This is a genomic window from Sphingobacterium sp. HSC-15S19, assembly GCF_050433745.1.
Taxonomy (GTDB): Bacteria; Bacteroidota; Bacteroidia; order Sphingobacteriales; family Sphingobacteriaceae; genus Sphingobacterium; species Sphingobacterium siyangense.
Genome location: NZ_JBNPWQ010000026.1, coordinates 1 through 99,584, shown reverse-complemented (window position 1 = coordinate 99,584; position 99,584 = coordinate 1). Strand labels below are relative to the sequence as shown.

Sequence of the window (99,584 nt, the reverse complement as noted above, 5' to 3'; positions counted from 1 at the left end):
AATACAATCCAGTTGTAAAATAGCTCGGGTTATTGGTCACTAAATCTGGTGTACTTTCGTCCGGAACCCGTGGTGTACTTTTGTCGGAATATTCAATACTAGTCCATCCGGCAGCGATCAGCGTAAATACTACGCAAGATCTATGTATTTAGATTGTAATTTCTACGCGATCAATTCAGTTGACACAGGCTCTTGATAGTAGGCTTCATTCCATTTTGCCAATTGGCACATAATAGGTATTAATGCCTTGCCTTTTTCTGTCAAAGAATACTCTACACGTGGCGGAAGCTCCCTGTACTCTTCTCTCAAAATTACACCATCCTCTTCCAATTCTTTTAATGAACTGGTAAGGACTTTCCGAGAAATGTTTTCGATAAGCGCATCCAATTGGCCAAATCGGGCTTTTCGATCGCGCAAAGTATAGATAATCACGGGCTTCCATCGGGTACCTAAAATTGCCATAGAACGCTGCATCGCGCAAGAACAACTTTTAAATTCAGTCCTTTTCATTTGAATATATTCAAAATAGTTACGCAAAGGTAACTAGTTTATACCAATAATAGTTACAAATATACACTATTTAAAATATCTTTGTGAAGATTCACGATTTAAAACAAGAAAAATGAGCATACAAACACTTTTTAATCCATTTGAGTATAAAAATTTAACACTCAAAAACCGCTTTGTAATGGCGCCCATGACGCGAGCATTTTCTAAGGATGGGATTCCCGACAGCGCTGTAGCGGGTTATTACGAGCGTCGTGCCGCGGGAGATGTTGGTTTAATTTTGACGGAAGGTACAGTTATTGAAAGACCTTCATCAAAGAATTTAAAGGATATTCCAAACTTTTACGGTGACCAAGCATTGGGCGGCTGGAAAAATATCGTCGATGCTGTGCACGAAAAAGGCGGAAAAATAGCCCCTCAACTATGGCATGTTGGTTATACCCCTATGCAATGGACTCCGCCTGCTGCGTTTGAAAGCCCAGATACAATGACATTAGCGGATATAGAGGCCACAATACAGGCTTACGCTGACGCTGCTAAATCTGCAAAAGACCTCGGTTTTGATGCTTTTGAAATCCATGGGGCCCATGGTTATCTGATCGACCAATTTTTCTGGGAAGGGATGAACCACAGAACAGACGAATTTGGTGGAAAAACAATTAAGGAGCGTTCTAAATTCGCCGTTGAGGTCGTAAAAGCAATGCGAAAAGCGGTCGGACCTGATTTTGTGATTATTCTACGTTTATCACAATGGAAACAACAGGACTATACAGCCAAGCTTGCCCCTACCCCTACAGCGATGGAAGATTGGATCCTACCATTGACGGATGCCGGTGTGGACATTTTTCATGGAAGCCAACGTCGTTATTGGGAGCCGGAATTTGAAGGCAGTGACTTAAATTTTGCTGGATGGCTCAAAAAGATTTCAGGACAGCCCACAATCACAGTTGGATCTGTGGGTCTTGACAAAGACTTTGGTGAAGTATTTACCAATTCTGAATTCAAGTCCTCTCCCGCTTCACTGGACGAACTGGTTCGTCGTTATGAACGTGGCGATTTTGACCTTGTAGCTGTAGGCAGGGCCATCTTACAAGACCCCAATTGGGTGAAGAAAGTAAAGGCCGAAAAATACAACGAATTATCGACTTTTGAAGCTAAGAGCTTGGCGAGCTTATCTTAGTAAGCCGGCGCAATTAGGTGGATTAAAATTACGTTATTCAATATTATAAACAGGGGCAAAAAATTGATTTTCGAATCAATTTTTTGCCCCTGTTTTATAGCGATAATTCATTAACTTGTCTCCACAAATGGATACAAACACTTGATTAAATGAAAATCACCGCAAGCAAAATATATGTCATCAGCGGATTGGGTGTAGATCAACGTGTATTCAGCAAGATAGACTTTGGCTCGCTTGATATAACCTATCTGGATTGGATTACACCAAGCCTTAATGAACCATTATCTATTTATGCAAAAAGAATATCTGCTAAAATTACCGCAGCGCAACCCATCCTCATTGGGCTTTCTTTCGGAGGAATGCTTGCAATGGAAATTGCCAAAATTATAACTGTTCAACGAGTTATTCTGCTAGCTTCGGCCAAAGGACGGTATGAATTACCCGTACTGTATCGATTAGCGGGTAGACTCAAGCTGAACGTATTTGTCCCTAATGCATTGCTCAAGACCCATAGCTTTCTGTCGGATTATTTTTTTGGTATAGGCTGCAAAGAAGATTCTTTACTGCTAAAACAAATCCTAAAGGATACAGATCCAATCTTTATGGCCTGGGCAATACATCAAATTCTACAATGGAAAAACAATTCGGTTCCGGACAATTTAATTCATATACACGGTAGTAGCGATCGTATTATCCCCATCAAAAATGTAAAGCCCAACTTTATCATTAAGGGTTCGGGACATTTTATGACGGTCACTCATGCCCAGGAAGTTGAAAAACTCTTGCAAGAAATTTGTTCGTAAATCACCAACTTTTAATCACCGAGACCAATCCCAACTTTTCTAGTCGCTCAGAAAATTAAATCCACGTGGATTCGTATCGGCATTAGTCGCACGACATGCTGATCAGTGTAAAAAAGTATTATTTGGAGAAAAGGACAAACAATAATTGAGAATAGAAGGTTCTTCTATGAGAGAGCGGTCTCTTTATGAAGCTAAAAATCCCCCTTTATTACTTAGTGGGACCAGTCAAAAGCAATATAGTTAGGTTAAATTATAACAAGAATATGCGAACACGGTTCATATTAAGTTTTTTATTCTGTCACATCTTTTTTCTCACTATGCTGGCACAAGTCAATAACACTACAGCCCCGAAACTGGAGGTCGCAGCAGCCTTAGGTCCGTACCGTCCGATCGGTGTGAGCGTTACCTCCAGCAATCGATTATTTGTTTCCTTCCCAAAACAAGCGAAAAATTTTCAGTATGCACTTACTGAAATCATCAATGGAAAACCTGTTCCTTATCCAAATGAAGAATGGAATTTAAAAGGAAAAGAGAATTCCCTCTTTGTAAATGTCCAGGATATATTTGTCGATACCGAGGACAATCTCTGGGTGTTGGATTCTAAACCATCTGCTGCTGGATCAATTTTCGGAAAAGATGAAAAATCAACTCAAGGCCATTTTAAATTATTAAAAATCAATACAAATACAAATCAAATTGAACATATTTATCGTTTCGGTGACCTTGATAAAACCAAATCAGGTCTAAATGATATGCGCATTGACCAGAAGCGAAATTTAGCCTATCTCTCCGATCCCGGCCAAGCGGCCATCATTATTTTAGACCTCAAAACTGGACAGACTAGAAAGGCTTTAACTGGAAGCCGTTTTACGCTGGCTGATCCTGAAGTAATATTAAGCTATAACGGTAATGATATGCGTAATGATAATGGAAAACCATTTTCTTCCAACGTGAATGGCATAGCAATAAGTCACGACTTTAAATATCTATATTTCAAACCGATCAATCAAACCCATCTGTATTGTATTGCAACAGAATTTTTAGCGGACGCAAGGCTGACGGATCAAGAATTGGAAGAAAAAGTAGAAGACAAAGGGGAAGTCGGAATTACACATGGCTTACTCGCAGATAGCGTTGGAAATATTTACCTAACATCGTCAATAGATTATAGTATTAAGTATTTAAATCCTGATGGAAATGTGAATACCCTGGTACAGGACTCCCGAATACTTTGGCCCGATTCTATGGGCATCAGCGGAGATGGATACCTTTATTTCTCCTGTGCTCAGCTCTTTAAAGACCCGCAATGGAATAAAGGAGTTGATAAGGTAGAGTTGCCATATTATGTCTTTAAAGTCAAATTACCGAAATTTTGAAAAGAAAGTTACAATAAGTGACGTGCTGAAGCATAAAACTCGCGCTAACACATCTACTTTTTACCTAGGTATTATCCCATGCGCAGCCTTAACAAAATTCCCTTCAAATAGTTCCCCTTTATATTTGTCCACTTTCCCCAGTCACAAGATAAGGTACTGAAATTCAACTTAATAAAAACAATAAAATCGAAGTAAGAGAACAAATCACCGAGACATGCCTCCAATTATAAAAAACAACGGCCTCTTAGATAAAGTATAAAATTTTTAGCAAAAACTTTTTAATACTAATATTTTTAGTATATTTGAATATCAGTTTTAGACAACGCTTTTATGGAACACAGCGCAGCATATGACAATAAGGAATTACACGTAGGTGACATCGTTCGCTTTCATACTCCTTATCCCGATGAAGATCCGAATACGATTTTCATTGTACTGTGGTCATACTATGATCCTACAGGAAAATCATCACGGGCTGAAGTCGTAAAATTTGACCAAAGTTCCAAACAAACGCCTGTTATTCAGAAGTGGTTTATACGAGATTTAGAAAGAGTCCCCGAAGTAAGTCCAGAATTGCTGAAACAAATTGAGCTATTTATGAAAAGTAAACTTGGCAATGCTATTATCAGTAAGCTAGTCATCTAACAAATTTTAGATCTTCAAATTCGACGTAAAATATGGAAAACAAATTCAAAGAGAAACGAGGTATAGTGTCAGGTCCGATCTGGTCTGACTGGCGAGAACAACTTCGGGAAAGTGAATTAATCGGCTTACAACAGAGACTCGAGAAACTAGAAAGAGAAATACTCCTTGATTGGCTGCAATGGCATGATCCAAAAGGAAACTATACAGATCGCAAATGTGTTGAAAATGGCGTGCAGCAGCTTTCCAAATTAAAGGCTGTCGCGTATATACATAAAGAAATCCTGCGTATCCACATGAAAAGAAGATATAATGACTTTTCGAATACCCACGCACAACTCATCTTTAACAACTAAAATTTCAAATTATGGAATCTCTTATTAAACAGATCATAGCGCATCAGCTTCCAAAAATTCTAGCTATGGAATCGCATCGCAAGGATTGGCGTTATCAGCTTATGGCTTAAAAGATAAGACGCTACTCGATAGATTAACGCTTATGAAGAGACAAGAATTACTTACGTGGCTACAATGGTACGATAATGCAGGGACTTACGCTGATCACGACTGCATCCGGAGAGGTATCCCCTTATTTACGAAGGTTCAGGCATTGACCGCAGCTTATCAGCGGATTATGCGTGAACATGAAGGCTGGGACGGCTACATGGGAACGGAATATATCCGTGGCAGTGCACTTTAAAAAAGACACTTTTTAAGTAGGAAATATTTTGCGCGCTGTGATATACTTGGCTAATGTATTCAGATTAGAAAGTGCCGCTCCGATTGTATTATTAAAATAAGTATAGACTTCTTTTCCCTCTGCAATCCAGTCGTTAATATAGGTGCTGTATTCAAACAATATGTTGTCCGTATAGCTTCCTTTATAGTCACCATTTGGGCCATGGAATCGCACATAGATTATGTTTGCATTTGCATCTGCGTATTGAAGACGCATACCTTGCATATTCTTATCATGAATAACCAGATTCATATTATAAGATTTTAACAGTTCAGAAGTTTCTTCCCTATACCAAACTGGATCCCTAAATTCTACACAGATCGGCCACCCTTCACTTCTCTTGTCCTGAGCAATACAATCCAGCAATTCAGCAAGCAATCCAATAGAAGCAAATTTAAAAGATGGTGGTAATTGTATGAGCAAACACCCTTTCTTTTGGCCGACAGCGTCAATAACGGATAGAAATCTAGCGACATCCTGTGGATCAAATTTGAGTTCTTTTTGATGTGTAATTCCTTTCCATAGTTTAAACGTAAAACGAAAGTCATCGGTCGTTTCTTCGGACCATCTTCTGACGGTTTCTTCTCTGGGGATTTTATAAAAAGAACTGTTTACTTCCAATGAATTAAATAATAAGCTATATACAGCCAATCGACTTTTATCCTGAAACTCCTCAGGATAGTAGCTTTTATTCTTGTAAGGCAAAAGGATACCGCTCGTTCCAGTAAAATATAATCTTTCCATACCTTTATAACAATCGGCTAGCATGTAATTGTTCATTTTTTTCTTTCACAGACAAATTATCTTTTGTATTGATCAGCAATTAAATTGCATATAAAAAACAATTTATCTAAGTTTGAGAAACGAGTATTACAGCAACAGCTATGTATACTCAACTCGTTTTCTAGTTTATTAGCGGATAATTAATCAAGCACCCTCTATCAATGCACAAAAAATCTTACCTCATTTTTTTCGTTATTGGCACCATTTTGGGCAGTTGTACCGGAAATAAAAGTAACAATACAAATACAACTTCAAGCTCTCAGCCCGAATATGCCGATGAAAATCCGACATTTACCTTTAACAAAATCAAACAGAGCTATACGCAGGGCGAGGATCTGATCTTAAAGGTGGACAGCGAAAAAACGCCGAAAATGGACTCTGTTATTTACACTATAAACGATAAAAAGATTGGTCAAGTAATCGGAAATGAACCTTTCCGTTATTCATTAAAACAGGAGAAATTTGGCAAGCAGATTATTAAAGCTGTCGTATTTAGTGCTGGAAAACGAGAAGAAAATTCGGTCAACATCGATCTATTCGCGTCCACTCCTCCGCTTTTGCTAAGCTATAGCATTGTGAATATTTACCCCCATGATATCAAAGCTTTCACACAGGGATTGGAGTTCTACAGGGATAATTTGATCGAAAGTACCGGGAATGGGATTGGTCCAAGCGGAAATAAAGGTAAATCGAGTGTTCGTATTGTTAATCCAAAAACGGGTCAACCCACCAAAAAAATTGAATTGGATGATTCAATTTTTGGCGAAGGTGCCACCGTCCTAAATGGAAAATTATATCAGTTGACTTATAAAAACAATCTAGCCTACCTATACGATATAAACAGCCTTTCTGTTATTAAAACACTTCCTTACTTTCAGCCAATGGAAGGCTGGGGTTTAACTTCTGACGGTAAAAACTTATACATGTCCAATGGTTCTGATTATATCTATACGCTGAATCCAAATGACTTCTCAAAAATGGATTATATCCGTGCAGCAACGAACACAGCCATGGTGGATCAAATCAATGAACTGGAATGGGTAAAAGGAAAAATCTATGCAAATTTCTTTATGGAGGATGTCATTGGACGGATCGACCCTAAAACAGGTGCAGTGGAGGCTTTAGTCGATCTATCTAAATTACGTGAACATGTAACACAACATGTGGATTTAGACGTATTAAATGGTATCGCCTACAATAAAAGATCAAACACTTTCTTTGTTACCGGTAAAAACTGGGATAAAATGTTCGAGATAAAGCTAACAGAATAGCTTTATCTCCATTTAAAAACAGCGTATTGTTATGGAAACATTCAAATTTCGGTATCGCTAACTTTATGGTAATTCTTTCATTTTGTTAAAACCTTCGGTTACCATAGGTACAATTTGGGGTGTAAATAACTGTGGCATAAACGTCTTTGCCTCCATATCTTTATTGACAACCCATTCCGTATACTTATCTGCTAAAAATTCCAATCGCTGTGCTGAAGATAATCCTGGTAAAGTATAATAGATACTTTTTTCGCCTTCTTTCCCTTCCATCTGCACATACCTCCCTTTGGTCACGTTCAGGTGACTGCGGTGTTCAAACTCACGTATAAAGAGCTCATCTTTATCGACGTTATCCCACTTGGGGTCACGCGGGCAACAAACCGATCCGTAACTTTCTCTTCGATAAACGGTAAGCATGCCTTTAGGTGAAATTGGTTTAACAAAATCAAACCTCGCGTTATCTTCACCAGAAAGCCGGATACTGTCGACTTTAACCGCACCATCCTCTCTTTTTATGGAATAATAAAAATTGGTCGTCGCAGGTTCTATACACATTCCGTTTTTCGAGGCTTCTTTGGCGACCTCATCATAATACTTCCAATCGGGGACAATCAGTACAAAATGTTGAAGATCGGGATAGAATTCAGTTGACCTTTTTAGTAACTCCAATGGAATTCTAGTACTCAAAAAGAAAACGTAAGTGGAATCTGGCACGATCTGCAAAGGAAGATCTATTAAATAACTGCCGTTTTTCTGAGTCACAAAATCATTGTCGATCATCACAACCTGACCATAGGATTCGCGATACCAATCGGGTTTCACAGTATCAGCCAATGAATACGGGGGTATTGGCTGATGCGCAGCTATTTTGCTCTTACAGGACAATGCCATCATAGGTAAAATGATAAGCAAATACCACTTATTTTTTAGTTTTAACATTGTTATAAAATTAAAATATATTTCAACTACTTTCCTTTTTGACTATCTACTTTTATTCCAGCTCGATTCAAGAAGGCTATTTGATGTCCTAAACACGACTCAGCTAAGGCTGCAATTTTCTCTTTTTCATCAGTAATCTCCCGCAACAGACTTTTCCGAGTCCCTTTTTTCTGTTCATCAATATATTTAATTAATAAAACACCATATCCATCAACGATCTCCGTCATATAACCAATTGTAGCGATGTGAAAACTTTCGGCAGTTTTACTGTATTTCAATTGAGAAGCTTCGCATTTTATTCCTTTTATGTAACTACTCAAAGCACGTGCCTCATTCAATTTCATGTGATAGGAATAGTCTGATTTATCGACATCATATTCCCCTTCCAGCAATTTTCCATAGCTCTCATCCATTTTTTCTCGACAGCTATGAAAGAGCTTAGCCATTTTCACGTTGTACCCCGATTCCAAATTACCCCTACAGGAACACATGGTAAATAGCATAAAGATTAAAGCTAGCATTCTCATTTCTTGATTTTTTTCACAAATAACAGCTTTTTAAAACAGTATTTCCGTCTCGTTTAATATTCGTGGTCTTTGTTTTAAGATTCGTTATTCTCCGCACAATCCACTTGCTCAAAACAATACGCTTATACCTACTTTACACAAATTGTTCGTTACCCAGAAAGTTGAGAAAGTTGCTCTTTTAAAAAATGGAATCCATAATAATCACCTTATGCTCTGTTATTAAGAAAAAAGCTCCTTCAAAACCTACTATTTTAGCCATTTAATTAATCTTTTTTTAAGAAAAACAAGAAAAACGTTATATTTAACAAGATTCACACATCATTTAACGCAGAAAACTTTGTTTCTTAAAAAGAATTACGGAACTTAGAGACTATAAACCACCGAAATATGAATAATAGACCTTTAAACGGAATGACTGACGAAGAGCTTCAAACCAACAAAAAAACTGCCCTGGTAATTACTTGGATGCTCACAACCATGCTTTTTATCCTATTAGGCATGGGAATTTATACCTCAATTAGCAAAGGATTCAGTGCACTGATGGCCATTCCTTTCGCCTTATCTCCCATTGTTATTCTGAATTTTAAAAGAATAAAAGAAATCAATGAAGAACTCAAAATAAGAGGAGCTCAATAAATTCGTCATGAAACACCTCTCATTATTCGTATTCTTTATTTTCATCGCGGATATCGCATTTGGTCAAGAGATAAGTAAATCAACGACACAGACGATCACACAATCGGGTATTGGACTCGGTTCTGTAATTGCCGTTGTCACCTCATGGGATCGCAACAAATCTATACTTTGGGCTTTAATTCATGGAATACTTGGCTGGTTATATGTCATCTATTTTGCATTCACCCGCAACGAGTAACGATTCTTAAATATGATTCTCACCAGAAGAGCCAAGCCGATCATGACCAGAATGTTTTTTCTTACATAACATCGCGATCAATACCTTTTCTATATCTCGTCTCCAATCAAACACATGAGTTCCACACCTATTTCCCATACAGATTTTGTCATTGAAGAAGTCAAAGAATCTAGCATTAACTTAATTTCCGAACTAGTAGACCTGACTTTTAATATTGTCCAAGGAGGTGCCTCCGTAGGTTTCATGGAAGATCTAACAGTTGAACAGGCAAAAAAATTTTGGACTGATGTACTGAACAAGGTCAAGGAACAGAAAATAATATTGATTATTGCAAGAGATGCCTTTACCCATCGAATCGCAGGAACTGTTCAACTGCAAATCGACCTCCCATCAAATCAGACACATCGTGCAGATGTAGCCAAAATGTTAGTCCATACTGACTTTCGAAGAATGGGCATTGCACAAAATTTACTTCAACACATTGAAAATAAAGCCATTGATCTAAATAAGACACTATTGGTACTAGATACTGTAACCGATAGCCCGGCTTATATTATGTATCAAAAATGTGGCTGGACGATAGTCGGAGATATCCCAAATTATGCGCTCTTCCCGAATGGAACATGGTGTAGCACGACATACTTTTACAAAAACCTGATTGTTCCAGCAGACAAAATAAAAAGCCTCCGAAACGATTAAACATTCATTGGGAGGCTTCTCTTAATTATTTGAAGGCTTCACTTAAGAAGACCTATAGACCTATTGATCCTATTTATTTTTGTACCATACTGGCCCTGGTTTTTCACCCATTTCTAACACCAATGTCGCTCCGGACATAATTTGTTCATGTGTGATATAACTTGTTTCAAGAGGCTTACCATCGATCGTAATGGCTTGTATATAAATATTGGATTTACTGACATGGTTAGCTTTCACGGTAAATTTCTTTCCATTGGACAACTTCAATTCAGCTTTTTCAAATAAAGGGGTACCGATTTCGTATTTTCCACTTATGGGATCTACAGGATAAAATCCCAATGAGCTGAATACATACCAAGCCGACATCTGCCCGCAGTCATCATTTCCACTTAATCCCGAAGGTGTATTCAAGTAAAGTTTGTTCATTACCTCTGCCGCATATTGCTGCGTTTTCCAAGGCTGTCCAACGGCATTGAATAAATAGAGTGCATGATGGCTCGGCTCGTTACCATGCGCATACTGCCCAATCATTCCTGTACTAAAAATTGGAAGCTTGCTGGTGTCAGAAGGATGAAATGTAAACATGCTATCTAACTTCTGTCCAAAGCGCTCTTGTCCACCAACGAGTTTAATCAATCCAGGGATATCATGTTGCACAGACCAAAAATATTGCCATGCATTACTTTCACAAATATGCGCACTATATTCCTCCGCATCAAATGGGGTAATAAACTTACCATGGCTATCTCGAGGTTGCATAAATGAAGTAGCCGGATTATACACATTTTTATAATTTTGAGCTCTTGCAAAAAATGTTCCTGCAATCTCTTTCTTTCCCATCTTATCGGCCATCATTGCGATGCAATGATCGTCATAGGCATATTCAAGCGTTCTTGATAGGGACCAGTTTTCGGCATTGTATTCATCTTTGACATCATAAGGCACATAGCCTAGTTTCTTATACAGACCTATGCCCCGATAATTGTCAATATTAGCTGTGGCAACACAAGCTTCTAACGCTTTTGATGCATCAAAATCACCGATTCCTTTTAAATATGCATCTACAATGACAGGAATGGCGTGATTCCCAATCATCATATCCGTTTCACTCCCGTAAATATTCCATACCGGTAATCGGCCGTGCTGTTCATAAAAGGCGATGAAGGACTTAATCATATCATTTACTCGACTAGGGTCGATATACGTAAATAATGGATGCGAGGCTCTATAAGTGTCCCAAAGTGAGAACGTGCTATAATTGGTCCAACCTTCGGCCTGATGTACCTTCCGGTCAGCCCCCATATATGCACCATCAACATCACCGAAAATCGTCGGTGCTAACATGGAATGATATAACGCTGTATAGAACTTAACCTGCTCCTCTTTGTCTTTGGTCTCGATCGCTACCCTACCCAATTCGTGATTCCAATTTTGCTCGGCCTCCTTTACATAATAATCAAAGTCATCTTTTGGAACTTCTGCTTTTAAGTTTTTGGAAGCGCCTTCCATACTTACACCCGAAAGGGCCGTACTTAAAGTCACTTGTTCTCCAGCTGCTGTCTTGAAATCAAAACGTGCTTTGAATGCTGTACCAATGCGTTTTGCACTTTTTGCCGTTGTATCAGCGCTGGATAATATTGCTGAACTATCGATATGAACGGCCATAAAAGGCTTAGAAAACCGAGTTTCAAAATAAACGCGTTGGCCCCTTGCCCAGCCCTCCGAAAAACGATAACCACGAATAGTGACAGAATCAACCACTTCGATGTGCGAATCCGTGGTAGCATCCCAATTCATTGCTTTCTTTAAGTCTAAAAATACAGCAGACTCGGCTTTTGGAAAGGTATAACGTTGAATGCCGCAGCGTGCCGTTGCTGTCAGCTCCACATTTATATCGTAATCAGTAAGTTTTACCTGATAGTATCCGGCGTGAGCCTTTTCGTCTTTATGCGAAAATTTGGAATGTATACCTAAGGGAGCCGCGGCTTCATGATATGGTAAGGTAACCGGCATAAAAGATATGTCGTACAAGTCACCGGCACCAGTTCCACTTAAATGTGTATGGCTAAAACCAGAAATCGTACTGTCGGGATAAAAGTATCCGGAAATACGGTCCCAGCCGGGTAGTCCATTATCTGGGCTAAGCTGTACCATTCCAAAAGGTGACTGTGCTCCAGGATATGTATTGCCTGTAAAATCCGTTCCAATAAAAGGATTTACATATCCGACATAAGAAGTCTTATCGGAGTTTTTTAGTGAAGCACAACCAATTAAGGACAAAAGGCCTGCACAGACCGCATAATTAATATATTTCATCGTGTAGATCAGTTTTTCAGTTTAGTTTGCCTAATTATCTATTTCCAGTAACGATTAGAATATCCTTACTGTTGACCAAAGTTTGATGGTTGATTTTAAATCCATTGAATGGTTTTCCATCGATAACGATCTTTTTGATATAATCACCAGCACCCTCTTTTTGACGTCTTATCGTCACTTTGTCGCCGTTTGGATAATATTTCTTATCGAGCTGGATGGTCACTTTGTCGAATACAGGTGTTACAACGGTATAATCTGGTCTACCTGGACAAAAAGGATAGATTCCAATCATGTTCATTAAAGCCCATGTAGACATTGTTCCCGTATCGTCATTTCCCGGTATCCCCCCAGGACTGTTTGTAAAATGTTTCTCCAAAATTTCTTTAACCAATTTTTGGGTACGCCATTCTTCTCCTTTGATTTCTGAAAACACATGTGGATACAGCATATCTGGTTCGTTGGTAACATCAAAATACCCTTTATCAAACGTTGCCTGCAGTCTATCCACAAATTTTTGCTTTCCGCCCATCAATTTCACCAAACCAGGGATATCAAATGGTATGGCAAAACTATAGTTCCAGGCGTTACCTTCATGGAAACCATGATTAGGTTCAAAATTGGCGCCCATTAATGGGCTAAATGGACTTAAAAACTCGCCGTTAGGAAGAATAGGTCTGAAAGTCCCATACTCCGAAGAATAATAATGTTTATATCCTTGTGCTCGCTTAGCAAAAAGCTGGGCATCTTTGGTTTTCCCCAATGAACCAGCCAACTGCGCTAGATTCCAATCTGCAACATAATATTCAATGGCATGAGATACCGAATTATCGAATGAATCGCGCAGTGGAACATACCCATACTTCACATAGTCCGCATTGTCTGGTCTAATTTTATTCGTGGAGTCCGTAGTCGTTGCCGATTTCACAAACGCTTCATAAGCTGTATTGATATCAAAATCCCGAATGCCTTTCATCCATGCATCGACGATCACTGGTACTGCAGGGTCGCCATCCATAGTATAGCTTTCTCGGCTATACAACTCCCATTTGGGCATCCAACCACTTTCCTTATAAATATCGATCATGGAACGTATCATGCCCACTTGCTTATCGGGATAAACCAGTGACATTAAAGGCTGAACATTTCGGTACGTATCCCATAGCGAAAACACGGTGTAACGATTGTGATCTGCAACAAGTGTTTTCCGACTTTCCATTGCCGGATATTCTCCGTTTACATCCTGCAAGATATTTGGATGAATCATGGCATGATATAATGCTGTATAGAACACTGTTTTTTGGTCCTCTGTACCACCTTCTACCTGTATCTTTGACAATGCATTGTTCCAAAGCGAAGCTGCATTCTTTTGTATTTTTTCAAAGCTAAAGTCTGCTTGCTCAGCATCTAGATTTTTACGCGCATTCTCAACGCTCACAAATGATACGGCCAGCTGTACTTCTAAGCTTTCATTTTCTTTGAAATCAAAACTAAAATATGCGCCAAGATCATCGCCGGAAAGCTGATCGGTATAGTCCGTAAAAATTTTATATTTTCCGGCATCTTTATTCCAATCGTTTTCCCATTTTTCTCCGGCACGCTGGAATTTCCAATATCCTCTTTTTGACGGTTTTTTATTGACACGCATAACAAAGAAGATTGGATAAACAGCCTGATTGTTCGTGTAACAGAAGGAGCCCAACAATTTAGATCCCTCTATTTCGGTATCACTTACGTAACGAACTGTTGCTCCCGTTTCATTTGTTAAACCTTCGCCCAAATTAAGCAGGATATTTGCCTGTCCTTTTGGAAAAGTAAATTTAGAAACACCTACACGGGTTGTCGCTGAAACTTCGGTTTTGATACCGTATTTCTTTAACACATTGCTATAATACCCCGGATGGGCAACCTCCTGCGTATAGGTACTTCCATATTGATGATAATCAACCTCTAATTTACCTGAAGTTGGCATCAACAACAAACTTCCCATGTCTGGACATCCTACCCCACTTAAATTAACATGAGAAAAACCTGTAAAATAACTGTTGCTATGTTCATAGGGAGTAGACCACCATCTTGCATCTTTATCAAATGCATTAAGTGATGATCCCATTACATTAAACGGAGAAACATTCATCAAGCCGTTGGGAACCTGAGCACCCGGATTAGTTGTTCCATAATTGCTGGTACCGATAAACGGGTTGACATAGTCTGTAGGAAGCTTTTGGGCAGAAACGTTCTCCCAAAGAAATAATCCTAAAAGTAAAAAACGAATAGATTTGATCATATAATCTTGATAGACGCCATTGTTAATTGCTTTCATTCAAGCAAACACCATAGGCCGCGCATTTTAGCGTGTACCTACAATACTACAGATAATCGCAAAGATTTACAAATCTTATAAATGGTTATATCGATGATTTTACGTTTGTTAATAGGATTTAGCAAAACTATACATGTTAAGCAAAGAGATTTATGATTGTCAATAACAACAAAAGCCTGAAGTGGGGAACTTCAGGCTTTTACTAACTAACCAATTATTAACCTAAATTATGAAACTACTGATATAACGTCATCAAAAATGAGTTTCTTATATCAGGTCTCTTAGTTTAACCAAATTTTAACAAATCATTGTTATAGGTCAACTCGGTCTATTGAGATCTAGCAGTAAATATATTTTTTATTGATACAGTCCCCATTGTTTATTCGGGGTAGCGCCCATTTCTAAGACGAGCTCTCCTCCTTTTAGCAATTCGGAAGCATCAAAATAAAAGGTATTGAGCGGTTTTCCATTTAACGTTGCGCGTTGCACATATATATTTTTCTTATTTGCATTTTTCGCTTTGATAATAAACTGTTCACCTCTTCCATATTTACCATCCAATCTAATCTTAACCTCCTCAAAGAGTGGGCTTCCTATTTCATAAATTGGTTTGACCCTTGTTCCGCCATCGATCTGAAATAAACCAATAGCATTCATGATATACCAAGCACTCATTTGCCCCTGGTCTTCATCGCCGAGATAAGCATTCGAAACCCCTTGGCCATAATAGCGCTCACCTATAGAGCGGCTCCATTTTTGTGTCAACCAGGGCTTATTCAACCAATTAAAAATATAGGCAAAATGCATTGATTGCTGATTTCCCTGAACAACAGGATAATCCCAATATTGATCATTAGGGCCATTATAGCGCCATTTTTCACTTTCTGGAAATCCCCATTCCAATCGTTTTAAAAACACATCCTGTCCGATCATTTTAGCTAACCCAGGAATATCCTGTGGCACAAAAAAAGTCAGTTGCCATGCATTTCCTTCTACATAATGATGGTTAGCTCCCGATTTAAAAGGATCAAAATCTTTATACCATTCTCCTTTTGAATCCTTCATCCGAGCATAGCCACTACTGACATCTATCGCGTTTCTCCACCAGTTTCCGCGATCATTAAAATAATTGTACTCCTGCTCCTTTCCTAACGATTTTGCGAACTGCCCAACTGTCCAGTCGTCAAAACTATATTCCATTGAATTGGAAAACCGGCCCAAATCATAGGGAACGTACTTATATTTTAAATAGACATCCAAGTCCCTGTTACCTGCAAAACCACCTTCAAATTTCAATGGACTTGTTGTCTGCATTTTTTTAACAGCTTCAAATGCCTTTTCAGTATCGTAGTCTCTAATCCCCATCTGGTATGCCCCAACAATTAACGGTATTTCATGTTCTGCAACCATGACGGGAATATACTCCATTCCAGCCGGCCCTTTCGCCAGCCAGCCATTTGCGTCATACATCGCAAGTTGCGATCTAACCCATTTATTGGACCATTCCGGCGTAACCAAGTTCCAAAACTGATTTAAATTCCAAAAGGTATTCCAGAAAGCATCACAGCCTAAAGCGAGATCCCCTTTATGGGCTAAAGTTCGTATCACTTCATCCGAAGATCTCCATTGACCATTCACATCACTGAATGTGTTTCGGCTTGCCAAAGTGCGATACATGTTGGTATAGAATTTCTCTTTTTCAAAATAGTCTGAAGACTTTATCGCCAATCTACTTAAAAGTTCATCCCAAACTTTATGTTGATTTTCCACGACCCGATCAATGGACCATCCGAATGGCTCCGACAGTTCCGTTTTTAGATTCTCCTCTGCATTGGCTAAGCTCACATAAGAAATCCCTGTGCGCAGTTGTACAGCCTTATCTTTATGCACATCAAATTCCACGTACATTCCCGCAAATTGAGCGCTATCAGCAACCAAATCAGCCCGTTCAGTCAACCGATCATTATGCCATGTGCCATAGTTTATGATAGGTTTATCAAACTCCATCACAAAGTATACGACATAATCCTGTTTTGCATCCGTGGACCAAACGTTTTCAGATAATTGATTACTGTATCCCACAACCTTATAGTCAGAAACCTTTTTCAGCGAGAAATCTTTAATTTTATAATCATATTCTCCGTTAACCTTGAGATCAATCATGATACGTCCTGTGTCCGACTTATGATAGGTATATTGTTGAAAACTGGAACGTGTACCAGCCGTCAATTTTACGTCGATATCGTGATCAAGGAGATGAACAGCATAATATCCCAATGGAGCTTTTTCGCTGGTTTTATCTATTGCTGATCGATATCCTGAATTTGTACTGTACTGATCTCCGACCCGAGTCTTCAATTGACCTGCTGTCGGAAATGTTCCCAATCCAGCCATTGTCCATTCGTGAATATGGCTAAATGTACCAATAGATTCGATAGAAGGTTCATAACCTGCCTGCCAGCCAATATTTTGGTTATCTGGACTTATCTTTACCATGCCAAAAGGCATCCATGGTCCCGGGGCTATCATCCATCTGGAATGTGCTGCACCCATCATCGTGTTCACATAATCTGAAACTCCACCTAGTCTTTTTGGGCCCCGCTTGATTGTTGAAGACTGTATTAATTGCCCATTACAATAAATTTCATACTTACTCCATATATCCTTAGCGACATAAGGCATTGGTATTTCCAATTTCGCTGCACCTTTTTCACGTGTTTTCTCATAAATTTTCTTTCCATCTAAGACTACTTTCAACTGTTCATCATCTTTCAATTTCAAGAGATCAACCAACATATTTTGGACGGGTTTCCCTGCATTTAAGATCTCAAATTCAGCTTGCTGTACATTTTTAACAATTACAGAATGATTGGCTATTAGCTTTACTTGCTGTGGCCCCAGCAGTTTAAAGGAATCAAATTCAACCCAACCTCCCTTTATGACAGTCATGGTAATCTGATTTCCGCCTTTCTTAATGAGATCAGCTGGCAATGGTATATTTATCGTAGAATTTCCAGATTTTAAAGGATTCTCTAGCGGCTCACCATTTCCTGCTCCCCGCTCCACCTCAAAATTATAGGGCTTACCATTGATTACGATCTGTAGTGTAGGTTCATTTTTTGGATCACTATTGGCCAATTTAACCTGAAGTGTACACTGACCATTTTTTATACTATTGTTTAACACATAGTATAAATTCAAAAAATGTGTTCTCAGACCAGAAGTTCCTCCAGTCCCGCCCCATTCATTGGCCGGACCGGGCAATACATAGGGTAAATCCCTTGTTAAAGAAGATTGACCTATGATAAACGCATTGTCTTCATAACCAAAATCATGTTCCAAAAATTTCTTATATCCATTCGGGGACAAGGCAAATTCGCTGCTTGAACCGTCTGAATTTCCCAATTGCCATATTGTGTGCTCCTGGCCAACAACAGACTGAGCACACATGAACAACAGACCGGCGGCAAAAGAAAGTGAGAAACGTAATTTCATAAGTATCAGATTTTATAATTTTTAATTACATCAGTTGCTTTCCTCATAAAATGCACGAAACAATTCACAAAATACATCACATTGTACATACATTAATAATCTACAAAAACGTTTAAAAGCAAAACTTTAAGCACAATATTACTACAAAAAAAACAAATATCAAATGAATAAAATTAAAATGTATATACATACTGAAAGAAAAAAAATGAACTGAATCTAATTGACACAAGCTGGGAAAATGAAAGGTTTTGATTCTTGGATAGGAAAGTTAGGTCAATTTGTAGTTTGCGCCATATCGATCCTGTTTCCTAGTTTTCGGGGAAAAATTGTCTTTACTTAGAAAAGTGTTTCTACAGATTATTTATGATAAAAAAGCTTAATAGAAGGGTGCACATGGCAATAATTTACCTAGAGTTCATTATTCTAGGATTAAAACTTTGTCAAAACTCAAGCAAAGCAATAATTACTATTGGCTATTTGGATCTAATAAGTTATATTTATACAATTATTTGCTTTGAGACCTTAAAGATAAGAGTATTATCTTTTGTATTATCATCATAAACAATATTCTACACATTTGTGTAGAAACTTATTTCATTGCTGGATAGAGATTTAATATTTTAAACAAGTTCAACTATTAACGTTGACGATGATTACAAAGTAAGGATAGGAACGTAAAAAAGCCTATTACTAGCGTATAAATTGAGATTATGCCCTTATTTTTGTAACTTGCACGCCAGGACAACATCGATTTTACGTGGTATTCAAAAGCGATTGCGGATCATCTTTGTAATTTACACTATGAAAATTAAGATTGAAGATTTTTTCAAGCCGGTACAAGTTAAAGACGACTTTAGCAAAGATGATTATGAGATTGTCGAAGCCTTTATAAATTTTGCCAAATCCTTAAGCAGGTTAACCTACCAGAGTATATATTTAATTGACTATTCAAAGAAAAGCTTTTTATTTGTTTCTGATAACCCAATCTTTTTGTGTGGAAGCACTCCTGCGGAAGTCATGCGGGAAGGCTATTACCACTATGTGAATAATGTCCCTGAGAGCGATTTACATTTACTAAAAAAGATCAACGACGTTGGTTTTGACTTTTTTGGAGATTTGGATGCCGAAGATCGCTTAAAATTCTCGATATCTTACGATTTTCATTTAAAACAACCTGGAAATAAACCACTATTAGTAAACCATAAACTAAAACCTCTGCTCCTGGATAAATTTTCTAACCCCTGGATCGCGCTCTGCTTGGTTTCTATATCTTCACATGCAAACTCGGGAAACATTAGATTTAAATCTGATGAGGATGGGAAACAGTTTGAATATGATTTGGATAAAGATATTTGGGTAGAAACTCCTCGCATTAAATTGAAACCCCGTGAAAAGGATATTCTTCTTTTTTCCGCACAGGGTCTTACTATGGATCAAATAGCAGATCGACTTTATGTATCAATTGATACAGTAAAATTTCATAAAAAACAAATATTTTCAAAACTGAAAGTTAAAAGCATTACAGAAGCTACAGCATTAGCAATTGAACTATCTCTTTTCTAATGTTATTCACTATTTTTTGCACATAACAGCATTAGTTTAGACATCTCAACAAATTTTTGAATATCGACCTGGTTTCCCATACTAAATTGGGAATATTTATTTTTCTCAATAAAAGTGTCCAGCCATTCTGATTTAATATAGATCGGTAATGTCTCAGAATAGAGGTAGATAATTGGATCACCAAGTTCAAAAGATTCTATTTCTAATTTTCGAAGCGTATTTACCACCTTTCGATCACATTCCGCAATGACTAGTCCGCTACCAAGGCTATAAGGGCCATAAAATGCGTCAAAAAGCATCTTTTTCAGAATATTGATCCGATTACCTATTATCTTTCCAGAAATTACGAAACGCCCAATGTGCCAAAAATTCTTTACATGCGGAATTAACAAACTTTCTGTCTCGATATCAAATAATTTCTGAATCGGCAAACTCGTTTCCTTATCCCAAAATGTAATTCTAATGGATGCCTGAATACAGTCATCAAGCTTACTTCGAAGCACATAATAAATGGAACGATCAAAAAAAATCTGATCCTCTCCTATCAATGACTCAAAGTCAAACGCATATTCCTCTTCGGAATAACTATCCAGTTTGTAATGCTGCTGAGTCGTTACTAAATAAAAATGAATAAGTTCAGGAAGTTCGTTTTTATTAAGCTTGGTAAAATAATAATTTTCAGGCGTCCAGTTCATGCAAATGTTATTCGATATGCAATTATAAAAATAAAGACTTTTCGTTTAAATTCCCACATAGACAAATTTACTACACAAAAGTGTAATGGAACGAATGTTTTTTTCAATTATATTAAGTTCAACTAATCATTGATAAATAATAGGAATCTGGAAAGAATTTTACAGGTTTAGATGTCGCTAAATTAAATACGATATGACTAACCATTCCCGATAATAAATACAGACCTAATGATAACTGCGGAGGAGAAGACTTCAGCGCTATTTTACCATATTCTACCAAAAATTCCTCAAACCATTTCGTTTCTATTCCCTTTGTTTTTAAACTTTCTACAATAAATTTACCGACATTTAATTCAAATGTCTTGTGAGCCTTTTCCAGTGAATGTAAATTAAGACCTTCAGGTGGAAGAACTGTTAAAAATCCTGCCCAGCCCAAATTATAAGGATGTACTACCGGTATATTTCTTTTCGCCATATACTGGTCAAAAACAAAAGGAATATCAGAAGAAAAATCCAACGCATTAATGGCAACCTTATGGTTAATATCGATATTATATAGATTATCTTTGTTAATAAATTCAGAAAACACGGTTATTTTGGCTTGCGGGTTAATTGAATTTAAACGTTCCTGCAAAGCAAATACTTTCTTAATACCAATATCCTTGCTTGTGTAATTTTGTCTGTTTAGATTTGTCAATTCGACAACATCTCCATCGGCAATTGTCAAATTTTCGAAACCCATACGCAATAAGCACTCTGCAATGTAACTACCTATTCCACACCCTCCTATCAGCACAGGAAAGTCTTTGATACGTTGTTGATCCTCTTCTTTAATATGTATGTTATTTCGAATATACCTCAAATCCATATATAATCTTTCAATAATTTTGTATCACATAAAGATAGAATTATAATTTATATTATTATTAAAGAAATTGCTAAGTAAATTTTATAGTTACGTAGCAGCAATTAGCAATGATCATGCTTAATTTAGCCAACTATCCTTTGTTTCTATTTTCATTCAAAATGAATACCTTTAATAAAATCAACGTGTAAAAATGTATAATACAAGAATATATCGCATGTCATTTGCTGGTGTATACCCGCTTTATATACAAAAGGCCGAAAGAAAAGGACGCACAAAAGAAGAGGTCGACGAAATCATTTTCTGGCTTACCGGCTATAACCCCATATCGTTACAGCAAACGATTGACGATAAAATTGACTTTGAACATTTCTTTAAAGAAGCACCTTGCTTAAACCCGAATGTTTCAAAGATCTCTGGTGTAATCTGTGGCTATCGCATTGAGGATATTGAAGATCAGCTGGTTCAGAAGGTTCGTTATCTCGATAAATTAATTGATGAACTGGCCAAAGGTAGATCCATGGAAAAAATTTTGAGAAAGTAAGCCCTGCTACGATTTGTAAATAGCGCGTACTTACTATTCCAATGCATAGATGGCACCATCAGCCGAACTAAAATAAAGCCGATTTTCATCAATCCAAATTGTTGAAAAGATACTTCCCATCTGCAGGTAGTCTGCAAATAGTCTTGTAATATCATCCTCATATTTTTGTTGCAGATCAGCGCGGAGCACATTTTCATCATTTATAAACAACGGCCTGTTCTTTTTACTCGACTCCGTTTGAAAAACAGGCACAACTTCTCCGTTTTTTATATCCAATCTATAAATTACACCATCCAGCGTTCCAAAAAAAGCCTCATTACCTATGATAGTGGCACTGCTAAATGTGTTTAAGGGCACTTTAGGTTCAACTATTTTCACACCGTCCATTCTATTTAAAACAAGTATACTATAGGAATCCGACATGGTTACGACAAGCTTATCGTCAAAAATACTAGGAACACTCGTCCAGCTCCCTGGTTGATGATATACCCAAAAACCACTTCCATTCTCGATATTAAGCGCATATACATTAAAGTCACGAGCACCAAAATAGACTGTACTGTCGGCGACTGCTGCATGGAACTGAATCTCGCCTTTTGGAAAATAACGTTCGCCAAGCGTTTTAAACTTCCAATGAAGGGTACCATCTTTTTTCAAACAATAAAAATAACCATCAAAACTACCAATGAAAAAACGCTGTTGTGTCAACGTTGGGGCTGCATGCACAATACCTCCAGTCAGGAATTTCCAAACAAGTTTTCCCGATTTAGCATCTACGGCATAAACATGATGATCTCCAGACCCAAAATAAACTACATCATCTGCAACCGCAGGAGATGAGAGGAAATAGTCCCATACATCATAACTCTTTTCACCATCGGTTGAAAACTGCCATAATTTTCGACCTGTTTGGACATCCAGGGCATACAAGTAGCCATCAGTGCTTAAAAAATACACTGTTCCGCCATCAATGGCAACAGTCGACCGAATTTCACCGGTAGTTTTATACTTCCAAAGTATATTACCGCTCGTTTTATTCAATGCGTAAAGATTACTGTCGCAAGACCCGACAAAAACGATATCCTTCCAAACGACGGGCGAAGAAAACAACCTTCCCTTTGTTTTGAATTTCCATTTCAACGCGGGATTTAACCTAATGTTGGATTGTGCTGTATAATTTTGGCGATCTAGGCCTTTAGCCAGCTGCTGCGCCCGTAATTGACAAAAACATCCCACTGCAATAAATAGGATAATAATTTGGCGCCAATCATATTTTAGTCCAAACATCGATTTACTTTTATTCAGGTTATATTATTGATAGATAAGGTATTTTTCCCTAGTCTTTCTATAATTACTTAGGCCCGGCTCCCAGCTTTTTCGGATTTCTTCTTCCGAAACACCGGCTTCAATTTGCTTGCGAAATAAACCCACGCCCACCAGCTTTTCGATACTGCCAATCTGTTTCGAAAATGATTGATCAAAAAACTTGTCTTTTTCCGGAGAATTCCGATACAGCGCTATCATCCAGGATAGGTTTATTTTTTTGCTATCTACTAGCTGCTGCAGATCATATTTACGCAGGTCTATTCCATAACATTCTTCATTCATAAAAAGTGGCGATTCACTCATCCCTTTTTTACTGACGGGAACAAATGAAAAGTCATATATACCCTTATAGATTGGACTACCGATCACAACAAAGGGATAATCGGTGCCTCTACCATGATTCACTTTCACACCTTCAAAGAGGCAGATACTTGGATATAAGAGTATGCTTTGTTCCGTATTTAAATTGGGCGAAGGATTGACTGGTAACTTATAAAGCATACTATGATCATAATCTGCTACAGGAATAATCTTCAATTTACACTTCTTTTTAGTACTCATCCAACCTTCTCCATTGATCATCTGGGCAAATTCAGCTGTAGTCATCCCATGTGCAATAGGAACAGGGAATTGCCCAATACCCGACTTATATTCTTCCTCCAAAATAGGACCGTCAATTAGATAGGCATTGGGATTGGGCCGGTCTAAGATCAAGAGCTCCTTATCATTTTCTGCGCAAGCTTCCATAATATCCCGAAGGGTATTAATGTTGGTATAAAATCTCACCCCCATATCCTGCACATCATAAATAAACAGATCGATATCTTTTAGATCCTTCGCTGTTGGCTTTTTCTTATTCCCGTATAAAGAGACAATAGGAATTTTGGTTGTCGGATCGATTTCGTCCCCCACTTCAGTTCCATTACTTGCATTGCCTCGAAATCCGTGCTCAGGTCCAAAAATTCTCACAATCTGAACCCCGCGCGCGAGTAGACTATCAACAAGGTGTCTCCCTTTAATAACCGTAGATGGATTTCCCAATATTGCAATACGTTTATTCATTAAATAAGGAAGATAACGCTCGGTTTGTTCTGCTCCAGTTTGTATACGATCATTACAATAATTCAACGAGATCTGTGCAGTTACATTTCTGAACAGGAATAGAGTCAAGATAGAAATGAGCACTAGTTTCATATTCATTTGGTTTATAATATTAAAATATAGCCCCTGAGCATCAGGCTATTTATCTGATTGCAAAAACTAAACTAAGGATAAAGCTTTATTTTAGCAAATCATTTGTTAAAATTGATAAACAAGTTTTATCCAGCTACCTTTGGAATATTATTGGGAGCATGATTTGCACATGAAACAATAGATGACATTCATAAGCTGTGGCATACTAAATTTTATAATAATAATTGATAATGGAAAAGCAGGTAAATGCGGGTGAATTTGTAGATCGTTTTATGACAGGTAGTTTGGAGCATCTTCGCTACCAGCAATCGCCGATCAAGATATTCCAGCTCAGTGAAATCGCTCCTTATATTAAATTCCCTACCCCACCTATTTTCTTGGGCTATAACCTGCTTGTTCATATCACTGAGGGTTATTTTAAACATCAAATTGGAGCTAAGGAATATGTCGTAACAGCTCCAGCAATTCTTATCAGCAATTACGGCAATATCTCAACAATAAAGTCGGTCGATAAATCTGCGAAAGGCCATTGCGTTTTAATAAACGACAATGCAATGACTTCCATATTCCGGGAACAGGAGATTTTGAATATCTTTAATATCTCACCCTTACTGAACTTAACGGCGCGAGACAGCAGCGATCTTCAAGAGCTTTTCAGATTACTTTATGATGAATTGCTTTCGGAATTACCTTATAAAGAACTATTTGAAAATTTATTAAAATCTGCAATTCTAAAAATTATCAAGCTATCTTCATCCAACCTAGCGCTCAATCGGAGACAGGAAATTGCTATGATGTTCAAACAGCTGGTGCACAAAAACTTCAAAAAGCAAAAAAATATTTCATTCTACGCGGATAAACTCGCGGTATCTACAAACTACCTTAATCGGTGCGTATTTTCTGTATTCAAAAAATCGTCGAAGGAACTCATTCTTGAAGTGCTGATTATGCACAGTCAATTTCTATTGTTTGAATCCACTAAAAGCATTGCAGATATCTGTTATGAATTGGATTTTTCTGATCCCTCTTATTTCTCGCGGCTTTTCAAAAAAATAGTTGGCGTTTCTCCTACTTCTTATCGAAACAGAGCAACTTAGGTTTTCAATATGCACGATTTGTCCTATCTTTTATACTGAAGTACACAAGAGAATCAAATTGATTGGAGTTATTTTTGTGTAAGTGATTGAAGCAAAAGAGAATTTTTGGTCAACCGGCAGTTCTTCTTCATGTTTCAATTTACATTGTTCCATCATTTAATTACATATTTAAAGATGCTTAAGGTTTCAGAACACAACAATATAACCCAAGATTTCGATTTGTTTATTGCGGATTTTAAAACTAGGCTATCAAGCTTATTTAATAAAGAGTATGATTATAACTCGCTCAGTTTAACGCGTGGGCTACCGCCTGAGTTTTTAGCTGAGATCATGAAAATGCAACCCTTGTCGGTTGCTATCCCAGAACACCACGGTGGCCGGGGACTTCATGTAAAAGAATGTTTGGGTGTACTGGCAGCTGCTTCTTATGAATCACTATCTTTATCGCTAATCTTCGGGATTAATATTGCGCTATTTTTGGAACCTTTTGCCAAATACGGCAACACCTTACTTCAAGAGCGGGTATTCCATCAATTTTTGGAAAACCAGGCAATGGGAGGATTAATGATTACCGAACAGGCTTACGGCAGTGACGCACTCAATATGCGAACATCTTACGAACAAAAGGACGATAAGTACTATATAAAAGGTGAAAAACACTGGCAAGGTCTTACTGGAGCTGCAGACTTTTGGCTCGTGACAGCACGCAAGAAAAATGAAAATGGAGAACTGGTGCGGGATATAGATTTCTTTGTCACAGAAAATGCCGTCGAAGAACAAAAGATTGTTGTTACAAAGAAATACAATAGCCTTGGGCTCTATGCGATTCCTTATGGTGTGAACAACATCGACATTAATGTACCCGCGGATCACAAACTAAACCCGGAAAGTACAGGAATTAAATTGATGTTAGATACCCTCCACCGCAGCAGATTACAGTTCCCAGGAATGGGGATGGGTTTTATAAAGCGGATGTTGGATGAGGCCATGACACATTGTTCCGAACGCCGTGTAGCAGGTATTAGTTTAAATGAATTAGACTCTGTTAAATTTCAGTTGTCGCGCATACAGGCTGCATTTACCTTGTGTTCTGCAATGTGTTCATACAGTGTCTCGATCAGCTCTATCCATAATGACCTTTCAGCCTATGGTGTAGATGCCAATAGTGTGAAAGCATTTGTGACAGACTTAATGCATGAAGCCGCGCAAATATGTGTGCAATTATCCGGTGCTAATGGCTACAGGTTAGACCATGTTGCCGGTCGTGGCCTCATAGACAGTAGACCTTTTCAAATCTTTGAGGGGTCAAATGAAATGCTTTATTCTCAAGTTGCTGAAGCGATCGGTAAACTTATGCGCAAAACCAAAGAAAGCAACTTATTGTCTTTCCTAAAAAAATATAGCTCAACTGAATTTGCAGCACCGTTTTTCTCATCAATCTTAAATTTTGACTTTCCGCTACAGCCGAAACAACGTGAACTGGTTACCCTTGGAAAGATAATCGCCCGCGTCATTTGTTTTCAGTATGTTTTACAAATTAACAATGCCGGGTTCAATGATAAGATGACAGAAATAACACGTCAACACGTGAGCATGGATATTTATATGTTGGTAGGCCAATTATCAAATAACAATAATGCCGAACCACTTATGAACTATGACGATAACACGGATTGGATGAAGTTCACTTCTTAATAAGGAGTGACTACAGAATCAATCTAGTCAGTAAGTTTCAATAAAAGCAAGATGCCACTTCATAGGAAGTGGCATCTTGCTTTATATTGCTGAAATATCCCATTCCCACACACTATGATAGTGCCCTATCGACTCGGTATAGGCAATAAATTCTCGGTAAAACGGATGTGAACCTATTGTAGCACTATCTCCAATAACAACCAATTTCTTCTTAGCCCTAGTCATTGCCACATTCATCCGGCGAACATCAGACAAAAAACCAATCTGCTGTTCAGCGTTACTTCTGGTCAAACTGATATAAATAACATCCTTCTCCTGTCCTTGAAAACTGTCTATTGTCTGTATTTTAATCAAGTCGTTAAAAGGTCGTAGCGCTTCTTCCCCATCCAATATCTCCTTCAATAAAGTGGCCTGCTTTCGATAAGGTGCAATCACCCCGATGCTCAGGCTTTCATTTAGGCTCAAGGAAGCTTTCCAAGCCCCAATATGGTCGTTCAGATGGGCTTTAATAAAATGAGCTTCTCCAATATTGAAGATTGCGCCGTCACTTTCCGTTTCTTCAAACCCCGCTCCCGCTGTATCGATAAATAAGACCGGTTCGGTATCCACTGCTAAGCTCCACTGTGCCACTGTACTATCTGCTCTCAACAAACCATTATACAAGGCTGCGGACGGGTATTCCATAATTTGTTCATTCATGCGATACTGCACATCTAACAAAGAAACTAATTGCGGATTATGGTCCACCAATTTTTCGAATAATGTATGGCTCAGGCCATGGTGAGATACCCTACTAGATTTTACTGTTGGAGGTAATTGATTGTGATCACCGGCCAAAACAAGCCGATGTGCCTTTAATATCGGTATCCAGCAAGCAGGCTCCAATGCTTGTGCGGCCTCATCAATAATGACTGTTTCATAGCTACGATTGCGAATAACCTCATGATTCGATCCAACCAAAGTTGCAGTGATTACCTGCGATTTATCCAAAACATCTGCACTGATAAAATCTTGAATCTTATCGACATCTTTTCTGATTCGATGGGCCTCATCAAACAATGCTTTTCTTTGCTCCCGCTCAGCCTTCCCAAAATTACGTTTATATTTTTGAGCCATCTCTGTATACGTCCGCACTTGTTTTTGAAGTGTTTTAATATCCTTATTTGCGGGATGTCGATCAATCTTTGCATCGAGTGTCAACTCTTGAAGATGTTCCGAAACCTTAACAGGGTTTCCTATTCTTGTTACTGCAATTCCAGCAGCGTCTAAACGTTCGGTTAACAGATCAACGGCCGTATTGCTCGGCGCAACAACCAATACTTGCTTGTTGTATTGTTTTAGCAATGCGCTCACGGCCTGAACCAATGTTGTTGTTTTCCCTGTCCCCGGCGGCCCATGCAAAAGAGCCACAGTACTTGCTTCCAATAGCTGTTGGATGGCTTTATTTTGCCCTGTATTTAAGTTGGGATGCTCAAAGAATTTTCCAATAGATTCAGTTGGAATCACCTCTTCACCGATTAATCTTCTCACAAAACCACCTTGCTTTGCATCACGGCTCAATTCCTTTCCTTTCTCCAATGCATTGAACATCTGCCGATAGGAATACTCATCAAATAACAAATCAACACCAAGCTTTCCTCTTCTGCTCCATTCTGGAAGTTCATCGACACGAAATGAAATTCGCATCCCATCCCTATTGATCGAAGATATGATGCCCTCTATTCGATCTCGGTCGGGATCGTGATTTGAGAACAGACAAACTGGCATACCAAAGCGAAACTTATGTTCGACCTCATAATGATTTGTTCGATTTAAATTAACGGACAAATAGTCTCCTCTTCCGAGCTCCGTATCTGTTATCTGAATCGGAAACCAGGTGACACCTTGCATTCTTCGTTCATTCAAACTACTTTTCAACAACAAGTTTTCATGTTGTAATCGATCAAATTGCTGCTCTTCTTGTAATAAAGTAATAAGCTCGTCGAAATAATTCATCGTGTAATATACATATTGCTCAAGCACAAAATAACTGTTTTTTTACGTATTTGGACCATTTGGTTTTTAATTCATCCCATCTTTTGTCAAATTTTATAAAGCAAATTGATATGCTTCAAAAGAAGCAATGGATCTGGCCGTAAATTCGTATTTTTTTACTATAATTGGGAAAGAGAGCGTTTTCCAATCAAAACATCCATAAATCAACAATTAGATGAGCGAAATATTCTTACACGACAGCGAGCAGCAATGGACAGACCTGGGCGAAGGCGTTATGCGAAAAATACTCGTTTTTAATGATGAACTCATGCTCATGAAAGTTCGTTTTAAAAAAGGGGCCATCGGTACACTTCATCAACACCCCCACACACAGATTTCTTATGTGAGTGCGGGAAAATTCCGATACCATATTGATGGTGTCGAAAGGATCCTAACTGCAGGCGACTCTTGTATCATTTATTCACAATTGATTCATGGATGTGAATGTCTTGAAGAAGGAGAACTGATCGATTCGTTCACGCCTTATCGCGAAGACTTTGTTCAGTCTACCTAAAAAATGTATTAATAAGGTCTTGAAAAAATAATAATCATTTTGCTCTAACGTTAATGCAATAACATTCAAAAATATGATCTCACTTCTTTCTCCTCATATTCGCGCAACATTTGCTGGTGTATGCCTGAGCATTGGTTTACTCGGTCTTTCCCCATCTCTACAAGCGCAAGAAAAGCCTCTTTTAATAGAGAAGATAAATCCGCAACTGTATCTTTACACGACCTTTAATACATTTGAAGGGACCAAATATGCTGCTAATGCGGTATACCTAATTACAAAAAAAGGCGTTATCCTTTTTGATACACCATGGGATTCCACACAATATCAACCCTTATTGGACAGTATCAAACAGAAACATAATTTACCCGTCATTGCTGTTTACGCGACACACTGGCACGAAGACCGGGCAGGTGGCTTTGCTTATTACAACCGCATTGGAATTCCAACCTATGCAACAAAAATGACGAACGAACTGCTAAAAACAAATCACAAAGCCCAGGCCACTCATCTTGTTTCCACCAATAAAACCTACAGCGTCGGCGGACAATCTTTTGTTTTGAACTTTTTTGGTGCCGGACACTCCATGGACAATGTTGTTGTCTGGTTTCCCAAATATAAGATCCTAGACGGTGGTTGTTTTATAAAAAGCTCCGAAGCCCAAGATCTAGGATTTACGGCAGATGGGGATATAAAATCCTGGAAGCCATCCCTAGCGAGGTTATTGGCAAAATATCCCGAAATTAATATGGTTATTCCTGGGCACGATGCCTGGAAAGATAAAGGTCAGATAAAGCGAACCGAAGCGCTGCTTACAGGAGGACACTAATACATTGTTCATATCCTCCAGTACGCCTGTAAACTCTCTTGTTTTTCAATAGGATAAAAATATCTTTAAGGAACCAAATAGATAAAACCATTGATTATAATGCATTTAGATCGTCAAAAAAAAGCAACTAGATAACAGATCTACAAAAAACAGTAGAAAAATAAAAAAGAGGCTTAGTTTATCCAAAAAAGTACTATCTTAGCGACACCAAATAAAGCAGGGGCATTAGCTCATTTGGCTAGAGCGCTTCGCTGGCAGTGAAGAGGTGATCAGTTCGAATCTGATATGCTCCACAAAAAAAGGGTACTTAAGTACCCTTTTTTTATTTTTAATCGACCAATTTTGACAGCAAATTCTTATTTATAAGAGTTTACAGATTTAGAAATTTTCCAGGTTCCGTTTTCTTTAACAAGTGTGATCAGATCTGTTTTAGCAAAACCATCAAATTGCATCGTAACTTTCGCTATTGCATAATCAGGTAATTCTTCAACGATCTGTGTTGTTGTTCTGCAGTTCATCTTGATTCCTTTTTGTTTTTTCAAAAATTCAATCATCTCATGACGGCTATGTTTCAAATCTTGTTTACCGCAAATTTTCTGGTCAAAATCAGCTGTAAAAAGCTTGTCCAAATTAGCTACCTGACCTTCGGTCATTGCTCCAACGTATTCATCGATGGCTAAATCAGCAGTAATTAAATTGCGTTCTTCTGGTTTAACTGAAGCCATTGAGCAAGTAGAGATTGCAATCATTGCCGCTGCTACAAATGTTTTTACTAAAGTTTTCATATCTTTTTCAATTTTATAATGTATTAGTATATTTTCTTATTTTATTGTCGCTTACTATATAAATTTGTTGCGTACTTTTTTTATTTATTTTCTGATTCAAAGTTAAGACAACTCATATATTGATTTCATTACATTTAGATTAACATTACATTAAAATCGGTAAATGATATTTTTTTCTAGGCGAATGAAATTTCCAATCAATTCTCTTTATAGCCAAAACGTGACAGAATGAATAAATTATTGGTTTGAATATTGTTATTCTATCTATTTCCTGCTAGATTGCATTCTTTCATGACACACTACGATAGCGCATATATTTTTTATATTAAATGTTCTATTTTGATGGTTCTACTTGTACTTGCCGATACTGCATATGCACAACGTCCCGTCAATGAAATAGAAACTACCAAACATCTCGCTGATACAAGTAAACAACGGGACCTGATTGATATTGGAAAAGAAATATTACATATCAAGCCACCCCAAACAGTCGATAGTACAGGAAAGAAAATCTATTTTTCCTTTTTACCCTTTTCAACAAATGTTCCTGGAGGCGGACATGCTTTAATTACAAGTACAACCGCAGGCTTTTATTTAGGAGATCGTTCCGATACCTATATGTCCAAAATGACATTTACGCCCTACACAAATTTTGGAAAACGATTTGGCCTGCCAATCCGTTCTTACATCTGGTTAAAAGAGAATACATGGGTGATTGATGGGGATATCCGTCTACTAAAATATCCGCACGAAACTTGGGGAATTGGCAAAGAGCATCATGGTGATCAGCAGATTAATTTAGATTACACCTACTTTCGTTTATACCAACATGCATTAAAAAGAATTCATGGAGGCCTTTTTATGGGCATTGGTTATGACCTGGATTATAGAATGAATATTAAGTCTACGAGCAATACCAAGCTCGAAGACTACACTTCCTACCCTTATGGAACAGATTTAAAAGACAATACCATGTCTTCAGGAGTCAGCTTCAATTTAATTTACGATACGCGCGCCAATTCGATCAATACCTGGTCGGGTAACTATGCCAATTTACAGTTCCGTGTAAATCCGACATTTTTAGGAAGCGATCAGAACTGGAAATCGCTATTTCTCGAAGTTAGACGATACCATAGGCTTACCCAAGACAGAAATCGCCAAAATATGATTGCCATAAGGAGTTTCTTCTGGACGGTATTTAATAGTAAAGCGCCCTATCTTGATCTTCCGAATTTAGGATGGGATCCATACAATAGTTCGGGAAGAGGCTTTCCAGTCAGCCGCTTTCGTGGCAAATCACTTTACTATTTAGAAACGGAATATCGTCGTGATATCACCCAAAATGGCTTATTTGGATTTGTTGCATTTATGAACTTTACCACATTAAACGGACCAAAGAATTCCATGTTCGAAGACTGGAACGTCGGCACTGGTGCTGGTGCACGAATTAAATTTAACAAAAACTCGGGCACCAACATTGGAATCGACTATGGTATCAGTAAGAATCACCGCGGCGTTAGGCTCACCTTGGGTGAGGTCTTCTAATTTCTAACTTAAATGATAGCTCTGGTTTTTAAACTCCATTGACGCATAGTACTGATATTTCCTATTGTCCAAGGGATAATCCCAACAGCCCATACGATGGTAGATTTCACCACCAAATCCTGTTTTGAAACGATAAAGGCCATATAAAGGGTGTGAAGGATCTGCCTGTGGCGATACTCCAAAGAAATCATATTCCGTACAGCCTTTTTCTTTCGCAAGCTGCATCGCACGCCATTGCAAAGCGTATGTCGCCATATAATTACGATTTTCGGAAGCAGAAGCTCCATATAGATAAGTCCCCCGATTTGCCGCAATTACCAAAAACATAGCGGCCAAAGGCTGGTTATCCACTTCGGCTACTAAAAGATATACATCTGCGGGAGATAATGTATCACTTGCCCTTGCAGAAAGAACGATCTTAAAATAGCTTATATCATGTAAAAAAAAGTTGTTTCGAAGAGCTGTCTGCCGATAAAGCTCATACCAAACCGCCAAACTTTCAAGCCCCAGCGAACGCACACGTACTCCTTTTCGCTCTGCTAAATTGATATTATATCTCGTCTTAGATTTCATATTTCCAAGCAACATATCCTCACCCTTTCTAAGATCCATAAAAATAGTATTGGAAGGCAGTATATCTGTATTGGCTTTATGAAAGTTCCAGTTTTCTGTATTAAAATTAAAGCGCATTTCCTGAATACGTTTCTCCGGTACCCCTAGCCAGTTACCATGAAGATCATAACAATCATCCTCTTTAGCCCAATGTGATTCCCAAGATAGATCATAGCGTATCATTATACAATTTGGTGGCAGATGGGAACGTAAGCTCTCCGATAACTGTTCTAAAAAATAGCCCTGGTTTTCATCTGAAGGTTCAATCTCAGGCCCATAAGGTACATAGGCAATGCTATGTTCCTGATCTATGGCTTGTATGATAATTAATAGATCGCCGATAAAATAGGTATCGTCTTCGACCCCAACATACAGATCGGATTGTTTGGATTTAAAATTAAATGCCTTGGATTGTATACCTTGCATTTTTTTTACTGCAGACCAATAAGCAGTTTGTTGAATAATACCTGTTTTATAAAGCCCACTGATTTCTTTGTCACTAATGTCTGCTATCATGATATTTTACTATTTAATAGGGTTGTTTTTATAAGATATGCTCAAAATAACCACAATTTTAACACCCAAAAACGGCAAACATAGCCAAAATGTTTGGTTAAGCACACATGCATTTGTCACTTTGTTGTTAATTTCAAGAAATAGAGAAAAACAGGCATTTAAAGTAGCTTTTTTACATTATTTAACGCTATAATATCCGTATTTGAATTGTTATTTTGACCTAAAATTTAAGATATTTGTAGCTTAACAATTCAAATACGATGGACAATAAAGCGATCTCAAAAATTTTCAAATTATGTAGCCAATTGATGGAGCTTCACAACGAAAATCCTTTTCGAACAAAATCCATTGCAAGTGCCTCTTTTAAGTTGGACAAGCTACCTTTCCGTATTGAAGAGGCCAGTCTTGAAGATTTGAGTGCACAGCCAGGAATAGGAAAAAGTACGGCTGAAAAAGCCAAAGAAGTTGCCGCTACAGGAACTTTCAAAGAGCTTGAGGATCTTATTGAAAACACACCATCCGGTATTATTGAAATGTTAAATATTAAGGGCCTTGGCCCTAAAAAGATTCAAATTATCTGGAAAGAACTCGAGATTGAAAGTGTGGGCGAATTACTTTACGCCTGTAATGAAAACCGTCTCGTAGAAGCAAAAGGGTTTGGTCTTAAAACGCAGGAAGACATCAAAAAATCCATTGAGTTTTCTATTTCCAACAAGGGATGGTTTTTATATGCAAAAGTACTTCCACTGGCAGAAAAATTTTTCAACGAATTGAAATTGCATTTCCCTTCTTCGCTGCTGTCATATACAGGAGATTTCAGAAGAAAATGCGAGGTTTTGAGTACCGTAGATCTTTTAATATCGGAAAGTATAGACAACGTCGAAAAATTCCTCGATGGATTTACTTTAGTGGAAAAAACAGAAAACTCCATAGAACTGACCGATGAATTGGGGTTTACTTTCAAAGTATTCAGTAGTAATATCAATGATTTTTATCGCGACCTGGTTCTTAGTACTGGATCCACTGCACATCTCGATCTTCTATTTAATATTCTACCGGATCTTCCTTCACTTTCCAGTGAAGAGGCCATTTACCGTAACTTGGGTTTAGATTATATTGAACCCGAATTACGAGAGGGGTTGAATGAAATAGTGCAGGCTCAAACGCATTCACTGCCAAAGCTGATTCAATACAAAGATCTCAGGGGAACACTCCACAATCACTCCACCTATAGTGACGGCGTACATAGCCTCGAGCAAATGGCATTACATTGTAAAGATGTCCTGGGGCTAGAATATTTGGGTATATGCGATCACTCGCGAACGGCAGTTTATGCCAACGGCCTCTCCATTGAGCGATTGGAGCAGCAGTGGAATGAGATTGCGACATTAAACGAAAAATTGGCTCCATTCAAGATTTTCAGGGGAATTGAATCTGATATTCTAGCTGACGGTTCATTAGACTATCCCGATGAGGTGTTGGCTAAGTTTGACTTCGTTGTCGCCTCCGTACACTCCAATCTGAAAATGGACGAAGACAAAGCCACAACAAGACTAATCAAAGCGATCGAAAATCCGTATACAACAATCTTAGGCCATCCAACAGGAAGACTATTATTAAGTAGAGCCGGATATCCCTTAGATTTTAAACGGGTAATCGATGCTTGTGCGGCAAATGGCGTTGTCATTGAGATAAATGCAAATCCTTTACGATTAGATCTGGATTGGAGATGGCACCGTTATGCAGTAGAGAAAGGAGTTTTACTTTCCATCAATCCCGATGCCCATCGTACAGAGGGATTGCACGATATGCAATATGGTGTATTGGTGGCGCAAAAGGGTGGTTTGCAGGCAAGCAACTGTTTGAATGCATACGCGCTAGATGCCATAACGACCTATTTTAATAAGAAAAAACAAGGCTAGGGTATGTCGAGTAAAACAAATGCTGTTCGGCTGTTGGACACAGCAAAAATTAAGTATGAACTCAGAGCATATGAGGTAGACGAACAGGACGTCAGTGCTGAGCATGTCGCCGAAACCCTAGGTTTGTCACCCGAAACGCTTTATAAAACCCTGGTCTTAAAAGGCAACAAAGATCCTTATATTGTTGCCGTAATTCCCGGAAACGCACAGCTCGACCTTAAAAAAATAGCGAAGGCCTCTGGGAATAAAAACTGCGAAATGCTCCCAATGAAAGACCTTTTAACGGTGACCGGCTATATTCGTGGTGGCTGTTCACCTATTGGCATGAAAAAACAGTTCCCAACCTTTATTGAAGAGGCCGCACAATTGGAGACAGCGATTTCGGTAAGCGCAGGAAAAAGGGGGCTTCAGATTATTTTAGCCCCAACAGACCTGGCTACGATCACAGCTGCCCATTGGTCCGATTTGATCGATATGTGAATTACCCTTTACGCCCATATAATAAAATGCGCTTGAAAGAATAGATCGCTGGAAATTTAGTGAAATGTTTTTCGATACGTGTTTTAAATTCAGTTACAAACACAGACTTCTTATCTTCCTCCAATTGTTCCATGTAAGGAATCAAAGCAGACCCAGCGATAAAATTGTAAAGCATGTCTGCATCAGCAGCAATGAGCGGATATACACGAAGAGAAAGGTTTAATTGATCCAGGCCATTATCAAATAACAATTGCGCATAAGTATCCATATCCAATACCGAAGAAGGCCTATTCCAGCCCCTTAAATAGGATCGATAGGGTTCTTCCGTCGCCAATTCAAATAGAATTTTATTGAGTATATTTTCGGGCTGATAAGGCATTTGTATCGCCAATTGCCCGCCAACATTAAGCTTAGAAATAATTTGAGGGAAAAGAGCCTGATGATCTTCCAGCCATTGTAAAGCAGCATTACTGAATATAAGATCCCAGTTTTTTGGCTCTGCAATGAAGTTCTCAACGGAACTTTGCCTAAATTTCAGACGTTCCGTTTCCAACTTATGGCTTTTAGAAAGCATTTCCGCAGAAGAATCTATCCCAAGAAAGGTCGCTTGAGAGAATTGTTCGCTTAAGATAGCTGTCTGTTCACCTGTACCGCAACCTAAATCGACGGCATGTTCCATTTTATCGGTAGTAATTAGTTCAGATAAATCATAAAACGGTTTAAAACGGACATCTTTAAATTGATTGTATATAGCTGGATTCCAAGGCATATATTTATTAATTAACACCCGTATAGGGCAGTACTACATTTTCTATTTAAACAAAGTAAGAATTTCTGCGGGTTGAACTTTTCCAAAATACGTCGTCAAATCAATTGATTTCAGTAAGGTATCAATCTCTCCTACTTCATGCTTTTCACCAATCAATAAATTTTCAAGTTCATGAATTGATCGGGATGCAAAAAAATCACCGAAAATTTTAGCCCGTTCAATGTATCCTTTATGTACATCCAAATGCAACTCGATGAATCCTGCAGGGATCTTAATTGCTTTTTTAAAGTTATAATTTGGTGAAAAACCGAAGTTCCAATCCCATGTTTCATACTTCTCTTCAACCAATTTTTCTATATTTTTAATATCCGAAGCGGTAAGCTCAATCATTTTGGCTGCCGGATTCTCACGTTTTATTTCTTCAATCAACAATTCCTTAAAATCTCCAGTCGTAAAACCCGCAGGTAGATATTCAATTAAATTTGTGACACGTGCACGATTCGATTTTACCGCTTTATCCACAAACTTCAATGGATTGACCTTTAAAGCATCGCTTAATACCTGCATCTGCGAATCAATCAATATCGTACCATGTTGAATCATCTTCCCATTTTTTGCAAGCTTGGCATTTCCGCTAAACTTCTTCCCATCTACCAGGAGGTCATTTCTTCCTTCTAATTTTGCAGGGATATCCAATTTGTTCAAAATATGTACAATCGGCTGGGTAAAGGTCGAAAAATCCATAAAATCATGATTTCCCAATAAGGTATGAAAAGAAAAATTTAAGTTTCCAGCATCATGATAAACAGCACCACCGCCAGACATTCGTCGCACAACCTTAATCTGATGCTCGTTGACATAATCAAGATTGATTTCTGCCAAGGTATTCTGAAATTTACCCACGATAATTGAAGGGTCGTTTACATAGAGTAAAAAAATATCCTCTTCCGGAAATTTACCCAATAAATACTCCTCTGAAGCGATGTTAAAATAGGCGTTGCGGGATGGAGAATCGATAATCAGCATATTTTTCTTTTTTCAAAAATAACAAGAATTTAATTCCTGTAATTCATTTCAAATTCATAATTACCGCAAATCATTAGCTTAGCACTCCCGTAGCGATTTCAACAACATCAATTTTCATCGATACAACTGTCATCAACCTCGTTTTCTGAAAGCAACTTTCTCCGCTAATTTTTCAATAATAAGCGCCGAAAAATCCTCTTTTACAATTTCTTCCGTCTGGCATAATGCACCCGGACTAAATACGTTGATTTCCATAATACGATCTCCCACCACATCCAAACCGACAAAATACATTCCGTCTTGAACTAATTTATTCCGGATCTTATCGACCATAAGCAATAACTCCGGTGAAATAATAGCTGCTTGGGTCTTTGCGCCTTGATGCACATTGCTCCGAATCTCATCACCTTGTTGCACGCGATGAACAGCAGCATATTTTCCATTGATCGAAATAGGCTCTCCATTTAGTAAAAAGAATCTAATATCACCGCGGGCAGCTTCCGGAAGATATTCCTGGCCAATTACATAACCATCTCGGGCAATAGCCTCTACAGTTTGTTTGAGGTTTTGCTGATTATCCTTATTGATTAAAAACACGTTTTTACCGCCGGACCCCTTTAAGGGTTTCAAAATAATAAGCTTATTCTGTTGTTCAAAAAATTCAATGACATCGGCATAGTTTCGGGTTACAATTGTTTTAGGTCGAATAGATTCATCAAATCCCTCGAGATACAACTTATTACTGGCCCGACTAAGGCTATCGGGATCATTGATAACCAATACACCTTTTTCTTTTAGTAGAGCGGCAAATTGTAGGGCTGAAGCAGCAGCCCAAGGTCGGCTAACCATATCCAGGACTGGATCAAATCGTAGCCAGACCACATCCATTTCTTCCAACATCATCTTCGTTTTTTCTGTCGCGCGCAATACTTCCATGAGGCTATTGGTAGAAGTAAGCATCTGATCAGGGAGCACTTTTCGCACATGGGCGGCAATATGGGCCGACTCATAGTAGAAATCGGCCAAGCCAATATAATAAATTTCATGTCCCATTTGATGGGCTTTCAATGCCAAAACAGTCGTCGTGAAACGAGCAGTTTCTTTATGGGTTTGGTTGATCACGAATGCTATCTTCATATAAAATATCTGATTACTGAATCATTTGAAATATTCCATTACTTTTTTTTAGATGTAACAAGGCATCCTTGTATGGATCCATTAGATACCTTGGTGTCAGGACCGGAGCCTTCAAGACGCCCTTTAACATGAGTTCTTCAACGATTGGTATATAATCTTCGCGGATTTTACCCATCGTCAACAGGGATAGATCTCGCCCACTCTTGATATAATTAGTCAATTCGATTAAACCACTCAAGTATAATGCATCTTTGGTAAGCCCACCACTTCGATAGACCCGCATTGTCATTTGAAAAGCTGTTTCGGTCAAAAATTGGTACTTGTCTACCAATACTGAAAATGTATCAATAAATGAACTGCCCTGCTGCATGTGATGGACAGCGATAACTCTGCCTGCCAGAATACGTAGTCTATTATTTGTCAGGCCCCCCACCAAATACTCAGCAAGTACAGCGAGGCCTTCCTGAAGTTTTTCATAACCGGGAACCCCTAATCTAAAGAGACTGAACGGCTGTTGCTTCCCATTATAGTAAGTAACAATATGTGTACCGACCTCATGTTGAATCAATGCCTTTACCCTATTCCTTGGCAAACTATACTGCTTACTTATATTGAGTACGCCTTGATTTACCATCACGCCATAAATATCATCCCGTAGCCGCACTGTGGTGCCAAAGCTTGGATCTTGGTTTTTCAGATAATCCAATTCTTCCTGGGCGAGCTTAGCGAACTCTTCGGCATAGACAATTTCCTCTTCTTTCGTTCTCACTTCTCGATCCGTTGTCGTAATGGTCAAAATTGCCTGAGCCTTTTCCAACAATTTTTCATTGACAGTACCAAAAACCTGCATACTGCCCAACAAAAATCCTTCTTTTCCCCGCTCACTCAACATGGTCATCATCTGATCAAGCTCCTTGCGTTTATCACGAAACAAATAAGCAATGGAAGGATCAAATAAATCTTCGATATGCAAGTTATAGAGGTTTCTCTTGATAATATCTGGATCAATAGGCATGGGCCTATATCGAAACACAGGAGTTTTTCGGTAATTCCCCTTCTTAAATTGCTGCCAGGCATCGTAAGAATTTGTTGGTGTAACCAATAATAAAAAATCAAATCGTTGACTTTCCCGCGCTAACTTCTGATCAATCTCCCAAGCTAAAGGAAGCATCTTTTTAGGCTGGCTTATTTTAAATGCCGTAGGTTTAGATAAGGTATGTATACGTATGAATTCAAAGAATGTTTTCGACAGACTCCTGGATATGGCTTCACGGAAATGACGCAGATCGATCGGTAAAATTTGCTGATCTACCCCTAAAAGGTATTTCGGTTTTATCTCCAGCCCCATGTAAAATATATTGGTGTTCAGATTATCCAACTGTACACTCGAAGGGGATAAACTTTGCGTTGCATTTGTTTTGGAATCTGTCAGTATCTCCACTTTGGAAATCGATTCCTCTGTTGTCAGTTGCTTACCTAGATACTGAGCGATAGCCTGTACATTTTTCCGCGCAATATGAATTTGAATATCTTCCTCCTGTGCGGAATCTGCTGCCCAAGCCTCAATAATCAAACAGGCACCAAACTCTTCGACAAGTTGATTGAGGATTGGAGCGATCCATTCAGAAACATTCATCTGTGGATCTCTTACCCTAAAGTAAGCTGGTTCTGATTTAACCAACTCTGCCAGCATAGGATCTTGACTAAAAAACTGTCTGTATAAAAACAGATAAGGAACAACTTGATTAAATACCAGTTTGTTTTTTGGCGGAATCTGTACGTGGAAAACCTCCTTATTTTTGATCATTTTTAAAATGCCAGCAAGTTGTTTCGCATTATCTTTCATAGGCAAAATAATTTTCCAGTGTTCCAATGCTGTGTAAGAGAAGTTGTTTATACTCCTGAAGCTTTTGTGGATATACTTCCCCAGTCCATTCGTCCATAAAGTCTTTCCGAAATTCGACAGAAAAAATACAGCCTTTATCACCAAACTTATCATTCAAATACGCAGAAAGGAATCCGCCCTTAAACTTGACATTCTCACGGACGTCGTAAACTTGTCCATCTTTTCCAGTCCGTAGTGCTTCCAAAACCTGATCAGTCAGCGTTCGCCATTTTTTGTGATTATGTTGCGTCCCAATATTAATCTGAGGGTCGGTTTCATTATTTAAACTAGTTTCAGCCCCCCCGCGACGCATATTATAACTATGAATATCATACACGATAAAATAGCCATAATGATCAATCGTGTGCTGAATTGCTTGGCTTATTTCCTCATATATGCTATCATAGGCTGCATACAGCTGATCTTTTAGTTCATTGGGTAGATCTGTTCGCCATACCCGCATCCCCCAAGCTTGCTCAGGTGTAAGATAAATAGCATCTTCTCGTTTTCGATTAAGATCCAGTTGAAACCTGGAAGTTCCAGATACAAATCGATTACAGGGTAATTCAGCCAAAATAGCCGTATAAGGATCCTCTTCGCGTAATCGTTCCTCGTCTGAAATATTTATGTAGGGCATCAAATGCGCATCGACCTGATGGCCATCATGAATGGCAAAAGCCCAAAATGGGCTATCGTAATTTTCAAATTGATAGCGATATGTTAAAGACATGTACCTTTTTTTAAACAGTTTACGTCAAATAGACAGCATTGATTGCTGACCTTTTTGTTTAGATAAACGCTTATGAGCAACAAAAGGTTTGAAAATTAACTGGATTGTCTTGAGAATTAGGGGCTCCCCTTCTTATCCGAAACGAGGCTGTTAAAAATCGTTAAACAGCTAACGGATTTAGTACATTGGCATCTTTGTTGAATATTGTTAAGTAGTTTCATTAATTTAGGTTAATAATTTAGTTAGTTTATAAAAAACCTGTTAGTCCCCGCTAACAGGTTTTTTATTTCCCCTAAAAAGAAAACAAAATAAATAGTAGTATATTTTATTGGAAATCAATAGCAAATAGTCAAAAAATGTTAAAAAGTAAAAAAAACTCCAATCAGTTGAAACATTTCTTGAACTTACTACGTTATATAGGTACTTTTCATAAATTTAGGTTAATAATTGGTTAGGAAAACTCCTGTTGCTCCCCGCTTCGGGAGTTTTTGTTTATCAGCACTTTAAGGAAAATAAAAAACAAAAAAAAATCATCAAGCGGACCAGTATTTGAAAACTATACAATGAAATTTGTTTTTAGTCTACCCCGTTTTGATCTTTCAACAAAACTTCAAAAAATCAAATTTCAGGCAGAAATTTTAATAACAAAAAAATGACAATATGTTCATGCTAGGAAAATAAGTTTTGGCATAGGTATTGCATTGTTTTAAGCATTCATAAATTTAGGTTAATAATTGGTTAGTTAAAAACACTTGAAGTTCCCCGCTTCAAGTGTTTTTTTTATAGCATTATAGCAGAAATAAATTAGAGTTTAGCCTCTTGTTGTTCGTTACCGGTTTCCACCAACTGTTTTAATGCAATTTCATATGCTCTCGATGATATATGTGTCTTTTTAGAAGAAACGGTCCTAATTTTCTTTAATGCTTCAAAAATCACACTGGAAACATCCGAAAAAATTGCTTCATCACTAATTTCGATATTACGTTGCATTAAATAAGCAAATACTCTCGCCATACCACAATTCGCAATAAAGTCAGGTATGACCGCAACATGCTGATCTGCGAACTCCATAACAGACCCATAAAATATTTCTTGATCTGCAAATGGCACATTGGCACCTGAAGCGATCACCTCAAGCCCATGATTTATCATGTGCTGGATCTGATCTTTTGACACTAAGCGGGAGGCCGCAGCAGGCACAAAAATATCCGTTTCCAGGCTCCATATTTCTTTCTGTATCTGATCAAAAGGAATCAGATCCGGAGAACAAAGCTCATTGCCTTTGCGCTCTAAAAACAAACGGGTAATATCTTCCTCTTCAAATCCTTCCGGATTGATCAGTCCGCCGACTCGATCAATTATACCAACTATTTTTACACCAAGTTTAGACAGATAAAATGCCGCTGCGGCAGCAACATTACCCCAACCTTGAATTACCGCTCGCTTCCCAAAGCAATTTTCGCCAAAAAGTTCATAATAATGACGAATTGACTCTGACACGCCATATCCCGTGATCATATCTGCCACTTTGTACTTGCGCTTCAGATCCGGGCTGTAGGAGCTATCTTCCAATACTTTGGAAACCCCATAACGCAATTGTCCAATTTGATGAATACGATTGCTTTCATTCACCTTAAAGTGACCATTCAAAATGCCTTCTTGTGGATGCCATAGTCCATATTCTTCCGTCAACGGGATTACATCATGAATTTCATCGATATTCAAATCTCCACCTGTCCCATAATAGTTTTTCAATAGCGGTGTGACAACTTTAAACCAACGTACTAAAACTTCATTTTTCCTTGGGTCATGTGGGTCGAAATCAATTCCAGATTTTGCCCCCCCTATTGCAGGGCCAGATACCGTAAATTTGACCTCCATTGTTTTTGCCAAAGATTCTACCTCATGCCTATCCAATCCAGCCCGCATTCGGGTACCCCCGCCAGCTGCACCTCCACGTAAGGAATTGATAACAATCCATCCCCTGGCATCAGTTTCACTATCTTTCCATTCGAAAACAATTTCCGGACTTTTGTGCTCAAAAGCCCGCAATAATTCCTTCATCCCTTCCATACTCCTATAAGTTTCCTCGGCGTTCTTGTTCACGTTCTATTGCTTCAAAAAGAGCCTTAAAATTTCCTGCGCCAAAACTTTGTGCCCCCTTACGTTGGATGATTTCATAAAATAGAGTCGGTCTATCCTCTACCGGTTTTGTAAAAATTTGCAGCAAATAACCTTCTTCATCACGATCAACTAGAATACCCAGTTCTTGGATGATCCGTATCTCTTCATCAATTTTTCCAACTCGTTCAGGCAACATATCGTAATATGCTTCGGGAGGAGCACCCAAAAATTCTACTCCCCTTGCTTTAAGTTCCCGCACGGTGGCCACAATATCTTTGGTTGCTAGAGCCGCATGCTGAACACCTTCACCCTCATAAAATTCAAGGTATTCTTCTATCTGCGATTTTTTCTTTCCTTCGGCAGGCTCATTAATTGGAAACTTAACAAAACCATTTCCATTGCTCATCACTTTACTCATCAAAGCCGAATATTCTGTATTAATTTGCTTGTCATCAAAAGATAAAATATTGACAAACCCCATCACATCCTGATACCATTTTACGGTTTCATTCATCTTATTCCATCCAACATTACCCACACAATGATCAACATAAAGCAGTCCAGTTTCCGTTGGATTGTAATCGCTTTTCCATTTTTCATATCCTGGCATAAATGGACCAGCATAATTGCGGCGTTCAACAAACATGTGGACCGTTTCGCCATAGGTATAAATTCCTGCGGTCCAAACTTCCCCATTTTCATCCTTCAGAAATTGTGGTTCCTGATAGACTTTCGCCCCTCTATTTGTTGTTTCTTCAAATGATTTTCGTGCATCATCTACCCAAAGAGCCAATATTTTGACACCATCACCATGTTTTTTAACATGTTCTGTTATAGGGTGGTCAGATTTCAACGCTGTGGTAAGCACTAAACGTATTTTATTTTGTTTTAACACGTAAGATACCCGGTCTCGAACGCCTGTTTCCGGTCCGGCATACGCATCCGACTGGAAACCAAAAGCTGTTTTGTAATAATGTGCGGCCTGTTTGGCATTGCCAACATAAAATTCAATATAATCTGTGCCATTAATAGGTAGAAAATCTTGCGCTTGGGCAATCTTTTCTGCAAATGTATTTGCCATAATTTATATAAAGGTTATTCTTTTATTTTTCCTAACTCATCCAAGATTTATAATAATCTGGATCTTCTATATCGAGTGCTTCTTGGGTTAACATCAGTGGTCGAAAAGGATCGATCATCACGGCCAACTCCTCGGTTTTCACTTGCCCAATGCTTTTTTCCACCGTCCCTGGATGAGGTCCATGCGGTATACCACCTGGATGTAACGTTATCTGTCCCCTTTCCACGGATTTTCGACTCATAAAATCGCCATCCACATAATATAGGACTTCATCTGAATCTACATTACTATGGTTATATGGTGCTGGAATCGAATGAGGATGGTAATCATACATACGAGGGCAAAAACTGCATAAGACAAAATTGTCTGTTTCAAAGGTCTGGTGAACGGGTGGCGGTTGATGCAATTTACCTGTTATCGGCATGAAATCATGAATCGAAAATGCCCATGGAAAATGATAGCCATCCCAACCAACAAAATCAAATGGATGGCTCCCATAAACATACGGATAAATCATCCCTTGCTTCTTGATCATCACTTCAAAGTCACCCAGTTCATCAAAAGTTTCCAAATTTTGAGGTACCCGAATGTCCCGCTCAAAAAAGGGCGCATGTTCCATCAATTGACCAAATTCATTGCGATAACGTTTGGGCGTACGTACGGGAGAGAATGATTCAACAATAAACAGTCGATTATCTTCCTGTTCAAATTCCATTTGATAAATCGTTCCTCGGGGGATTACCAAATAATCTCCATACTTGAAGGGGATACTCCCATATCCAGTCTTGAGTTTCCCCATCCCCTGATGGATGAAGACAATCTCATCTGCCTGGCTATTTTTATAAAAATAGTCATCCATCGACCGACGGGGAGCTGCTAAGGATATATGTAAGTCCTGATTAACCAACACAGGTGTCCTGCTTTCGAGGTAGTCATCTTTTGCCTGTACCTGAAATCCCTTTAGACTGGTATGTTTAAGATGTTTGTCGCGGGCAATCCGGGGAGACACATCATAAGGCTCTCTTATTTGTTTAACGAGTGTGGGTGGATGACAATGGTACACTAAGGAATAAAGACTGGAAAAACCATGTGTGGATACTAATTCCTCGGCATAAAGCGTGTTATCGGGCTTTCTAAAAACAGTATGTCGCTGCATTGGAATTTGCCCTTGTTTAACATAAAATGGCATAATTCTACGATTTAAACGGTTATAAAATTAAATGAATATCCAAATTGCCAATAGAACTATCGGCAAGTAGTAAAAGAGAAGATTAGTATTGTGCAAAAACGATATCAGCTATGATTGCTTTATTAAAAGCAACATAGGGCATGGAGGACGCAAAGCGATGTACACCACGATTGATCATTTTTTATAGTTTATAATGCTTTAATAAAGGTAAGAATATTTTTCTATTTTCAAGAGAAGAAATATTTTTTTCAAATCTTATACAATATATTTGTGTCGAATGCTAACAACATTGAATAACCAAATAGAACACTTCATATATGAGAATTGTCACTAGCACTAAAAATGGTCAACAAGAATTGGGCATTGTTATAGACGACCGCTTTTATAGTTGCTCAGTCATCGATCAAAACCTTCCCACAACGATGTCGGACTTCCTCAAAGGTGGCGAAGAGACCATGAATCAGCTACAAATCTTTGAAACAGCTTTGCGTCAAGGAGCTATGAACAGGCCCTATCGTCTACTAGACGATATCCAACTCATCGCCCCCGTGCCACAGCCAACATCTTTTCGTGATGCTTACGCTTTTCGACAGCATGTCGCAACCTCGAGAAGAAACCGCGGATTAGCTATGATCCCTGAATTTGATGAATTTCCCGTTTTTTATTTCTCCAACCATCAGTCCATACAGGGACCTGGTCCCGTTCAATGCATGCCCCTACATTTAAATCAACTGGATTTCGAACTAGAAATTGCAATAGTCATCAACAAACCAGGAATCAATATCCCCGCCGCTCAGGCAGATGAGTATATTGCTGGCTATATGATTATGAATGATTTTAGTGCCAGAAAACTCCAAATGGAGGAAATGAAATTGAGTTTGGGCCCTGCCAAGGGCAAAGATTTTGCAACAGCAATTGGACCTTACTTGGTGACAAAGGATGAATTGGAACCTTATAAGGTTCAACCTGCAGCAGGACATATTGGCGACTGTTATGAGCTCAATATGACTTGTAAAGTAAACGGCACGCAAGTCTCAGCGGGTAATTTTGCGAGTATGCACTGGACTTTTGCAGAAATTATTGAACGTGTTTCCTATGGTGTACAAATTTCCCCTGGTGATATAATCGGTTCTGGGACAGTCGGAACAGGCTGCTTTCTTGAGCTCAATGGTACAGCACGCATAGCGGATCCTAATCATAAAGACCAATGGCTCGACCTTGGCGATGAGATTGAATTAGAAATCACGGCGCTCGGAAAACTTTCCAATTCTATTGTATTATACCATTCATAAATCTACGGATATGACCTCTTCCTTTGAAACCATCACCTTTGAATCTGTTAAAGACAAAGCTATTATAGATAATTTAATTAAGTATGCTGTTGCACCGCGGCCAATTTGCTTTGCAAGCACGATCGATAGCAATGGAAACATAAATTTAAGCCCCTTCAGCTATTTTAACCTGATGTCCCATCAGCCGCCAATCTGTGTTTTCTCTCCCTTGCGACGCATGCGTGATGGTAGTACCAAACATACATTGGATAATATACAGGAGGTTAATGAAGTTGTCATCAATATTGTTAACTACGATATGGTCCAGCAACAATCACTTGCCAGTACCGAATATGGCAAGGAAATAAATGAATTTGATAAGTCGGGTTTTACGCCCATTCCCTCTATCCGAGTTGCACCACCTCGTGTAGCCGAATCCCCAGTCCAGCTGGAATGTCGGGTCAGAGAGGTTGTCGCATTAAGCGATGAGCCAGGAGCTGGAAATCTCGTTATTGCCGAGATCCTCTATATGCATGTCCATAAACACTTGTTGGGCAAGAACAATACCATTCAACAAAAAGATTTGGATCTGGTAGCCCGGCTCGGTGGTGATTGGTATTGTCGTGTAACCGACGAAAACTTATTTATTGTACCGAAGCCCCTCCGTAACCTGGGAATTGGCATAGACCAACTTCCAGAAAAAATTAGATTTTCGAATGTATTAACCGGAAATCACCTGGGGTTGCTGGCCAACGTAGAAACACGACCAACATTAAAAGACCCACAGCAAGAAGATAAGTACTTCAACTATCTGAAGCTAAACTTTGAAGACAGCCCATCAAAGTTCACACAAAAAATTCACGAATATGCTGCCCAACTATTAGACGCGGGCAAACTTAATGAAGCCTGGCAAATACTTTTGCAGGCATAGCTTAAATAGACAGTAAAAAAGGAGAGCTCTACATAGATTTAATAGCTCTCTTTTTTTATATCGCCTTTTTTACAGCCAATTTCACATATAATACTTTTTAGTGGTTATTTAAATCTTCCTCCTTAGCAACACGCAATCCATCATCAATCAGTTTTTTCAAATTTGGATATCGGATAATAAATTCCAAGAGCCTCTGTTCGGCCTGAGTAGTTAATTCCCCTCCATCATTAGCCTGGGCAATTTCAAATAATTCAACCAAACCTAACCAATGATCTGCATTTTCCGGTCCCAATTGACTGAAAATCTCCAGCCATACTTTCTGATCAAAACCGTTGTCCCGCAAATTCCGTATCGCAGCATGACAATTCACTAGTTTTACATCTTCCGTTTCGGCAGGTATTGAAGATAGATCCTTATCCAAATGCTCCTCCAGCGCATCATAGGCATCTTTATCCGCAGCGCCTGCAAATACAGATACTATTTCCGCTCCGACAGCCATATCGTATGTTCCCCATTCAGGTTTAAAATACACCTCTTCCCTATCGCTACGGTATACCTCGCATCCTATAAATGAAATCAAAACAATCTTGCCAAATTGACGTACAATCTTTTGAACAATTCCCGATACAATAATCCCTGAAGCAAAGTTTAACGAACACTGCTGCCCTTCCACTACAACATATTGAATCAATGTTGCTTCATCAAAATCGGCTAAGTCACTATCTGCACCGCGCAAGTGTCCTACAGGGGAGCCAAACCCTTCGCTATGATAAATGATACCGTGGCCTTCAAGCTGTTTACCTGCTACCGCCAAAGCTGTAGGTCCATGTGTTTGAATATAAGAGAGATTTTTATCTGCGTTGGCCAGCTTAAAAACGCCCGACACCTGCAAACCGGAACTATATTCCACAGTGCAAACAGCTCTACAGTCTATTGCCTTGTCAAGGCTCTGTTTTCCCCCTACGCGAAAAGCCATGGTATCAGCAAATTTATCCAATACGAGCTTTAGGTGTTCAAAATCCGGTGTAACAAATAGCTGTGGTTGTGGTTTGGTAATATCATAAGGATATTCGATTGCATTTAAACCATACGCCAACTTAGGCACATCTTCCTGCATGCAGCTTGCGCTTTCTCCAATAGAAGACAGTAAACCAGCTCCATAAATTTTGGGGTTATGAAGATCTCCAATAAGTCCGTATTCCACAGTCCACCAATGCAACCTGCTCAACAATGCCATCTCCGAAGGCTCGCCCATATTATCTTGAATGATCTGCAAATTTTTCTCTGCTTCCGCCAACTCAGCCGCCGTTGTTGTAGCGTGTTCTTTTAAAATAGATAGGTGGCGAATAGCTTCGTAGAGTTCAAAATCTTTGCCCGAAGAAAGTGCTTTCGTACCAACCTCCCCAAAGTACTGCAAATATGTAGCGTAATCTGGCTCACCGATTATAGGTGCATGTCCTGAAGATTCGTGAATAATATCTGGTGCCGGTGTATATTCGATATGTTCCAATTGACGTATGTCTGCAGCAATAACTAGTACGCGGTGCGCCTGAAATTCCATAAAAGCCGCCGGCGGAATAAATCCATCCACAGTCACAGCCCCCCAGCCAATTAATTTTAGACTATCGTTCATGTCCTGTAGGTTCGGGATGGTCGCGATGGATAATCCTGCTTTCTTCAATCCCGGAATATAAGGGTAGTAGGCTACATCTTTCAAGAAAGAATAATTCTGACGCATGACATAACGCCACAATGCTTGATCCAGCGCGGTATAACGTTCATATCGTTGGGCTACTACATAGCGTTTCAAATGTTTGGGCAACCGCTCCAAAACAATATTATTATATGTTTCCATCTATAATTGGTATGAAAATAAAGTATGAGACTCCTATATGAAGGTAGAAATTATTTATGGTTTAAGAAAGGACCACGATGTTATTTTACTACTTTTAGCAAAACATTAAAAAAGTATACCCTCACAAACCTTACTAGATAACTCTAAAATAAGCCCTTTTACCTAATTTAATTTTAAAACAAGTATTCAAATCAAGCATCAGCTCCGGATTCAGCTGTTTTATTGAATCGATCTGCACTGCACCGCCTATAATCAATCTTCGCATCGCCGACTTTGTTGCCCCCTTTAGGAAATGACATAGATCGACCAGTTTAATCTGTTCACCAAACTGTTCGCGCAATGTTTGACCCGACACCTCCTCAAAAGCCTTTTCTTCTAATTTCTTGCTCTGAAACTGCTTCACAAAAAAATCAACCGCACTGGCCGCAAACTCGTCGCCATGGTATTGAGCAACTAGATTATGTGCAATAAGTTTCTTAATTTCCATTGGATTTTCGCCCATTTCAATACGGGTCTTCATGCCAAGTTTGGTTTCCTGATTGAAATCAGTTGTCAAGTCAATATATTCTGGAATTAAATGATCAGGAATAGACATGGTTTTACCAAACATTTCATTCGGTTCATCCAAAAGACCGATCGTATTGTTTAATGATTTGCTCATTTTTTCTTTTCCGTCCAGCCCGCGCAACAAGGGCATACACAGTACTATTTGTGGATCCTGTCCAAAAGATTCCTGTAGCTGCCGGCCCATCGCGCAATTAAACAGTTGGTCCGTTCCCCCCATTTCAATATCACTATTGACATGTACAGAGTCAAAGCCCTGCAATATCGGGTAAAGCAATTCATGCATGGCTATTGATTGGTTTTCGTTAAAACGTTTATTAAAATCATGCCGCTGCATCAATTGAGCGACGGTTACTTTCGATACCAGCTGGATAACTTCTGTAAAATTTAGTTGATCCAACCAGTCTCCATTAAAAACAACTTTCGCTTTTGAAACATCAATAATTTTAGACAGTTGCGCAATGTAAGTTGCCGCATTGTGCGCTATCGCATCCTGACATAAAGGTTTACGGGCTTTATTTTTTCCTGTAGGATCACCGATCCGAGCTGTAAAACTACCAACGAGAATCACGACTTCGTGCCCCAGCTGCTGAAACTGGCGTAGTTTCTTTAACACTACAGCGTGCCCTAAATGAAGATCCGGTGCTGTTGGATCAAAACCAAGTTTTATAATCAATGGTCGTTCTTTTCTTCAGACTCCTTCAACTTCGATGCAAGCCCCTCCTTCGGTAAAATAATTTCGATATTTTCTTCTAACTCTTTTAACATGATGTTATATAAAATAAAAAAAGCCCGAACGTTATGTTCGGGCTTAGCTATAAATAATAATTTGAATTTCTTAATTTAATAGGCATAGGGGTCCCGAACGATTATCGGGCGATAATAATTAAAGAAAAATGGAAGACGTAATATGTTGTTCATTTTCTTCATTGCTTGACAAAGGTAGTGCTATATTTTTAAAATGCAAAAATATTGGCATCCATACTTGATTCAAGATGCATTTTTAAATTATCCGCCGGTATTTTTATTTATCAATTTTCCGGCTCCATTATAAACATACTTTTCTGTATTCCCTTTATCCTTTTTCTCCACGACCTTTTGCACTAACAATGAATTCTTAAAATACTCATGGTAAAAGCAGTTATTAAGGTTATATTTCCGCTCAACGAGATTATTATTCTGATACAGATCAGTGTAATCAATTTTAGCTTTCCGATAGGTATGTTTTAGTAATTGACCATTGGCATCAAATGACTTTGATTCCTGTATCTGCCCACCACAATTCAATTTGGCGCTGTACATTAAGGTATTGTCTAATCGGTAGTCAGCTCGGGTATGGTCAAAATCATTCTCAACCGTATAGTAATTATCAAAGAAGACTTTTGTCACTTTTTTACCACTATTTGCAGCTCGGTAGAATACCGTTTTTTCCTGACTGATTTTCCCATTCTTAAAATTGCGCTGCACACTTGAACTATCCGTTATGGTATATTGAAAGTCTGGCAATGCAGCAGATTTCACAGTCATTTGCTGCAATACACCATGTCTTACGATAACATCACCGGTACGCCCATCTTTTTCAATTTTAAAATCACCATCAACGATGCCATCCTGATTAATCGTAATAAATGCATTGGAAAGTCCCATAAATTGATTCTTTTGCAGAATATATTTACCCTGTTTCAACTTCGTTTCTTTACCTTTTTCAAGTACCCGGATTGTATCTTTTGGATATTCCGACAAATGCAATTGATAACGATCTTTGTCCAAGCGAACATACTCTTGCGCAACTCCCAACTGAACAGCTAAACACAAGCATAATGATATGATAAAACGTGATTTCGACATAATGTCATAGTAATACAATTATTACACCAAAAATTAAAATACGGTTGATTTTCCAAATAATTCCCCAATACGATAGATGCTGTAGTACCTCCATATTACAGAACAGACAAGCTTAATCGTGAAATGAAAAAAGGGGAGTTATTTATGCATAACTCCCCTTTTTTCAAAGCCAATTGGTACTTGTACCCATCATGCGAGAACATTCGAGAACTAAACAGACTCTAAATATTGTGCATAACAATACCCTTCTTCATTATCTTTGGTTCTGACCAACCACCATTGATCATTAGCCTTACTAATCAATGTGATGATTTCTCCTTTAGCTGCTTTTCCGACGATAGGCTGGTCTGTACCAGGGCCTTTTCTAATGTTCAAATTGCTATTTTCTGTTATAACTTTCACCTGGCTTCCGGGCACTTCCGTAGCCACATCTACATTTAACACCACATCTCCGGTTTGGAAATTAGGATCTATATTACCGTAGATTTCCCAGAGCTTATTTTTCACATCTGCTGTTGGTGCTGTACCACGAATTTGCAATACTCCATCCATTTCGGCGTAGTTCAGGTCATTTACACCTGAAGATTGTGCCGTATCTAAAAGAACCTTATATTTTTCCTGCAATGACATAATTTCACTATTTTATTTTTTGACAACAATACCGCTTAGATCCACTTTTTTTGGATTTAAGTTATCCAAACCTTGTTTTAAGGTGATTATCTTAGGCTGCTCCAAAGTACCTGTAACAGCGATCACACCATCCTTTACACTTGCCTGTACCGTAGGAAAATCCTTCATAAACGTATTCACTGCTGCTCCAAGCACCGCATCATTATTGGATACCTCAATAGGAGCTGGAGTCGACGACACTGGGGCGCTAACGATAATATTGTTTTGAATAGACTTGATGTCCTTATCGCCTGCTGTTTTAGCAATAGACTCCACTTGTTGCTTTTCTTCTTCGGAAGCAACCGTGCCACTTAAGATAACTTCCCCTTTTTTAACGTCGACGTCCACGGTTTTACGACCGGTAAGTGCATTTTCGATCTTTTCTTCCAACTTCTCATCAGATAAGCCTGATTTGCAAGCCGTAAAGGAAAGCACAACTGTAGTTGCCAATAGACAAAATGTTAATTTGCTAAATTTCATAAGACCAATTTTAATTTATAATTCAACAATAATCCTAACAAACTCCATACGCAATTGTTTGTCCAATTATTTTTAAACTTAAATTCCCTTGCCGGATTATAATTATATAATTAAATTTAGGAACAGAGGTATTCATGATTGTTTCATTCGGATCATTTAATCCTCTGTGGTTATAAAAACGCTTTAAGTAACAGATACGCACTTTGATGATTCAATCAAACAGCTATTAATTATGGGATTTTTGAACAATATTTTTGGTAAAAAAGAAAATAAAAAGGACAGTATAGCGGATTTTTGGGATTGGTTTACAAAAAACGAACACGCATTTTTTCAAATCGTCAAGACTGGAGAACAAATTGATCAGAATTTTTTCAGCAAACTTTCGCCGAAGATCGATGCTCTTCGCAAGGAACTTTATTTCTTAACGGGAATGTACGATGATGACACTGCAGAACTTGTAGTTACCCCAGATGGTGTCATCAAAAACGTTGCGTTCGTGGAGCATCTGATTGCTTCTGCTCCAGCATTAGCGCATTGGAAATTTACTGCATTAAAACCCGCTATTGCGGATATGGAAAAATTCAAAATCACGATGTATGGATTTACTTTTGACATCAAGGATATGTTTTTTTACCCCATTCAACACAAATACCATCCGGATGAAGTCGATATCGTTATTGTTCACCCCGATTTTACGGAAGAGAACAAAGCCAATATTTCCCATGGGATAGAAATATTTCTCGACAATTACATTGGTGAATTGAACTCGATCATAGCCATAGACAACTTGAATGTAACCTCAAAAGAGCTTGCAACAGAAGAGCTTATTCCTCTACTTAAATTAAAAGACTATTTGATCTGGCGGGAAAAGGAATTTGTGGAAAAATATACCGACGTTAGGCACCGGGCCGCAGATGACACATACACTGCTTTTGAGGGTATCCTGGAGAACGACTTACCTATCTTTGCTATCATCAATACGACGTTATTAGACTGGGACGGAAAAGCTTCTCACCCTTGGATAGTTACATTAAAGATTAATTATGACGGAACAGCAACCAATGGCATGCCCGATCAGGAGACTTACGATTTAATGGATAAATTTGAAGAAGAATTAATGGACAGTCTTCCAAATGATATTGGATTTCTTAATATCGGAAGAGAAACTGCCGATAACCTCAGGGAAATTTACTTGGCTTGTACAGAATTCCGAAAAGCCTCACGCACGATTGATCGATTAATCGAAGAATACAGGGACAATCTCCAAATTGATTATAGCATCTACAAAGATAAATACTGGAAAACCTTCGAACGATTTTATAAACAAATAGAATAGGTCTCTCGAACAGCAGACATAAGTTTCAATAAAAGTACTTTATAAAATATGCTTTATTTACATGAATAAAATCATTCTTTTGGTTATTATCCTTGGAATTGGCCTTATCACATACAAAACCATTCAAAAAAACACGCTTTTAGCCGTTGTTGATAAGGAAGAAAATACTCCTTCAGACGCCTTTCGCTATACGATGGCAATAAAGAACGTAAAAAAACGCATCATAAACAACAAAAAGTATAATAGTGACATATCCTTTCTCTTGGATATGAAAAGACCCTCGGGAAGAAATCGTTTTTTTGTCGTAGATCTAAAAACAGATCGGATTCTAGATCAAGGGCTAGTGGCACATGGATCCGGCTCCGAAACCGGAAAAAAGAATCTTTTGCAATTTAGTAATACGGATAACTCTCATGCGACATCGCTAGGTAGTTACGCTATCGGCAGCTCGTATAACGGTAAATTTGGAAAAGCATATAAATTATATGGCTTAGATAGCTCCAATAGCAATGCATATGCTAGAAACATCGTTCTACACAAATATGACCGCATGCCTTACGATGAACAAGTAGATCCAGTATGTCTCAGTGAAGGCTGTCCTATGGTAAACGTCGAATTCTACAAAAGACTACAGAACTTGATTGACTCTTCAAAGAAACAAATCGTCTTACATATTTATTATTGATCACCTTCATTATTGATCACCGGCTATCTTCTTTGATCAAATTCAATAAAACCTGATACGGACTTTGAGATACACTAAGAGCTTTCAACCAAGCAATAAATCCCATAATAAATAAATCTTTATTTTCTTTGTCCTCCGCCATAGTTTGAACAGCTGCCCGAAAGGATTTCCCTTGAATAACTGCTGGATTTAAAAGATATTTCTCTACCAATTTGGCAAAATCAATCACTCTGTTTTCCTTGACATTCAGCAAGTATTTTTTATACCTACCGACAAAGTTTTTTAATTTCAAGGTTGCCAAATCGATGTGATCGAATTGAATATGGATCAGAATTTCAAGCAGACTCTTCCGAATCGTCCACAACATGCCCATTTTCTTCTCGTACCAAGCATCTGTTCGAATCAACTGTCGAAGTTCAATCAATGCTGTTTTATCTTCAAATTGCGTTAAAAACATCACCAAACACAACTGTAGATCCGCAAGATCAACCTCACTTGATTTTGGTGAGGCTTGTTTAATCCCTGCCCTTAACACGGAAAGACCTTTTACTCCATCGCCAAGGTAATGGAAATTCAATGCCATCAACAAATGGCACCGCAGCTGAAACTGGACTCGAAAAACCGTATTTCCTTGAGATAAAACTTCATTCAAGCGTTCTAAATACCCGATGCTCTCATTAAAGAATCCGTTCCTCAAATTAAAATTGGCCAGATAATACAAAATATGAAGATAGTAAAATAGCTGATGCGCTGATTGTTCATCGTACTTCATCAAAAAATTATCTGCTGTTTTTAAAAAAGAACGAACCAGTGTATAGTTTTGATGTATTGCGGCATACTCATTTGCAATATACAGAAGTTGATAGAGTGATTTAAATGATAAGAGATCATCCAAAGAAATACTGTATTTACTCAGCACACTCAAAATCAACTTATTGATATCAATTATTTTTGCTTTCAAATGAATATCCTGCAATGCTGAGCGCAATAGCGCATAAGCAATCTGAAATTTTGCTTCTTGCTGCAGTTTTTGCTGATTTTCGGTAAAACGATCGATAAGCAATTCCAAATTGACATTCAAATCTAAATGTGCATATTGTAGTCTGATTTGCAAGATTTCGTTCAGCAAACTAAACTGATCCAGAACAAGAGCCTTGTCCTCAGCCCGTTGAAGGCATTTGAATCCAATCTTAATGAACTGACTTTCCAATAGAAAACGACCCACAACAAATAATCTCAACGCTTCGTGGGCTTCACTGTTGTCTCGTTCAAAAACCTTATTTGAAAGAAAAAACAAAAGACTATCATGAAGCCTTTTCCTCAATGCGTGATAAGCATCCCGGTTTTTAATGGGATCATATAACTTTTTTAGCTTATTTATATCATCAGTTTCTATAATCTCAAGTAACTTGATATTTTTCACATCATTTCGCTTATTCTTTTGTTTCAAAAAGGTTCTAAAATCCCTAATATCATCTTTATTCAATAATAATAGTAGATCCGATATCGCGTCCGCCATAGCTTAAATTTAGAATTAAACAAATATATTAAACAAAATTATATCGTCAGTATTCTTATAAATTCAAGTTTTAAAATAATTAGTTCCTATCGATATTTGAATCATAAAACAACAACAAATTAAAACTAAAACAAGAAAATTATGGAACCGCTAAAAAACATGATTGAAGAAAAAAAGGCTGAAAGAAATTTAGACAAAAGAAACCCATTTAAACCAACAGGAGCATTTATCGGAGCCTCCTGGACTGCATTATTGGTTGGTACCGTTGGCTATTGTGTAGGTTTATGGAATGCAACAATGGCATTAAATGAAAAAGGGTATTATTTTACAATTTTACTATTTGCGCTATTTGCGGTTATCTCCGTTCAAAAAAGTGTAAGAGATAAAGCAGAAGGACTAGCTGTTACCGAATTGTACTATGGTTTAAGCTGGTTTGCAACAATTGCTGCGGTCGTGCTATTAACTGTAGGCCTATGGAACGCGGATCTGCTGTTAAGTGAAAAAGGATTCTATGCAATGTCCTTCTCATTGAGTATTTTTTCAGCTATCGCAGTACAAAAAAATACACGTGATGCAAAACTTATCGATGACAATGAAATAAAACTTTAGCGGGTGCCGATCCTGCAGCCTCTGCGTAGCAAGCTGCAGGATCTTTCAATCTCTCGTAAAGCAAAAAAGGAAGAGCTTCTCATGGAGCTCTTCCTTTTTTTAAGTGGATTGTTTAAGCGGTGCAATAGGAAGGTAAACGAAAAATGCACTTCCAGTACCAAAAACACTTTGCACATCAATCTCTCCCCCCATGCTTTCGATAAATTCCTTGCTTATGCTTAACCCCAAGCCTGTTCCTTCCTTTGTACCCCCCGGAACACGGAAATACCGATCAAAAATCTTCGCTAAATATTGTACCGGGATTCCTTGCCCCTGATCTTCAACACGCAAAAGCACCCTGGCGCCCACTCTTTTGACAGCAAGACAAATCGCCCCCCCTTCATCGGAATAACGAATTGCATTGGACAGTAGATTCGTCAATACCCATGCGGTCTTCTCGTTATCAATAAAAACCATCGGCAGTTCCTCTTCCAGTTCAACCTGTAGTCGAATTTTCTTTTGGTCAAGCATTGAACGATTGGCTAACAGGGCATAATCTATAATCGGTCCGATTGTCGCCGGATTCAGCTTCATCTGAATGGTACCACTCTCCACTTGTGCAATATCCAAAAGTTCTCCCGTAATTTTCAGAAGTCGCTCTGTATCATCAGCAATTCCTTCAAGCAAGTCTTTTTGTTCTTCATTCAACGCTCCAATCCGCTTATTCTCGAGCAATTGGATCCCCATGCGTATTGATGCGATTGGAGTCTTCAGTTCATGAGATACCGTTCCAATAAAATTTGTTTTTGCGACATCACGTTCCTTAAAACTTGTCACGTTCTTCAACAAAATAAATTGTCCAATAAACTGCGAACTCTCCTCTCCCGTTGGTACAACATTAATGTCGATAACCTCCAGTTCAAAGTAGTTATCTTTTCCATAGGCAAAGATCTGAACCAATCCCAGATGTTCGGATTGCTGGTTTAAAGCGTCGATCCTATCGAGAAGCTTATGAATCAAATCATTGGAAGAAGCTATTTCCACTAATTTTTGCCCTTCAAATTCTGCGTGTTTTAACCCCGAGAGCAAACAAGCGGGTTCATTTGCAAAAAGCACTCTTTTTTCCTCATCTATCCCTATAACGGCATCATGCATATTATCAATAAGCGCTTCAATTCTCTTTTTATGCTGCAAGATCTTACCCAATTTACTTTCCGTATATTCCTCGAGTTTTTGAGCCATTGTATTGAACGATTGCGCCACTTCTCCAAATTCATCCTTTCGCTTAAAATGAAGTCTCCTTTTATAGTTCCCAGCAGCAATCTGTTTAATACTATCGGTTAATTGTACAATTGGACCAGCAATGGCTAGGGGGAGATTGACAAGTAATACAAACGCAATCATAAAACAGATCGCACCTACAATGGAGATCGCCAAAATAGCTTTTTCAGCTGTTGCATTGGCGATATTATTTTTGTTTTCAATTGCCTGCATATTAAGATACATTAGCTGAAATATATCTTTGTGTAAGTCAGCAGCAATTGTAGAATCTTTCAGCTGTTTCGCTAAACTCAAAAAGTGATGATCTATACGTTCGGTCACCGCTCGTTCTCCAGGCTCAGTTACATTGCGCTTTTGGAGGCTTAAATTATGTTCAAATTGCGCAATGCCCTTCTCATTCGTATGAAGATCCTCCAAGGCCAACAGCATATTTCTGGAATAATGCAGCGTATTATAATTGTCGACTAAAATATTATTGGTATCTTTTTTTAATCGATAAACATAATACCCACTCACTATTGCAAGCAGTAAGATCATAAAAAATAAAAATCCTACCCCAAATGTCAGCTTTGCTTTAAGTTTCATTGGATTTTATATTCTTCAATTTTTCGATATAAGGTAGCTATGCCGATTTCTAACAATCGAGCAGCTTCAGCTTTATTTCCATTCGTATGTTTCAATACACGTTGTATATGTTGCCTCTCCATATTGGACATTGAAAAGTTTGATAAGACGCTTGCCCCTTCTCTATACTCACGTTCACCGAAAGGAAGCCCCTCAACACCTAATATGCCACCCTCACTCAAAATCACACTGCGTTCAATCACATTTTTCAGTTCACGGATATTTCCCCGCCATAGGTTAGTTTCCAATGCCTGCACAAACTCAGGTGTCATCCGCAAAGGTTTCAAGTTGGATTTTAAAGCAAAGATATCAGCGTAGTATTGTGCCAAAGTCGCTATATCTTCAATACGCTCACGCAGTGGCGGCAATTCAATCGTGAAAACAGACAACCTATAAAATAGATCACTCCTGAAATGGTCAGATGCAATTTCGGTTTCGAGATTTCTGTTGGTCGCGGCTATGATACGTACGTCCACTTTCATTGGTTTGGAGTCCCCAACTTTTAAAAACTCGCCCGTTTCCAAAACGCGAAGAATTTTGGCCTGAAGTTCCAAGGCCATCTCCCCGACTTCATCCAGAAAAATAGTACCCAAATGTGCTTCTTCAAACAAACCCCGCTGATCTTTAGTAGCACCGGTAAAGGCACCGGATTTATGACCAAACAGCTCGTTTTCCAGCAGGTCTTTTGTAAATGCGGCACAGTTAATGGCCACAAAACTACGCGCTCTCCTGGAACTCGCCTGATGGATTGCCTGTGCAAAAACCTCCTTACCGGTACCAGTCTCGCCTGTTAGCAAGACCGTTGTATTTGTAACGGCAACTTTTTGTGCCATGCCAATGGCAGCCTTTATTGCACTAGATTTTCCAATAATCTTATCGAAAGAAAGTTTATCTCCCAATCGCTTTTCTAACTGTTGTACCCTTCGTGCCAATGCAACCTTTTCACTGGCTTTATAAAGCAGTGGGATAATACGATTATTGTCATCTCCTTTGGTAATATATTCAAAAGCACCATTTTTTATCGCCCGAACACCGTCCGGGATATTCCCGTATGCTGTCAATAGAATAATCTCTACAATTGGATACCGTTCTTTAATTAATTTGGCCGTTTCTACCCCATTACCGTCAGGCAGTTTGACATCACAAAGTACAACGTCCACATCACTGACTTCAAGCTTTTTCAACCCCGATTTAATATCAGCAGCTTCAATCACATCAAAACCTTCCAGGCTAATAATTTTGGCCATCAATTTCCGAAGTTTCTCTTCGTCATCTATAAGGAGAACTCTATTCACAATATTCGTTTTTTCAAAAGTACAATTTGTCCGAAGCAAATAGTAGAAAAATAAACAATTTGACTATTCCTCAAAAACTTTCCCGTCATCAAAATAAAAACGCTATATTTGCTTCTCTCAACATCCTTAAAACTGCATGTAAGATTAAAATTCTTTAGAACGAAATAAATACCATCCATTGACAATACCTGTCCAAATGGTCTTTTCTAACATTTAAAGAATTTCAACATGCTTTCATTACAACAACTTTCTTATATACATCCGAATAAAGATTTATTGTTTGGGAACATAAATCTACACATCAATGCGCAAGAGAAAATAGCGCTCATCGGCCACAATGGTGTCGGTAAATCAACTTTATTGCGACTGATTGCCAAAGAACTATCACCTTCCAGTGGCAGCGTACAAGTCAATACCAGCACCTATTATGTCCCTCAAGTTGTGGGACAATTTGAGGATAAGACAGTCGCCGAAGCACTTGGCATTGCCAAAAAATTAAATGCACTCCACGCCATATTAGCTGGCGATGCGTCTGAAGAAAATTTCAATAGACTTCAAGATGATTGGACCTTGGAGGAATGCTGCCAAGAAGCTTTCGAGCAATGGGATCTGCCCGATATCCAGTTGACACAGCAGATGTCGTCCCTTAGTGGTGGACAAAAAACAAAAGTCTTATTGGCCGGAATCCACATTCACCGATCCGAACTTATTCTTCTTGATGAACCCAGCAACCATTTGGATATGGATAGCAAAACACTACTATACGATTGGATTCAATCAAGCAAAAACACAGTGATTATTGTCAGCCACGATAGAACCTTACTTAATTTATTGGATGACATGGCCGAAATGACCTCAAAAGGTATCAAGCGGTATGGGGGCAATTATGCCTTTTATGAAACTCAAAAAGAGACCGAGCGCCATGCGTTACAACAAGATATTCACCACAAGGAAAGGGCGATCAAAATTGCAAAGGAGAAAGAAAGAGAAACAATCGAACGCCAAAATAGATTAAACAACCGCGGTCAAAAAAAACAGGAAAAGGCAGGTGTGGCGCGCATTATGATGAATACTCTGCGCAACAATGCTGAAAAAAGTACCGCCAAAATAAAAAGTGTGCATCAGGACAAAATTGGAGATATCAAATCCGATCTACAGGAACTCCGAGGTTCACAATCTGCACTGGATGAGATTAAAATAGATTTAGGAAACAGTGCCTTTCCAACCGGAAAGAGTATGGTCAAAGTCGAAAATGTCAATTTCAAGTATGACTCGCAAGGACTCTGGCCAGCTAATATCAACTTTCAATTATTCAGTGGAGATCGTATCGCACTACAAGGACAGAATGGATCTGGTAAAACGACATTGGTCAGACTTCTACTCGGCCAATTGACACCTGTACAAGGAAAAATTGAACGTCAATCATTTCGTGCGATCTATTTAGATCAAACATACTCCATTTTGTCTTCGCATCTAAGTATTTACGAGCAGGCCCAGCAATTCAATAGCGACGCACTACCTGAACATGAGATCAAAATTAGGCTCAATCGGTTCTTATTTGGAAAAGACGATTGGAACAAACCCTGCCAACTATTGAGCGGTGGTGAAAAAATGCGTCTGATATTATGTTGCCTCACCATTCAGCAACAGTCTCCAGATTTAATTATTCTTGATGAACCAACAAACAATTTAGATCTTCAAAATATCCGGATGCTAACCCGAGCGATTCAGCTTTATAAAGGTACGCTACTCGTCATTTCACATGATGAGGTCTTTCTACAGGAAATCCATATCAACAAAGTCATCAAACTAAAAGACCTATAAATGACAACTGCGTTTATTTCGTTGCAACGGAATAAACGCAGTATTCAATGACTGCCCTCCATAAAATTTTAATAAAACACGGTATTTTTTGTAACAATCCCATATTCTTTATTTAAAATCTGCTAAATCGATAAATTAAATTAAAAAAAAAGAATTTTTATCGATATATTCACGATGATTTTAAACATGAAACAATAACCATTAAATTAATTGAACCTTCTCATTTACGTTGCAGCCTTAGGGCAAATGTATCGCACAGGCCTCTCAATTAATTACTTCATTTAATTATGTCAGATTATCAAATTAAAGAAAATCCCGAATTATTTGACGCCATCGTAGTTGGTTCCGGCGCAGGTGGTGGTATGGCAGGTTATATACTTGCACATGCGGGGCTTAAAGTATTGATGCTGGAAGCAGGTCCTTTTTATGACCCAGCAAAAGATTCGTTACAACTACGCTGGCCTTGGGAATCTCCAAGAAGAGGTGCCGGTACCACAAGGCCATTCGGGGATTTTGATGCAGCCTTCGGTGGCTGGCAAATCGAAGGTGAACCCTACAGCAAGGTAGCGGGAACTGAATTTGAATGGTTCAGAGCACGTATGCTGGGCGGCAGAACCAACCACTGGGGTCGAATTTCATTGCGTATGGGACCTGACGATTTCAAGCCAAAGGATGGAGTAACAGACGAGTGGCCTATCACTTATGAAGAAGTTAAACCATTTTATGACCGTGTAGATCGAATGATCGGAATATATGGCACAGCAGAAGGTATTCATAACGAACCCGATGGTATTTTTATGAAACCACCTAAGCCACGCTTAAACGAATTATATATTGCAAAAGGTGCCAAAAAAGCTGGAGTTCCAGTGATTCCCGGAAGAGGAGCCGTGCTAACCGAAGTATCAAAAGATATTAAAGATCGAGGTACCTGTTTCTACTGTGGCCAATGTGGCCGTGCATGTAAAGTTTATGGGGACTTTTCGTCTTCATCTTGTCTGGTTATTCCAGCGATGAAAACAGGTAACCTAAAGGTGATAGACAATGCAATGGTAAGGGAAGTCATTACAAATGATGAAGGAATTGCAGTTGGTGTTTCTTATGTAAACACCAAGGATCTGCAGGAATATACCGTTAAAGGGAAAACCGTTATTTTGGGTGCTAGTGCCTGTGAAAGCGCGCGGATCATGTTAAATTCCAAATCAAAATCGCATCCTGGGGGTGTTGGTAATAGCAGCGGTTTAGTTGGAAAATATCTCCACGATTCTACAGGGGCCAGTTTATCTGGATTTTTACCACAACTACTTGACCGGAAGCGTTATAATGAAGATGGCGTTGGAAGTGTCCATATTTATTCACCATGGTGGGAAGATAATGCCAAGTTGAGTTTCCCAAGAGGTTACCACATCGAATATGGTGGTGGTTTACATATGCCCTCTTATGGATTTTTGAATTGGGTACCGAAAGTAAATGACCTGGCAAAAAATTCGGATGGGAAGTCAAAAGCCAAAGGCGGTTATGGTACTGCATTAAAAGAAGATTTCCGTAGCTATTATGGTGCAAATGTAGGTATGGCAGGCCGGGGAACGGCATTGGCAAGAAAAGACAATTACTGTGAAATTGACCCGGATAAAGTCGACAAATTCGGAATTCCTGTGCTACGTTTCAACTACAAATGGGCGAATGAAGAAATAGCACAAGCCAAACATATGCAAGAGACATTTCAGTCTATTATGCACGAAATGGGCGCTGTAATTACTTCTAAAATACCAGGAGCAGATACATTATATGGCCTGGAAGCTCCCGGAAAAATTATTCATGAAGGTGGTACCACAAGAATGGGAAATGACCCTAAAACCTCCGTTTTGAACAAATGGGGACAAGCGCACGATTGTAAGAATCTCTACGTCGTGGATGCGGGACCATTTGTACAACAAGGTGACAAAAATCTGACCTGGACAATACTCGCTTTATCAATGCGGACAGCAGAATATATACTTCAAGAAAAGAAAAAATTAAACGGTTAAAAGCATGAATAGAAGAGAATCTTTAAGAGCATTAGGATTAATTGCAGCTGGATCTGGTCTTCTAACCGCAGCTTGCAATTCAAAAGATGCTAAAAATGCGGTAGCTGACAATAGCAAAAAGTTACCTGGAGTCCAGGATTTTGAATACGAACGCACGGAACAATTATATGCCGAAAAGTTTTTTGACGAACATGAAATGGCTACAATCACTGTTTTGGCAGATATTATTATTCCTAAGGATAATATTTCAGGAAGTGCTTCTGAGGCGGGAGTACCCGATTTCATCGAATTTATCGTAAAAGATTTGCCTGATAATAAAATCCCTATGCGTGGCGGGCTTCGTTGGCTCGACCTCCAATCCAAAAAGCGTTACGGAACAGTATTTATCAAATGCGGCGCAAAAGATCAACTTGCATTAGTGGATGATATTGCCTACCCTGATTTGGCAAAACCGGAAATGAAACAAGGTGCCGCCTTCTTTTCATTGATGCGCAATCTGACTTCCTCAGGATTTTACACAAGTGAAATGGGTGTGAAAGATATCGGCTATGCCGGAAATAAACCTGGAGTCTGGAATGGCGTACCAGATGATGTGTTGAAAGAGCATGGTTTTGACCCGACTAAATTCTTTGGATAATAAAAAAAATCCTTTCCGAAAACGGAAAGGATTTTTTTATTTACCGCATTAAAATCTATTGTGCCGATGGTACCTCAGTAGCTTCCGGAGCTTTATCAATCAACTCCATAAATTGATCCAATTTAGGAGTGATAATAATCTGCGTTCTTCTATTCCGTTGCTTACCTAGCGCGGTCGTATTATCTGCAATTGGATTATATTCGCCCCTACCACCTGCAGTTAAGCGTTTAGGATCCACACCATATTTATTTTGTAAAGCTTGTACCACAGAAGAAGCCCGTAAGGTACTTAAATCCCAGTTATTCCGAATATTAGGTTTAGAAATTGGATCGGTATCGGTATTACCTTCAATCAATACTTCATAATCTCTGTAATCCTGGATAATTTTCGCAATTTTACTTAATGTCTGATCGGCTCTATCATTAATTTCATAGCTACCGGATTTGTAAAGCATATTATCAGCAAGTGAGATATAAACTACCCCTTTTAATACCTGTACATCAACTTCCTGCAATTCCTCACGGCTAAGCGATCTTGTCAAATTATTGGTCAATACCAGATTCAAGGAATCGGATTTGTTTTTCGTCTCAACGAGATGCTTAATATATTTATTTGAAGCGTTAATTTCATCAACCAACTTGGAAATATTGATATTTCCCTGTGAATTCTGATTAATACTGTTATCGAGCGATTTCTGCAAAGCAGCATAAGCCGATCGGAGATCCGCATTATTTTGTCGTTCAGAGGCCAACTGATCTTCTAAACTCTTGATCCGTGTCCGACCTTCAGCCAATTGAAGCTGTCCATCCTGATATTGTTTGGTCAATTGACTGTGCTCCGTTTGTAATTTACTATAGTCGGACTGTAAACCAGCATATTGCTTTTTACTGACACCACATCCGATAACAAACAAACTTGCCGTTAATACAGTCATTGGAAAAACTAAATTCTTCATGATATACTCTTTTTGTAGATGTTGAATTAATTCATATAGCAAGATACGCAATATTCTAGCCAAAATACCCCATAGTCTTGTCAAATTAACAACCTTTAACGTCCTATTGGGCTAGCTCCTTCAGCTCTGTAGCGCTAAATACCTGCCCACCTTTAAGATAGGGATTTGCGCCTTTGAGATAATTATAAATAATTGATTTAGCCTCTTCATTGGGTAATTTATAAAGATTTTTAACAAGAAAACTTTTATCCTCAAGGATATTATTGTTATATCCCAAAAAAGAAGGCGCATGCACCTGTACGCTCCAACGTATAAACCGTGCTTCAATATGATTTGGATTTTCCTTAATCACTTCTTCCAAATGCTTTTTACCCTCTTTAAACTGCCCAACTTTCTTAAATGGATTGCCGATATGTTTCGCTAAAAGTATTTGATAAGCGGCCAGGTATACTTTCTCGGTCGGTGATTTGGCACCTTCTGTCAGCACCTCCAAATTATGTTCACATAGATCTTCGTCCTTCACGGCCTCCGCATATTCTTTTCGAATTTTATCAATATTCACCTGTTGGCCAAGTCCAACTTTTGTTAAAGTGAATAGAGCAATTGTCAATACTATTCGTGTTATCATAATTATAAATCAGGCTATTTCAACAATTTCATTTTCCGACTTAAATTACTAAAAAAATCGAATCCAACTATTAATTTTCAATTATCATACCACAAAGCCAAAAATTCATGTCATTGTATCGCCACAGCTAGCTTTAAATAAGATAAAAGTCTTCATTCAAGTATATTTTTAAAGCAATTTTGCTCCATGAAACCGATTTTAGTAACAAGCCCAGTATGGTTAAAGGTAACTTTGTCAATTCTATTGGGTGTTATATTAGGCTGCTTTTTAGGGGAGATAGTTTTCACCCTACTACAATTATAAACTATTCACTACAAATGAGTTATAGCTACCCCCTAGCGACCTCATACATTTCATATCCATAGATAGTCAGCTTATTATAGCTGCTCAGGCTAGTCCATAAGTTTCATTATCCTTGCCAAAAATCAAATTATTTTTGCTATATTGGTTATACCAATATAAATTTAAAGCGAGCTATGGAGACTAAAGCAGAGTATCAGATTTGGGACACTATTGTGAATAGCGCAAAAACTAAATTCGATTATAAGCATATTCGTGCGATGTTCAAAAAGGAAGATGACGAAATAACCGATAAGTTTCTATTCCATATTGTTGCAGGATTTGCCTGTGGTGAAAACCATCAGACCATTTCAACCAATCTTTTCAACGAACTACAAAGTATTCATTTTGAATGCAATGAAGAGCAGATCGACCGGTTTATCGCTGATAAGCATGTAAAATTCAGTCCTGAAATCTACGCCACCTATCTTGCATTCTCTATGCTGGAAGATGGTGAAGATGTCGATACCATCACCGAAATTATTAATAATCTTTTGCAACTAGACAAATAATTATTTTAAAGTATCGTTTAATTTTGGCTAAAAACTTATATTCGTGAATTATTACACCTATAGTTATGCGCCAGTTTTTAACGCTATTTTTAATATTTTCTATTTATACAAATAGTATAGCCCAAACTTTTGACTTTGGTAAAGTTTCTATTTCGGATTTCTCACGAACAGACCTGGATAGTAATGCCAATGCTATCGTGCTCAATGAGTTTGGACGGAGTTCTGTTTTTGTTGATGATTATGATAATCGTATAAAACTTCAACATGAATACCATGTACTTATCCGCATCAATAACAAAGAGGGGTTTAAAAAAGCTAATTTTGAAATCCCCTCGTATAAACGCGGAAGTTATATACGAGACTATTTTGACGAACTCAAGGCTGTTACATATAACTTAGAAAATGGCAGGATCGAGAAAACGGAGCTTGAAAATAAGAAAGTTTTCAGGGAAAATTACTCGGCCTATCTAGACCTTAATAAATTTACCCTTCCAAATATTAAAGAAGGCTCTATTATTGAAGTGTCCTATCGGACACTAGAGCAGGATTTATTTAATTTCAAAACATGGGAATTTCAAGATGATATTCCCAAAATACAAAGCCAATATATCGCTATTATTCCTGCTTCTTTCGCCTACAATGTAGTTTTACGTGGTCCGTACAAACTTACCGATCAAAAAGCCGAAGCATTGAAAGAATATATTTTCCTGGATGGACTGCGAATGGATTGTTCAAAATTGACCTATACAATGAAGAACATTCCGGCATTTGTTGAAGAGGACTACATGACTTCGCCAACCAATTTCAAATCTGCTATCTATTATGAGCTTGAATCGATCTTTTATCCGAGTACTGGTAGTAAGAAGACATTTAGCAAAACCTGGAAAGACGTAGATACAGACCTCATGAATGAAAAGGCTTTTGGAGGTCAATTAAAAAAAACAGACTTATTCAAAGCCAATTTAGCAACAATTGTGTCTCCTACTGACAGTAAATTAGAAAAAGCAAAGAAGATCTATAACTATATCAACAAACAAATAAAATGGAATAACTATTTGGGCAAATATGCAGAATCTGGCATTGAAAAAGCATTGGAAAAACGAACTGGCAATATTGGCGACATCAATTTAGCGCTAGTAACCGCGCTATTAGCGGCAGATCTGGAGGCCTACCCTATTATTCTTTCAACGCGACGAAACGGAACGCCTAATGCCTTATTTCCCGTATTATCTGACTTCGACTATGTCATCGCTTGCGTAGATGTAGATGGCGTAAAATATAAACTAGATGCCTCCAATCCATACTTGCCTTTTGGAGAGCTGCCTTTACAATGTCTAAATGAACGGGGAAGAATTATCTACTCCAAAAAGAGCTCAGACTGGTTTCCGCTTACGGTAGAAGAATCTTCCGATGTAAACTACGTATTGGAGGGAGTTTTAGATGAACAAGCTAAAATTAAGGGAAAACTGACCATAAGTAGCAGGGGTAACAAAGCCTTTTTAAAACGCCAACATATTGCCAAATTCAATTCTTTGGAGGAATACTGGGAAAAACTGGACGAAGAAATGCCCAATGTAACTTTAACAAAATCAAGTATCCAAAACCTAGAAGAAATTGATCAGCTATTAATAGAGGAATTTGATGTCATTGTAGATGTCTCCAAACAGATGGAACAAGACATATTATTATTGGCGCCCAATATTATTGACAGGATTTCCTACAATCCATTTAAAGCACAGGAAAGAACTTATCCAGTTGATATGGGTTTTAAATCCAAAACATTATACTCAGTCAAATTGACAATCCCCGATCGCTATGAAATTGCTGAGAAGCCTCAGAATGCATCGTTAGCACTCCCGGAGTCAACTGCAAAATATAGATATGTAACGCAGGTCAATGGCAATCAACTTGAAATACTACAGAGCCTCGCGTTTAACAAACCCATCTTTTCGGTCGATGAATATTTTTCACTCAAAGAATTGTATTCACGTATTATTCAACAACAAAAGCTAGACATAAAATTAATCGGTAAAAAATGAAAATCGTATTCATCAACTTACTATACTTCCTGCTTCCGATCCTCGCAATTGGACAAGATAACTACGACGTCGCCAATATTCCAAGTGCATTAAAGAGCAGAGCAGTAGCAACTGTACGCAATGATAAAACTGTGGTAGAAATGAAATCGCCCGAACAGGTCATCACAACCATAACGTGTGCTATCACAGTTTACAATAAAAATGGGGACCGCTATGCTTCACTTCCGGTCTATTATAATAAATCTAGCGAAATCAAGAGCCTTAAGGGCGCCATCTATAACGAAATGGGGATATTGCAAAAGAAAATTGCAACGAAAGATTTCAAAGATATTAGCGCTGTGGACAACAGTACGATGTTTGCCGATTCTCGGGTAAAATTATATGTACCTGACTATCATAGCTATCCCTATACCGTCGAATACCAATACGAAGTTCGAAGTAAACAAAACTTGATCATTCCATCTTGGACTCCTGAGGTCTCAAGTAATGTATCCGTAGAGAAAAGCAGCTTTCAATTTATTGCACCAATTGGCACTGAATGCCGAATTGAAACAACGAACTATAAAGGAAGTATCAAGGAAGAGAAAAATGACAAGACTGAAAGTAAGACATGGAATACTGAACAGATCGCTGCAAAAAAGGATGAATCTTATAGCCCCAATCCTAACCTGAAAAGAATAAATGTACTCATCGTTCCCAAAAATTTTATTTATTATGGTAAGACTGGAAATTTCGGGGATTGGAAAGAATTTGGCCAATGGGTATCCAATAGACTATTGAACAAAAAAGAAGATTTGACGGAAGCGTCTAAACAAAAATTTATAGCATTAACAAAAGACGCCAGCTCAGATAAAGACAAAGCAAGGATTCTATACAATTATTTACAAAAAAACACACGTTACATCAGTATTCAAATTGGCATTGGAGGCTTAGAACCATTTCCGGCTTCTGAGGTTGACCGCTTGGGCTACGGAGATTGTAAAGCACTGGCGAATTACATGCGAAGCATGTTGTCGGCCGTCAATATCCCTTCCTATTACTGTATTGTCGAAGCAGGCAGACGCAAAGAAAGTTTTCACAAAACCTTTGCAAATGCCCAGGACGGAAATCACGTCATTTTATGTATTCCATTCAAAAATGATACGACCTGGCTGGAATGTACGAGCCAAAACCTTCCATTTGGTTTTCTTAGCGACTTTACCGACGATAGAGATGTCGTTGCTTGTACCGAAAATGGCGGAGTTATCATGCATACGCCGAAATATATTAATTCAACCAATCTTCAACTGCGTTATGCCGACCTAAAACTTTCGGAAGACGGAAGCATTCAGGGCACCTTAAATACCAAGTTCTACGGAGCCCAATATGAGAACCATATGGACGTGCTTTTAGCCAGTAATAATGATAAGAATAAGCTTCTCACGGAATACTATAATATAGACAATATCAATTTCAATCAGGTAAACTATATTGAACATAAGGAGGAAAATCCATTTATTGAGGAGAACCTGAATATTTTTATCAAAAACTACGCTGTGAAAAATGGTAATAAACTTTTGATCCAACCTAATTTATTCAACACACATTCCAATATTGCAGAAAGTAGAAATAGAACCGAAGATATTTTCATTGAAAGAGGTTACGCTGATATCGATAGCATTAGCATTGCCCTCCCGGAAAATATGCTCAAAAACATAACTCCTGAAAAGAAAATTATTGAGAAACCATTTGGAAAGTATGAATTTAGGTCAGAAATAAAAGACAATAAACTATTCACCTACAGAAAACTAGAACTTTTTGAAGGCAGCTATCCTGCCAATACTTATGAAGACTTTTTCCAATTTCATAATGAGGTAAGCAGCTGCGACAAGGGACGCTTTAATCTCAGCTTTCTCTAGTCGGAAAAAAATATTTACCAGAATATGAATGAGTAAAATCGATCAAATAAGGCAATTATTGTATATTAGCTCAATGACAGAATACGCAGCGATATTTGACATGGACGGTGTCATAAGCCACACCAACCCTTTCCATGCGGAAGCTTTTAGAGCTTTTTTTAAAAACCACAATGTACAACAGGCTACAGAAGAGGAATTTGAGCAGCATATGTATGGTAAGCATAATAGTTACATTATGCAGCATTTCTTTCAGCGTCCGATATCCCCTGAGGAACTGCGAACGCTTGAATTTGAAAAAGAGCAGCTTTTTAGAGTGATCTATAAAGAACACGTTGCCCCTATTAAGGGCTTAATTGAGTTTCTAACGGAATTAAAAAATAACGGTTTTAAGCTTGCTGTGGCGACATCTGCTCCCCGAGAGAATATGGACTTAATTTTGGATGAATTGAACATACGTCATTTATTCTCTTCCACGCTAAGCAGCGAAGATGTAAAACTCCATAAGCCACATCCTGAGGTTTACCTAAAATCTGCAGAAAATCTGCAAATTCCTGTTGACCGCTGTATTGTTTTTGAAGATTCTTTTTCGGGTATTACCGCGGCGAAAAATGCTGAAATGAAAGTTGTCGCCGTACTTTCAACCCATAAAAAAGAAGAATTACCTGCAAGTAATGATTATATAAATAATTATACAGAAATATCTGTTGCCAATATAAAAGCAATTTTAAAAACACAAGAAGTATAACCCGGTTAAGGGTTGACGACGATAAAAAAAAGAGATTCCTTAAGGAATCTCTTTTTTTTATCACTTTGTCTGAGCGAACTGCAATTTTCGTTCACAGCTGCTAGACTAAAATTTCTCTAAACGGTTAATCTCTTTTTAGACCGAACTTCTCTATTTTACTATACAGGTGACTACGTTGAATATCAAGATCATCGGCCGTTTTGGAGACGTTCCAATTATTTTTTTCCAATTTATATTTTATAAATTCTTTCTCCGCATGATCTTTATAATCTTGAAACGAATCAAAGGAGTCCATATCTAATCCGTAATTCGTTGCACTTTTTTCATGAGCTATACCATTCACAGGTTCGCGGGACGGGTTAGCAAAGGCAACAACATCTTTATCGGTAATCGACCTGTCGCTCAAAATAATTAAACGTTCAATCATATTGCGCAATTCCCGAATATTACCTGTCCAAGGAAGATGACTCAACTCTTTCATTGCAGCAGTAGTAATTTCCTTTACAGGTATCCCGTATTCCATACAGATCTCTTCACAGAAGTTTGTGGACAATAAAGGAATGTCATCGACACGATCAGTTAATGCTGGCACATGGATCAGTATGACAGATAAACGGTGATACAAGTCCATTCTGAAATTACCATCTTCTATCTCTTTCAATAAATCCTTATTGGTCGCAGCTACTACCCTGACATTGACGTCAATTTCTTTGTCGCCCCCCACTCGCGTGATTTTATGCTCTTGTAATGCCCTTAGCACTTTAGCTTGCGCTGAAAGGCTCATATCACCGATCTCATCCAAGAACAATGTTCCACCACTAGCTTGTTCAAACTTCCCGATACGTTGTTTAATAGCCGACGTGAAGGATCCTTTTTCATGCCCGAATAATTCTGATTCGATTAATTCAGAAGGTATTGCGGCACAGTTCACTTCAATCAATGGGCCTTGTCCACGATTTGACTTTTCATGTAACCAGCGTGCAACCAATTCCTTTCCCGAGCCATTCGCCCCGGTAATCAATACACGGGCTTCTGTTGGTGCAACTCGGTCAATTGTTTCCTTAATACGTTTGATGGCCCCCGATTCACCCAGTATATCTTTTGTTTTCGAGCTGCTAACTTTTCGTTTCAGGACCTTGGTTTCTGTGACTAGGGAACTTTTATCCAGTGCATTACGAACCGTGATCAATAATCTATTCAGGTCCAGCGGTTTTTCTAAAAAGTCAAATGCTCCTTTTTTCGCGGCTTCAACAGCTGTCTCAATCGTACCATGTCCAGAGATCATAATAAAAGGGATGTCCGGGCTGCTTTGGTGTGCTTCCGCCAAAACTTCCATCCCATCCATCGTATTCATCTTGATATCACAAAGAACAAGATCTATTTTTTCCTTTTTTAAAATATCTAATCCATCCCGGCCATTGTCGACATCTAAAATCGTATAATCTTCATATTCCAAGATATCACGCAACGAACTTCTGATGGCGCGCTCATCATCAATGATTAAAATTGTACTCATAAATCGAGAGTTATGCTATTTTTTCAATTACGGGAATCAATATAAGGTTTTTTTGGCAATTAGCGAAAAAGAAGCAAACCTTGTAAGCCGGGTTCTGTAGACCACCGAAGTGGAATTTCTATCATTTATCTAGATTTGCCATCGCTGACAAACTCAATCAACCTACCCATTACGAATTCCAATAAATTGAAAGAAGACGAGCAGCCTTCGAATTTCGCAACCTATTTGGTCTTTCAACACACGAGGTTTACCGTAATATATGTCACCATACAAGACCGTAAGCTCTTACCTTACGTTTTCACCCTTACTCCGAAAAGCGGTATATTTTCTGTGGCACTTTCTGTCTGCTATTTTCATAGCAGCCTTCCCGTTAGGAAGCGTGTTGCTCTATGTTGCCCGGACTTTCCTCTCCTCCCAAAAAAGAGCAGCGATAGAACCAGTTTGCTTCTGCGCAAAAGTAGCTATTTTACTCGGATAAACCCGAATTTCTTTTCAATTTCGAAAAGACCATTCATTTTGCATCACAGGCATAAAAATCTACGCAATTAACTTGCGTAGATAAAGAAAGTTTTTGTATTTTCAATCTATCAAAAAAAGCATGGCACTCAATAAACTAGCTCTTATACGGTATAAAACGATTGACCATTGTCTTCGTTTACGACATCGGAAATGGACCTTGGAAGATCTTATGGAAAAGGTTTCCGATGCACTCTATGAATTTGAAGGAATCAAAAATGGGATAAGTAAACGCACCATACAAGGAGATATTCAACTCATGCGTAGCAATAAGCTCGGCTACAATGCGTCTATTGTCGTCTTGCATCGCAAATTCTACACCTATGAAGATCCCGACTATAGCATTAGCAATTCACCGATTTCCGTCGGTGACATGCAAAAAATGAAGGAGGCTGTAGAGGTACTTAAGCATGTGAGCGGTTTCTCCAGCTTTGATGAAATGAGCGATATTGTCGCACGACTTGAAGATAGCATCCATACAAAAAAGGACAATTCACCTTCTATTATACAAATGGAAAGCAACAATCTGCTAAAAGGCCTTTCTTTTATCAGCCCACTGCATCAAGCCATTCGTGAAAAAACGCCACTCCTGATCAGCTACCAATCGTTCAAAGCAATACAACAACAGGATCTCGTTTTCTCGCCCTATCTCCTAAAAGAATATCGTAATCGATGGTTTCTAATTGGTCAGCATAAAAAGAGTGAAGGATTGATGACACTAGCGCTCGATCGGATCAATGCTATCGAGGAAATGGGCAAAAATTCATACAGGGAATATACAGGGGTCGATTTCGAACGTTACTTTTCGGATGCTATAGGCGTAACGAAGACACAAAAGGACCGCGGGCACCGGGTGATATTGCAAGTCAATGCAAAAAATGCACCTTATGTAGCAACAAAACCCTTACATGCGTCACAGCAGATTTTAGACAAAAAGGAGGATGGTTCAATCTTAATTCGTATCGATGTTGTACTTAACTTTGAACTGGAAAGAGAAATTTTAGGTTTTGGCGAATCCATTAAAGTACTCTCCCCAAAAAAATTGCAAGCGAGAATAAAACAGCGCTTGGCTGCTGCCACACAACTCTATGCTGAGAAATCTGTCGATTAAACGTCAAATTCAAGCCCTCTCGCTACCTCTCCAAAAATGCCTAAATATCTTGGGCGATGGCATAACCACTTGCCCAAGCCCATTGGAAATTATAACCGCCAAGCCATCCCGTAATATCAACAGTCTCCCCTCCAAAATAAAGGCCTTCAACTTTTTTAGACATTAAGGTCTTGGGATGCAGTTCTTCCGTTGAAACTCCTCCACGCATAACCTCAGCTTTATCATACCCCTTATCTCCCGCAGGTTTTACCTTGAAGCGATGAATAGTATCGACAATCAATTTCGCATCAGCTTTACTAAGTGAGGCAATTTTGGTATCCAAGGCTAAAAATTTCCCAAGGGCATCGACCAATTTTCTGCTGAAATAATCGTTTAGCAATTGTGAAACAAGTCTTTTCCCGCCGTATTGCCGCTCTTGTTTAATCAGATTATCTAAATTAAAATTAGGCAGTAGATCAATCGTAATCTCCTGTCCCGGTCTCCAATAACTTGATATCTGAAGAATTGCAGGTCCGCTTAACCCCCAGTGCGTAAAAAGAATATTCTCTTCAAAAGACATTCCGGCAACAGACACTTTCGAGAACACCGAATTTCCAGCCAAAGAACTATACCAATCAGCATCTTTTCCAGTTATTGTCAAAGGGACTAGTGCAGGCGCTGTACCGACGACATTCAAACCAAATTGTTTGGCTAGGCGTAATCCAAAGTCCGAAGCGCCGAGTTTTTGGACCGGAAGCCCACCGGAAGAAATAACAACTTTATGTGCATGATATCGGGACTCACCTTTTGCATTTTCTACCGTTACCATAAAGCCATTATCGTTTTTTTCTACAGATTTCACCAAGGTATTCAATGCAATATCCTGCCCTGTCTCGTATAAAATTTTTGAAAATACAGCAACGATATCTTTTGCTTTATTGGTCTCTGGAAACAACTGGCCCAGTGTTTTTTCCTGCCCTACAATACCATACTGTTCAAAAAATGTAATGGTATCGTCCACTGTCCATTGTTTGAATATACCATGTAAAAAATCTGGATTTTCAGAAATGAAATTAGCGGGACTATTACCGATATTTGTATAATTACAGCGTCCGCCTCCGGAAATCAAGATCTTCGCGCCGACCTTATCGTTTCGTTCAAGGACCAAGGTCTTCTTTCCAATCAGCCCTGCTTGGGCTGCACACATCAAACCACAGGCTCCCCCCCCAATAATGATAGCATCGTATAGTATACTCACAGCAACAATCTAATAAGCAATCAATGTATTTTCAACAGAAACAACTCTTCGTTCCAATTGACTCTGATATCCCAATTCAATAATTTTAATGACATCCCGTGCCTGCTCTGCCGATGCGATCAAGGTAGTTTTGCCCAATATACTATCCGCAACGTTCTGATAAAAATCAGGATAAGAACCTATTTCAGAAGGAACCATTTCTTCAATGTCATTCCCCTGTTCAACGATATTGAGCTTGCCGTATAGACTTGGGTCTTCTTGTCCCCAGGTTGGATCCTCATCAGGAAATTTGCCATCACGCAGTAAGGCTTCCTGTGGGTCGACACCATATTTTACAAAATTTCCGTTCATTCCAAAGACACGATAACGTGCTGTGGGTTCTTTTGCAAGCATAGAACCTTTCAGAGATACCCGTAAGTTATCGTAGTACAATAGGCAGTCGAAATTGTCAATGGTTTTCGCATGATCCCGTTGGACAGCCAAATCTGCAAAGACAGCATGCGGCTTTCCAAATAACTGCAAAGCCTGGTCGATGAGATGTGGCCCCAGGTCATAAAATATGCCCGAACCCGGTAAATTTTCCTCTCGCCATGCGTTAGGTCGCAAATAATTACGAAAACGATCAAACCTTGATTCCAAATTTACAATCCGTCCCAACCTTCCACTTTTGACCACTTTCTCCACTGTCCGATAGTCTGAGTTGAACCTTAAATTATGGTAGGGTGCCAAGACCAGATTTTTCTCCTTAGCCAGAGCGATAAGCTCATCGGCCTGCTCGACACTATTGGTAAAGGGTTTTTCTACGACAACGTGTTTTCCTGCTTCCAATGCACGTTTTGCGAAAGGATAATGCATTTCATTGGACGTTGCAATCACGACTAAATCAATGGTTGCATCATTAAAAATATCATCTGCAGACAAAGCAATTTCTGCCTGTGGATAGCGTTCCTTTAGCAAACTTTGCTGATCTGCTTTCCGAGCAGTCACTTTAACAAGAGCCAGTTCAGCTATCGAACGCATCACGGGAGCGTGAAAAACCTGACCTGAAATTCCAAAACCGATAAGTCCTACGCGAATTTTCTTCATAGTATTACATTCTTTCAGGTACACGAATACCCAATAAGTTCATTCCTTTGGCAATAACCTTTGCCGCAGAAGCCGAAAGGTGCAATCTAAAGTTTTTCACATCATGATCTTCCGCTTTCAAGATGGTTTCTTCATGATAGAATTTATTATAAAACTTGGCTACCTCATAGATATAATTTGCCAATTGTGCAGGACTGAACTCTTGCGCAGAAGCTTCAATAATCTCCGGAAATGCACCCAGTTGTTGAATTAAGTCACGTTCGTAAGAGGAAATCGTCGCCGGTACAGACACAGCACTATCAAAATCGAATTCAGCCTTACTTAAAACAGATTTGATACGAGCATGCGTGTATTGAATAAACGGTCCTGTATGACCTTGAAAATCGACAGATTCATTTGGATCAAACAACAGGCGTTTTTTAGGATCCACTTTCAATAGAAAATATTTCAGTGCGCCCATTCCAATCGTATCGTACAGAACGGCTTTTGATTCCTCGTCCAATCCTTCAGTCTTGCCAAGTTCCTCAGTACGTTCCTGAGCGGTCTTAAGCATCTCAGCCATTAAATCATCCGCGTCAACAACTGTTCCCTCCCGTGATTTCATTTTACCTGAAGGAAGATCGACCATCCCATACGATAAATGGAACAATCCGTCGGCCCAAGCTTTACCAAGTTTTTTTAAGATTAAGAACAATACCTTGAAATGGTAATCCTGTTCGTTACCGACAACATAAATAGAATCATTCATTTTGAATTCATCATATTTCAATTGTGCAGTCCCCAAATCTTGTGTAATATAGACAGAAGTACCGTCGCCACGAAGCACAAGCTTCTGATCCAATCCTTCGTCTGTTAGATCAATCCATACGGAGTTATCCTCTTTTTTAAAGAAAACCCCTTTATCTAAACCTTCCTGAATAATATCTTTACCCAGCAAGTATGTATTGGATTCATAATAATATTTATCGAAGTCGACGCCTAATTGTTTATAGGTCTTTTCAAACCCAGCGTACACCCAGCTGTTCATGGTTTTCCACAGTGAGATCACCTCTTCATTACCAGCTTCCCATTGTTGCAACATCGCTTGTGCTTCCTTCATCAAAGGTGCATTTTTCTTTGCCTCATCTTCGGTCTGCCCTTCAGCCTTCAATGCCTCGATTTCCTGTTTATATGTTTTGTCAAAGACAACGTAATATTTTCCGACAAGGTGGTCCCCTTTAAGTCCAGTAGACTCGGGTGTCTCACCGTTACCAAATTTTTGCCAAGCCAACATCGACTTACAAATATGAATACCGCGATCGTTCACCAAATTTGCTTTGATCACATCATAACCATAAGCTTTTAGGATTTCCGCAACAGAATATCCTAATAAATTATTACGGATATGTCCCAAATGCAGCGGTTTATTGGTATTTGGAGAAGAATATTCAACCATCAGTTTTTTTCCATTCGCAGGAAATACACCAAAGTCCTTCGCCGTTATGGTCTGATTCAACAACGTGATCCAGTAAGCATCAGAAAGAACAATATTCAAAAAGCCTTTTATCACATTGAAATCCGATATTTCAGCAATATGCTGTTGCAAATATGCACCGATTTCCTTTCCGGTTTGTTCCGGAGAAGATTTCGAAAAGCGCGTTACGGGAAAAGTTACGATTGTAATTTGTCCTTCAAACTCCTTTCGGGTAGCTTGTAAAGCAATTTGATTTTCTAAAATATCTGCATTGTAAAGCTCTTTTACTGCCTGTACAGTGACTTCAACAAGTCGCTTTTGAATAGAATTTGCCATTTAATGATTTTGTAATTTTTACAACTTCCTGATAGTGAATTGGAAATAAATAACATTCCTTATTTAGGTATTCACCATTAAAGTATATCTTTGCAAAAATAATAAAAAATGCAGAGCTATCAGGAATTTCTTGACTTAAGTGTTGGTTTTCCGCAAGACGGATTCGAAATCATCGACGACGAATTGTATTTCCACGATTTGAATTTAATGGAAATGATAGAAACGTACGGTACGCCGTTACGTTTTACCTATTTGCCTATCGTCAGCAAAAAAATTCAGCAAGCGAAAATCCTCTTTCAGACCGCAATTCTGAAACACAACTATCGCGGATCTTACAAATATTGTTATTGTACCAAATCATCCCATTTCAAGCACATCGTAGAGGAAGCTTTGAAAAATGATATCCACCTGGAAACTTCATCTGCATTTGACATGCCGATGATCGATTCATTGGAAAGACAGGGCACAGTAACGAAAGACATTACAGTGATCTGTAATGGATTCAAAACCTACCAGTACAAACAATATATTGTCGATATGATCCACGACGGATATAAAAACATTATACCGGTACTGGATAACAAAGAGGAGTTTAACCTTTATGATGATGAAATCGAATTGGATGAGCCTTGTGCTTTAGGTATCCGTGTTGCTTCCGAGGAGCAGCCAGATTCTCAATTCTATACATCTCGCCTAGGGATTCGCCAAGAAGACGTCGTTGAATTCTATAACAACAAGATCGCCGACAATCCAAACTTTAAAGTAAAGTTACTTCACTTTTTCATTAATTCGGGTATCTCGGACACCCCGTATTACTGGAACGAATTAGAGAAATACGTTACTTTATATTGTAAATTCAAGAAAGTAAATCCGGATTTAGATACCCTAGATATCGGTGGTGGAATGCCATTTAAGGATTCACTGGTACACGACTTTGATTACGAGTATATGGTCAATGAGATTGTCAATCGTATCAAACAAATCTGTGCGCACCATGAGGTAATGGAACCAGATATTATTACTGAATTTGGCAAATATACTGTTGCTGAAGCATCAGGTATTCTCTATAAAGTCTTGGGACGCAAGCAACAAAACGATCGCGAACGTTGGTTTATGATTGACGGTTCATTCATTACAAATCTACCGGATGTATGGGCATTGAACCAAAAATATATTCTATTGCCGATCAATAACTGGGATTCAGAATATGAACGCGTCAATTTAGGTGGAATCACATGCGATGGACAGGATTACTACAATCAGGAGGCGCACATGAACTCGGTATTTATGCCGAAGACCCGTAAGGTGCAATACTTGGGCTTCTTTCATACAGGAGCATATCAAGATGTATTAAGCGGATATGGTGGAATCCACCACTGCTTACTTCCTTCACCCAAACATGTGCTTGTACGCCGCAATAGAGATGAAACATTCAACTACGAGGTGTTTGGTGAGGAGCAAAACTCCAAACAAGTCATGAAATTATTAGGCTATCAATAAGATATTCTACAGGAGCAAGACCTCTTTTTAATTGCGGAATAAAATATCCTTGTAGAAAAAGAATGGTTTTAAGCCCATATAAAAAGGTCTCGATCGTAAGAACGAGACCTTTTTATTTTCAGTCGATCCTATAACTGACTAGCTGGATTAAATCAAATTCGAACACCAAAGTCATAGACACAACCCGATATCCGTCACTGGAAACAACGAAGGTAAGCCTTGAATTAAATTTAAAAATAACACGGACTTTATCCGTACCTAATAGGGACTTCATAGGGACCTCATTCGGATGAATGCGTATAAAACACCTGTTAATTCCGATTAAGCTTATGCGGAAATTCGGATAATTTAGTATGCTGATCACCAATCTTTCCCGACTTGCTGTACAAAGAAATGCTAAGTTTTACGGGATTAAACCCTTATCCGATCTTCCAATTTATTACATCAAAACAAAAGCCACTTAAAAGGGGCTTTTGTTTTATTTACGCACTATTGTTAATTTAGTGCAGAATAGCAATATGATAGTCGGTAATTTTTATTTTGCGACCCAAGCTTTAAAGAAATTAAGCACTTTTTCTTCATCATAGCCTTTCCCTTTTTCCAGGCTGCCACTTTCCTGTACATGCAATGTTTTTCCATTTCTATCCAAAACAATAAAAAATGGATAACCTAGTTTATTCCCTTCAGGAGCATACTTTTGAAACACAGCCTCATTTTTATTCTCTTTTGAATAATTGAGGTGATAATAGAGGAAATGACTCTTTAACAACTTGTCGACACTCGCCGTATTATGGATATAATCATTAAACCTTAAACACCAGACACACCAATTCCCACCAGCCTGGATGATGATATTTTTCTTTTCTTTCTTTGCCTGAACCAATAGTTGATCAATATCATTCTGCGCATTAGCGTCTGGATTGTAAGGCTTTGAAACATCCTGAGCTGTAGCAAGCTGCTGTGAGAACGCTTTGGACTGTACGAGTACCGTCCCAAAAAACACGATAGCTCCACACAGTAATAATCTTATATTTCTCATCATAAATAAATTAAATAGTGATCTAAAATTACAAAATCATTTTCCCAAACCAAAACATAAGCAGCATATTATGGTTAAACATTATATAGCTATTGACCATGAAAAAAAACACCCAAGATCACAACAGACCTTATTTCAGCGGGGTTTATAAAAACGCGATTAAGTCGTACACACATCAGCTTAAGCGATCAGAATGTAGTCATTATTAAAGACAACTCCATTGTGGAGAAGTAAAAAAACAACCTGTTGATACGCCATATCCTGTCACTGGTAAAAACTAGGAAGGCTTCCTTTTGCTAAAATAAAAACAAAACAAAACAAAAACAAACACCTTACCTTAACATAAATATTATTTAATTTCCTTTAAAATTCAACAAATATAGCATAACTTAGTATAAAGGAAGTAGTAAAACAAGTACAGAAGATTCACTACAAAAATCCAAAACGAAACAAAATGAAACACCAAGAATTCAAAAGGTCAAAACTGATAGAAAAAATAAGAGATACGAGCGCATGGGATGTTATCGTCATAGGTGGCGGCGCCAGCGGATTGGGTGTTGCATTAGATGCCTTAAGCCGAGGGTTCAAAACAATCTTGTTGGAGCAGGTTGATTTTGCAAAAGGGACTTCGAGCAAGGCAACAAAGCTTGTTCACGGCGGTGTACGTTACTTGGCTCAGGGCGACATCTCCCTGGTTAAAGAAGCGCTTCACGAAAGAGGTTTACTTCAAAAAAACGCTCCCCATCTTGTCAAAAATCAATCCTTTATCATCCCCAATTACAGTTGGTTCGATGGCCCATTCTATACCATAGGAATGAAAATATATGACCTGCTGGCAGGTAAATTAAGTTTGGGAAAATCCATTCATATCAACAAAGAAGAAACCCTTAACCGCATAAGCACCGTTAGACCTAAAGGGCTATATGGCGGCGTGGTTTATCAAGACGGACAATTTGACGATTCAAGACTTGCGCTCAACGTTGCGCAAACCTGTATTCAAATGGGCGGCGTCGCGCTGAATTACGTAAGAGTCAATAACCTCACCAAAGATAGCGATGGGCGAATAAATGGTGTCATCGCTAATGACACCGAAACGGGTGAAGTTTTCACCATACAAGGCAAGGCTGTTATCAATGCTACAGGAATATTTGTCGATGACATCCTAAAAATGGACAGACCGGAAGCAAAACAAATGGTACGTCCCAGCCAAGGGGTTCACCTGGTATTTGATAAATCCTTTCTTCCTGGCGACGATGCCATTATGATTCCAAAAACGGATGATGGACGGGTCCTTTTCCTGGTACCCTGGCACAATCGAGTCATTGCGGGAACAACGGACACCCCTATAGACGAGCATAGCCTTGAGCCGGTAGCTTTGGAGCAGGAGATTGATTTTATTCTGAAAACTGCGGGACGCTACCTGACAAAACAACCAACAAGAGCGGATGCATTGGCCGTATTCGCCGGCCTACGTCCGCTGGCAGCCCCTACAGGCAACTCCAACAAAACCAAAGAGATCTCACGAAGCCACAAGGTTATCGTCAGCGACTCCAAATTACTTACTTTAACGGGTGGAAAGTGGACAACATTCCGTCGAATGGGCCAAGATACCATCGACAAAGCGATAAAAATTGGTTGTTTGCCACAAAAAGAAAGCCGGTCTGCCAGTCAAAAGATTTATAGCGCCATTCCGACATCAGACAGAAGCAATCATATGTATATTTATGGCGCCGACCAAGAAGCGATCAACGCATTGACGCAGGAAAATCCGGAATGGAACGAAAAATTAATAGCACATCTTGAATTCAAAAAGGCTGAAGTTGTTTGGGCAGCACGCAATGAACTTGCCAGAACTGTGGAAGATGTCCTATCGCGTCGGGTAAGAATGCTATTTCTTGATGCGAAAGCTGCAATTGAAGCCGCTCCTGAAGTCGCAAAAATACTCGCACAGGAGCTGGAAAAAGATCAAGATTGGCAAAATGATCAAATAGCGCATTTTCAAAAAGTTGCAAAAAATTATATCTTAAAGTAATACAAAAAATAACCAGCAATACTCAATTACTCAATTATGGAACAACAATACATCTTGGCGATGGATCAAGGCACCACCAGCTCCAGAGCTATAATTTTTGATAAGGACAGAAATATAGTCTCCATTGCCCAGAAGGAATTTACACAAATATTCCCACAACCGGGATGGGTCGAACATGATCCACATGAAATCTGGTCAACGCAGGCAGGTGTCACAGCAGAAGCAACCACAAAGGCAGGATTAAACGGCAAAAATATTGCCGCCATTGGTATTACCAATCAACGCGAAACTGTGGTTGTTTGGGACAAAGAAACAGGAAAACCCATCTACAATGCCATTGTATGGCAAGATAAACGCACCGCAGATTATTGCGACGAGTTACGCAGCTCCGGAAAACATGAGCTGATCCAGGAGAAAACAGGCCTGATATTAGACCCCTATTTTTCTGCGACCAAAATAAAATGGATTCTGGATAACGTGGAGGGTGCACGGGAAAAAGCACAAAACGGGGAATTAATCTGTGGAACTATTGACACTTGGCTCGTCTGGAACCTCACGCGTGGCGATGCACACATCACAGATGTAACGAACGCTTCCCGCACCTTACTCTTTAACATCCATAGCATGGAATGGGACAAGGAGCTACTCGAATTATTTGACATCCCCGCTGCCATGCTGCCCGAAGTAAAAGAAAGCAGTGAAATATATGGGGAATCCCGGACAACCATTTTTGCACACAAAGTCAAGATTGCAGGAATTGCCGGCGATCAGCAGGCAGCACTTTTCGGACAGCAATGTATTGAAAAAGGGATGGTCAAAAACACGTACGGCACTGGATGTTTTATGTTAATGAACATCGGTGATAAACCAATCCGTTCAAAGAATAACCTTTTAACTACTGTCGCCTGGAAAATCAACGGGAAAACAGAATATGCCCTGGAGGGAAGCATCTTTATCGGTGGCGCACTGGTCCAATGGCTACGCGACAATCTCAACATCATCTACAAATCAGCGGACGTAGAGCAATTAGCACTTACAGAGAAGGATAACGGCGGCCTCACATTCATCCCTACCTTTGCTGGACTGGGAGCGCCGTACTGGAATGCTCGTGCACAAGGGACGCTATTTGGTCTGACGCGCGCGACCACCAATGGACATATAGCACGCGCCTCACTAGAGGCAATCTCCCTCCAGACACGTGATGTACTGCAAGCAATGGAAGCAGATAGTGGCATACCGATCAAAGAACTACGTGTAGATGGCGGTGCAACGGCAAATAACCTACTCATGCAGATTCAGGCCAATGTGCTTAACAGCAAAGTTGTACGCCCTAAAATCACAGAAACTACAGCTTTGGGGGCAGCATACCTCGCAGGACTGGCCGTGGGATTCTGGAAAAATAAGGATGAGATATCAAAGTTTTGGGCACAGGATCGTATATTTGAACCTGAAGCAGAGCAAGAAGAGCAAACAAAAAAAATCATTAAGCTCTGGACCAAGGGTGTCAAAGCATTACAGTACTGGACCGAAAACTAACCAACAAGCATGAACCATTATTTAGCAGAATTTATCGGCACAACCCTCCTCCTTCTTTTAGGCAATGGGGTTGTGGCCAACGTTATCTTGAAAGGAACAAAGGGAGAAAATGGTGGCTGGATTGTAATCACCACCGCATGGGCACTTGCAGTTTATGTCGGTGTTGTATTTGCTGGCCCCTATACCGGAGCCCACCTCAATCCTGCGGTAACCATTGCCGTCGCTCTCAATCATGGTCTTCCCTGGATGGAAGTACCTGGCTATATTCTCGCGCAAATTGCCGGTGGTTTCTGTGGCGCCATGTTAACCTACATCATGCACAAAGACCATTTCGATGCAACAGCAGACCCAACCACCAAACTTGGTGTTTTCGCTACGATACCCAACATCCGAAATACGTCAACAAATCTGGCAAGTGAAATCATTGGAACCTTTGTTTTGATTTTTGTTATTTTCTTCATAACAGGACAAGATGTGACCATCGACGGAAAAACAGCTCCTATTGGCATGGGCTCTCTTGGTGCTATACCCGTTGCATTTCTCGTATGGGCCATCGGCCTCTCGCTAGGTGGAACTACGGGATATGCCATCAATCCTGCCCGGGATTTGGGGCCGCGCTTATTTCATGCCCTTTGGCCAATCAAAGGAAAAGGAAGCTCCGACTGGTCTTATGCCTGGATTCCAATCCTAGGACCTGTCTTGGGCGCTATTTTAGCCTTTGCACTTTATACCTGTATAAAACCGGCCTAATCAAGGTCGCTGTACCTACAAAATAAAGGGGGATTCAATAATTGAATTCCCCTTTATTTTGTTATCCACGTTTGGGTTTTCTATGACCGTATTCACGATCCCGATCAAACGTATTCATATGACGTTCCTTTTTCACAGGATACACGTCATCAATTACAATCAGTATACCTTTTTCTTCTACCGTACCAAACTCGTCATTACGCGCAGTGCCAAATGATTTCATCGTAGGCGATAGGTTCATATATGTATTTATCAACGGTGGAATATTCTCGCCCAATGCTCTCACATGACTATTTAACACCTTATATCCTTCTTTATAATCCAGTCCATCAAACACGCCTACAAAACGTTCGTAATCATTTTTGATTTCCAATTCCGGAAGAGGAAGCACCAATTTATCATGATCAGGAAAATAGTAATCCATAAAATAAAGCAACATATCCCGTGCATCTTTATTGTAATGTGGATACATGGTCACTTTACCAAAGAGGTATTTAATTTCAGGGTTAAGCATCACCAAAGCCCCTAAACCGTCCCAAAGATTGTCCAAAGAAAAAATTCCTTTTCTATTGTCGATGGCTGGTTGGTATTTAGGCTGTACAAACGATCTTCCTAATTCTATGGTGTAAGGTAGATATTCGTTCGTGAACAATTCGGAAAACTGAAAATAATGTGCTGTTGATAAATTGGGTATACCATTTACTTCACCAGCCTCAGCACATTTGATTACCCTATAACCGGCAACCACTTCTTCATCTTCGGGATTCCATGCGATCAACTGATCGTAACAATCTTCGCATGTATCATTTTCATCGATATCAATTGAAAGTCCTGTACCTCCCCCTGCTCCACGAAAAGTCAACTCTCGCAAACGCCCAATTTCACGCATGACATTTGGCGAATTATGATAGTTGATTAAATATATCTCGTTATTTCCATTGTTGGTATATCGTAAGAAGACGTCTTTATTCAATTCGGTCTTCAATAATTCTCTATCAACTGGAGGTATAATTTCTTGCATAAATTCTATTTTTCTTGAGCCAATCCATAAACCCTTCTTTTCACTTCCTCAGCCCAAGTTTTTTCGTTTTTTGATTGATCAAACGCTGTATAAGGGATTCTTTCTCCTACTATAATATTGACGGTATGTCCGCGTTGGGCAAACATTTCATCAGGTAAATATAACATTTCAATGTTTACCTTGAGACCCAATTTCTGTCTAAGCCTTGCAAAATTATAAAAAAACTTAGAGTTTTTACCGTCAATCAACACCGGAATGACATCTTTTTTATATTTTTTTGATTTGCTAATAAAACTTTTTTTCCATTCGAGGTCTTCTATACGACCATCGTTTTGTTTTCTGGAAACCAAACCTGCAGGAAATACCAGTAGCGCATCGTCCGCTCCATAGGCCTCCTCAATCGCAGAGATCGCCTGTTTCCCTTGCCCCCCTAACTTATTGACACCGACAAACAAAGGTCTCAAATTACCTATATTTAAAAGAATATCATTAACCAAGAACTTCACATCGCGCCTATATTTACCTATAGCGTGCATAAATGCAATACCATCCAATCCGCCCAAAGGGTGATTGGACGCAAAAATAACCGGATCCGATACGGGGATATTTTCTGCCCCATACAAATTGACCTTGACATCCAGATCGTTGATCAATGCATCAACAAAATCCAAGCCTTGAAGATCTGCAAAGCGCGTCATAATATCATTTATCTCGTCCTCATGAATTGTCCTTTTTAAATAATTAAGTAAAAAAGACGGAATCCATTTAGCAAGCCCCGCATTTTTTTTGTGAATAACTTCACGTATATCAATAAACTTTTTACTCTCGCTTGTGATCATCAATCTTACTGTTCCAATTAAAAATACTTCTCCTCCATTTAGGCCCCGTTTTATGCCTATTCCAATTCGTTGACAAAAATAATAACAGAATGGTAATAAAAGTACAATTTTAAACTTTAAAATTGTACTTATTTGCAATTATGTAATCTTTCGCTGTTCTTCGTATTTTAGGTATTACAAGCAATCAATGAATTAAGCATAAATCTGATCTGTAAAATTTCTTTTCACCTACTTTTTTTATTAAGTTTGAGTATGCTAATAAGTCAATTTCTTTCAAATGCTGATTTCAGTATTCAAAATGCTGATTCAATACAACAAGCGCTAGAGAAGCTGCAAGATATGCTTTGTAAAGAATTAGTCGTTTTAAATGGTGACGACTATATTGGCCTGGTTAATGAAACCATCTTATTGGATGCGGAAGATGAAGACGCTCCCCTTTCATCCATAAAAATAAATACAGCCCCCATACAGCTGAAGTTTAATCAACACCCCTACGATGCCTTGGTGATGATAACTGTATATAATAGTACAATCATTCCTGTTTTAGATCAAGACAACAAATATATTGGTGTGTCAACGCAATTAGATATATTAAAGGCAATAAGTTCAATTCAATCGCAAAATGAATCTGGGGCTATTATTGTGTTGGCAATTGGCTTACATGATTTTTCACTTTCACAGATTGCGCACCTTGTTGAAAGTGACAATTGCAGAATACTTAATTGTGCGACCAAAATAAATTTGGAAAGTGACCATATTGAAGTTACCCTTAAAGTCGACAAGTCAAACATTAATGCATTACTGAATTCATTCCTAAGACACAACTATTTAGTTCTTGAAACCCATAATACCATAGCTGCATTTGACGACACTGCCGACCGTTATCAGCAGCTTATGAATTATATTAACATTTGATTAGGATTAGTTTTTTCTCATCTTTGCCCCATAAATTGAAAACAATATGAGAATCGCAATATATGGAAGAGAGTTTCAGCCCTCTGTTATACCACATGTGAAACACTTATTTGAATATCTTGTCGATAAAAATATTGAGATCTGGGTCTATGATCCATTTCATGAATTTCTGCTGTCACAATTTGAATGTGCCTTTAATTTCTCAACATACAATACCTATCAAGAAATCAAAGACGATATTGACATTATGTTGAGTCTGGGCGGAGATGGAACCATGTTATCTGCTGTTTCCTTGATTAAAGACTCCGGAATTCCAATTGCAGGGATAAACTTTGGACGCCTCGGTTTTTTAGCTTCCATCAATAAAAATGATTTTGAAGATGCTATCGACGCTATACTGAACCAACGTTTTACGATACAGAAGCGCGTGTTGCTCTCTGTTGAATCTGAACAGGTTAATTTGTTCCAAGGCAATCACTATGCGCTCAATGATATTACCGTATTTCGTTATGACAGCTCGGCCATGATTACGGTCAATGCACGCATCAATGGCGAACTACTGAATTCATACTGGGCAGATGGACTAATTATCGCTACACCTACCGGATCCACAGCCTATTCATTGAGTTGCGGCGGACCTATTATTATGCCAGAAAGCGGCAATTTTGTCATTACCCCCATCTCTCCGCACAACCTCAATGTGAGACCCATTGTCATCTCAAATCAGTTTACCCTTGAATTGGAAATAGAGAGTCGAAGCAATCAATACATCCTTAGCTGTGATTCCAAAAACGAATCCATTGATACATCTGTAAAATTAACCATTAAACAGGCTCCATTTACTATTAATCTCATTAGGCTCCCGCATGAAAGCTTTTTCAGCACGCTGCGGGAAAAATTACTTTGGGGTATCGATGTCAGAAACTATTAGGATATTAATAGCTTCGCACAGCCTCGCTTTGCACGCAGGAAAAGAGATAATCTGCTAGATGAAGATGTTTCAAACAATCTTTCTACATATTGTACTTCTGAATTTCCAATTAAAAATCGATATTTGGAAGAAATAAAGGAAGACGGAATAAGAATATCCATAATAGAAATCCAGGTGCAATAATTAATCAATGAAAAGTGCGTTAAACAAACAATAATCATTGATAGCAATACAGGAAACCAAAAATAGGTTTTAAAACGCCAAAATAGCATTTATGGCTAAGGTGTTAATTTTATTGAAAACAGCAAAAATGAGTTTTTTAGATCAGATAGATACTATTAAATTGCCACAGCATATAGCCATCATCATGGATGGCAATGGCCGTTGGGCAAAGCAGAAGGGGAAACTTCGTGTATTTGGGCATCAAAATGGTGTAAAAGCGGTACGAGAAGCATTAGAAGGATGTGTAAAAGCCAATATTAAATTTCTGACACTTTATGCATTTTCTGCAGAAAACTGGAATCGACCTAAACTTGAGGTGATGGCACTGATGGAACTATTGGTTACTTCCCTTAAAAAAGAAATCAAAACTTTTCAGGAGAATGGCGTCCGCTTGAATGTTATTGGTGATATCACCAAATTACCCTCAAATGCACAAAGAAAGCTGCAGGAAACCATTGAAGCAACGAAAGAAAATACACACTGTACATTGACATTGGCTTTGAGCTACAGTTCCCGACAAGAAATTGTGGACGCTGCCCGAAATCTAGCCCAACAAGTAAAAGATGGAAAACTCCATGCAGACGAAATTAACGATGAATTATTCGCTGCAAACCTCTATACACAAAATCTACCCGATCCTGACCTTCTGATACGTACCAGCGGAGAATTGAGAATAAGTAACTTCCTACTTTGGCAAATTGCCTATTCAGAATTATGCTTCCTAGATAAGATGTGGCCTGAGTTTACGAAAGAAGATTTATTTAAATCCATCGTCGATTATCAGCAACGCGAAAGAAGGTTTGGAAAAACAAGTGAACAGTTATAAAGATTTTATTAAATTTGACCACTGATTTGAAAAAAAGCAAGCTGGTTAAATTTTCTTAATTAACAAAAATTAACAAACGATTGGTGTACTTTAGCGCCAATAATTATAGATAAATGAAGCGTATACTACCCGTAATACTATTTTTTGGTCTCTCATCAATGCAGCTTGTCTACGGACAAGACAAAGGTGCTTTCAATTTAAATGACCCAGAAAAAATCAGCTATCTCAATCCTAAAAACTATGTAATTAGTGCTATTGATATAACTGGAACACAATTTTTAGATAAAAATGTATTAATTACGATCTCTAAATTGTCAGTAGGTCAATATTTGGAAGTTCCAAGTGAGGCGACTGCAAAAGTAGTGAAGGATATGATGGCTCAAGGCCTCTTTGATGATGTCGAATTATGGGCAGATAAAATTGAAGGTGAAAATATATTTTTGACCATCCGTGTAGTAGAACGTCCTCGTTTAACTCGTATTGATATCAACGGTCTAAGTAAAAGCCAGACCGAAGAAGTTCGCAAACGTTTAAATAGCAACACTGGTAAGATTGTCAACGAAAACTTGATGAACACCACACGTGGTACAATCCAACGGTTCTTAAAAGAAAAAGCTTTTTTATATCCGGAGATCACCCTAAAAACAGTGAAAGACTCGGCACAGGCTAATAATGAAATACTTATTGCCGATGTGGATAAAAAACATAAGGTAAGAGTCAAAAAAATGACTTTTACAGGGAATGAACATTTTTCTCAAAAAGAATTGAGAAAAATGGCCAAACCTATCAAGCAAAAAATGTGGTACCGTATTTTCGGTCCTGGAAAATTCAAGGAAGAAAAATACAAAGAAGGTAAAGAAAACCTAATCAAGAAAATGGCAGCCAAAGGCTATCGTGATGCGACGCTCTTGAAAGATACGGTTATTCGCGAGGGTGAAAAAAATGTGTTGGTTAATTTTGACATCTATGAAGGTCCTAAATATTATGTAGGTAATATTGTTTGGACAGGTAATGCGAAGTATTCTGACACCTTACTAAATAAAATTTTAGGTATCAAACGTGGTGATGTTTTTTCGGAAGAAAAATTAACAGCAAAATTGATGGGTCCTACAAAAAATAGTGATGACATCTCTTCAATCTATATGAACGATGGTTATCTTACGTTCTCAGTAGACCCCGAACAAACGCGTATTTACAACGATACCATCGATTTGAATTTACGTGTATATGAAGGTGCTCAATATACCATCAATAACGTTATTGTTAAAGGTAATGATGTAACCAACGACCGTGTTGTATTACGTTCTATTTATACAAAACCTGGTCAAAAATTCTCAAAAGAACAAATTATGCGCAGTGTGCGTGAGATTGCGCAGTTGGGAAATTTTGATGAGCAAAAGACAAACCCAGTACCGACAAATCTAAATTATGCGGATGGTACAGTGGACATTGTTTATAATGTTACTGAGAAACCTTCGGATCAGGTCGAACTTTCGGGTGGTTATGGTGCCGGTCAGATCATCGGTACCTTAGGTTTAACATTTAACAACTTCTCTACCAGCAATTTCTTTGACAAAAGTTCCTGGAAACCGCTACCACGTGGAGATGGACAGAAGTTGAGTGTCCGTGGTCAAACTTCGGGTAAACGTTATCAATCGTATAGTTTCTCTTTCTCCGAGCCTTGGTTAGGTGGTAAAAAACCAATTTATTTTGGTTTGAGCGCCTATACTTCGAGTTCATCATATGGTGGGTTTAACTACTATACTGGCGAGCAAATTGTTAAGGATTCCGAGTTGAACCGTATTTGGATGACTGGTATTACCGCAACATTAGGTAAACGCTTACAATGGCCAGACAACTGGTTCCAGGCAAATACTTCCTTGTCATTCCAACGTTATAAGCTTCAGAATTATGGAAATTACTTCCTATTTGATAATGGTACAGCCTATAACATCAACTTGACGCAAGAGTTTAGCCGTAATTCGATCGATGCTCCTATCTATCCTACTTCGGGTTCAAACATCAAATTCTCGGTGCAATTGACGCCTCCATATTCATTGTTCAACAACATTGATTATAAAAATGGTTCGGCTCAGGAACGCTACCGTTGGACAGAGTACCACAAATGGAAATTTGACTCGCAGTGGTATGCAAAAATTGCGGGAAAACTTGTTTTCAAAGCACAAGCTCAATTTGGTTTCTTGGGTAAATACTCCAGCAAAACTGAAATATCAACTTTCGAGCGTTTCAAAGTCGGTGGGGATGGTATGCAAGGGTTTGATTACCTACAAGGATCTGAAATTGTTGCGTTACGTGGTTATGCAAATGGTGTAATCATTCCTGAAGGAACACAAAATGTGAATGTGGCACGAAATTCAGGTAGTCCAATCTATACGAAATATCAAATGGAATTACGTCACCCGGTGATGTTAAATGATCAGGCAACAGTTTACGTATTGGCTTTCGCTGAAGCGGCAAATACCTGGAACAAGTTCACTGAATACAATCCATTTAAAGTACGTCGTTCTGCAGGTGTTGGTGCCCGTATCTTCTTACCGATCTTCGGTATGCTAGGAATAGATTACGGCCATGCATTCGACCCTATCCCGGGTTTACCGAGCAGTACATGGAAACAAAACTTTACATTTAGTATTATGCAAAATATGGGTGGATTCTAATCTTTGTTGATCCAATCCTGTCGAAATAAAATAAAAAGCTATCGCAAGAAATTGTAGATAGCTTTTTTGTTTTAAGATTATTTTCCAGTAAATCATGTATTTTTCTTTCATTTCCACCCGATCGGATTAAATGCCAAATCACCCTATATATCTTATAAATTTTCTTATATTGAGTGTCGTTATGATCACCGAAAAAAAGAAGCCATAAACAGCACCCAGGCAACTAGCATTGGAGCATTCTTCAACAAGTTAAATAGTGTTAAACCCGAGAAATATCTGTTAGATTGCTTCTTTTTTCTTATTTTTGAGCCGTAAATTTACGTAGAGCGGTTTTCTCGAATTAAACTTTTGGGATTATCCGAAGTCATAAGGTAAATTAGTGTTAAATAATAAAAGTATAGTCTATAAAAACTTACAGGAAATATGAAAAAAATATTGTTAGTTATAGCTTTTGTAGTCGTGAGTGCTACAGCAACATTTGCCCAACAACTTGCATATGCTGATTCAGAATATATCCTAAAACATATTCCTGAATATACGACTGCACAGAAACAGTTAGATGACCTTTCTAAGCAATGGCAGGAAGAAGTGGATCAGAAATATGCTGAGATTGAAAAACTATATCAGGCTTATCAAAAGGACCAGGTCTTATTAAATGAAGATATGCGTCGTCGCCGTGAGGATGAAATCGTGACAAGAGAAAAAGAAGTAAAAGACTATCAAAAACAAAAGTTTGGATTTGAAGGCGACCTCTTTAAAAGACGTACTCAATTGATGAAACCTATTCAAGACCGTGTAGCAAAAGCTATCCAAGATGTTGCTTCGGCGCAGGGAATTGATTTTATTATGGACAAGGGCAATGAGTCTACTTTTCTCTATGCCAATCCAAAATTGAATAAAAGTAATGATGTCATTACAAAATTAGGATATAAACCCAATCCGAGTCTTGCAAACTAAGCGGGAGTTTATTATCATTGTGGACACAAATAGTAATAGTAGTAATTAATTAGAAAACTAAAAGATTGCCATAAAGATGGCTCATTAGATTAAAATGAAAAGCATGAAAAATTTATTAAAGGGTGCGGTTGCTTTAGTGGCAGTATTTTTCTCAACTCAATTCGCAAATGCGCAGCAAAAAATTGGTCATATCAATTTTGCTGAAATTATTCAGTCTACATCTGAATTTAAAGCAGCTGAAGGGCAGTTGAAAACATTGAGCGATGGTAAAACCAAAGAAATTCAAGATATGGTTACCATCTATCAAACAAAACAAAAAGATGCAAACGATAAATTGCGTAACAGAAGTGAAGCAAATAAAGAAACTGTTGATCCAGAAATCAACAAAATAGGTCAAGAATTACAAGATATCCAAGCGCGTATTCAGACAGCACAACAAGCTGCTCAAGAAGACTTAAACAAAAAAGAAGAAGAATTAATTGCACCTATACACAGAAAAGTTGGTGAAGCTGTAAATGCTGTTTCTAAAGAAAAAGGCATGGCTTATGTATTTGATATTTCTAGTACAAATATTCCTTATTTCCAAGGTGGAGAAGACTTAACTGCTGCAGTAAAAACGAAATTAGGTATTTCAGCTACAGCTACTCCTGCTGCTCCAGCAAGAAAATAAGCTAGTAGACAAGGCAATAAAAAAGGGATTATCGATATCGATAATCCCTTTTTTATTGCCTATCTATTTTCCCAATGGCAAGTGAATCGCAATCAGCGTACAGCGCCGACAGCACCAAATACGCTCCAGTTCTACAGCCAAAAGAATAAGGGAAACTCAAAAGCTTATCGAATCAGTCAAATTATAGTGTAAATAAAAATCTGCTGCTTGATTTTCTTGCATTTACCAGCTAAATTGTAGATATTGGTTCGGAAAACAAACATATCTACCCTAATGAAAACTTCATGGTCCCAAATTTGTTCATTAACTGACGAATATAAGGTACCCAGGAAAGCTTCGTCGTTAAAATGATTTTATTCGCATGAAAAAGAAAGTAATTGAGGATAATCCTAAAAAAGAAAGAAAGGTAACTTCCGGTCCTATTCGCGACAAGGAACGCACCAAGGCGCGAATGATCGCTGCTGTCGGAAAGGTAATTCAGAAAAAAGGATACCATGCATTGAATGGGCCTAATATTGCTTTGGAATGTGGACTGAACAAAGCATTAATATGGAATTATTTTGGCGGTCTCGATCAACTGGTGGAAGCTTACCTAACACAAAAAGATTTCTGGCAAATCGGAGACAAGGGCGTATTGGAACAAATGATCACAAACCCGGGCTCCATCAGTATCTCCTTGATAGAAGAATTGCTTAAATCTCAATTTAACACCTTTTTGAAGGATAAGACGAAGCAAAAAGTTATTCATTGGGGACTGGGCGAAAAAACAAAAGCGCTTAAAAATATAGCCGACAGAAGAGAATTGCTCGGCGAAGAACTATTTAAACATGTCGATTCAAAATTCGAAAACTCCGAAAACGACCTTAGAGCGACATTAGCGATTTTAGTCAGTTCAATTTATTATTTGAGCCTTCAGGCAAAATCTACAGGTAGTACATTTTGCGGTATTGATGTAAATACCGAAGCAGGAAAAGAACGAATTCAGAAAACGATGCGTAAAATATTAGAACAGACATTTTCTGATGTTGAGCTGTAGTCTACTCAGATACAACTAGAGAAAACGTCCAAGAAGAAATAATTCCTTCTTGGACGTTTTTCATTACAGCCTAAATTCACCATTAAAAATTTCCAATAATTTATCGTGTTAGGTCCTCATTTTTGATTTATTTTTACTATGTTAGCATAACAAAATAATATAGTATATTTGTTTATAACCAAGATACAAGCATATGATAGGTCAACTAATATTTGCGGTTTGTTTCGCTGTAGCATTGTTTCTTTTTAGCAAAAATGCACAACAGATTTATCGTAATATCAAGCTAGGCAGACCGGCAGATCGTTCGGACAGATCCGCGGAGCGTTGGAAAATGATGTTCCTCGTCGCCTTTGGTCAAAAGAAAATGTTTAAGCGTATTTTCCCCGCAGTCCTACATTTATTTGTATACCTTGGATTTGTCATCATCAATATTGAGATGTTGGAGATTGTCATCGACGGGCTTTTTGGTACACATCGTATCTTTTCATTTCTAGGGAGTTTTTATAATTTCCTGATTGGGGCATTTGAATGGCTCGCGCTGGGTGTACTGGTATCCTGTCTCATCTTTTTATTTCGGAGAAATATTGCTAAAGTAGCTCGCTTAAATAGCGCGGAATTGAAACATTGGCCCAAGACGGATGCAAATATTATTTTAATCACAGAGATTCTTTTAATGTCGGCTTTCCTGCTGATGAACGCTTCTGATCTTAAATTGCAACTCTATGGCTTTGCACATTTTAAATCGGCAGGTTCCTTTCCAGTAAGCCATTATCTTCTTCCATACCTTCCTACTTCGACGGAGGCCTTATTTTTAATAGAGCGGTCTTGTTGGTGGTTTCATATCCTAGGTGTACTTGCCTTCTTAAACTACCTCCCCTATTCCAAGCACCTTCATATTATTTTGGCTTTTCCGAACACCTATTTTTCTAATCTGAACGCAAAAGGCAAACTATCCAATATGCCAGCTGTGACCAATGAGGTTAAGGCAATGCTTGATCCGAGTTTCACCCCGCCTCCAGCAGATGCAAATGCACGCTTTGGAGCCAAAGATGTCCAGGATTTAACCTGGAAGAGCTTATTGGATGCATATACCTGTACTGAATGTGGACGTTGTACATCTTCCTGCCCCGCAAATATAACGGGAAAGCTGCTGTCCCCACGAAAAATCATGATGGATACACGGGATCGACTCACTGAAGTCGGTACGAATATCAAAACAAATGGAAGCTTTCAGGATGACGGAAAATCTCTCATTGACACTTACATCAGTCGAGAAGAGTTATGGGCCTGTACAAGCTGTAATGCATGTGTAGAACAATGCCCGGTCAATATTAATCCTTTGGATATTATTATTGAGCTACGCCGCTTTGCTGTTATGGAAGAATCACAAGCTCCTGCGAGTATTAACAATATGTTTGGAAATATTGAGAACAATGGTGCCCCATGGAAATATGCGCAATTGGACCGCGCCAATTGGACTCAACAACAATAGTTTTATGATGGAAAATGAATTAAAAGTTCCCACAGTTGCAGAACTGTTGGCCAAAGGAGAAACTCCTGATATACTATTTTGGGTAGGTTGTGCAGGGAGTTTTGACGAACGTGCACAGAAAATTACGCGCGATATCTGCAGAATATTACAACATGTCGGTTTAAAATATGCCATCTTAGGTACAGAAGAAAGTTGTACAGGTGATCCTGCCAAAAGAAGTGGAAACGAATTTCTATTTCAAATGCAGGCCATGATGAACATCGAAGTACTCAATGGCTATGAAATCAAAAAAATAGTAACGGCTTGCCCACACTGTTTCAATACCTTGAAAAATGAGTATCCATCCCTAGGTGGTAACTATGAGGTCATTCATCATACACAATTGATCCAAAACCTGATCGATGAAGGAAAATTAAAACCAGCGGATAACAACGTATTCAAAGGAAAGAAGATAACCTATCATGATCCCTGTTATCTTGGCCGTGCAAATGAGGTCTATGAGGCACCGAGAAAAGTATTGGAAAGCTTGGATACCCAGTTGATCGAACTGAAACGTTGTAAGAGCAATGGACTTTGCTGCGGTGCTGGGGGCGGACAAATGTTCAAAGAACCAGAGCCCGGAGCAAAAGACATTAACATCGAACGTATCGAAGAAGTCATCGATGCAAAGCCTCAAGTTGTCGCTGCAGCATGTCCTTTCTGTATGACGATGTT

General features: G+C 38.6%; 84 protein-coding genes, 1 tRNA gene and 1 other RNA gene. 46 read left to right on the top strand and 40 right to left on the bottom strand.

Annotation, left to right across the window (positions count from 1 at the left end):
- Window positions 1–162 precede the first annotated feature (162 nt).
- Window positions 163–510, bottom strand: coding sequence for a winged helix-turn-helix transcriptional regulator (locus tag L1283_RS19955; protein ID WP_075991827.1), 348 nt, complete (start codon window positions 508–510; stop codon window positions 163–165).
- Window positions 511–622: 112 nt separating this feature from the next.
- On the opposite strand from L1283_RS19955, the gene L1283_RS19950 reads away from it, so the two are divergent.
- The 6 genes from L1283_RS19950 (at window position 623) to L1283_RS19925 (ending at window position 5,207) form a co-directional block, all read left to right on the top strand.
- Window positions 623–1,687 carry an NADH:flavin oxidoreductase gene (locus tag L1283_RS19950; protein ID WP_088160911.1) on the top strand — a complete coding sequence of 355 codons (1,065 nt, stop codon included), beginning with the start codon at window positions 623–625 and terminating at the stop codon, window positions 1,685–1,687.
- 149 nt (window positions 1,688–1,836) lie between these two features.
- Window positions 1,837–2,490, top strand: a complete 654-nt coding sequence (locus tag L1283_RS19945) for an alpha/beta hydrolase (protein ID WP_286850622.1) — start codon at window positions 1,837–1,839, stop codon at window positions 2,488–2,490.
- A 317-nt stretch (window positions 2,491–2,807) separates the two neighbouring features.
- Entirely contained in the window at window positions 2,808–3,866 is a 1,059-nt protein-coding gene (locus L1283_RS19940) for an L-dopachrome tautomerase-related protein (protein WP_286850620.1), read from the top strand.
- Window positions 3,867–4,196: 330 nt separating this feature from the next.
- Complete coding sequence (locus L1283_RS19935; protein WP_286850617.1) at window positions 4,197–4,511, top strand: hypothetical protein; 315 nt, start codon at window positions 4,197–4,199, stop codon at window positions 4,509–4,511.
- A 32-nt stretch (window positions 4,512–4,543) separates the two neighbouring features.
- Window positions 4,544–4,864, top strand: coding sequence for a hypothetical protein (locus L1283_RS19930; RefSeq protein ID WP_088160907.1), 321 nt, complete (start codon window positions 4,544–4,546; stop codon window positions 4,862–4,864).
- A gap of 142 nt (window positions 4,865–5,006) precedes the next feature.
- On the top strand, window positions 5,007–5,207 hold the full coding sequence (locus L1283_RS19925) for a hypothetical protein (RefSeq protein ID WP_286850616.1): 201 nt from the start codon (window positions 5,007–5,009) through the stop codon (window positions 5,205–5,207).
- 12 nt (window positions 5,208–5,219) lie between these two features.
- Here L1283_RS19925 and L1283_RS19920 read toward each other — a convergent pair whose 3' ends face one another.
- A complete protein-coding gene (locus tag L1283_RS19920; RefSeq protein WP_145331244.1) occupies window positions 5,220–5,990 on the bottom strand; it encodes a DUF72 domain-containing protein in 771 nt (256 codons plus the stop codon).
- Window positions 5,991–6,190: 200 nt separating this feature from the next.
- On the opposite strand from L1283_RS19920, the gene L1283_RS19915 reads away from it, so the two are divergent.
- Entirely contained in the window at window positions 6,191–7,300 is a 1,110-nt protein-coding gene (locus L1283_RS19915; RefSeq protein ID WP_286850612.1) for a glutaminyl-peptide cyclotransferase, read from the top strand.
- A gap of 63 nt (window positions 7,301–7,363) precedes the next feature.
- Here the strand turns inward: L1283_RS19915 and L1283_RS19910 are convergent, their stop codons facing one another.
- Together L1283_RS19910 and L1283_RS19905 are read right to left on the bottom strand one after the other, a co-directional pair.
- Window positions 7,364–8,239 carry a hypothetical protein gene (locus tag L1283_RS19910; RefSeq protein ID WP_286850610.1) on the bottom strand — a complete coding sequence of 292 codons (876 nt, stop codon included), beginning with the start codon at window positions 8,237–8,239 and terminating at the stop codon, window positions 7,364–7,366.
- A 26-nt stretch (window positions 8,240–8,265) separates the two neighbouring features.
- Window positions 8,266–8,766 carry a hypothetical protein gene (locus L1283_RS19905; RefSeq protein ID WP_145331238.1) on the bottom strand — a complete coding sequence of 167 codons (501 nt, stop codon included), beginning with the start codon at window positions 8,764–8,766 and terminating at the stop codon, window positions 8,266–8,268.
- 387 nt (window positions 8,767–9,153) lie between these two features.
- Here L1283_RS19905 and L1283_RS19900 point away from each other — a divergent pair, with 387 nt between their 5' ends.
- The 3 genes from L1283_RS19900 to L1283_RS19890 all read left to right on the top strand — a co-directional run bounded on the left by L1283_RS19900 (window position 9,154) and on the right by L1283_RS19890 (window position 10,339).
- Complete coding sequence (locus L1283_RS19900) at window positions 9,154–9,402, top strand: redox-active disulfide protein 2 (protein WP_088160902.1); 249 nt, start codon at window positions 9,154–9,156, stop codon at window positions 9,400–9,402.
- Between the two features lie 7 nt (window positions 9,403–9,409).
- Entirely contained in the window at window positions 9,410–9,640 is a 231-nt protein-coding gene (locus tag L1283_RS19895) for a hypothetical protein (protein ID WP_075991818.1), read from the top strand.
- 114 nt (window positions 9,641–9,754) lie between these two features.
- Window positions 9,755–10,339: a GNAT family N-acetyltransferase gene (locus L1283_RS19890; protein ID WP_145331236.1), complete on the top strand. Its 585-nt coding sequence runs from the start codon at window positions 9,755–9,757 to the stop codon at window positions 10,337–10,339.
- A gap of 69 nt (window positions 10,340–10,408) precedes the next feature.
- Here L1283_RS19890 and L1283_RS19885 read toward each other — a convergent pair whose 3' ends face one another.
- The 3 genes from L1283_RS19885 to L1283_RS19875 all read right to left on the bottom strand — a co-directional run bounded on the left by L1283_RS19885 (window position 10,409) and on the right by L1283_RS19875 (window position 18,470).
- On the bottom strand, window positions 10,409–12,655 hold the full coding sequence (locus L1283_RS19885) for a GH92 family glycosyl hydrolase (protein ID WP_145331234.1): 2,247 nt from the start codon (window positions 12,653–12,655) through the stop codon (window positions 10,409–10,411).
- Window positions 12,656–12,689: 34 nt separating this feature from the next.
- Window positions 12,690–14,975: a GH92 family glycosyl hydrolase gene (locus tag L1283_RS19880; RefSeq protein ID WP_286850605.1), complete on the bottom strand. Its 2,286-nt coding sequence runs from the start codon at window positions 14,973–14,975 to the stop codon at window positions 12,690–12,692.
- Between the two features lie 357 nt (window positions 14,976–15,332).
- On the bottom strand, window positions 15,333–18,470 hold the full coding sequence (locus L1283_RS19875; protein ID WP_312352228.1) for a GH92 family glycosyl hydrolase: 3,138 nt from the start codon (window positions 18,468–18,470) through the stop codon (window positions 15,333–15,335).
- Window positions 18,471–19,271: 801 nt separating this feature from the next.
- On the opposite strand from L1283_RS19875, the gene L1283_RS19870 reads away from it, so the two are divergent.
- Window positions 19,272–20,033 carry a response regulator transcription factor gene (locus tag L1283_RS19870; protein WP_075991814.1) on the top strand — a complete coding sequence of 254 codons (762 nt, stop codon included), beginning with the start codon at window positions 19,272–19,274 and terminating at the stop codon, window positions 20,031–20,033.
- Between the two features lie 2 nt (window positions 20,034–20,035).
- On the opposite strand, the gene L1283_RS19865 is transcribed toward L1283_RS19870, so the two are convergent.
- Together L1283_RS19865 and L1283_RS19860 are read right to left on the bottom strand one after the other, a co-directional pair.
- Window positions 20,036–20,728, bottom strand: a complete 693-nt coding sequence (locus L1283_RS19865; RefSeq protein WP_075991813.1) for a hypothetical protein — start codon at window positions 20,726–20,728, stop codon at window positions 20,036–20,038.
- A 118-nt stretch (window positions 20,729–20,846) separates the two neighbouring features.
- Complete coding sequence (locus L1283_RS19860) at window positions 20,847–21,596, bottom strand: ThiF family adenylyltransferase (RefSeq protein ID WP_075991812.1); 750 nt, start codon at window positions 21,594–21,596, stop codon at window positions 20,847–20,849.
- Between the two features lie 190 nt (window positions 21,597–21,786).
- Here L1283_RS19860 and L1283_RS19855 point away from each other — a divergent pair, with 190 nt between their 5' ends.
- Complete coding sequence (locus tag L1283_RS19855; protein ID WP_286851962.1) at window positions 21,787–22,137, top strand: DUF2200 domain-containing protein; 351 nt, start codon at window positions 21,787–21,789, stop codon at window positions 22,135–22,137.
- 33 nt (window positions 22,138–22,170) lie between these two features.
- On the opposite strand, the gene L1283_RS19850 is transcribed toward L1283_RS19855, so the two are convergent.
- Together L1283_RS19850 and L1283_RS19845 are read right to left on the bottom strand one after the other, a co-directional pair.
- A complete protein-coding gene (locus L1283_RS19850; protein ID WP_286851964.1) occupies window positions 22,171–23,424 on the bottom strand; it encodes a PQQ-binding-like beta-propeller repeat protein in 1,254 nt (417 codons plus the stop codon).
- Between the two features lie 24 nt (window positions 23,425–23,448).
- On the bottom strand, window positions 23,449–24,657 hold the full coding sequence (locus tag L1283_RS19845) for an exo-beta-N-acetylmuramidase NamZ family protein (protein ID WP_145331303.1): 1,209 nt from the start codon (window positions 24,655–24,657) through the stop codon (window positions 23,449–23,451).
- A 230-nt stretch (window positions 24,658–24,887) separates the two neighbouring features.
- On the opposite strand from L1283_RS19845, the gene L1283_RS19840 reads away from it, so the two are divergent.
- Both L1283_RS19840 and L1283_RS19835 read left to right on the top strand, forming a co-directional pair.
- Window positions 24,888–25,754 carry a helix-turn-helix domain-containing protein gene (locus L1283_RS19840; protein WP_172840662.1) on the top strand — a complete coding sequence of 289 codons (867 nt, stop codon included), beginning with the start codon at window positions 24,888–24,890 and terminating at the stop codon, window positions 25,752–25,754.
- Window positions 25,755–25,928: 174 nt separating this feature from the next.
- On the top strand, window positions 25,929–27,449 hold the full coding sequence (locus tag L1283_RS19835) for an acyl-CoA dehydrogenase family protein (RefSeq protein WP_120334849.1): 1,521 nt from the start codon (window positions 25,929–25,931) through the stop codon (window positions 27,447–27,449).
- Between the two features lie 81 nt (window positions 27,450–27,530).
- Here the strand turns inward: L1283_RS19835 and L1283_RS19830 are convergent, their stop codons facing one another.
- On the bottom strand, window positions 27,531–29,471 hold the full coding sequence (locus L1283_RS19830; RefSeq protein WP_286851966.1) for an IGHMBP2 family helicase: 1,941 nt from the start codon (window positions 29,469–29,471) through the stop codon (window positions 27,531–27,533).
- A 187-nt stretch (window positions 29,472–29,658) separates the two neighbouring features.
- Between L1283_RS19830 and L1283_RS19825 the strand changes: the two genes are divergently transcribed.
- From L1283_RS19825 to L1283_RS19815, 3 genes are all read left to right on the top strand, one after another.
- Window positions 29,659–29,997 carry a cupin domain-containing protein gene (locus L1283_RS19825; protein WP_286851968.1) on the top strand — a complete coding sequence of 113 codons (339 nt, stop codon included), beginning with the start codon at window positions 29,659–29,661 and terminating at the stop codon, window positions 29,995–29,997.
- Window positions 29,998–30,070: 73 nt separating this feature from the next.
- Window positions 30,071–30,823: a BlaB/IND/MUS family subclass B1 metallo-beta-lactamase gene (bla, locus tag L1283_RS19820; protein WP_088160893.1), complete on the top strand. Its 753-nt coding sequence runs from the start codon at window positions 30,071–30,073 to the stop codon at window positions 30,821–30,823.
- A gap of 219 nt (window positions 30,824–31,042) precedes the next feature.
- Window positions 31,043–31,116, top strand: a tRNA-Ala gene (locus tag L1283_RS19815).
- 63 nt (window positions 31,117–31,179) lie between these two features.
- Here the strand turns inward: L1283_RS19815 and L1283_RS19810 are convergent.
- Window positions 31,180–31,608, bottom strand: coding sequence for a nuclear transport factor 2 family protein (locus tag L1283_RS19810; protein ID WP_083663549.1), 429 nt, complete (start codon window positions 31,606–31,608; stop codon window positions 31,180–31,182).
- 342 nt (window positions 31,609–31,950) lie between these two features.
- Between L1283_RS19810 and L1283_RS19805 the strand changes: the two genes are divergently transcribed.
- Window positions 31,951–33,153, top strand: a complete 1,203-nt coding sequence (locus tag L1283_RS19805; RefSeq protein WP_232475793.1) for a hypothetical protein — start codon at window positions 31,951–31,953, stop codon at window positions 33,151–33,153.
- Window positions 33,154–33,156: 3 nt separating this feature from the next.
- Here L1283_RS19805 and L1283_RS19800 read toward each other — a convergent pair whose 3' ends face one another.
- Window positions 33,157–34,281, bottom strand: a complete 1,125-nt coding sequence (locus tag L1283_RS19800; RefSeq protein WP_286851970.1) for a lipid II:glycine glycyltransferase FemX — start codon at window positions 34,279–34,281, stop codon at window positions 33,157–33,159.
- 260 nt (window positions 34,282–34,541) lie between these two features.
- Between L1283_RS19800 and L1283_RS19795 the strand changes: the two genes are divergently transcribed.
- Window positions 34,542–36,203 (top strand): DNA polymerase/3'-5' exonuclease PolX, encoded by a 1,662-nt coding sequence (locus tag L1283_RS19795; protein WP_075991804.1) that lies wholly within the window; start codon window positions 34,542–34,544, stop codon window positions 36,201–36,203.
- A gap of 3 nt (window positions 36,204–36,206) precedes the next feature.
- On the top strand, window positions 36,207–36,683 hold the full coding sequence (gene ybaK, locus L1283_RS19790; RefSeq protein WP_075991803.1) for a Cys-tRNA(Pro) deacylase: 477 nt from the start codon (window positions 36,207–36,209) through the stop codon (window positions 36,681–36,683).
- Window position 36,684: 1 nt separating this feature from the next.
- On the opposite strand, the gene L1283_RS19785 is transcribed toward ybaK, so the two are convergent.
- From L1283_RS19785 to L1283_RS19750, 8 genes are all read right to left on the bottom strand, one after another.
- Window positions 36,685–37,452 (bottom strand): methyltransferase domain-containing protein, encoded by a 768-nt coding sequence (locus tag L1283_RS19785; RefSeq protein ID WP_286851974.1) that lies wholly within the window; start codon window positions 37,450–37,452, stop codon window positions 36,685–36,687.
- A gap of 42 nt (window positions 37,453–37,494) precedes the next feature.
- A complete protein-coding gene (locus L1283_RS19780) occupies window positions 37,495–38,478 on the bottom strand; it encodes a lipoate--protein ligase (RefSeq protein ID WP_286851975.1) in 984 nt (327 codons plus the stop codon).
- Between the two features lie 132 nt (window positions 38,479–38,610).
- Window positions 38,611–39,615: a glutathione synthetase gene (locus L1283_RS19775; protein WP_075991800.1), complete on the bottom strand. Its 1,005-nt coding sequence runs from the start codon at window positions 39,613–39,615 to the stop codon at window positions 38,611–38,613.
- A gap of 13 nt (window positions 39,616–39,628) precedes the next feature.
- On the bottom strand, window positions 39,629–41,461 hold the full coding sequence (locus L1283_RS19770) for a flavohemoglobin expression-modulating QEGLA motif protein (RefSeq protein ID WP_075991799.1): 1,833 nt from the start codon (window positions 41,459–41,461) through the stop codon (window positions 39,629–39,631).
- A complete protein-coding gene (locus tag L1283_RS19765) occupies window positions 41,451–42,230 on the bottom strand; it encodes an N-formylglutamate amidohydrolase (RefSeq protein ID WP_248933322.1) in 780 nt (259 codons plus the stop codon). The genes L1283_RS19770 and L1283_RS19765 overlap by 11 nt, the downstream gene beginning before the upstream one ends.
- Before the next feature lie 804 nt (window positions 42,231–43,034).
- Window positions 43,035–44,336, bottom strand: a complete 1,302-nt coding sequence (locus tag L1283_RS19760) for a Glu/Leu/Phe/Val dehydrogenase dimerization domain-containing protein (protein ID WP_286851977.1) — start codon at window positions 44,334–44,336, stop codon at window positions 43,035–43,037.
- A complete protein-coding gene (hppD, locus tag L1283_RS19755) occupies window positions 44,308–45,435 on the bottom strand; it encodes a 4-hydroxyphenylpyruvate dioxygenase (protein WP_248933321.1) in 1,128 nt (375 codons plus the stop codon). The genes L1283_RS19760 and hppD overlap by 29 nt, the downstream gene beginning before the upstream one ends.
- A gap of 31 nt (window positions 45,436–45,466) precedes the next feature.
- A complete protein-coding gene (locus L1283_RS19750; RefSeq protein ID WP_312352222.1) occupies window positions 45,467–46,624 on the bottom strand; it encodes a homogentisate 1,2-dioxygenase in 1,158 nt (385 codons plus the stop codon).
- A gap of 317 nt (window positions 46,625–46,941) precedes the next feature.
- On the opposite strand from L1283_RS19750, the gene L1283_RS19745 reads away from it, so the two are divergent.
- Entirely contained in the window at window positions 46,942–47,916 is a 975-nt protein-coding gene (locus tag L1283_RS19745; protein ID WP_075991795.1) for a fumarylacetoacetate hydrolase family protein, read from the top strand.
- Window positions 47,917–47,926: 10 nt separating this feature from the next.
- Window positions 47,927–48,826: a flavin reductase family protein gene (locus tag L1283_RS19740; protein ID WP_075991794.1), complete on the top strand. Its 900-nt coding sequence runs from the start codon at window positions 47,927–47,929 to the stop codon at window positions 48,824–48,826.
- Between the two features lie 97 nt (window positions 48,827–48,923).
- Here the strand turns inward: L1283_RS19740 and L1283_RS19735 are convergent, their stop codons facing one another.
- The 5 genes from L1283_RS19735 to L1283_RS19715 all read right to left on the bottom strand — a co-directional run bounded on the left by L1283_RS19735 (window position 48,924) and on the right by L1283_RS19715 (window position 54,242).
- Window positions 48,924–50,681, bottom strand: a complete 1,758-nt coding sequence (locus L1283_RS19735) for an aromatic amino acid hydroxylase (RefSeq protein ID WP_075991793.1) — start codon at window positions 50,679–50,681, stop codon at window positions 48,924–48,926.
- A 133-nt stretch (window positions 50,682–50,814) separates the two neighbouring features.
- Window positions 50,815–51,921 (bottom strand): tyrosine--tRNA ligase, encoded by a 1,107-nt coding sequence (gene tyrS, locus L1283_RS19730; protein WP_312352221.1) that lies wholly within the window; start codon window positions 51,919–51,921, stop codon window positions 50,815–50,817.
- Between the two features lie 332 nt (window positions 51,922–52,253).
- Window positions 52,254–53,093 (bottom strand): hypothetical protein, encoded by an 840-nt coding sequence (locus L1283_RS19725; protein ID WP_075991791.1) that lies wholly within the window; start codon window positions 53,091–53,093, stop codon window positions 52,254–52,256.
- A 210-nt stretch (window positions 53,094–53,303) separates the two neighbouring features.
- A complete protein-coding gene (locus L1283_RS19720; protein WP_046675658.1) occupies window positions 53,304–53,723 on the bottom strand; it encodes an SH3 domain-containing protein in 420 nt (139 codons plus the stop codon).
- Window positions 53,724–53,735: 12 nt separating this feature from the next.
- Entirely contained in the window at window positions 53,736–54,242 is a 507-nt protein-coding gene (locus L1283_RS19715; RefSeq protein ID WP_088160876.1) for a BON domain-containing protein, read from the bottom strand.
- A gap of 232 nt (window positions 54,243–54,474) precedes the next feature.
- Between L1283_RS19715 and L1283_RS19710 the strand changes: the two genes are divergently transcribed.
- Both L1283_RS19710 and L1283_RS19705 read left to right on the top strand, forming a co-directional pair.
- Window positions 54,475–55,578 carry a DUF695 domain-containing protein gene (locus L1283_RS19710; RefSeq protein WP_075991789.1) on the top strand — a complete coding sequence of 368 codons (1,104 nt, stop codon included), beginning with the start codon at window positions 54,475–54,477 and terminating at the stop codon, window positions 55,576–55,578.
- A 61-nt stretch (window positions 55,579–55,639) separates the two neighbouring features.
- Window positions 55,640–56,263 carry a murein L,D-transpeptidase catalytic domain-containing protein gene (locus L1283_RS19705; RefSeq protein ID WP_248933318.1) on the top strand — a complete coding sequence of 208 codons (624 nt, stop codon included), beginning with the start codon at window positions 55,640–55,642 and terminating at the stop codon, window positions 56,261–56,263.
- 16 nt (window positions 56,264–56,279) lie between these two features.
- On the opposite strand, the gene L1283_RS19700 is transcribed toward L1283_RS19705, so the two are convergent.
- Window positions 56,280–57,782 carry a hypothetical protein gene (locus tag L1283_RS19700; protein ID WP_286849631.1) on the bottom strand — a complete coding sequence of 501 codons (1,503 nt, stop codon included), beginning with the start codon at window positions 57,780–57,782 and terminating at the stop codon, window positions 56,280–56,282.
- A 141-nt stretch (window positions 57,783–57,923) separates the two neighbouring features.
- On the opposite strand from L1283_RS19700, the gene yiaA reads away from it, so the two are divergent.
- Window positions 57,924–58,391 carry an inner membrane protein YiaA gene (gene yiaA, locus L1283_RS19695; RefSeq protein ID WP_046675653.1) on the top strand — a complete coding sequence of 156 codons (468 nt, stop codon included), beginning with the start codon at window positions 57,924–57,926 and terminating at the stop codon, window positions 58,389–58,391.
- Window positions 58,392–58,490: 99 nt separating this feature from the next.
- Here yiaA and L1283_RS19690 read toward each other — a convergent pair whose 3' ends face one another.
- Both L1283_RS19690 and L1283_RS19685 read right to left on the bottom strand, forming a co-directional pair.
- Window positions 58,491–60,236 (bottom strand): sensor histidine kinase, encoded by a 1,746-nt coding sequence (locus tag L1283_RS19690; protein WP_286849633.1) that lies wholly within the window; start codon window positions 60,234–60,236, stop codon window positions 58,491–58,493.
- Window positions 60,233–61,570, bottom strand: a complete 1,338-nt coding sequence (locus L1283_RS19685; protein ID WP_376747251.1) for a sigma-54-dependent transcriptional regulator — start codon at window positions 61,568–61,570, stop codon at window positions 60,233–60,235. The genes L1283_RS19690 and L1283_RS19685 overlap by 4 nt, the downstream gene beginning before the upstream one ends.
- Before the next feature lie 228 nt (window positions 61,571–61,798).
- On the opposite strand from L1283_RS19685, the gene L1283_RS19680 reads away from it, so the two are divergent.
- The 3 genes from L1283_RS19680 to L1283_RS19670 all read left to right on the top strand — a co-directional run bounded on the left by L1283_RS19680 (window position 61,799) and on the right by L1283_RS19670 (window position 66,055).
- Window positions 61,799–63,394, top strand: a complete 1,596-nt coding sequence (locus L1283_RS19680) for an ABC-F family ATP-binding cassette domain-containing protein (RefSeq protein ID WP_286849634.1) — start codon at window positions 61,799–61,801, stop codon at window positions 63,392–63,394.
- Between the two features lie 287 nt (window positions 63,395–63,681).
- On the top strand, window positions 63,682–65,418 hold the full coding sequence (locus L1283_RS19675) for a GMC family oxidoreductase (protein ID WP_088160871.1): 1,737 nt from the start codon (window positions 63,682–63,684) through the stop codon (window positions 65,416–65,418).
- Window positions 65,419–65,422: 4 nt separating this feature from the next.
- On the top strand, window positions 65,423–66,055 hold the full coding sequence (locus tag L1283_RS19670; RefSeq protein WP_088160870.1) for a gluconate 2-dehydrogenase subunit 3 family protein: 633 nt from the start codon (window positions 65,423–65,425) through the stop codon (window positions 66,053–66,055).
- A gap of 55 nt (window positions 66,056–66,110) precedes the next feature.
- Here the strand turns inward: L1283_RS19670 and L1283_RS19665 are convergent, their stop codons facing one another.
- Window positions 66,111–67,010 carry an OmpA/MotB family protein gene (locus tag L1283_RS19665; protein ID WP_075994703.1) on the bottom strand — a complete coding sequence of 300 codons (900 nt, stop codon included), beginning with the start codon at window positions 67,008–67,010 and terminating at the stop codon, window positions 66,111–66,113.
- 103 nt (window positions 67,011–67,113) lie between these two features.
- Window positions 67,114–67,638 carry a hypothetical protein gene (locus L1283_RS19660; protein WP_088160869.1) on the bottom strand — a complete coding sequence of 175 codons (525 nt, stop codon included), beginning with the start codon at window positions 67,636–67,638 and terminating at the stop codon, window positions 67,114–67,116.
- Window positions 67,639–68,114: 476 nt separating this feature from the next.
- Here L1283_RS19660 and L1283_RS19655 point away from each other — a divergent pair, with 476 nt between their 5' ends.
- From L1283_RS19655 to L1283_RS19640, 4 genes are all read left to right on the top strand, one after another.
- Window positions 68,115–68,489, top strand: coding sequence for a hypothetical protein (locus tag L1283_RS19655; RefSeq protein WP_088160868.1), 375 nt, complete (start codon window positions 68,115–68,117; stop codon window positions 68,487–68,489).
- Window positions 68,490–68,554: 65 nt separating this feature from the next.
- Window positions 68,555–70,528 (top strand): transglutaminase domain-containing protein, encoded by a 1,974-nt coding sequence (locus L1283_RS19650; RefSeq protein WP_286849635.1) that lies wholly within the window; start codon window positions 68,555–68,557, stop codon window positions 70,526–70,528.
- Window positions 70,525–72,426, top strand: a complete 1,902-nt coding sequence (locus tag L1283_RS19645) for a DUF3857 domain-containing transglutaminase family protein (protein ID WP_286849636.1) — start codon at window positions 70,525–70,527, stop codon at window positions 72,424–72,426. Before L1283_RS19650 ends, L1283_RS19645 begins: the two co-directional genes overlap by 4 nt.
- Before the next feature lie 73 nt (window positions 72,427–72,499).
- On the top strand, window positions 72,500–73,171 hold the full coding sequence (locus L1283_RS19640; protein ID WP_088163494.1) for an HAD family hydrolase: 672 nt from the start codon (window positions 72,500–72,502) through the stop codon (window positions 73,169–73,171).
- Window positions 73,172–73,295: 124 nt separating this feature from the next.
- On the opposite strand, the gene L1283_RS19635 is transcribed toward L1283_RS19640, so the two are convergent.
- Together L1283_RS19635 and rnpB are read right to left on the bottom strand one after the other, a co-directional pair.
- On the bottom strand, window positions 73,296–74,687 hold the full coding sequence (locus L1283_RS19635) for a sigma-54-dependent transcriptional regulator (protein ID WP_088160865.1): 1,392 nt from the start codon (window positions 74,685–74,687) through the stop codon (window positions 73,296–73,298).
- 67 nt (window positions 74,688–74,754) lie between these two features.
- Window positions 74,755–75,134: RNase P RNA component class A (rnpB, locus tag L1283_RS19630), an RNA gene on the bottom strand.
- Between the two features lie 151 nt (window positions 75,135–75,285).
- Between rnpB and L1283_RS19625 the strand changes: the two genes are divergently transcribed.
- On the top strand, window positions 75,286–76,314 hold the full coding sequence (locus L1283_RS19625; protein WP_286849637.1) for a helix-turn-helix transcriptional regulator: 1,029 nt from the start codon (window positions 75,286–75,288) through the stop codon (window positions 76,312–76,314).
- 40 nt (window positions 76,315–76,354) lie between these two features.
- Here L1283_RS19625 and L1283_RS19620 read toward each other — a convergent pair whose 3' ends face one another.
- Genes L1283_RS19620 through argS form a run of 3 tightly spaced genes read right to left on the bottom strand, consistent with a single transcriptional unit; the run spans window position 76,355 to window position 80,426 of the window.
- Window positions 76,355–77,545, bottom strand: coding sequence for an NAD(P)/FAD-dependent oxidoreductase (locus L1283_RS19620; RefSeq protein ID WP_286849648.1), 1,191 nt, complete (start codon window positions 77,543–77,545; stop codon window positions 76,355–76,357).
- 15 nt (window positions 77,546–77,560) lie between these two features.
- On the bottom strand, window positions 77,561–78,637 hold the full coding sequence (locus tag L1283_RS19615) for an oxidoreductase (protein ID WP_088160863.1): 1,077 nt from the start codon (window positions 78,635–78,637) through the stop codon (window positions 77,561–77,563).
- A 4-nt stretch (window positions 78,638–78,641) separates the two neighbouring features.
- Window positions 78,642–80,426 (bottom strand): arginine--tRNA ligase, encoded by a 1,785-nt coding sequence (gene argS / locus L1283_RS19610; RefSeq protein ID WP_312352216.1) that lies wholly within the window; start codon window positions 80,424–80,426, stop codon window positions 78,642–78,644.
- Window positions 80,427–80,534: 108 nt separating this feature from the next.
- Between argS and L1283_RS19605 the strand changes: the two genes are divergently transcribed.
- A complete protein-coding gene (locus L1283_RS19605) occupies window positions 80,535–81,926 on the top strand; it encodes an arginine decarboxylase (RefSeq protein ID WP_046675638.1) in 1,392 nt (463 codons plus the stop codon).
- Between the two features lie 535 nt (window positions 81,927–82,461).
- On the opposite strand, the gene L1283_RS19600 is transcribed toward L1283_RS19605, so the two are convergent.
- Entirely contained in the window at window positions 82,462–82,968 is a 507-nt protein-coding gene (locus L1283_RS19600; RefSeq protein ID WP_286732571.1) for a thioredoxin family protein, read from the bottom strand.
- 451 nt (window positions 82,969–83,419) lie between these two features.
- Between L1283_RS19600 and L1283_RS19595 the strand changes: the two genes are divergently transcribed.
- The 3 genes from L1283_RS19595 to L1283_RS19585 are packed head-to-tail and all read left to right on the top strand — an operon-like array spanning window position 83,420 to window position 87,283.
- Window positions 83,420–84,997, top strand: coding sequence for a glycerol-3-phosphate dehydrogenase/oxidase (locus L1283_RS19595; RefSeq protein ID WP_286849642.1), 1,578 nt, complete (start codon window positions 83,420–83,422; stop codon window positions 84,995–84,997).
- Between the two features lie 36 nt (window positions 84,998–85,033).
- On the top strand, window positions 85,034–86,533 hold the full coding sequence (gene glpK, locus L1283_RS19590) for a glycerol kinase GlpK (protein ID WP_286849643.1): 1,500 nt from the start codon (window positions 85,034–85,036) through the stop codon (window positions 86,531–86,533).
- Window positions 86,534–86,542: 9 nt separating this feature from the next.
- Window positions 86,543–87,283 carry an MIP/aquaporin family protein gene (locus tag L1283_RS19585; protein WP_286732577.1) on the top strand — a complete coding sequence of 247 codons (741 nt, stop codon included), beginning with the start codon at window positions 86,543–86,545 and terminating at the stop codon, window positions 87,281–87,283.
- A gap of 61 nt (window positions 87,284–87,344) precedes the next feature.
- On the opposite strand, the gene L1283_RS19580 is transcribed toward L1283_RS19585, so the two are convergent.
- Window positions 87,345–88,304, bottom strand: coding sequence for a GNAT family N-acetyltransferase (locus L1283_RS19580; RefSeq protein ID WP_075991769.1), 960 nt, complete (start codon window positions 88,302–88,304; stop codon window positions 87,345–87,347).
- A gap of 5 nt (window positions 88,305–88,309) precedes the next feature.
- A complete protein-coding gene (locus L1283_RS19575; RefSeq protein ID WP_070569211.1) occupies window positions 88,310–89,143 on the bottom strand; it encodes a 1-acyl-sn-glycerol-3-phosphate acyltransferase in 834 nt (277 codons plus the stop codon).
- 252 nt (window positions 89,144–89,395) lie between these two features.
- On the opposite strand from L1283_RS19575, the gene L1283_RS19570 reads away from it, so the two are divergent.
- From L1283_RS19570 to L1283_RS19530, 9 genes are all read left to right on the top strand, one after another.
- Window positions 89,396–90,058: a CBS domain-containing protein gene (locus tag L1283_RS19570; protein WP_075991767.1), complete on the top strand. Its 663-nt coding sequence runs from the start codon at window positions 89,396–89,398 to the stop codon at window positions 90,056–90,058.
- Between the two features lie 46 nt (window positions 90,059–90,104).
- Window positions 90,105–90,989: an NAD kinase gene (locus tag L1283_RS19565; RefSeq protein WP_248933307.1), complete on the top strand. Its 885-nt coding sequence runs from the start codon at window positions 90,105–90,107 to the stop codon at window positions 90,987–90,989.
- 310 nt (window positions 90,990–91,299) lie between these two features.
- Window positions 91,300–92,037, top strand: coding sequence for an isoprenyl transferase (locus L1283_RS19560; RefSeq protein ID WP_088163492.1), 738 nt, complete (start codon window positions 91,300–91,302; stop codon window positions 92,035–92,037).
- A 113-nt stretch (window positions 92,038–92,150) separates the two neighbouring features.
- The gene (gene bamA, locus L1283_RS19555; RefSeq protein WP_286849645.1) at window positions 92,151–94,715 is read left to right on the top strand and encodes an outer membrane protein assembly factor BamA; all 2,565 of its coding nucleotides are present in this window, start codon (window positions 92,151–92,153) and stop codon (window positions 94,713–94,715) included.
- Between the two features lie 423 nt (window positions 94,716–95,138).
- Window positions 95,139–95,672, top strand: a complete 534-nt coding sequence (locus L1283_RS19550; protein ID WP_046671928.1) for an OmpH family outer membrane protein — start codon at window positions 95,139–95,141, stop codon at window positions 95,670–95,672.
- Between the two features lie 103 nt (window positions 95,673–95,775).
- The gene (locus tag L1283_RS19545) at window positions 95,776–96,342 is read left to right on the top strand and encodes an OmpH family outer membrane protein (protein WP_145329989.1); all 567 of its coding nucleotides are present in this window, start codon (window positions 95,776–95,778) and stop codon (window positions 96,340–96,342) included.
- 361 nt (window positions 96,343–96,703) lie between these two features.
- On the top strand, window positions 96,704–97,378 hold the full coding sequence (locus L1283_RS19540; protein ID WP_070569195.1) for a TetR/AcrR family transcriptional regulator: 675 nt from the start codon (window positions 96,704–96,706) through the stop codon (window positions 97,376–97,378).
- A 193-nt stretch (window positions 97,379–97,571) separates the two neighbouring features.
- On the top strand, window positions 97,572–98,870 hold the full coding sequence (locus L1283_RS19535; RefSeq protein WP_088160854.1) for a 4Fe-4S dicluster domain-containing protein: 1,299 nt from the start codon (window positions 97,572–97,574) through the stop codon (window positions 98,868–98,870).
- A 7-nt stretch (window positions 98,871–98,877) separates the two neighbouring features.
- A partial coding sequence (locus L1283_RS19530) for a (Fe-S)-binding protein (RefSeq protein ID WP_429626386.1) occupies window positions 98,878–99,584 on the top strand: 707 nt, incomplete at its 3' end.

Bases quoted from the DNA above. Each gene is read 5' to 3' on its own strand.
- L1283_RS19770 (WP_075991799.1), bottom strand. From the start codon at position 41,461: ATGAAAGATAATGCGAAACAACTTGCTGGCATTTTAAAAATGATCAAA.
- L1283_RS19870 (WP_075991814.1), top strand. From the start codon at position 19,272: ATGAAAATTAAGATTGAAGATTTTTTCAAGCCGGTACAAGTTAAAGAC.
- L1283_RS19640 (WP_088163494.1), top strand. From the start codon at position 72,500: ATGACAGAATACGCAGCGATATTTGACATGGACGGTGTCATAAGCCAC.
- L1283_RS19705 (WP_248933318.1), top strand. From the start codon at position 55,640: ATGAATAAAATCATTCTTTTGGTTATTATCCTTGGAATTGGCCTTATC.
- L1283_RS19665 (WP_075994703.1), bottom strand. From the start codon at position 67,010: ATGAAGAATTTAGTTTTTCCAATGACTGTATTAACGGCAAGTTTGTTT.
- L1283_RS19585 (WP_286732577.1), top strand. From the start codon at position 86,543: ATGAACCATTATTTAGCAGAATTTATCGGCACAACCCTCCTCCTTCTT.
- L1283_RS19945 (WP_286850622.1), top strand. From the start codon at position 1,837: ATGAAAATCACCGCAAGCAAAATATATGTCATCAGCGGATTGGGTGTA.
- L1283_RS19885 (WP_145331234.1), bottom strand. From the start codon at position 12,655: ATGAAATATATTAATTATGCGGTCTGTGCAGGCCTTTTGTCCTTAATT.
- L1283_RS19545 (WP_145329989.1), top strand. From the start codon at position 95,776: ATGAAAAATTTATTAAAGGGTGCGGTTGCTTTAGTGGCAGTATTTTTC.
- L1283_RS19540 (WP_070569195.1), top strand. From the start codon at position 96,704: ATGAAAAAGAAAGTAATTGAGGATAATCCTAAAAAAGAAAGAAAGGTA.
- L1283_RS19745 (WP_075991795.1), top strand. From the start codon at position 46,942: ATGAGAATTGTCACTAGCACTAAAAATGGTCAACAAGAATTGGGCATT.
- L1283_RS19930 (WP_088160907.1), top strand. From the start codon at position 4,544: ATGGAAAACAAATTCAAAGAGAAACGAGGTATAGTGTCAGGTCCGATC.
- L1283_RS19795 (WP_075991804.1), top strand. From the start codon at position 34,542: ATGGACAATAAAGCGATCTCAAAAATTTTCAAATTATGTAGCCAATTG.
- L1283_RS19535 (WP_088160854.1), top strand. From the start codon at position 97,572: ATGATAGGTCAACTAATATTTGCGGTTTGTTTCGCTGTAGCATTGTTT.
- hppD (WP_248933321.1), bottom strand. From the start codon at position 45,435: ATGGCAAATACATTTGCAGAAAAGATTGCCCAAGCGCAAGATTTTCTA.
- L1283_RS19655 (WP_088160868.1), top strand. From the start codon at position 68,115: ATGGAGACTAAAGCAGAGTATCAGATTTGGGACACTATTGTGAATAGC.
- L1283_RS19780 (WP_286851975.1), bottom strand. From the start codon at position 38,478: ATGCTGATTATCGATTCTCCATCCCGCAACGCCTATTTTAACATCGCT.
- L1283_RS19605 (WP_046675638.1), top strand. From the start codon at position 80,535: ATGCAGAGCTATCAGGAATTTCTTGACTTAAGTGTTGGTTTTCCGCAA.
- L1283_RS19840 (WP_172840662.1), top strand. From the start codon at position 24,888: ATGGAAAAGCAGGTAAATGCGGGTGAATTTGTAGATCGTTTTATGACA.
- L1283_RS19560 (WP_088163492.1), top strand. From the start codon at position 91,300: ATGAGTTTTTTAGATCAGATAGATACTATTAAATTGCCACAGCATATA.
- L1283_RS19865 (WP_075991813.1), bottom strand. From the start codon at position 20,728: ATGAACTGGACGCCTGAAAATTATTATTTTACCAAGCTTAATAAAAAC.
- L1283_RS19915 (WP_286850612.1), top strand. From the start codon at position 6,191: ATGCACAAAAAATCTTACCTCATTTTTTTCGTTATTGGCACCATTTTG.
- glpK (WP_286849643.1), top strand. From the start codon at position 85,034: ATGGAACAACAATACATCTTGGCGATGGATCAAGGCACCACCAGCTCC.
- L1283_RS19600 (WP_286732571.1), bottom strand. From the start codon at position 82,968: ATGATGAGAAATATAAGATTATTACTGTGTGGAGCTATCGTGTTTTTT.
- L1283_RS19690 (WP_286849633.1), bottom strand. From the start codon at position 60,236: ATGAAACTTAAAGCAAAGCTGACATTTGGGGTAGGATTTTTATTTTTT.
- L1283_RS19850 (WP_286851964.1), bottom strand. From the start codon at position 23,424: ATGTTTGGACTAAAATATGATTGGCGCCAAATTATTATCCTATTTATT.
- L1283_RS19735 (WP_075991793.1), bottom strand. From the start codon at position 50,681: ATGGAAACATATAATAATATTGTTTTGGAGCGGTTGCCCAAACATTTG.
- L1283_RS19905 (WP_145331238.1), bottom strand. From the start codon at position 8,766: ATGAGAATGCTAGCTTTAATCTTTATGCTATTTACCATGTGTTCCTGT.
- L1283_RS19875 (WP_312352228.1), bottom strand. From the start codon at position 18,470: ATGAAATTACGTTTCTCACTTTCTTTTGCCGCCGGTCTGTTGTTCATG.
- L1283_RS19680 (WP_286849634.1), top strand. From the start codon at position 61,799: ATGCTTTCATTACAACAACTTTCTTATATACATCCGAATAAAGATTTA.
- L1283_RS19565 (WP_248933307.1), top strand. From the start codon at position 90,105: ATGAGAATCGCAATATATGGAAGAGAGTTTCAGCCCTCTGTTATACCA.
- L1283_RS19650 (WP_286849635.1), top strand. From the start codon at position 68,555: ATGCGCCAGTTTTTAACGCTATTTTTAATATTTTCTATTTATACAAAT.
- L1283_RS19670 (WP_088160870.1), top strand. From the start codon at position 65,423: ATGAATAGAAGAGAATCTTTAAGAGCATTAGGATTAATTGCAGCTGGA.
- ybaK (WP_075991803.1), top strand. From the start codon at position 36,207: ATGTCGAGTAAAACAAATGCTGTTCGGCTGTTGGACACAGCAAAAATT.
- L1283_RS19550 (WP_046671928.1), top strand. From the start codon at position 95,139: ATGAAAAAAATATTGTTAGTTATAGCTTTTGTAGTCGTGAGTGCTACA.
- L1283_RS19715 (WP_088160876.1), bottom strand. From the start codon at position 54,242: ATGAAATTTAGCAAATTAACATTTTGTCTATTGGCAACTACAGTTGTG.
- L1283_RS19725 (WP_075991791.1), bottom strand. From the start codon at position 53,093: ATGTCGAAATCACGTTTTATCATATCATTATGCTTGTGTTTAGCTGTT.
- L1283_RS19595 (WP_286849642.1), top strand. From the start codon at position 83,420: ATGAAACACCAAGAATTCAAAAGGTCAAAACTGATAGAAAAAATAAGA.
- L1283_RS19920 (WP_145331244.1), bottom strand. From the start codon at position 5,990: ATGGAAAGATTATATTTTACTGGAACGAGCGGTATCCTTTTGCCTTAC.
- L1283_RS19765 (WP_248933322.1), bottom strand. From the start codon at position 42,230: ATGTCTTTAACATATCGCTATCAATTTGAAAATTACGATAGCCCATTT.
- L1283_RS19845 (WP_145331303.1), bottom strand. From the start codon at position 24,657: ATGAAACTAGTGCTCATTTCTATCTTGACTCTATTCCTGTTCAGAAAT.
- L1283_RS19720 (WP_046675658.1), bottom strand. From the start codon at position 53,723: ATGTCATTGCAGGAAAAATATAAGGTTCTTTTAGATACGGCACAATCT.
- L1283_RS19825 (WP_286851968.1), top strand. From the start codon at position 29,659: ATGAGCGAAATATTCTTACACGACAGCGAGCAGCAATGGACAGACCTG.
- L1283_RS19835 (WP_120334849.1), top strand. From the start codon at position 25,929: ATGCTTAAGGTTTCAGAACACAACAATATAACCCAAGATTTCGATTTG.
- L1283_RS19700 (WP_286849631.1), bottom strand. From the start codon at position 57,782: ATGGCGGACGCGATATCGGATCTACTATTATTATTGAATAAAGATGAT.
- L1283_RS19900 (WP_088160902.1), top strand. From the start codon at position 9,154: ATGAATAATAGACCTTTAAACGGAATGACTGACGAAGAGCTTCAAACC.
- L1283_RS19805 (WP_232475793.1), top strand. From the start codon at position 31,951: ATGGTTCTACTTGTACTTGCCGATACTGCATATGCACAACGTCCCGTC.
- argS (WP_312352216.1), bottom strand. From the start codon at position 80,426: ATGGCAAATTCTATTCAAAAGCGACTTGTTGAAGTCACTGTACAGGCA.
- L1283_RS19925 (WP_286850616.1), top strand. From the start codon at position 5,007: ATGAAGAGACAAGAATTACTTACGTGGCTACAATGGTACGATAATGCA.
- L1283_RS19775 (WP_075991800.1), bottom strand. From the start codon at position 39,615: ATGAAGATAGCATTCGTGATCAACCAAACCCATAAAGAAACTGCTCGT.
- L1283_RS19800 (WP_286851970.1), bottom strand. From the start codon at position 34,281: ATGATAGCAGACATTAGTGACAAAGAAATCAGTGGGCTTTATAAAACA.
- L1283_RS19785 (WP_286851974.1), bottom strand. From the start codon at position 37,452: ATGCCTTGGAATCCAGCTATATACAATCAATTTAAAGATGTCCGTTTT.
- L1283_RS19570 (WP_075991767.1), top strand. From the start codon at position 89,396: ATGCTAATAAGTCAATTTCTTTCAAATGCTGATTTCAGTATTCAAAAT.
- bamA (WP_286849645.1), top strand. From the start codon at position 92,151: ATGAAGCGTATACTACCCGTAATACTATTTTTTGGTCTCTCATCAATG.
- L1283_RS19880 (WP_286850605.1), bottom strand. From the start codon at position 14,975: ATGAAAGCAATTAACAATGGCGTCTATCAAGATTATATGATCAAATCT.
- bla (WP_088160893.1), top strand. From the start codon at position 30,071: ATGATCTCACTTCTTTCTCCTCATATTCGCGCAACATTTGCTGGTGTA.
- L1283_RS19950 (WP_088160911.1), top strand. From the start codon at position 623: ATGAGCATACAAACACTTTTTAATCCATTTGAGTATAAAAATTTAACA.
- L1283_RS19615 (WP_088160863.1), bottom strand. From the start codon at position 78,637: ATGAAGAAAATTCGCGTAGGACTTATCGGTTTTGGAATTTCAGGTCAG.
- L1283_RS19635 (WP_088160865.1), bottom strand. From the start codon at position 74,687: ATGAGTACAATTTTAATCATTGATGATGAGCGCGCCATCAGAAGTTCG.
- L1283_RS19935 (WP_286850617.1), top strand. From the start codon at position 4,197: ATGGAACACAGCGCAGCATATGACAATAAGGAATTACACGTAGGTGAC.
- L1283_RS19675 (WP_088160871.1), top strand. From the start codon at position 63,682: ATGTCAGATTATCAAATTAAAGAAAATCCCGAATTATTTGACGCCATC.
- L1283_RS19955 (WP_075991827.1), bottom strand. From the start codon at position 510: ATGAAAAGGACTGAATTTAAAAGTTGTTCTTGCGCGATGCAGCGTTCT.
- L1283_RS19940 (WP_286850620.1), top strand. From the start codon at position 2,808: ATGCTGGCACAAGTCAATAACACTACAGCCCCGAAACTGGAGGTCGCA.
- L1283_RS19855 (WP_286851962.1), top strand. From the start codon at position 21,787: ATGTATAATACAAGAATATATCGCATGTCATTTGCTGGTGTATACCCG.
- L1283_RS19580 (WP_075991769.1), bottom strand. From the start codon at position 88,304: ATGCAAGAAATTATACCTCCAGTTGATAGAGAATTATTGAAGACCGAA.
- L1283_RS19740 (WP_075991794.1), top strand. From the start codon at position 47,927: ATGACCTCTTCCTTTGAAACCATCACCTTTGAATCTGTTAAAGACAAA.
- L1283_RS19750 (WP_312352222.1), bottom strand. From the start codon at position 46,624: ATGCCATTTTATGTTAAACAAGGGCAAATTCCAATGCAGCGACATACT.
- L1283_RS19645 (WP_286849636.1), top strand. From the start codon at position 70,525: ATGAAAATCGTATTCATCAACTTACTATACTTCCTGCTTCCGATCCTC.
- L1283_RS19860 (WP_075991812.1), bottom strand. From the start codon at position 21,596: ATGGATTTGAGGTATATTCGAAATAACATACATATTAAAGAAGAGGAT.
- L1283_RS19710 (WP_075991789.1), top strand. From the start codon at position 54,475: ATGGGATTTTTGAACAATATTTTTGGTAAAAAAGAAAATAAAAAGGAC.
- L1283_RS19625 (WP_286849637.1), top strand. From the start codon at position 75,286: ATGGCACTCAATAAACTAGCTCTTATACGGTATAAAACGATTGACCAT.
- L1283_RS19890 (WP_145331236.1), top strand. From the start codon at position 9,755: ATGAGTTCCACACCTATTTCCCATACAGATTTTGTCATTGAAGAAGTC.
- L1283_RS19660 (WP_088160869.1), bottom strand. From the start codon at position 67,638: ATGATAACACGAATAGTATTGACAATTGCTCTATTCACTTTAACAAAA.
- L1283_RS19575 (WP_070569211.1), bottom strand. From the start codon at position 89,143: ATGATCACAAGCGAGAGTAAAAAGTTTATTGATATACGTGAAGTTATT.
- L1283_RS19910 (WP_286850610.1), bottom strand. From the start codon at position 8,239: ATGTTAAAACTAAAAAATAAGTGGTATTTGCTTATCATTTTACCTATG.
- yiaA (WP_046675653.1), top strand. From the start codon at position 57,924: ATGGAACCGCTAAAAAACATGATTGAAGAAAAAAAGGCTGAAAGAAAT.
- L1283_RS19810 (WP_083663549.1), bottom strand. From the start codon at position 31,608: ATGAAAACTTTAGTAAAAACATTTGTAGCAGCGGCAATGATTGCAATC.
- L1283_RS19895 (WP_075991818.1), top strand. From the start codon at position 9,410: ATGAAACACCTCTCATTATTCGTATTCTTTATTTTCATCGCGGATATC.